General features: G+C 66.3%; 105 protein-coding genes, 2 tRNA genes and 2 pseudogenes (1 of these 109 running past the window's edge). 47 read left to right on the forward strand and 62 right to left on the reverse strand.

Translation table 11 applies throughout. From position 1 onward, the window contains the following. Window positions 1–131: 131 nt before the first annotated feature. Both ald and AB0L82_RS20115 read right to left on the reverse strand, forming a co-directional pair. The gene (gene ald, locus AB0L82_RS20110; RefSeq protein WP_364638087.1) at window positions 132–1,232 is read right to left on the reverse strand and encodes an alanine dehydrogenase; all 1,101 of its coding nucleotides are present in this window, start codon (window positions 1,230–1,232) and stop codon (window positions 132–134) included. A 57-nt stretch (window positions 1,233–1,289) separates the two neighbouring features. Next, on the reverse strand, window positions 1,290–2,072 hold the full coding sequence (locus AB0L82_RS20115; RefSeq protein ID WP_364638089.1) for an MBL fold metallo-hydrolase: 783 nt from the start codon (window positions 2,070–2,072) through the stop codon (window positions 1,290–1,292). A 71-nt stretch (window positions 2,073–2,143) separates the two neighbouring features. Here AB0L82_RS20115 and AB0L82_RS20120 point away from each other — a divergent pair, with 71 nt between their 5' ends. The 4 genes from AB0L82_RS20120 (at window position 2,144) to AB0L82_RS20135 (ending at window position 4,694) form a co-directional block, all read left to right on the forward strand. Then, the gene (locus AB0L82_RS20120) at window positions 2,144–3,106 is read left to right on the forward strand and encodes a helix-turn-helix domain-containing protein (protein WP_364638092.1); all 963 of its coding nucleotides are present in this window, start codon (window positions 2,144–2,146) and stop codon (window positions 3,104–3,106) included. After that, the gene (locus tag AB0L82_RS20125) at window positions 3,103–3,618 is read left to right on the forward strand and encodes a gamma carbonic anhydrase family protein (protein ID WP_364638095.1); all 516 of its coding nucleotides are present in this window, start codon (window positions 3,103–3,105) and stop codon (window positions 3,616–3,618) included. Before AB0L82_RS20120 ends, AB0L82_RS20125 begins: the two co-directional genes overlap by 4 nt. A 142-nt stretch (window positions 3,619–3,760) precedes the next feature. Then, on the forward strand, window positions 3,761–3,934 hold the full coding sequence (locus AB0L82_RS20130) for a hypothetical protein (RefSeq protein WP_364638098.1): 174 nt from the start codon (window positions 3,761–3,763) through the stop codon (window positions 3,932–3,934). A gap of 127 nt (window positions 3,935–4,061) precedes the next feature. Then, complete coding sequence (locus AB0L82_RS20135; RefSeq protein ID WP_364638101.1) at window positions 4,062–4,694, forward strand: TetR/AcrR family transcriptional regulator; 633 nt, start codon at window positions 4,062–4,064, stop codon at window positions 4,692–4,694. A 2-nt stretch (window positions 4,695–4,696) separates the two neighbouring features. On the opposite strand, the gene AB0L82_RS20140 is transcribed toward AB0L82_RS20135, so the two are convergent. From AB0L82_RS20140 to AB0L82_RS20205, 14 genes are all read right to left on the reverse strand, one after another. Beyond that, window positions 4,697–6,031, reverse strand: coding sequence for an acyltransferase (locus tag AB0L82_RS20140; protein ID WP_364638104.1), 1,335 nt, complete (start codon window positions 6,029–6,031; stop codon window positions 4,697–4,699). Continuing rightward, a complete protein-coding gene (locus AB0L82_RS20145) occupies window positions 6,028–6,927 on the reverse strand; it encodes an SGNH/GDSL hydrolase family protein (RefSeq protein WP_364638107.1) in 900 nt (299 codons plus the stop codon). Before AB0L82_RS20145 ends, AB0L82_RS20140 begins: the two co-directional genes overlap by 4 nt. A gap of 11 nt (window positions 6,928–6,938) precedes the next feature. After that, window positions 6,939–7,334, reverse strand: a complete 396-nt coding sequence (locus tag AB0L82_RS20150) for a hypothetical protein (RefSeq protein WP_364638110.1) — start codon at window positions 7,332–7,334, stop codon at window positions 6,939–6,941. Between the two features lie 456 nt (window positions 7,335–7,790). Further along, window positions 7,791–9,290 carry an MFS transporter gene (locus AB0L82_RS20155; RefSeq protein ID WP_364638113.1) on the reverse strand — a complete coding sequence of 500 codons (1,500 nt, stop codon included), beginning with the start codon at window positions 9,288–9,290 and terminating at the stop codon, window positions 7,791–7,793. A gap of 166 nt (window positions 9,291–9,456) precedes the next feature. Further along, window positions 9,457–10,320 (reverse strand): thioesterase family protein, encoded by an 864-nt coding sequence (locus AB0L82_RS20160; protein WP_364638116.1) that lies wholly within the window; start codon window positions 10,318–10,320, stop codon window positions 9,457–9,459. 70 nt (window positions 10,321–10,390) lie between these two features. Then, window positions 10,391–11,206 (reverse strand): MerR family transcriptional regulator, encoded by an 816-nt coding sequence (locus tag AB0L82_RS20165; RefSeq protein ID WP_364638119.1) that lies wholly within the window; start codon window positions 11,204–11,206, stop codon window positions 10,391–10,393. 12 nt (window positions 11,207–11,218) lie between these two features. Beyond that, window positions 11,219–12,742 (reverse strand): NAD(P)/FAD-dependent oxidoreductase, encoded by a 1,524-nt coding sequence (locus tag AB0L82_RS20170; RefSeq protein ID WP_364638122.1) that lies wholly within the window; start codon window positions 12,740–12,742, stop codon window positions 11,219–11,221. Beyond that, window positions 12,739–13,659, reverse strand: a complete 921-nt coding sequence (locus AB0L82_RS20175; protein ID WP_364638125.1) for a ferritin-like domain-containing protein — start codon at window positions 13,657–13,659, stop codon at window positions 12,739–12,741. Before AB0L82_RS20175 ends, AB0L82_RS20170 begins: the two co-directional genes overlap by 4 nt. Before the next feature lies 1 nt (window position 13,660). Then, complete coding sequence (locus AB0L82_RS20180; protein ID WP_364638128.1) at window positions 13,661–14,548, reverse strand: SDR family NAD(P)-dependent oxidoreductase; 888 nt, start codon at window positions 14,546–14,548, stop codon at window positions 13,661–13,663. 2 nt (window positions 14,549–14,550) lie between these two features. Further along, a complete protein-coding gene (locus AB0L82_RS20185) occupies window positions 14,551–15,546 on the reverse strand; it encodes an alpha/beta hydrolase (RefSeq protein ID WP_364638131.1) in 996 nt (331 codons plus the stop codon). A gap of 146 nt (window positions 15,547–15,692) precedes the next feature. After that, window positions 15,693–17,135, reverse strand: coding sequence for an NADP-dependent phosphogluconate dehydrogenase (gene gndA / locus AB0L82_RS20190; protein WP_364638134.1), 1,443 nt, complete (start codon window positions 17,133–17,135; stop codon window positions 15,693–15,695). 151 nt (window positions 17,136–17,286) lie between these two features. Further along, a complete protein-coding gene (locus AB0L82_RS20195; RefSeq protein ID WP_364640346.1) occupies window positions 17,287–18,591 on the reverse strand; it encodes a HAMP domain-containing sensor histidine kinase in 1,305 nt (434 codons plus the stop codon). Further along, window positions 18,591–19,277: a response regulator transcription factor gene (locus AB0L82_RS20200; RefSeq protein WP_364638137.1), complete on the reverse strand. Its 687-nt coding sequence runs from the start codon at window positions 19,275–19,277 to the stop codon at window positions 18,591–18,593. Before AB0L82_RS20200 ends, AB0L82_RS20195 begins: the two co-directional genes overlap by 1 nt. Before the next feature lie 46 nt (window positions 19,278–19,323). Continuing rightward, window positions 19,324–20,826, reverse strand: a complete 1,503-nt coding sequence (locus tag AB0L82_RS20205) for an alpha/beta hydrolase (RefSeq protein ID WP_364638140.1) — start codon at window positions 20,824–20,826, stop codon at window positions 19,324–19,326. Between the two features lie 135 nt (window positions 20,827–20,961). On the opposite strand from AB0L82_RS20205, the gene AB0L82_RS20210 reads away from it, so the two are divergent. Beyond that, window positions 20,962–21,759 carry a DUF2470 domain-containing protein gene (locus tag AB0L82_RS20210; RefSeq protein ID WP_364638143.1) on the forward strand — a complete coding sequence of 266 codons (798 nt, stop codon included), beginning with the start codon at window positions 20,962–20,964 and terminating at the stop codon, window positions 21,757–21,759. Here the strand turns inward: AB0L82_RS20210 and AB0L82_RS20215 are convergent, their stop codons facing one another. Further along, window positions 21,760–22,551: a hypothetical protein gene (locus AB0L82_RS20215; RefSeq protein ID WP_364638146.1), complete on the reverse strand. Its 792-nt coding sequence runs from the start codon at window positions 22,549–22,551 to the stop codon at window positions 21,760–21,762. Then, entirely contained in the window at window positions 22,548–23,624 is a 1,077-nt protein-coding gene (locus tag AB0L82_RS20220; RefSeq protein ID WP_364638149.1) for a glycoside hydrolase family 43 protein, read from the reverse strand. The genes AB0L82_RS20215 and AB0L82_RS20220 overlap by 4 nt, the downstream gene beginning before the upstream one ends. An 81-nt stretch (window positions 23,625–23,705) precedes the next feature. Here AB0L82_RS20220 and AB0L82_RS20225 point away from each other — a divergent pair, with 81 nt between their 5' ends. The 4 genes from AB0L82_RS20225 (at window position 23,706) to AB0L82_RS20240 (ending at window position 27,614) form a co-directional block, all read left to right on the forward strand. After that, a complete protein-coding gene (locus tag AB0L82_RS20225) occupies window positions 23,706–24,233 on the forward strand; it encodes a gluconokinase (protein ID WP_364638152.1) in 528 nt (175 codons plus the stop codon). Window positions 24,234–24,270: 37 nt separating this feature from the next. After that, the gene (locus tag AB0L82_RS20230) at window positions 24,271–25,002 is read left to right on the forward strand and encodes a hypothetical protein (protein WP_364638155.1); all 732 of its coding nucleotides are present in this window, start codon (window positions 24,271–24,273) and stop codon (window positions 25,000–25,002) included. Window positions 25,003–25,793: 791 nt separating this feature from the next. Beyond that, entirely contained in the window at window positions 25,794–26,501 is a 708-nt protein-coding gene (locus AB0L82_RS20235; RefSeq protein ID WP_364638158.1) for a hypothetical protein, read from the forward strand. A 216-nt stretch (window positions 26,502–26,717) separates the two neighbouring features. Continuing rightward, entirely contained in the window at window positions 26,718–27,614 is an 897-nt protein-coding gene (locus AB0L82_RS20240; RefSeq protein WP_364638161.1) for an alpha/beta hydrolase family protein, read from the forward strand. A gap of 22 nt (window positions 27,615–27,636) precedes the next feature. On the opposite strand, the gene AB0L82_RS20245 is transcribed toward AB0L82_RS20240, so the two are convergent. Continuing rightward, a complete protein-coding gene (locus tag AB0L82_RS20245; RefSeq protein WP_364638164.1) occupies window positions 27,637–28,170 on the reverse strand; it encodes a hypothetical protein in 534 nt (177 codons plus the stop codon). Between the two features lie 268 nt (window positions 28,171–28,438). Between AB0L82_RS20245 and AB0L82_RS20250 the strand changes: the two genes are divergently transcribed. Beyond that, on the forward strand, window positions 28,439–29,374 hold the full coding sequence (locus tag AB0L82_RS20250) for a cutinase family protein (protein ID WP_364638168.1): 936 nt from the start codon (window positions 28,439–28,441) through the stop codon (window positions 29,372–29,374). A gap of 63 nt (window positions 29,375–29,437) precedes the next feature. Here AB0L82_RS20250 and AB0L82_RS20255 read toward each other — a convergent pair whose 3' ends face one another. Both AB0L82_RS20255 and AB0L82_RS20260 read right to left on the reverse strand, forming a co-directional pair. Beyond that, the gene (locus tag AB0L82_RS20255) at window positions 29,438–30,736 is read right to left on the reverse strand and encodes a cytochrome P450 (RefSeq protein WP_364638171.1); all 1,299 of its coding nucleotides are present in this window, start codon (window positions 30,734–30,736) and stop codon (window positions 29,438–29,440) included. A gap of 128 nt (window positions 30,737–30,864) precedes the next feature. Beyond that, window positions 30,865–32,346: a glyceraldehyde-3-phosphate dehydrogenase gene (locus AB0L82_RS20260; RefSeq protein ID WP_364638174.1), complete on the reverse strand. Its 1,482-nt coding sequence runs from the start codon at window positions 32,344–32,346 to the stop codon at window positions 30,865–30,867. 149 nt (window positions 32,347–32,495) lie between these two features. Between AB0L82_RS20260 and AB0L82_RS20265 the strand changes: the two genes are divergently transcribed. The 3 genes from AB0L82_RS20265 (at window position 32,496) to AB0L82_RS20275 (ending at window position 35,038) form a co-directional block, all read left to right on the forward strand. After that, a complete protein-coding gene (locus AB0L82_RS20265) occupies window positions 32,496–33,251 on the forward strand; it encodes an isocitrate lyase/phosphoenolpyruvate mutase family protein (protein WP_364638177.1) in 756 nt (251 codons plus the stop codon). Between the two features lie 113 nt (window positions 33,252–33,364). After that, a complete protein-coding gene (locus tag AB0L82_RS20270; protein ID WP_364638180.1) occupies window positions 33,365–34,210 on the forward strand; it encodes a 3-hydroxybutyryl-CoA dehydrogenase in 846 nt (281 codons plus the stop codon). A 36-nt stretch (window positions 34,211–34,246) separates the two neighbouring features. Then, window positions 34,247–35,038 carry an ATP-grasp domain-containing protein gene (locus AB0L82_RS20275; protein ID WP_364638183.1) on the forward strand — a complete coding sequence of 264 codons (792 nt, stop codon included), beginning with the start codon at window positions 34,247–34,249 and terminating at the stop codon, window positions 35,036–35,038. A gap of 13 nt (window positions 35,039–35,051) precedes the next feature. Here AB0L82_RS20275 and AB0L82_RS20280 read toward each other — a convergent pair whose 3' ends face one another. From AB0L82_RS20280 to AB0L82_RS20300, 5 genes are all read right to left on the reverse strand, one after another. Then, on the reverse strand, window positions 35,052–35,444 hold the full coding sequence (locus AB0L82_RS20280; RefSeq protein WP_364638186.1) for a nitroreductase family deazaflavin-dependent oxidoreductase: 393 nt from the start codon (window positions 35,442–35,444) through the stop codon (window positions 35,052–35,054). Between the two features lie 59 nt (window positions 35,445–35,503). Further along, window positions 35,504–36,490, reverse strand: coding sequence for a DJ-1/PfpI family protein (locus AB0L82_RS20285; RefSeq protein WP_364638189.1), 987 nt, complete (start codon window positions 36,488–36,490; stop codon window positions 35,504–35,506). 73 nt (window positions 36,491–36,563) lie between these two features. Beyond that, a complete protein-coding gene (locus tag AB0L82_RS20290; protein ID WP_364638192.1) occupies window positions 36,564–37,445 on the reverse strand; it encodes an alpha/beta hydrolase in 882 nt (293 codons plus the stop codon). Between the two features lie 245 nt (window positions 37,446–37,690). Further along, entirely contained in the window at window positions 37,691–38,890 is a 1,200-nt protein-coding gene (locus tag AB0L82_RS20295) for a lipid-transfer protein (RefSeq protein ID WP_364638195.1), read from the reverse strand. Continuing rightward, entirely contained in the window at window positions 38,883–39,305 is a 423-nt protein-coding gene (locus tag AB0L82_RS20300) for an OB-fold domain-containing protein (RefSeq protein WP_364640349.1), read from the reverse strand. Before AB0L82_RS20300 ends, AB0L82_RS20295 begins: the two co-directional genes overlap by 8 nt. A gap of 127 nt (window positions 39,306–39,432) precedes the next feature. Here AB0L82_RS20300 and AB0L82_RS20305 point away from each other — a divergent pair, with 127 nt between their 5' ends. The 7 genes and pseudogenes from AB0L82_RS20305 to AB0L82_RS20335 form a co-directional block, all read left to right on the forward strand. Continuing rightward, a complete protein-coding gene (locus AB0L82_RS20305) occupies window positions 39,433–40,080 on the forward strand; it encodes a GTP-binding protein (protein ID WP_364638198.1) in 648 nt (215 codons plus the stop codon). Window positions 40,081–40,189: 109 nt separating this feature from the next. Further along, window positions 40,190–40,639, forward strand: a complete 450-nt coding sequence (locus tag AB0L82_RS20310; RefSeq protein WP_364638201.1) for a DUF2871 domain-containing protein — start codon at window positions 40,190–40,192, stop codon at window positions 40,637–40,639. Window positions 40,640–40,660: 21 nt separating this feature from the next. Next, window positions 40,661–41,596, forward strand: a complete 936-nt coding sequence (locus AB0L82_RS20315) for an NADP-dependent oxidoreductase (RefSeq protein ID WP_364638204.1) — start codon at window positions 40,661–40,663, stop codon at window positions 41,594–41,596. Window positions 41,597–41,718: 122 nt separating this feature from the next. Then, window positions 41,719–42,333 carry a TetR family transcriptional regulator gene (locus AB0L82_RS20320; RefSeq protein WP_364638206.1) on the forward strand — a complete coding sequence of 205 codons (615 nt, stop codon included), beginning with the start codon at window positions 41,719–41,721 and terminating at the stop codon, window positions 42,331–42,333. A gap of 85 nt (window positions 42,334–42,418) precedes the next feature. Then, window positions 42,419–43,342: a nitrilase-related carbon-nitrogen hydrolase gene (locus AB0L82_RS20325; RefSeq protein ID WP_364638209.1), complete on the forward strand. Its 924-nt coding sequence runs from the start codon at window positions 42,419–42,421 to the stop codon at window positions 43,340–43,342. A 134-nt stretch (window positions 43,343–43,476) separates the two neighbouring features. After that, window positions 43,477–44,226: a VIT family protein gene (locus AB0L82_RS20330; RefSeq protein ID WP_364638212.1), complete on the forward strand. Its 750-nt coding sequence runs from the start codon at window positions 43,477–43,479 to the stop codon at window positions 44,224–44,226. Between the two features lie 150 nt (window positions 44,227–44,376). Then, window positions 44,377–44,562, forward strand: a pseudogene (locus tag AB0L82_RS20335) (sigma factor-like helix-turn-helix DNA-binding protein); the annotation flags it as partial. A 58-nt stretch (window positions 44,563–44,620) separates the two neighbouring features. On the opposite strand, the gene AB0L82_RS20340 reads toward AB0L82_RS20335, so the two are convergent. The 11 genes from AB0L82_RS20340 to AB0L82_RS20390 form a co-directional block, all read right to left on the reverse strand. Beyond that, a complete protein-coding gene (locus tag AB0L82_RS20340) occupies window positions 44,621–45,829 on the reverse strand; it encodes an SfnB family sulfur acquisition oxidoreductase (protein ID WP_364638215.1) in 1,209 nt (402 codons plus the stop codon). A gap of 75 nt (window positions 45,830–45,904) precedes the next feature. Beyond that, window positions 45,905–47,281 carry a styrene monooxygenase/indole monooxygenase family protein gene (locus AB0L82_RS20345; protein WP_364638218.1) on the reverse strand — a complete coding sequence of 459 codons (1,377 nt, stop codon included), beginning with the start codon at window positions 47,279–47,281 and terminating at the stop codon, window positions 45,905–45,907. Next, the gene (locus tag AB0L82_RS20350) at window positions 47,278–48,771 is read right to left on the reverse strand and encodes an LLM class flavin-dependent oxidoreductase (protein ID WP_364638223.1); all 1,494 of its coding nucleotides are present in this window, start codon (window positions 48,769–48,771) and stop codon (window positions 47,278–47,280) included. Before AB0L82_RS20350 ends, AB0L82_RS20345 begins: the two co-directional genes overlap by 4 nt. A gap of 103 nt (window positions 48,772–48,874) precedes the next feature. Beyond that, window positions 48,875–50,092, reverse strand: a complete 1,218-nt coding sequence (locus tag AB0L82_RS20355; RefSeq protein ID WP_364638226.1) for an acyl-CoA dehydrogenase family protein — start codon at window positions 50,090–50,092, stop codon at window positions 48,875–48,877. Beyond that, a complete protein-coding gene (gene sfnG, locus AB0L82_RS20360) occupies window positions 50,089–51,240 on the reverse strand; it encodes a dimethylsulfone monooxygenase SfnG (RefSeq protein ID WP_364638229.1) in 1,152 nt (383 codons plus the stop codon). Before sfnG ends, AB0L82_RS20355 begins: the two co-directional genes overlap by 4 nt. Window positions 51,241–51,330: 90 nt before the next feature. Beyond that, a complete protein-coding gene (locus AB0L82_RS20365; RefSeq protein ID WP_364638232.1) occupies window positions 51,331–52,242 on the reverse strand; it encodes a LysR family transcriptional regulator in 912 nt (303 codons plus the stop codon). A 121-nt stretch (window positions 52,243–52,363) separates the two neighbouring features. Beyond that, window positions 52,364–52,984: a GNAT family N-acetyltransferase gene (locus AB0L82_RS20370; RefSeq protein WP_364638235.1), complete on the reverse strand. Its 621-nt coding sequence runs from the start codon at window positions 52,982–52,984 to the stop codon at window positions 52,364–52,366. Between the two features lie 95 nt (window positions 52,985–53,079). After that, window positions 53,080–53,151 (reverse strand) — tRNA-Val (locus AB0L82_RS20375). A 63-nt stretch (window positions 53,152–53,214) separates the two neighbouring features. Next, window positions 53,215–53,679, reverse strand: coding sequence for a peroxiredoxin (locus AB0L82_RS20380; RefSeq protein ID WP_364638238.1), 465 nt, complete (start codon window positions 53,677–53,679; stop codon window positions 53,215–53,217). Window positions 53,680–53,768: 89 nt separating this feature from the next. Continuing rightward, window positions 53,769–54,194, reverse strand: a complete 426-nt coding sequence (locus AB0L82_RS20385) for a DUF3052 domain-containing protein (protein WP_364638242.1) — start codon at window positions 54,192–54,194, stop codon at window positions 53,769–53,771. Between the two features lie 126 nt (window positions 54,195–54,320). Continuing rightward, window positions 54,321–54,878, reverse strand: a complete 558-nt coding sequence (locus AB0L82_RS20390; protein WP_364638245.1) for a hypothetical protein — start codon at window positions 54,876–54,878, stop codon at window positions 54,321–54,323. Between the two features lie 211 nt (window positions 54,879–55,089). Between AB0L82_RS20390 and aceE the strand changes: the two genes are divergently transcribed. From aceE to AB0L82_RS20420, 6 genes are all read left to right on the forward strand, one after another. Then, window positions 55,090–57,963 carry a pyruvate dehydrogenase (acetyl-transferring), homodimeric type gene (aceE, locus tag AB0L82_RS20395; protein WP_364640352.1) on the forward strand — a complete coding sequence of 958 codons (2,874 nt, stop codon included), beginning with the start codon at window positions 55,090–55,092 and terminating at the stop codon, window positions 57,961–57,963. 45 nt (window positions 57,964–58,008) lie between these two features. Further along, window positions 58,009–59,307, forward strand: coding sequence for a helix-turn-helix domain-containing protein (locus tag AB0L82_RS20400; RefSeq protein WP_364640355.1), 1,299 nt, complete (start codon window positions 58,009–58,011; stop codon window positions 59,305–59,307). A gap of 127 nt (window positions 59,308–59,434) precedes the next feature. After that, complete coding sequence (locus AB0L82_RS20405; RefSeq protein WP_364638248.1) at window positions 59,435–60,349, forward strand: ACP S-malonyltransferase; 915 nt, start codon at window positions 59,435–59,437, stop codon at window positions 60,347–60,349. 105 nt (window positions 60,350–60,454) lie between these two features. Further along, window positions 60,455–60,754, forward strand: a complete 300-nt coding sequence (gene acpM, locus AB0L82_RS20410; RefSeq protein ID WP_364638251.1) for a meromycolate extension acyl carrier protein AcpM — start codon at window positions 60,455–60,457, stop codon at window positions 60,752–60,754. Between the two features lie 10 nt (window positions 60,755–60,764). Beyond that, on the forward strand, window positions 60,765–62,015 hold the full coding sequence (locus AB0L82_RS20415) for a KasA/KasB family beta-ketoacyl-ACP synthase (RefSeq protein WP_364638254.1): 1,251 nt from the start codon (window positions 60,765–60,767) through the stop codon (window positions 62,013–62,015). 168 nt (window positions 62,016–62,183) lie between these two features. Continuing rightward, window positions 62,184–63,614, forward strand: a complete 1,431-nt coding sequence (locus AB0L82_RS20420) for a carboxyl transferase domain-containing protein (protein ID WP_364638257.1) — start codon at window positions 62,184–62,186, stop codon at window positions 63,612–63,614. A 147-nt stretch (window positions 63,615–63,761) separates the two neighbouring features. Here AB0L82_RS20420 and AB0L82_RS20425 read toward each other — a convergent pair whose 3' ends face one another. The 6 genes from AB0L82_RS20425 to AB0L82_RS20450 form a co-directional block, all read right to left on the reverse strand. Further along, window positions 63,762–65,153, reverse strand: coding sequence for an FAD-binding oxidoreductase (locus AB0L82_RS20425; RefSeq protein WP_364638259.1), 1,392 nt, complete (start codon window positions 65,151–65,153; stop codon window positions 63,762–63,764). A 259-nt stretch (window positions 65,154–65,412) separates the two neighbouring features. After that, a complete protein-coding gene (locus AB0L82_RS20430) occupies window positions 65,413–65,826 on the reverse strand; it encodes a hypothetical protein (RefSeq protein ID WP_364638262.1) in 414 nt (137 codons plus the stop codon). Window positions 65,827–65,891: 65 nt separating this feature from the next. Continuing rightward, on the reverse strand, window positions 65,892–66,425 hold the full coding sequence (locus tag AB0L82_RS20435; protein ID WP_364638265.1) for a DUF3145 domain-containing protein: 534 nt from the start codon (window positions 66,423–66,425) through the stop codon (window positions 65,892–65,894). Window positions 66,426–66,544: 119 nt separating this feature from the next. Further along, entirely contained in the window at window positions 66,545–67,357 is an 813-nt protein-coding gene (locus AB0L82_RS20440) for a serine hydrolase domain-containing protein (protein ID WP_364638267.1), read from the reverse strand. Between the two features lie 10 nt (window positions 67,358–67,367). After that, window positions 67,368–68,750 (reverse strand): amino acid permease, encoded by a 1,383-nt coding sequence (locus AB0L82_RS20445; protein ID WP_364640358.1) that lies wholly within the window; start codon window positions 68,748–68,750, stop codon window positions 67,368–67,370. 296 nt (window positions 68,751–69,046) lie between these two features. Further along, the gene (locus AB0L82_RS20450) at window positions 69,047–69,421 is read right to left on the reverse strand and encodes a MerR family transcriptional regulator (RefSeq protein ID WP_364638270.1); all 375 of its coding nucleotides are present in this window, start codon (window positions 69,419–69,421) and stop codon (window positions 69,047–69,049) included. Between the two features lie 45 nt (window positions 69,422–69,466). Here AB0L82_RS20450 and AB0L82_RS20455 point away from each other — a divergent pair, with 45 nt between their 5' ends. The 3 genes and pseudogenes from AB0L82_RS20455 to AB0L82_RS20465 all read left to right on the forward strand — a co-directional run. Beyond that, entirely contained in the window at window positions 69,467–70,237 is a 771-nt protein-coding gene (locus AB0L82_RS20455; protein WP_364638273.1) for an alpha/beta hydrolase, read from the forward strand. Between the two features lie 36 nt (window positions 70,238–70,273). Further along, window positions 70,274–71,464: a serine hydrolase domain-containing protein gene (locus AB0L82_RS20460; protein ID WP_364638276.1), complete on the forward strand. Its 1,191-nt coding sequence runs from the start codon at window positions 70,274–70,276 to the stop codon at window positions 71,462–71,464. Window positions 71,465–71,576: 112 nt separating this feature from the next. Next, window positions 71,577–72,575: pseudogene (locus tag AB0L82_RS20465) on the forward strand (agmatine deiminase family protein); the annotation flags it as partial. Here the strand turns inward: AB0L82_RS20465 and AB0L82_RS20470 are convergent. Further along, window positions 72,572–73,168, reverse strand: a complete 597-nt coding sequence (locus tag AB0L82_RS20470; protein WP_364638279.1) for a DinB family protein — start codon at window positions 73,166–73,168, stop codon at window positions 72,572–72,574. The pseudogene AB0L82_RS20465 and the gene AB0L82_RS20470 sit on opposite strands and share 4 nt — an antisense overlap. Window positions 73,169–73,290: 122 nt before the next feature. Further along, entirely contained in the window at window positions 73,291–74,346 is a 1,056-nt protein-coding gene (locus AB0L82_RS20475) for a phosphotransferase family protein (protein ID WP_364638282.1), read from the reverse strand. Window positions 74,347–74,471: 125 nt separating this feature from the next. Here AB0L82_RS20475 and pabB point away from each other — a divergent pair, with 125 nt between their 5' ends. Beyond that, a complete protein-coding gene (pabB, locus tag AB0L82_RS20480; RefSeq protein WP_364638285.1) occupies window positions 74,472–77,072 on the forward strand; it encodes an aminodeoxychorismate synthase component I in 2,601 nt (866 codons plus the stop codon). A 24-nt stretch (window positions 77,073–77,096) separates the two neighbouring features. Here the strand turns inward: pabB and AB0L82_RS20485 are convergent, their stop codons facing one another. After that, window positions 77,097–77,585, reverse strand: a complete 489-nt coding sequence (locus AB0L82_RS20485; protein ID WP_364638288.1) for a hypothetical protein — start codon at window positions 77,583–77,585, stop codon at window positions 77,097–77,099. 104 nt (window positions 77,586–77,689) lie between these two features. On the opposite strand from AB0L82_RS20485, the gene AB0L82_RS20490 reads away from it, so the two are divergent. Next, window positions 77,690–79,372, forward strand: coding sequence for a TerD family protein (locus AB0L82_RS20490; protein ID WP_364638291.1), 1,683 nt, complete (start codon window positions 77,690–77,692; stop codon window positions 79,370–79,372). A 219-nt stretch (window positions 79,373–79,591) separates the two neighbouring features. On the opposite strand, the gene AB0L82_RS20495 is transcribed toward AB0L82_RS20490, so the two are convergent. Continuing rightward, window positions 79,592–80,395: a hypothetical protein gene (locus AB0L82_RS20495; protein ID WP_364638294.1), complete on the reverse strand. Its 804-nt coding sequence runs from the start codon at window positions 80,393–80,395 to the stop codon at window positions 79,592–79,594. A gap of 80 nt (window positions 80,396–80,475) precedes the next feature. Here AB0L82_RS20495 and AB0L82_RS20500 point away from each other — a divergent pair, with 80 nt between their 5' ends. The 3 genes from AB0L82_RS20500 to AB0L82_RS20510 all read left to right on the forward strand — a co-directional run bounded on the left by AB0L82_RS20500 (window position 80,476) and on the right by AB0L82_RS20510 (window position 83,833). Continuing rightward, window positions 80,476–81,705, forward strand: a complete 1,230-nt coding sequence (locus AB0L82_RS20500) for an MFS transporter (RefSeq protein WP_364638297.1) — start codon at window positions 80,476–80,478, stop codon at window positions 81,703–81,705. 3 nt (window positions 81,706–81,708) lie between these two features. Beyond that, entirely contained in the window at window positions 81,709–82,080 is a 372-nt protein-coding gene (locus AB0L82_RS20505; RefSeq protein ID WP_364638300.1) for a metalloregulator ArsR/SmtB family transcription factor, read from the forward strand. 139 nt (window positions 82,081–82,219) lie between these two features. Further along, window positions 82,220–83,833 carry an NAD(P)/FAD-dependent oxidoreductase gene (locus AB0L82_RS20510; protein ID WP_364638303.1) on the forward strand — a complete coding sequence of 538 codons (1,614 nt, stop codon included), beginning with the start codon at window positions 82,220–82,222 and terminating at the stop codon, window positions 83,831–83,833. 76 nt (window positions 83,834–83,909) lie between these two features. Here the strand turns inward: AB0L82_RS20510 and AB0L82_RS20515 are convergent, their stop codons facing one another. After that, a complete protein-coding gene (locus AB0L82_RS20515; protein ID WP_364638306.1) occupies window positions 83,910–84,947 on the reverse strand; it encodes an alpha/beta hydrolase family protein in 1,038 nt (345 codons plus the stop codon). A 270-nt stretch (window positions 84,948–85,217) separates the two neighbouring features. Between AB0L82_RS20515 and AB0L82_RS20520 the strand changes: the two genes are divergently transcribed. Then, the gene (locus AB0L82_RS20520; RefSeq protein WP_364638309.1) at window positions 85,218–86,588 is read left to right on the forward strand and encodes a serine hydrolase domain-containing protein; all 1,371 of its coding nucleotides are present in this window, start codon (window positions 85,218–85,220) and stop codon (window positions 86,586–86,588) included. A gap of 39 nt (window positions 86,589–86,627) precedes the next feature. On the opposite strand, the gene AB0L82_RS20525 is transcribed toward AB0L82_RS20520, so the two are convergent. After that, window positions 86,628–89,924, reverse strand: coding sequence for a BTAD domain-containing putative transcriptional regulator (locus AB0L82_RS20525; RefSeq protein WP_364638312.1), 3,297 nt, complete (start codon window positions 89,922–89,924; stop codon window positions 86,628–86,630). 51 nt (window positions 89,925–89,975) lie between these two features. Between AB0L82_RS20525 and AB0L82_RS20530 the strand changes: the two genes are divergently transcribed. The 6 genes from AB0L82_RS20530 to AB0L82_RS20555 all read left to right on the forward strand — a co-directional run bounded on the left by AB0L82_RS20530 (window position 89,976) and on the right by AB0L82_RS20555 (window position 96,002). After that, window positions 89,976–90,386 carry a PaaI family thioesterase gene (locus tag AB0L82_RS20530; protein ID WP_364638315.1) on the forward strand — a complete coding sequence of 137 codons (411 nt, stop codon included), beginning with the start codon at window positions 89,976–89,978 and terminating at the stop codon, window positions 90,384–90,386. A 103-nt stretch (window positions 90,387–90,489) separates the two neighbouring features. Further along, complete coding sequence (mraY, locus tag AB0L82_RS20535) at window positions 90,490–91,566, forward strand: phospho-N-acetylmuramoyl-pentapeptide-transferase (protein ID WP_364638317.1); 1,077 nt, start codon at window positions 90,490–90,492, stop codon at window positions 91,564–91,566. A 131-nt stretch (window positions 91,567–91,697) separates the two neighbouring features. After that, window positions 91,698–92,603: a metal-dependent hydrolase gene (locus tag AB0L82_RS20540; protein ID WP_364638320.1), complete on the forward strand. Its 906-nt coding sequence runs from the start codon at window positions 91,698–91,700 to the stop codon at window positions 92,601–92,603. 5 nt (window positions 92,604–92,608) lie between these two features. Next, the gene (locus tag AB0L82_RS20545; RefSeq protein ID WP_364640361.1) at window positions 92,609–93,718 is read left to right on the forward strand and encodes a PDR/VanB family oxidoreductase; all 1,110 of its coding nucleotides are present in this window, start codon (window positions 92,609–92,611) and stop codon (window positions 93,716–93,718) included. 44 nt (window positions 93,719–93,762) lie between these two features. Then, complete coding sequence (locus tag AB0L82_RS20550) at window positions 93,763–95,526, forward strand: SDR family oxidoreductase (RefSeq protein WP_364638322.1); 1,764 nt, start codon at window positions 93,763–93,765, stop codon at window positions 95,524–95,526. Between the two features lie 185 nt (window positions 95,527–95,711). Continuing rightward, complete coding sequence (locus tag AB0L82_RS20555) at window positions 95,712–96,002, forward strand: hypothetical protein (protein WP_364638325.1); 291 nt, start codon at window positions 95,712–95,714, stop codon at window positions 96,000–96,002. A gap of 25 nt (window positions 96,003–96,027) precedes the next feature. Here the strand turns inward: AB0L82_RS20555 and AB0L82_RS20560 are convergent, their stop codons facing one another. From AB0L82_RS20560 to AB0L82_RS20570, 3 genes are all read right to left on the reverse strand, one after another. Next, window positions 96,028–96,516: a hypothetical protein gene (locus AB0L82_RS20560; RefSeq protein WP_364638328.1), complete on the reverse strand. Its 489-nt coding sequence runs from the start codon at window positions 96,514–96,516 to the stop codon at window positions 96,028–96,030. A 102-nt stretch (window positions 96,517–96,618) separates the two neighbouring features. Then, window positions 96,619–97,632 (reverse strand): TerC/Alx family metal homeostasis membrane protein, encoded by a 1,014-nt coding sequence (locus AB0L82_RS20565; protein WP_364638331.1) that lies wholly within the window; start codon window positions 97,630–97,632, stop codon window positions 96,619–96,621. Window positions 97,633–97,841: 209 nt separating this feature from the next. Further along, window positions 97,842–98,270 (reverse strand): nitroreductase family deazaflavin-dependent oxidoreductase, encoded by a 429-nt coding sequence (locus AB0L82_RS20570; RefSeq protein ID WP_364638334.1) that lies wholly within the window; start codon window positions 98,268–98,270, stop codon window positions 97,842–97,844. A 126-nt stretch (window positions 98,271–98,396) separates the two neighbouring features. Between AB0L82_RS20570 and AB0L82_RS20575 the strand changes: the two genes are divergently transcribed. After that, on the forward strand, window positions 98,397–98,777 hold the full coding sequence (locus AB0L82_RS20575) for a DUF4234 domain-containing protein (RefSeq protein WP_364638338.1): 381 nt from the start codon (window positions 98,397–98,399) through the stop codon (window positions 98,775–98,777). Between the two features lie 160 nt (window positions 98,778–98,937). Continuing rightward, window positions 98,938–99,011, forward strand: a tRNA-Ile gene (locus AB0L82_RS20580). 13 nt (window positions 99,012–99,024) lie between these two features. Here AB0L82_RS20580 and AB0L82_RS20585 read toward each other — a convergent pair. From AB0L82_RS20585 to AB0L82_RS20600, 4 genes are all read right to left on the reverse strand, one after another. Next, window positions 99,025–99,948 carry a TIGR03564 family F420-dependent LLM class oxidoreductase gene (locus AB0L82_RS20585; RefSeq protein ID WP_364638341.1) on the reverse strand — a complete coding sequence of 308 codons (924 nt, stop codon included), beginning with the start codon at window positions 99,946–99,948 and terminating at the stop codon, window positions 99,025–99,027. Between the two features lie 143 nt (window positions 99,949–100,091). Further along, window positions 100,092–100,673: a putative glycolipid-binding domain-containing protein gene (locus tag AB0L82_RS20590; protein ID WP_364638344.1), complete on the reverse strand. Its 582-nt coding sequence runs from the start codon at window positions 100,671–100,673 to the stop codon at window positions 100,092–100,094. A 21-nt stretch (window positions 100,674–100,694) separates the two neighbouring features. Further along, complete coding sequence (aspT, locus tag AB0L82_RS20595; RefSeq protein WP_364638347.1) at window positions 100,695–102,377, reverse strand: aspartate-alanine antiporter; 1,683 nt, start codon at window positions 102,375–102,377, stop codon at window positions 100,695–100,697. A 29-nt stretch (window positions 102,378–102,406) separates the two neighbouring features. Then, on the reverse strand, window positions 102,407–104,041 hold the full coding sequence (locus AB0L82_RS20600) for a bifunctional aspartate transaminase/aspartate 4-decarboxylase (protein ID WP_364638350.1): 1,635 nt from the start codon (window positions 104,039–104,041) through the stop codon (window positions 102,407–102,409). A 171-nt stretch (window positions 104,042–104,212) separates the two neighbouring features. Here AB0L82_RS20600 and AB0L82_RS20605 point away from each other — a divergent pair, with 171 nt between their 5' ends. The 3 genes from AB0L82_RS20605 (at window position 104,213) to AB0L82_RS20615 (ending at window position 106,366) form a co-directional block, all read left to right on the forward strand. Then, window positions 104,213–105,361: an asparaginase gene (locus tag AB0L82_RS20605; protein ID WP_364638353.1), complete on the forward strand. Its 1,149-nt coding sequence runs from the start codon at window positions 104,213–104,215 to the stop codon at window positions 105,359–105,361. Between the two features lie 92 nt (window positions 105,362–105,453). Continuing rightward, window positions 105,454–106,116 carry a lysophospholipid acyltransferase family protein gene (locus AB0L82_RS20610; RefSeq protein WP_364638356.1) on the forward strand — a complete coding sequence of 221 codons (663 nt, stop codon included), beginning with the start codon at window positions 105,454–105,456 and terminating at the stop codon, window positions 106,114–106,116. A 61-nt stretch (window positions 106,117–106,177) separates the two neighbouring features. After that, on the forward strand, window positions 106,178–106,366 hold the full coding sequence (locus AB0L82_RS20615; protein WP_364638359.1) for a DUF6374 family protein: 189 nt from the start codon (window positions 106,178–106,180) through the stop codon (window positions 106,364–106,366). 50 nt (window positions 106,367–106,416) lie between these two features. On the opposite strand, the gene AB0L82_RS20620 is transcribed toward AB0L82_RS20615, so the two are convergent. The 6 genes from AB0L82_RS20620 to AB0L82_RS20645 all read right to left on the reverse strand — a co-directional run bounded on the left by AB0L82_RS20620 (window position 106,417) and on the right by AB0L82_RS20645 (window position 113,268). Further along, the gene (locus AB0L82_RS20620; protein WP_364640364.1) at window positions 106,417–108,279 is read right to left on the reverse strand and encodes an amino acid transporter; all 1,863 of its coding nucleotides are present in this window, start codon (window positions 108,277–108,279) and stop codon (window positions 106,417–106,419) included. 270 nt (window positions 108,280–108,549) lie between these two features. Continuing rightward, a complete protein-coding gene (locus AB0L82_RS20625; RefSeq protein ID WP_364638362.1) occupies window positions 108,550–109,332 on the reverse strand; it encodes an N-acetylmuramoyl-L-alanine amidase in 783 nt (260 codons plus the stop codon). Window positions 109,333–109,369: 37 nt separating this feature from the next. Beyond that, the gene (locus AB0L82_RS20630; RefSeq protein WP_364638365.1) at window positions 109,370–109,786 is read right to left on the reverse strand and encodes a MarR family transcriptional regulator; all 417 of its coding nucleotides are present in this window, start codon (window positions 109,784–109,786) and stop codon (window positions 109,370–109,372) included. Then, entirely contained in the window at window positions 109,779–111,152 is a 1,374-nt protein-coding gene (locus AB0L82_RS20635) for an MFS transporter (RefSeq protein ID WP_364638368.1), read from the reverse strand. Before AB0L82_RS20635 ends, AB0L82_RS20630 begins: the two co-directional genes overlap by 8 nt. A 50-nt stretch (window positions 111,153–111,202) precedes the next feature. Beyond that, window positions 111,203–112,114: a hypothetical protein gene (locus AB0L82_RS20640; protein ID WP_364638370.1), complete on the reverse strand. Its 912-nt coding sequence runs from the start codon at window positions 112,112–112,114 to the stop codon at window positions 111,203–111,205. A 164-nt stretch (window positions 112,115–112,278) separates the two neighbouring features. Continuing rightward, the gene (locus AB0L82_RS20645; protein ID WP_364638373.1) at window positions 112,279–113,268 is read right to left on the reverse strand and encodes a zinc-binding dehydrogenase; all 990 of its coding nucleotides are present in this window, start codon (window positions 113,266–113,268) and stop codon (window positions 112,279–112,281) included. Window positions 113,269–113,870: 602 nt separating this feature from the next. On the opposite strand from AB0L82_RS20645, the gene AB0L82_RS20650 reads away from it, so the two are divergent. Then, window positions 113,871–115,343: the 5' portion of an ATP-binding protein gene (locus AB0L82_RS20650; protein ID WP_364638376.1), read on the forward strand. Its footprint extends 762 nt past the window's final position; 1,473 of the gene's 2,235 nt are visible here — the first part of the coding sequence; it begins with the start codon at window positions 113,871–113,873; its stop codon lies beyond the right edge, outside the window.

The following is a 115,343-nucleotide window of genomic DNA, read 5'->3' on the forward strand; positions in this document are numbered from 1 at the left end:
CCAATTTTTTTCCCTTACCCCATCTTTTTCTATTTTATAAACACCCCCCCCACTATTACTTCCATGTGTGGCCCCCCCCCCCTTATGGGGGGGGCGGCCCACCACTATACCCAACCCCGCGGTGATATCCGCTAGCTGCCGACCGGATGCAGGCCGTGTGCCGCCGCGACTTCCGGGGAGTACAGCTCACCCGCGTCGGCGGTGAGCCCCTGTGCCAGACCGTGATCGGCATCGCAGGCCGCGCGCCAGCCCCGATCCGCGATGGCGTGCACATACGGCAGGGTGGCATTGGTGAGCGCCACCGTGGCGGTATGCGGTACCGCGCCGGGCATATTCGCGACGCAGTAGAACAGCGAATTCGCCACCGGGAAGGTGGGTTTCGCATGGGTGGTGGGATGTGAGCTCTGGAAGCATCCGCCCTGATCGATGGCGATATCCACCAGCACCGAACCGGGCCGCATGAGCGCGACGAGGCTGTCCGGCACCAGTTTCGGCGCGCGAGCGCCCGGCACCAGCACCGAGCCGATCACCAGATCGGCGGCGGGAACGGCCTTTTCGACCTCGGCGGCATTGGAGCCGATGGTGGTGATGCGCCCGGCGAAGCGCGCGTCGAGTTCACGCAATCGCGCGATATTGGTGTCCAGCACCGTGACTCGCGCCCCCATGCCGACCGCGACGCTCGCGGCATTGACCCCGGCGACCCCGCCGCCGAGCACCACCACATCGGCGGGCCGCACCCCGGGAACCCCGCCGAGCAGCACCCCTTCCCCGCCCTGCGGTGACATCAGCTGGTACGCCCCGACCTGGGTGCCGAGTTTGCCCGCGACCTCACTCATGGGCGCGAGCAGGGGCAGCGACCCGTCCGCCGCGCGCACCGTCTCATAGGCGATGGCGGTGATTCCGGAGTTCAGAATCGCCTCGGTGCATTCCCGCGACGCCGCCAGATGCAGGAAGGTGAACAGCGTCTGCCCGCGCCGCATGCGCGAATACTCTTGGGCGATCGGTTCTTTCACCTTCAGGATGAGATCGGCGGCGGCCCAGATCTCATCCGCGGTGGGCAGCGTGCGCGCACCGACGCCGAGGTATTCGGCGTCCGGGAAACCGGAGCCGATCCCGGCCCCGGTTTCGATCAGCACCTCGTGTCCGCCGCGCACCAGCTCTCCGGCTCCGGCCGGGGCCAGCGCCACCCGGAATTCCTGCTCCTTGACTTCCTTCGGTACCCCGATTCGCATACCGCCATCGTGTCGCACGTACGGCCTCACCTGCGTGAACGCCACGAAGCGAATCGGCTAGCGGGCGGCGAGGGTGAGGGTTTCGCCCGGGGTGGGAATCCGGAGCTGATCCGCGCGGCCCGCGTAGGCGAAATTGCGGGCGAGGTAGTCCAGTGATTCGGAGAAGTGACCCCAGCCCTCACCGTGCACCGGCACGATGACCGCATCGCCGAGCGCCTTGGCGGCACGAACCGCACTGCGCCCGTTGAGGGTGACATCGCTGTCCCCGAAACGATCCACATTGGCCGCGCCCACGAACAGGATCGCGGTATCGATCCGCCCGATGCGATCGGCGATCTGCTGCACCAGGTCCACCGACGCGTTGTCGCCGGAGACATAGACGGTGGGCAGCCCCTCACCCTGCAGGACGAATCCGGTCACGACCCCGGAGAGCGCCTCCGCGCCTTCGGGCCCGTGCAGTGCGGGCACACCGGTCACGGTGACGTCGCCGATCCGCACCGATTCCCAATTCGCCAGTCCCTGAACACCTTCCAGGCGTCCGGCGGCATCGTTGGTGGACAGCACCCGCGCCACGGTGCCAAGGAATTCGCGCCCGGAGTTGTCCAGGTTGTCGGCGTGCTGATCGTGCGAGAGCAGCACCACGTCCACCGGCCCGACCTGCTCGACGGGGATGGCGGGACCGGTGAGCTTGTGCAGCGTGATCGGCCCGGGGTAGTCGCCGGGCGCGTCGAACGTCGGATCGGTCAACCAGGTGAGATTGCCGTAGCGCAACCGCACGGTGGGTCCGCCGATGTGCAGGATGTCGATGGTGGCGGTGGTGTTTTCGATCGTGTTCGTCATGAGAACGAGCTTGCTCCGCACGGGCAGCGCACAACAGTGGCCCGGAGGCCGCTTATCGATAAGATCGGGCCATGCGTTCCGTTGCGGTACTGGCGTTCGAGGGCATCAGCCCGTTCCACCTGTCGGTGCCGACCCTGGTGTTCGGCCGGGTCGGCGCGGGCGGTGACTCGTCGTACCGGGTGGACGTCTGCGCGGAACAACCCGGAATCCTCTCCACTCCAGCGGGTTTCGACATCATCGTGCAGCACGGCCTGGACACCCTGGAGCGCGCGGAGACGATCATCGTCCCGAGCTGGGAGCGCGATCGGCAGCTGACGGACCCCACCCGGGACGCGCTGCGCCGCGCGCACGCCAATGGCTCCCGCATCGTCGGCCTGTGCCTGGGCGCGTGGGCTATCGCCGCGAGCGGTCTGGCCGACGGCCGGGAGATCACCACGCACTGGTCCGCCGCCGACGAATTGGCCCGCGCCTATCCGGCCGTGCGGGTGCGCGCGGACAGCCTGTGGTCCGATCACGGTGATCTGATCACCTCCGCCGGCGTGGCCGCGGCCCTGGACTGCTGCCTGCATCTGGTGCGCACCGATCTCGGCAGCCGCCGGGCCACCGAACTGGCCCGCGCCCTGGTGCTGGCCCCGCACCGCAGCGGTTCCCAGGCCCAGTACATTCCGGTGGCCGTGCCCGAGGCGATGGATGACGACCCGCTCGAGCACGCCATGGTCTGGGCGCGAACACATCTCGACGAGCCGGTCGACCTCGACACCTGGGCCCGCACCGCCCTGATGTCCCGCCGCACCTTCACCCGCCGCTTCCGCGATCGCACCGGTTCCAGCCCGCAGCAGTGGTTGCTGCAACAGCGCCTGGACCGTGCCCGCCTGTTGCTGGAGTCCACCGACGACACCATGGATCGCATTGCCGCGGAGTCCGGTCTGGGCACCGCGGTCAATCTTCGCCACCATTTCCATCGCCAGTTGGGCACCAGCCCGGCGACCCACCGGACGCAGTTCCGGCGCACCGCCGTAAGTTCTCGATCATGAAGATTCAGCTCGGCGATAACGCGCCCCAGATCGACGAGAGCGCGTGGATCGCGCCCAATGCCACCGTGATCGGCCGGGTGAAGCTGGAAGCCGATGTGAGCGTGTGGTACTCGGCCGTGCTGCGCGGCGATCTCGAGGACATCTCCGTCGGCAAGGGTTCGAATATCCAGGACGGCTCGGTGCTGCATGCCGATCCCGGCTTCCCGTGCACGGTCGGAGCGGGGGTTTCGGTGGGGCACAACGCGATTCTGCACGGCTGCACCGTCGGCGATGATGTGCTGGTCGGCATGGGTGCGACCGTGCTCAACGGTGCGGTGATCGGTGCGGGCAGCCTGATCGCGGCGAACGCGCTGATTCCCGAGGGTGCGCAGATTCCGCCCGGGTCGTTGGTGGCGGGTGTGCCGGGCAAGGTGCGGCGTGAATTGGGTGAGGCCGAGCTGGATCGCATTCGGCTGAATGCGGCCGTGTACCTGCACAACACGAGCCTGCACCGCAACGGTCAAGAGGTGTGACTACAGGGGGTGTGTGATACCCCCCACACTGAACAAGCGACCATATGGCCCGCTGTTAGCATTCGTCGAAGCGTTCCCGGCGGCCCGGGCTGTGCCGCCGCTTGCCGGGTGCGTGCTGTGCGCTAGCAGGAGGTTTCAAACGGTGTTGTACGAGCAGAACGGTATACACCGACGGCCGATCAGCGTGGCCGATATCGCGGCCCAGCCGGGTGGCATCGAGGCATTACAGCGGCGAGTACACGAATTGCGTTCCAATGGAATCGATTTCGCCGCCAATGCGATCGAGCGCGAGATGAGCGCACTGAACGTCCAGTGACTGGACAGTAGGTTCACGGCGAGCGCCCGGTTGGCGTACCGCGATGCGATAATGCGGGTTGATCTTTCCCGCCACAGCCGTGGTCCCCGCAATGTCGCGGATGCCAACCGAATCGACTGGAGACTCGATGCCGTCCGTGCCCGCCATCCTGCAACGCATTCTGGAAAAGCCGCGGGCAGAAGGCGAACAGCTGCTGGAGAGCGCGCTCTCGGCCTTCCTGGATTTCGGCATCAAGCGAACCAGTATGGGCGAGATAGCCCGTCGCGCGGGCATCAGCCCCGCGACGCTGTACCGCCGCTTCGAATCCAAGAACGATCTGGTGGAGGCGGTGAGCGTGCGCGAGGCGCAGCAGTTCATCGCCGAGATCGATCAGCGCGTGCGCGAGGTCTCGCACAATGGCCAGGCCGGTGAGGAACAGCTGGTCGAGATCTTCGTCGCCTTCATCACCAATCTGGCCAATAACAAACTGCTGCAACGCCTGCTGCGCACCGAACCCGATGTGATCCTGCCCCGGCTCACCACCGAAGCCGGTCCGGTGCTGGCGGTCGGGCGCACCTATCTGGCCGAGAAGCTGCGCGGGCTACAGGAATCGGGCAGCGTCCCGGACTTCGACGCCGATCTGGTCGCCGAAGTCCTTGCCCGCCTGGGCCAGTCGCTGGCGCTCACCCCGGACGGGCTCATCCCGCTCGGCGATGAGCGCGCCGCGCGCGAGTTCGCACGGCGCACCATCCTGCCGATGATCGGCGTGCAACCCGCCTGAAATCACCCGGCCCGCACCGGTTTCGCGGTGGATCTGCCCGCGAACCGGCGCATGATCGGCACATCCACCAGGTGGTAGAGCAGCGCGCCCAGCGCGAGCGAGACCACCAGGCTCAGCAGGGAGAATCCGGCCCAGCCGAGGATGCCGAATTGTTTGCCGCCGATGAGATATCGGGTGATCACCACCATCACCGGCAACTGCACCAGGTAGAACGCGAAGGTGATGTTCCCCAGCCATACCAGCCTGGGATGCGAGGTGATCCCCTTGATGCCGTGCATATCCCGCGCGCCGAGGGTGGCGACCACCGCCGTCATGGGTGCGAGCATGAGCGCGGACATCTTGTAGTTGACCGGCACCACCCAGGTGGCGGCGTACGAGAGCGCCAGCACCAGCAGCGGCACCGTCAATCTGGTAGTGCGCCAGCGTCCTTCGAGCACCATGCGCGCGGCCAGCACGCCCAGGTAGAACTCCGGCAATCGCGAGGCCGGGAAGGTGTAGCTCAGCCAGTACGACGGTGAGACCGGAATATCGGGCTGGGCGAACCAGGCGGGCGAGGAGTGCAGTTCGTAGTACGGCGAAGTGTCACCCGGAACCAGGCGGGGCACAAAGATATTCGCGATCCCCTTGGGCCCGTCCGCCCACAGGTAGAACGCGGTGTGCAGCGCCAGCACGAACAGCACCAGCAGGCCCATCGCGAGCAGCAGTCGTCGCGAGGGAATCCGCCGGATCAGCGGCAGCGCCAGCGGGAAGCTCAGATAGAACAGCACCTCGGCCGCCAGCGACCAGGACGGCACATTGAGCCCGCCGACCATGGTCCATTTGGGCACCCAGGTGTGGATCAGCAGCAGATTCGGCGCCCACACCACCAGCCGGTGCAGCGGAACGCCCGCCGCCACAATGAAAGCCGCCGCCCCCAGCAGATGCGTGGGGTAGATCTTCAGCACCCGTCGCCGATAGAACCCGCGCACCGAATTCCCGGGCCGGAACGACCAGTAGATGATGAACCCGGACAGTACGAAGAAGAAGGTGACACCCGCCGCGCCCAACTGCATCGGAAACCACTGGTGGATGGTCCGGAACAGTTCGGACTTCTGGAACGGATACACCGGCAGGAATACCAGCGCGTGCACGGTGAATACCGCGCAGGCCGCCCACCAGCGCGCACCGGTCAGCGATGGCAGCGCCGGGCGCTCCCGATTCGCCCGGGCCGCAACGCTTTCCGATGCGTCGCCGGGTGTCGCGGCCGGCGGCCGCGCCGCAATGGCCGATGGTGGTGCGGACGCCGCCCGGGCGACCACGTCCTCCGCACCCGCGGCGAGTTCCGGTGAGGTGGTCATCGGCCGTACCTCTCGTAGACCGCGTTCGCGACGACCGCGTCACCGTGGGCGGAGGGATGGAATGGCAGGCCACCGATATCGGTGCGATAGTCCAGCACCCCGTTCAACCACGGGTCGGCCGAACACAATCCGTGGCCCAGCGTCGGGGTGCGGGTATCGAGGAAATCGATGCCAAGCAGGGCGGCCGCTTCCCGCTGTGCCCGATCGATGCGGTCGAGGTATTCGATCGCGGCCTCGCCACGCGGCTGAATGAAGGGCGCGACGCCGAAGAGGTTGATGCACACCGTGTTCTGACCGGAGGGGAACAGTTCCGGATAACCGACCAGCACGATGCGCGCGTTCGGCGCGTAGTACTTGATGTAGGTGACCACATTGCTGATGCGCTGGGCGAAGACGGCACCCGACACGCCGCGATAGTCGGTCATCCGGCCCTGTTCGGCCGCTTCCGGACCACACCCGTCGACCAGGTTGAGAATGCATTTCTGCAGCGACCACCACATGATCATGTCGGTGTCGCCCCAGCGATCGTTGAGCCCGATCTGCATGGTCACCAGTTTGGTGCGCGGCCCGAAAGCCCCTGCCTTATCCGCTTTTTGGGCTTCCATGGCGAGGGTGTAGCCGGGTGGTGTGTCGATCGAGGCCCCCGGACAGGATGCGTCCAGATAGTCGGCGGGCCGCATGAGCCCGACCAACTGCTGCGGCCAGGAGGTATCGCTGTGCACGCATTTGGCCTCCGCGGAGAGGAAGTCCCATTTATTGGCGGTGTACGAATCACCCAGCACCACAAGCTCTTTGCCCTCGGGCGCGGGATCGGCCGTCGCGAACCCGGTCCCGGTGACGACGGCGGTTGCCGCCATGGCGACGGCGCACAGCCAGCGCCCACTCCTGCCGAACAATTCCAGCTCCCTCAGTATCCGGCGCGCGGTTCGAACCCGGGCACGGCCAGGGTGGGGGGCGCGGGCTTCTCGACGGTTTGGGCGGGCAACTGCTGCACCGGTTTCGACGCGGGCGCGACGGGTTCGGGCGCGGGCGGCTGCGCGGGCACGACGGGTTGCGCGACCGGCGCTTCGGTCGGCGCGGGTGCGGGCACGGCGGTGCTCGCGGGTGCCGCGGTGCTCGCGGCCGCCGCGCTGGTCACCGGCGCGATGCTGGTCACCGGGGCCACCGCGGTCGAGGTTTCCCCCGCCGATTCGCCCGAATCGGCGCTGCCGCCGCAGGCGACCGCCCCGCCGATCACTGTGAACGCACCGATCACCGCCGCGATCGCGCGGAGGGTTGATCGGACTGGGGCATGAGACTTCATGGCAGACCCTCGAATCATGAACTGAAGTGTTCGCTATTCACTTGCGCGGAAGTGTACAAACCCGCACGCCCGCGCCGTCCCGATTCGAATAAACCCCCCGGCCCCCAGTTCCAGGGGCTCTGCGTCCATGGCAAACGCCGGTAGCGGATCCCTACTTCCGCTACCGGCGTCCTCTTGTCAGCGGCTGACGCCGCGGCAAGTCAGATATTGCCCACCGTTGCGGCGGCGCTACCCGTTGCACCGGCGGCGATGGCGCTGCCGGAGCACAGCCCCGCGAACAGAAGTGCCAGGAGCATTACGAAACCTTTCGAGCAGTGCGTGAATTTCGGAGTGTCTGATGAGGACTCTCGAAAAGTACTGCCCCGCAAGCGAACATCCGATACCCTGAGCGATTCTCCCGGTAACCTCCATGATGATCCCCAGTAATCTCTCAGGCCCCGGTTCGTCGATTCTGTGCTAGGTCGAGAACGGCGAACCCGCACCCTCGGCGCGGGTGCCGCTCTTGCGGCCGGTCGCGGCGAGCGGCAGCGCGATATCCTCGAGCGAGCGGCCTTCCGCGTCCACCGCCAGCGCCCGAGCCACCAGCCCGCCCGTGATCATGACCGCGGCGCCCAGCAGATAACCGATGGCCAGGCGGCCCGGATAGGAGCCGTCACCGATCAGCGCACCGTAGATGACCGGGCCGAGCGCGCCGAAACACTGTGCGATGGCGAAGAATACGGCGATCGCCTTGGCCCGCACCTCGAGCGGGAAGATCTCGCTCACGGTGAGGTAGGCGGCGCTGGCGCCGGCCGAGGCGAAGAAGAAGATGACGCACCAGCAGATGGTCTGGGTAATGGCGTTGAGGACGTCGGCGTAGAACAGTCCCGCCGAAATGGCCAGCAGCACGCCCGAGAGCAGATAGGTGCCCGAGATCATGGCGCGCCTGCCGATGGTGTCGAAGAGGTGTCCGATGGTCAACGGCCCCAAGAGATTGCCCACCGCGAAGGCGATCAGGTAGATCGGGGTGGATTCGGACGGGACACCGTAGAACTTGCCGAGCACGAGGGTGTAGGTGAAGAAGATCGAGTTGTACAGGAAGGACTGGCTGATCATCAGCGTGGCCCCGAGAATGGCGCGGCGCGGATATTCGCTGAACAGCACCCTGGTCAGGGCGACGAAGCCGATCTGGGTGGCCGGTTTGACCTCCATGGCCTTGGATTCGTCCACCGCCGGAAGCGTTTTCCCGGCGACCTCGACCTCGTGCTCGATTTCGGCGATGGATTTCTCGGCGGCTTCCGCGCGGCCGTGCATGATCTGCCAGCGCGGACTTTCCGGCAGATGCCGCCGCACCAGCAGAATCACCAATCCGAGCACCGGGCCGATCAGGAATCCCAGCCGCCAGCCCAGCGACAGGCTCATATGGTTGAGCAGAATGTAGGTGCCGATGGTGCCGATAATCGCTCCGGCCCAATAGGTTCCATTGACGGCGATATCGACCCGGCCGCGGTATCGCGCCGGAATCAATTCGTCGATGGCGGAATTGATGGCCGCGTATTCACCGCCGATGCCCATTCCGGCGATGAATCGGGTGAGGTACAGGAATGCCACCCAGCCCGCCCCGTTGCCCAGGGTGAACGCGGTGAGCCCGCTGCCGATCAGATAGATCGCGAGGGTCACCATGAAGAGATTGCGCCGCCCCAGCCGATCGGACAGATGCCCGAACAGCAACGCCCCCACCACTTCTCCGGCGAGGTATATCGTCGCGATCAAACCGACCGCCGCCGAGGACATATTGAGCGTTTCGGGTTTGGTCAGCGTATCGGCGACCGCGCTGGCGACGGTGATCTCCAGCCCGTCCAGCACCCACGCGACGCCGAGCGCCACCACCAGCCGGGTGTGAAACCTGGACCACGGCAACCGGTCTATCCGCGCCGGTACCAGTGTCCGCACCACCCCGTCCGCCACCTGAGCCATCCCGACCTCCAAGTCCGAACCCCGCAGAATCCCGACTACCCGGCCCAGGCCAGCGCAAACACCACACTGTCAATGACCGCACACCCGGGTGATCAAGTAGCAGGCCAGACCTTACCGGCGGGATAGCCGACAACCCGGCGATCCCGCCGCGGCGGGTGCGAACCGGTCAGTCCCGGGCGCGGACCTCGAGGATTTGCAGGGCGCGGCCGATGGGGCCCTGTTCGTCGTGCAGCACGGTGGAGCACATGCCCACGCCGTCCGGTCCGATGGAGGTGGCGACCGACAGTCCGATCCACTCGCTCACCGGGAGACGGAACAGATCCACGGTGAGATCGGTGTTGAGGAAGGTGTACTTCGCCGGATCGAGTTGCGCGCCAATGCCATTGGCGAGATCGGCGACCGCGAACACGGTGCCCAGCGGCGTCACCGGCTCACCATCGACGACCGCGCTGTGCGAGCGCACCCAAACATGGCGCGCCCCACCGGAATCCGGCAGTGCGCGAATATCGACGGTCCGCACATAGCCCACATCCCAGCCCGCCGGAATGTCCCAGCCGATCTGCGCGGATGGTGGAATCGGCGGTAGCGGGGCATCTGCGGTCAGCGCGACGCTCGCGGTATCGGTGGTCGCGATGCGCCAGGCGCTCGCCTTGGCCACCACCCGCCGGGTGCCGTCGGGCAGCAGCGCCGCGAGCTCGGCGGCGACCAGTTCGATGCGCTTGCCAGGCCGCTCGACCCAGGCCCGCACATCGATCTCCGCGACCGGAATCGGCCCGAGGATCTCCATGGTCAGGCGGGTGACCCGCATCCCCTCACGGGGCGCGCACCGCTCCACCGCCCGAGCCAGCAGGGCCGAGGGCGGCGCACCGTGCTGCATGGTGTGCGCCCAGACGCTCACCGTGGATTCGGTGGCCAGGTACCGCTCGTACCCGCCCTCGACGGGTCCGACCGGTACGAAGTACGCGGGTGTTGCCACTCGATCGCCGGTCTCCGCCGCGTCGGTCCAGGTCGTCTCGCTCACTTGGCTCACCGAGCCAAACTACCAACCCGTTTGATTCGCTAATCACCCCTGGCGGTCGGGCGCGGGCGCACCCGCGAACTCAGTCCAGCGGTTTGGGTGTGCCGCGCTGTTCGGCGGCGGTTTCCAGGTACGCGCCGAGCTCGGATTGCAGTACGCGATCCAGGGCCTGCGCGAGGCTGGTCTGCACCGCGGTGACACCCAATTCGCGCAGGTGGTTGAGCATTTTGGTGAGGGCGGCGACCTCGGCGTCGGTATCGGGCAGCCAGCCGGGACCGTGGTCGGCGACGATCTGGTCCTTCGCCGAGACGACCATGAGCCGGGCGATGTCCTCCACGCGCTTGACCACCGCGGCGTAGACGTCGATCAGTCCGGTGAGCCCGTACCCGTAGCCGTGCAGTGCCGCGAAGGTCGCCAGCAGTTCGGGCTGGGTGAATTCGATGGTTTCCTCGTGCAGCCGGGCCAGCCCGACCTCGGCGAGGCGGTCCAGTTCCTCGGCGGTGACGGGCGCGGTATCGCCCTCACCGAGGAAACTGTCCATGAGTTCGCGCGGAACCTCCAGGGGCTCTTCGGTTTTGCCCCAGGTGGCGGTGACGGCCTGCTGGAGTCCGAGCACTTCGGACAGATCCTTGCCGGTCTCCCAGCTGGTGATGAAATCGCCGATGTGCGCGGTGGTGAACCCGCGTTGCAGCAGCGCGTCGATGATCTTGAGCCGCGCCAGATGCGAATCGTCGTAGATCAGGGCGCGGCCCGCTCGCCGCGTGGGCGTGGTGAGCAGGCCGCGTTCCTGATAGGCGCGCACATTGCGGCTGGTGGTCCCGGCGGCGCGGGCGAGATCATCGATGCGGTAGTCCGCCATCCTGGTCTCGCCCTCCCCGTTTCCCGATAGCCGGTCCATGTCGTGTCGACATTAGCCGAGCGAGACGGCGATTCCACGGTCGGCACCCGGGGCGCGCGCGGCGTCCCTGGGGGTGAGGACGTAATCGCCGAGGTCGACGCGGGCGAGCTGTCGCACGTACTGGGTACCGAAGCCCGGATACATGGTGGCGTTGAAGCCGTCCTCGGTGAGATACCAGCTGCTGCAACCGGAATTCCAGGTGGTGGACTCCAATCGCCGCTGAATCCCCGCGTTGTACGCGTCCTGCCGATCGCGCCGCACCTCGAGCATGCGCAGATCGCGGTCGAGCAGCAGGCCGATGGCATCGGTCAGATATTCGATCTGCGCCTCCATGTACACCAGCGCCGAATTGTGCCCCGGCCCGGAGTTGGGGCCGAAGGTCAGGAACAGATTCGGATAGCCCTCGACCGCCACACTCTTGAAAGCGTAAGCGCCCCTGCTCCATTCGTCCCCGAGCACGCGTCCGTCGCGGCCGGTGATCGGAATCGGCGCACCAGCCTTGGAGATATCGAATCCGGTGGCGAAGACGATGGCGTCGAACTGATGCTCGATACCCTCGGCGGTGCGAATCCCCTTCGGGGACAGCTGCGCGATGGGCCAGGTGACCAGCTTGCAGTTGTCCTTCTGCAAGGCCGGGTAGTAGTCGTTGCTGATGAGCAGCCGCTTGCAGCCCGCCCGGAAATCCGGGGTGAGCTGCCGCCGCATCCACGGATCACTCACCTGGGACCGCAAGTGCAGCAGTGCGACCCGTTCCACCACCCGGGTGAGCGGGGTATTCCACACCACGCCCAGCGCCACCGATTCATGCCCCCAGAACCAGGCGTCGCGCGCCAGCTTCTGCGTGATCGGAGCCTGCCGGTACAGCTGCCGGGTCACGGCATTGGTGCGCCGGTTCACCCGCGGCAGCACCCAGCCGGGCGTGCGCTGGAAGACCTTCACCGAGGCGGCCTTGTCCACCAGCTCCGGAATGATCTGCACCGCACTGGCTCCGGTGCCGACTACGGCGACCTTCTTACCGGTGAAGTCGTAGTCGTGATCCCAGCGCGCGCTGTGGATCTTGTGACCCTCGTAGTCGTCGATGCCCGGGATATTCGGCAGGCTGGCATTGGAGAGCGGACCCGAGGCCACGACGACGCTGCGCGCCTTGACCTTTCGCCGCCCCTTGGTGAACGACAGCTCCCACAGCCCGGTCATCTCGTCGAATTCCAGCCCGGTGACGGTATGTTCGAACCGAATGCTCGGCCCGATACCGAACTCCGCCACCATGGATTCGATGTACCCGAGGATCTCACCGCTACCGGAGTAGGTGTGCGACCAATCCGGGTTGGGCGCGAACGCGTACGAGTACAGCCGCGACGGAATATCGCACGCCGCACCGGGATAGGTGTTGTCCCGCCAGGTCCCGCCGACCCGGGTGTCGCGCTCGAAGATCGCGAAATCCGTGATCCCCTTCTGCCGCAAGCGGATAGCCGCGCCGATACCCGCGAACCCCGCCCCGATGATCGCCACATCCAGTGGCTTGCTCGCCGCGCTCATGCGACGGGCTCGTAGGTGAGTTCCTTGGACCAGGTCGGCTGGGCTCCGAGGAAGCGTTCGGGAATGCGCGAGGTCACCTTGACCATCGCATCGGCGAACAGGTGGTACGGGTGGTCGCGGTTGATCACCCAGTTGGCGTGCATTTTGACGATTCGGTACATGGGCACGCGATTGGCGATCGGCGCGCGCTCCCCGACCGAGCGGAAGCGGCGCATGGCGGCGTACAGCTTCTCCTCGTCCACGCCCATTTCGACGATATTGTCGCGCATCTTGTTCAACAGCGGCACATAGCTGAGCACACCGACGATGAACGACGGTTTGGCCCAGCCGCCCACCAGATCGATGGCGAGCTTGCGCGCGGTGGAATGCCCGAGCAACTCCATCACCGCGTAATCGGTTGCCAGATGCCGGGATTCGTCGGCATTGATCTTCTTGAAGACCTCCTGCGCGACCGGATCGTCGATCTCATCGGTGATGAATTTGATCAGCGCGCCGTCCAGCGCCACCTCGAGCATGGGAATCACGGTGCCCAGGAACGAGAGCGACATATCGTCGGCATGCTTGTCCAGGAAGTCGATCACCAGCTTGACATTGATATTCGGCTCCGGGATCTCATCCCCGTCGAGCATGCCCCAGCGCCGCATCAGCGCCAGTTCGGCATTGGCGTGCCGCTGCTCCTCGGCATGGAAGTACTTGTAGATCTGCTTGAGCGTCTCGGTCGGGGCCTTCTGCGCCATGGCCGCGAAGCCGCGCGCGCCAACATTCTCGATCCACATGAGATCGGCCATGAACGGCTTGAGTTTGGCGTGCAGCTCGGGCTCGATGAGCTCGGCTCCCGGTGCGTCCCATTCGATATCAGCCAGCGCCCACTGTTTGGACGCGATCTTGCCGAGCATATTGTCGAAGTCGAAAGGCATGTCAGACTCCTGTCTTGACGGATGCGGCGACCGAATCATTCTGCGGCAGAACACGGTTCAGTACGCCGAGGGCATGGGTGTATACGGCCGGGAAGGTGCGCTTGAGCAGCCAGACCGCATGCGCGTCCAGCTGCGGCAGCACATAGAGGCGGCCGTGATCGTGGGCGTCGAGGGTGGTGCGCGCGACGCGTTCGGGCGAGAAACCGGTCCAACGCATCAGCTCGTCCGCCAGTCGTGAAGAGGCCGAACCGATTCGGCCGTCCCGCACCACATTGGTCTTGACGAAGGTCGGGCACAGTACGGTGACCGCGATACCGCTGCCGGAGAGTTCGGCGGCCAGGGTTTCGGACAGGGACATGACCCCGGCCTTGGACACGTTGTAGACGGCCATCCCCGGCGCGGCGGCGAAGCCCGCGGCGGAGGCGACATTGATGATGCCGCCGTGCCCGGCGGTGCGCAGCAGCGGTGCGAAGACCTCGCAGCCGTGCACCACACCCCACAGGTTGATGCCGAGCGCCCATTCCCAGTCGTCGAAGCCGATGCCGCCCACCGGTTTTCCGCCGATGCCGACACCGGCGTTATTGATCACCAGGGTGGGCGGTCCGCCGAAGACCAGTTGGGCGTGGGTGGCCAGACTCTCCACATCCTCGCGTCGGGACACATCGCAGAACACCGCGTGCGCGGCTCGGCCATGCGTGCGCCGAATCAATTCGACCGTCTCGTCGGCGCGATCCTTGTCGATATCGGCACAGAGCACTTCACCACCGCGAGAGGCGATTTCGAGCGCGAAGGCGCGCCCGATACCGCTGCCCGCGCCGGTGACCACGGCCTTGGCATCGTGCGTGCGGCGCGGCCCGAAGACCGGCAGCACACTGTCGAGAATTCCCATGATCAGCTCGCTTTCGCCTGGAGTCGCGCCTGTTCCAGCGCCGCGTGGATGAACTGCCGGGTGCGCCGCAGCGCGTCCGCCGCCTCGGGCACCAGCAGCGGGAGCGCCTGGAAGACGTGAATGCGACCGGGCCAGAGTTCGAGTTCGCAACTCACACCGGCGGCCGTTGCCATGGCGTGCAGATGCCGCGCGTCATCGGCGAGCATCTCCCCCGCGCTGGATTGCACCAGCAGCGGCGGCAGTGTCGCACCGTCCGGGATGGTCAACCGCAGCCGCGGCGAATCTTGCTGCTGCCCTTCGGTATAGAGCTCGATCAGACGGCGGCCCACCGGCGCCGGAGCCATGGGATCCGCGAGCTTGCGATCCCGGACCTCGGCGAGGGTCAGCGTGAGATCCATGACCGGGGAGTACATGAAAACCCCCGCGGGCTGCGCGATTTCGCCGCGCAGATTCTGCAGCAGCAGATCCAGCGCCAGATGTCCGCCCGCCGAATCCCCGCCGATCACCAGATCCTGTGCGCGGTAACCATTGTCGAGCAGCCACCGGTATCCGGCCTCGACATCGTCGGCCGCGGCCGGGAACCGATGTTCGGGCGCGAGCCGGTAATCGATCAGGAAGACCGGCAGCCCGGTGATTTTCGACAGCCGCGAGGCCAGCCCGCGATGTGTGCGCGCCGAGCACACCACATAGCCGCTGCCGTGAATGTAGTAGATGGCCCTATCGCCCTGGGCGACCCCGGCCGCGCGGACCCATTCGCCGCGCACCGCGCCCGATCGCACCGGGGTGACCCGGGTGCCCGGCAATACCGGCCCGAAGGCCGCCATCACCCCGGCGATCAGTCCGCGTCCCGCCGCGATGCCCACCCGATTGGGTGGCAGCAGTCCATTGATCCGTCGCAGGCCGACCACCGACGCCGATGCCGCCAGCCGCGCTTGTCGCGAGGCCGCCACGGGTACCACCGCCGATCCGAAGGTCGCCATTGACCCTGTTCTCGTCATGTCGCAAGAATCATCCACCAATGCGCCAGTTGTCAATGGCACATTCAGAACAGGCTTTTATCGACTTGGAAACGACCAGCTCAGGGCATAGAAAAAGCGGAGCCCGGATCGGGAAGACCCGGGCTCCGCTCTAGACGAGACGGGCTTTACGCCTCGATTTCGCTGCGGTCACCGCTCCACAGCGTGTGGAACTTGCCGGGGCCGTCGATGCGCTCGTAGGTGTGCGCACCGAAGAAGTCGCGCTGACCCTGGGTCAGCGCGGCCGGGAGACGCTCGGCGCGCAGGGCGTCGTAGTACGACAGCGAGGACGCGAACGCCGGAACCGGAATGCCGAGCAGGGTCGCGGTGGCGACCACGCGCCGCCAGCTGTCGATGGCGGTCTCGATGGCCTCGCGGAAGTACGGGGCCAGGATCAGGCTCGGCAGCTCCGGGTTCTCGTCGTACGCCTCCTTGATGCGATTCAGGAAGCGGGCGCGAATGATGCAGCCACCGCGCCAGATGGTGGCCAGATCGCCGGGGTGCAGATCCCAATTGTATTCGGCGCTACCGGCTTCGATCTGATCGAAGCCCTGCGCGTACGCCACGATCTTGGAGGCGTACAGCGCCTGCCGGATGGCCTCGGTGAATTCGGCTACGTCCGTGGGCTTTTCGGCGAGCTGACCCGAGGCCAGTCCGACGGCGGCCTTGCGCTGGGCGCGCGAGCCGGACAGCGCGCGGGCGAACACCGCCTCGGCGATACCGGTGACGGGCACACCGAGATCCAGGGCGGACTTGACCGTCCAGCGGCCGGTGCCCTTCTGCTCGGCGGCGTCGACGATCACATCGACCAGCGGCTTACCGGTCTTGGCGTCGACCTGGTTGAGCACCTCGGCGGTGATCTCGACCAGGTAGCTCTCCAGTTCACCGGAGTTCCAGTCGGTGAACACATCCGCGATCTGCTTGGCGTCGAAGCCGAGGGCATCGCGGAACAGGTTGTACGCCTCGCCGATGAGCTGCATATCGGCGTATTCGATACCGTTGTGCACCATCTTGACGAAGTGGCCGGAGCCGTCCGGGCCGATATGGGTGCAGCACGGCGTGCCATCGACCTGTGCCGCAATGGATTCCAGCATCGGGCCGAGCGATTCGTAGGATTCCTTCGGCCCGCCGGGCATGATGGCCGGACCGTTCAGCGCGCCCTCCTCACCACCGGAGATGCCCGCGCCGACGAAGTTCAGCCCGCGCGCGGCCATGGCCGCCTCGCGCCGAATGGTGTCGGTGTACAGCGCGTTACCACCGTCGATGATGATGTCGCCGGGCTCCATGGCCGCGGCCAGTTCCTCGATGACGGCATCGGTGGGGTCGCCCGCCTTGACCATGATGAGCACGCGGCGCGGCTTCTCCAGGGCGGCGACGAATTCCTCGACGGTCTCGGTGCGCACGAAATCGCCGTCGCCGCCGTGCGCCTCGAGCAGGGCGTCGGTCTTGCCGATGCTGCGGTTGTGCAGCGCGACCGTGTAGCCGTTGCGTGCGAAGTTGCGGGCGATATTGCTACCCATGACCGCGAGTCCGGTGACGCCGATCTGGGCGCGCGCTGTAGAGGTCGCCATGAAACAGCCTCTCTCCATTCGACAGATGTAGTTGCGTGGCCGCACGAACCGGGTTCGTCGGCGGCACCCCGAAAACGTGCGGAACGCCTGACCTTTTCTACCGCACGCCCGATTCGCCATTCAGCGCGGATACAGGCGACCGCGCCGAGGGTCAGCCGGGCGCGGGCAGCTCGAAGCCGACTTCCGCTCCGCCGCCGGGATTGTCGGCCGCGAAGACGGTGCCGCCGTGCGCGGTGACGATGTCGTGCACGATGGCCAGGCCCAGTCCGGAGCCGGGGGTGGCGCGGGTGCGATCGGCCCGGTAGAAGCGATCGAACACCGCGCGCTGGGCGGCCGGATCGATACCGGGACCGTGATCGCGCACACTTACCCGGGTGCGGTGAATCACCAGTTCGACATCGGTATCGGCCGGGCTGTACTTGGTGGCGTTGTCGAGCAGATTGTCGACGCAGCGGGCCAGGGCGTGCGGTCCCGCGGTCACCGTGGCCGGATCGTCCGGGCGCACGGTGATGGTGCGCTCGGTGCGGCGGCGGAAGCGCTGTGCGCACTCCTCGGCGAGTTCGGCGAGACTCACCTCGCTCGCGGGTTCGGCGGTGTGCTGATCGGTGGCCAGTTCCACGAGTTCGGCGACGAGCGCGTCCAGCGCCTTGGCCTCCTGAACCAGGGTGGTGAGCACCTTGGCCTCATCCTCGGGACCGAGCCGGCCGCGGGCGCGCTGGAGCAGTTCGGCGCTGCCGCGCACCGAGGTCAACGGTGTGCGCAGTTCATGGCTGGCGTCCTCGACCAGCCGCTGCTGCTGTGCGCGCGAGACGCGCAGTGCGGCGAGCATGGAATTGAAGTTCCGGGTGAGCTCACCGACCTCATCGCGGCCCGCGTCCGGAAGCACGGTGGACAGATCCCGGGTGGTCGTAATCCTTTGCGTCGCATCGGCGAGACGGCGCATGGGACGCAGTATGCGGCCGATGGCCAGCCAGCTGATCAGCGCCGCCGCCACGACCGCTATCGAGGTGAGTGAGGCTGTGCTCCACAGGAACTCATTGTCGACGCGGGTGACCTCGTCATAGTTCTGGCCCACCATGACCGCGCCGCCACCGGCTCGGCCGTGGGTGAGCACCCCGTAGGTGGTATCGCCGATATCGACATCGGTCTCATTGCTGCCCTTGCCCGCACGCGCGATCTCCCGATCCAAATCGTTGACCGGCAAGGGATTCCGGCCCGGGGTGAGCGGCTTGACGGTCCCGTCCGGGAGCAGCAGCTGTTCGGTCATATCCGGGCGCTCGGGCAGTTCCGCACCCGAATCCAGCAGTGCCAGCACCACATCCGCCCGATCGGCGAGTCCGCGATCGACCTGTGCGGCGACCAGCGGTGACACACTGCGGTACGCCATGACCAGGGTGGTCAGAATGGCGGCCACCGTCACGATGACCGCCACCAGGGTGAGCCGGGCCCGCAACATCACGCGGTCTTGACGACGTAGCCGACATTGCGGACGGTCTGGATGAGCCGGGGCTCGCCGCCCTCCTCGGTCTTGCGGCGCAGGTAGCCGATATACACATCCAGCGAACGGGATTCGGTGTCGAAGTCGAAACCCCAGATGTGCTCGTAGATCTGGCCGCGGGACAGCACCACCCGCTGATTGCGCAGCAGTAGTTCCAGCACATCGAATTCGGTGCGGGTCAGATCGAGAAGTCTTGCGCCCCGGTGCACTTCACGCGTCGCGGGATCGAGGGTCAGATCTCCGGCGGAGAGCAGCGCGGACGCGGGCTCATCAAGTGCGCTGCGGCGCAGCAGCGCGCGCAGCCGGGCCAGCAGTTCCTCGGTGTCGAACGGTTTGGCCAGATAGTCGTCGGCTCCGGCGTCCAGGCCCGCGACCCGGTCGCCGACCTGATGCCGTGCGGTGAGCACCAGGATCGGCAGCCGGTCGCCCCTGCGGCGCAGTGCCCGGCACAGCGAGAGACCGTCCATGCGGGGCATCGCCACATCCACCACCGCCAGATCGGGACGATCGGCCTCCAGCGTCGCGAGCGCGGTCAGGCCGTCGTCGGCCAGCAGCACCCGGTAGCCCTCGAACCGCAGGAGCTGGTCCAGGGTGCTGCGTACATTCGGATCGTCCTCGACCACGAGCACCGTCGCGCTAGTCATCGGCTCAGTCTGGTCGGCGGTGGTCGCGGTCATGGATTCCGGCCTGTCAGTTCGTGACCGGGGCCACGGCGATGGGCGGGACCGCCGCGATGCAGGCGGTGTCGCCGGGCTTGCCGTTGCGGACGAAATCGGCGATCACACCGACCACGCAGCCGCTGGGCTCCAGGTCCGGGACGTGCCCGGTGTTCGGCACCGAGATGAAGGTGGCGTCGGCGAACTTGGCGGCCACGAGCTTGCCGTTGGCATCCGGGGTGATGGCGTCGAGATCGCCGGAGATGACCAGGACGGGCACCTTCGGCAGGGCGGTGCGCACCTGATCGGGGCGCTGGTGATCCTTGATACCGGGCCAGTTGATGCACGCGTCACCGCCGTCACGCTGTCCGGCGGCGAAGCCCTGCGGGCTGAACGCCCCGAACGCGCCGGGGGTACCCGCCTGGGCGAGTGCATCGCGGTACTGCTGTTCGCGCTGCGGCAGCGCGGCGTCCCGGGACCACAGCGGCGCGTAGTCGTTGCAGGCCACGGTGATATAGAGGCCGATGTTCTCGTAGCCGTCCTCGGCCGTGGTCAGTTTGGTGAATTCGATGAGGCCGCTGTCATCGCCGCGCACGGCCGCGTGCAGGGCGGCGGGCAGCATGCCCAGCGGGGTCATGGCCTGCGGGTCCGCGCCGACATTGCTGGTGGCGGATTCGAACACCAGGCTGGCGAGCTTGGCCTCGTCGAGCTGGATGACGCCCTTGCCCTGGACGGTGAGCGGCTTGTCCCGCAGGCGAGCGGCCACGGCGGTCAGGTCGTTGACGGCGGTATTGCCGTCGCACACCCGGCTGCGCTCGCAGATGCGTTGCAGTGCAAGGGAAACCGCTTGGGCATTGGGCCGCTGCATCGAATCGGTGTCATGCGGGTACGCACCCGAGAGCACCATCGACTGCACATGCTCGGGATGCCGCTGGGCGTAGATCGGCAGCAGGTACGTGCCGTAGGAGATGCCGTACGGAATCACCTTGTCGATGCCGAGCTGCGCACGGACCGCGTCGAAGTCGTCGACGGTGGCGGCCGAGGTGTAGCCCTCCGCCTTCGGGCCGAGCTCCTGGGCACAGCGCGCGACGGCCTGCCGCTGCTGTTCGCGGGTGCCCAACTGGTATTCGTCCTCGCTCACACCGCATTTCACCGGATTGGACACTCCGGTTCCGCGCGGGTCGATCAGCAATACGTCGTACTGATTCAGCAGTCCGGCCGCCACCTTGGACGCGTCCTCGGCATGCCCGATCATCGGCACGCCCGGACCACCCGGGTTCGGCAGGATGGTGCCCGCCGCCGCACCGCCCGCGCTGTGCTTGATGCGGGCGTATCCGACATCGATGGTGCCCAGGTCGGGTTTGCCCTCCACCAGCGGTCGTTGCACCACACCACAATCCACCGCGTAACCCTCGACGGTCGGGCACCACGGCGTGGCCGCGGTGGCCTCCCGCGCATCGCCGCAGCCGGTGACCAATCCGGCCAGTACGGCCGCTGCCAGCCCGAATCCCATTATCGATCGCACTCCGGCGCGCATACCGGGCTCCCTCCGCACTCTCACCCGGTGTGTCCGGGCGACTGAGGTAATCGTGCGGGCCCTCCCGCAAAGCCTTTTCAAACAAACGTCAAAGCGAGGTAAGAATCCGCGGCGGGTGACGCGTAGCCTGTGAACGTGCCTCTCGACCACGGTGATCCCGGTGACGCCCCCTCGACTCCCCCGCCGCTGACGGCAGTGTTGAACGAACAGCGGCCGTCCCCGGCCGAGGAGACCAGAAGCGTTGTGGCGGCGACGAATACCGCGACCCTGGCCTCGCTGAGCAGCGATGGCGGGCCGTGGGCGTCCTTCGTCACCTACGGACTGCTCGAGGGTCAGCCGGTGCTGTGCGTATCGCGCTTGGCCGAGCACGGGCGCAATCTCGCCGGTGATCCGCGCGCCAGCCTGTCGATCGTGACGCCCGATCTGCCGACCGATCCGCTGGCCGGTTCCCGGGTGACCCTGGCGGGCCGGGTCGAACAGCCGACGGGCGCGGAGGCCGCCGCCGCACGTGAAGCGCATCTGGCCGCCGTGCCGTCGGCCAAGTACTACATAGACTTCAGCGATTTCACCGTGTGGGTGCTGCGGGTGGAGCGGGTGCGCTGGGTCGGCGGTTACGGTCGCATGGATTCCGCGAGCAGCGCGGACTACGCCGCCGCGCGCCCCGATCCGATTGTGTCCGTTGCCGGTCGGGCCATCACGCATCTCAACGACGATCACGCGGACGCGCTGCTGGATATGGCCAAGGCGCGCGGCGGCTATCCCGATGCCACGGCCGCGGTCTGCGAGCGCGCCGACCGCTACGGCCTCGATCTGCGCGTCACCACCCCGCGCGGTATCGCGGTGACCCGCGTGGGCTACCTCGCGCCCATCGATACGATCGGTGAACTGCGTTCGGCGACAGTCGAATTGACGCGACTGTCGCGCGAGGGGTGATCAGCTCAGATCGTTGATGCAGTAACCCTCCGGGCCGATGGCGGTCTTGAACAGCATCGGCTGGGTGACCCCGGACGAATTCGTCACCGGCACGGTGACATCGACATCGGAGATGCCGGTGGGCTGGGTGCTGAACTCACCGAATCCGGTGGTGCCGGTGAGCCTTCCGGGATTGTTCGACAGCACCGATCCGGGGCACACCAGCGGGTACTTGCCCTCGATATCGTTCACATCGACCGGTTTGCCGACCCAGCGGGACAGGTAGCGCTGCACGGTATATCGCGCATCGGCCTCATTGAAGGTGTTGACGGTGCCGTTCGCGGCGACGCGCGGGCAGGCGTAGCCGGAGCCGATCTCACTGCGCTTGGCGCTGACGGTCAGCGCCGGCCCGGTCCAGATCGCGGCGAATTGCCCGTCGACGCCCGGCTGTGCGACGGCCGCGAGGATTCCGTCCCTGTCGGCGTACATATTTCGCGCGTTCTGCGGTTCGATGGTCCAGCATTTGCGCACCAGCTGATCCATATCGCCCGCCAGCAGGTTCCGAATGAACGGCCGCAGGGCCCTGGCCGCGGCCTGATAGCCGGGAACCTCGCCGATCGTCACCTCCGGATCGGCCGCGACGCTCGACTGCACCGCCGAGGCGGACGAATTCTGTTGCGGTAGTGCGGCTATCGACTGCGAGGTCTGCGAGGAATGTCCCGAATGCTCATCCGATCCCCCGCAACCGGTCAGCAGCGCGGCCAGCGCGACGGCGGCCAGCCCGAACGAACCCAACGCTCCGCGTGTGCTCATCTTCCCGATGCTAGTGCTTCGTCACCGACCGCGATGGGGGCATCGGGACCAAGAGCCATGCCGAATTGTGGACGGCCGTCCGGGGCGAAGGCCATCGGCTGGGCGCGCACGCTCCGGCCCGCCCAGCCGGTGCCGGGATCGAGCCGGGCGTGATAGGTGATCCACTGCCGGTCACCGACGGTGAAGAAACCGTTGTGCCCGGGCGCGATCGAGCCGGGACCGCCGGGCAGGATGGGACCGCCGGATTTGGTCCACGCGGCCGGATTCATCGGATCGCCGCCTGCGGCCAGGCGTAGCAGCCCGAGCCGGTAGCTGTCATCGAAACTGGCATTGGCGGAGAAGGTTACGTAGAGGGTGCCGTCCGGAGCGAACAGCGGCTGTGGCGCTTCATTGATGAGCAGATTCGCGTCATTGGGGACGGTCTCCCAGTCGGCGGCAGGGGTCGAGATCACCACGGATTCGCCGATGGGCGTCAGCGGATCCGACATGCGGATGGCGCAGATCTGCTGTACGAGTTCGTTTTCCGGGTCCAGGCAGGACCACAGGAAATAGCCCTGTTTCTTATAGGGCAGGTAGACCCCGTCGATGGCGACGCCGCCGGGCAGATCCATCGGGCCGAGATAGTCGTACGGACCGGCCGGATCATCGCCGGCCGAGCGCAGCGCGTACATCCGGTGCGACTGATGGCTGTCGTTCTCCTGGCCCGCGTAGTAGATCCACCAGCGATCGCCGATGTGCTGTAGCTCCGGAGCCCAGATCTTGGTGCACGCGGGGGCCGGACAATCCGGATGCCGCCACACCACCGCCGGTTCAGCGTCGCCCAATCCGCCGAGGGTGTCCGAGCTGCGGATGACGATATTGTCGCCGTTGTAGAAATCGCCCTGCACCAGGTGGAATCGCCCCTGGTAGTAGGCGATGCTCGGATCCGCGCCCGCACCCAGGATGGGATTGGTGAACTCCTCGCGATGCGGACCGTAGGCCGCGGCGTGGGTCGGCGATAACACCGGGCCGAGGATCGCGACGCAGATCAGTCCCGCCATTGCCCGCCAGCCCGCCACGACCACCTCCAGCACCTATGAAGAATCCAGTTTCCGGCTTCGCGGTGGCAAGATCGGTGATCCCCGGACAGTCCGGCGTTTCGCTCAGGAGGATTCATGACGGTCGACGGCCCGCGCATCGTTGTCGTCATGGGCGTATCCGGGTCCGGCAAGTCGACCGTGGCCGCAAAGCTGGCGGACACCCTGGGCTGGGAATTGCTCGAGGGTGATGATCTGCATCCGGCGGCCAATATCGCGAAGATGGCGGCCGGTCATCCGCTCGACGACGCCGACCGGCAACCGTGGCTGGAGGCCATCGCGGCGTGGATGTCCGAGCGGATCGCATCGGGGCGTTCGGGTGTGGTCACCTGTTCGGCGCTCAAGCATTCCTATCGGGACACCTTGCGCGGTGCGATCATCGATCATCCGGAAGGCCGGGTCACCTTCCTGCTGCTGTCCGGCACCCGGGAACTGCTCGAGGAGCGCATGACCGCGCGCACCGGCCACTTCATGCCGCCCGGCCTGCTCGACTCCCAACTCGCGACCTTGGAGCTGCCCGGCCCGGACGAGGACTTCGTCACCGTCGAAATCGGCCCGCCCCCATCGGAAGTCGCTTCGGCGGCGCTCGCTGCCCTGCGAAAATAGGTGGGCGGGGCGCGGTTCGCGCCGATACAGTGCCCGAATGACACGTTTGAATCAGATTGTCGCCGTGGAGAAAGGGATCAAGTCCCGAACCTTTTCCGAGCTCACCGAGGCACATCACCAGCTGGCCAAGAATCCGCTGCTGAGCGGAATCTCGCGGACCTACCGCCCCAAGGATGAGGAAGGCGAGCAGTTGCCGCCGGAATCGACTCGCGTGCAGGTGAAGTCGGAAGAGGTGCTCAAGACCACGGCGGAGATTCTGACCAAACTCTTCGATGTCGTCGCCACCAAGGATTGGGCGAACTGCACGGCCACCGCCGATGTGGTGGTGGACGGCCGCACCCTGGTCAAGGACGCCCCGGTGACCTATCTGCTCTTCCTGGAGAAGCAGCTGGTCGACCTGCACACCTTCGTGCGCAAACTCCCGGTGCTGGACGCGGCCGAATCGTGGGAGTACGACACCGCGGCCGACTGCTACGCCACCGAACCGGTGAATACGGTGCGCACCAAGAAGATTCCGCGCAACCACGTGAAAGCCGAAGCGACGGAGAAGCATCCGGCGCAGGTCGAGGTGTATCACGAGGATGTGGTGGTGGGCTACTGGCGCACCATCAAGTTCTCCGGCGCGCTGCCCGCCAAGCGCGTCAACGATCTCACCGAACGCGTCGAAAAGTTGCAGCACGCGGTGAAATTCGCGCGCGAGGAGGCCAACAACGCCGAGATCACCCAGCGCAAGCCGGGTGCGGAGGTCTTCGGATATTTGTTTGGCTGACCGGCCGTAGCCCGCTAGTGTCGGTGGTGCGCAAGAGCGCAAGCTGAATCAGAAGTTCAATGTGACTGGCACACCGGCACAGTGGGGGTTCGAATCCTCCTCCCGCCACTCGCGGCGGGATAGCCCAATCGGCAGAGGCACCGCGCCATCAAACTCACGTTATCGCTCCAGTTTCAGCATTTCCGCCGAACGTCGAATCGAAGGAACGGACCGGGATCCAGAGGTTGCGGGTTCAACTCCCGCCGGCTCAGCCACCAATGGGCCGTAGCTCAATCGCAGAGCGCTGGACAATTTCAAGCTCATTCCGTTCTTAAACGTGTCGATGTGTCGCAAATCGGCGGACACCGAGGCCCCGGGGCAGGCTAGTCCCCGGGGCTTCCCCATGTCCGGAGCCGGGCGCACGGCGCTGAGCTGGACAGACGAACGATTCAGGCGAAACCCGGGGCAAAACGAGAACACGTTCTATATGATCGCTCTCGTCGGCCACCGAGGCCGCCCCGTGACCGGCAGGCAGTGCCGCCGGTGTGCGCCGCGGCAAGGCCGCGTGCTCAATTCTCGAATAGTCTATTCGGCGTTGGAAAATGTAATTCTTCATGCCATTTTCACTACCCCTCCACGCTCGATCCAAGATCTGACATGACATATTTTCACTAGTTTTCCGGAAACCCTGGACGAGCGTCCAGCTGTCCGGTTTACTCATCCTCCAGGCGGCCTGTCACGGCAATTCGAGACGGGCCGCTCATCGATGAGGATATTGGTTCCGGGATGTGCCGGAGCCGCTGGAAGGAAACATGCTTCAGACTTCACGATTGGCCGCCGGAATTGCGGCCTCCACCTTGATCGTCGCTGGTGCGGGCGTTGCCCTGGGCACCGGAGTGGCCACCGCCGATACCGCTACCTGCTCGGTGACCAGCCATGACACCAAGAAGGACATCAGCACCGTCGGCATCACGCATGTGTACGACAAGACAGCCAGCGCGGAACAGATCGGCGTCGGCACGACCGTCACCTACACCATTGTGGTCGGTACGACCAGTATCGGTAACCCGTATGTAAATACCATTACCGATTACCCGCCCACCGGTTTCGCCGCGCCTGTCAAGACCACGATTACCGCGTACCACGCGATCGGCGGTCAGAAGGAAGAAACCGTCACGCCCGAGCCGAATGCGGGCGGCTGGAAGGTGACCAGCACCGGCTGGTTCGTCAATTCCGGTAACCCGGTCACCATGAAGATCACCTACAACGTCCCGGCCAGCGTCAAGCAGGGCCAGATGATCACCAGCGGTGGCATCGGCGTGGCCGGCACCGTCGGTGTCGGCGCCAACTTCCCGAACCTGACCGCGTGCTTCACCGCGCGGGCGGCGAATCCGGGCGAGTCGGTGCAGGGCAGCCTGAGCAATAACGGTCTCGGTTCGTCCGACGGCCAGCTCAGCTCGACCGGTTCGGTCACCGATATCCTGACCGGTGTGCTGAAGAACGTCATTCCGGGCAGCTGATTGCTCCCCGGACCGTGGCCGGTGCGGTCCGACCGCCCCGGCCACGGTCCGGGTACCATCCGGAATCACGTTATCCGCCAATCTTTTTCGAGGACGAAGCTCTTGCTCGCGCGTAAATCAGCGGTACTCTTCGCCGCTTCCGCAGTCGCCCTGTCCTTGTTGTCGGGCCTACCGGGCTCGGTTGCCGTTGCGCAGCCCGAAACGGCCGTCTCGCATGTGGACCACATCGACCGGCCCGGACAGCGCCAGCAGGTCTTCCACGTCTATTCCGCGGCCATGGATCGCATTATCCCGCTGCAGATCCTGACCGCTTTCGATCAGAGCGAACCGCGCCCCACCCTGTATCTGCTCAATGGCGCGGGCGGCGGCGAGGATCTCGCCAGCTGGTACAACCAGACCGATATCGTGCAGTTCCTCGGTGCGAAGAACGTGAATGTGGTGACCCCCTCGGTCGGCGCGTTCTCGTATTACACCGATTGGCAGCGCGACGATCCCAAGCTCGGCCGCAATAAGTGGGAAACCTTTCTGACCCGCGAACTTCCGCCGATCATCGACGCGCAACTGGGCGCCTCCGGCGTGAATGCGATTGCCGGAGTGTCGATGTCCGCGACCTCGGTGCTGTACATGGCGGGCGCGGCCCCCGATCTCTATCGCGCGGTCGGCTCCTTCAGCGGTTGCGCCTCCACCCTCGATTCGGCCGGGCGCACCTATATCGATCTGGTGCTGGCCCGCGCGGGCGCGAGCCCGAAGAACATGTGGGGCGAGAACGGCGATCCGGCCTGGCGCGATCACGACGCCGTACTGAACGCGGAACGCCTGCGCGGCAAGGCGATCTACCTCTCCAGCGCCACGGGGCTGCCCGGTGAGGCCGAGGAGATCCTGCCGCCGTATTCGGTCGGACAGGTCATGACCAAGGCCAACCAGATGGTGCTGGGCGGACTCATCGAAGCCGCCACCAATACCTGCACGCACCAATTGGCCGACCGGCTGGCCGAACTCGGCATTCCGGCCCAGCTCGAATACCGCGCCGCCGGATCACACACCTGGCATTACTGGGAGCAGGATCTGCACAAGTCCTGGCCCATGTTCGCCGCCGCGCTCGGCATCTCCTGAGCGCCGGTCCATTTCGCGGGCGCTAGTCGAAGACGCGGCCGGTGAGCTGACCGCCCGACCGCTCCTGCACCAGGCAGAGCTGTCGCGGCCGCGCGGTGAAGGTCTGCTCATCGCCGGGATACAGCGCCAGCGTCATCAGATCGGCGTGCTCGCGGGTACTGCGGCGGGCGAATTCGGCCGCGCAGTCGGTTCCGGAGCGGATCGACATCAGGCTCGCCCCCGGCCACGCGATGGACGCGTCGAAGGTGTGGATGACCTCGGCCCGATGCGATTCCCGGCACGGCACCACCGTGATCCGGTCGGCGCTCATGTACGCCTGGGTCACCGAATCCTTGGACTGCGGCGCGGGATTCGCCATCGGCGGCAGCTGATCCACGCAGTATCCGGTGCGCAATTCATCGACCGGCAGCGATTGCGACCGCACCACATCGGCGGGCGCGCTGCCCGAACCGTCCTGGCGAATCACCCACACCACGATCCCGGCGAGTATCGCGAGGGTCAGTACCGTCACCACTGCTATGAGCACGCCACGCGGCGACATCCGAGCGGACTCCATCGAACCTCCCGGTAGAGCGGTTGCCGATGAGATTTTGACACGACTGAGCGAATATCACGCGACTTGATGGCAATCAAACAGCAAGCGCCGTCCGGACTGGCTGGTTTCTTGGTATGTTCGCCCCGGCGCGCCCACCGCAGGCCGACCTTCGTCATCGTCGGCCGATCTCAGCCCGCAGCGGCGAGCGCATATGCCGAAGTGTTGCCGCCCCAGGTTCAGCGGGGCTGAACTGCCAACAACGTACGGTCCGAGCAAGGAGTGATGCGCCTTGTCCTTTGGAACAACACGAACTTTCAAGACGGCCTGTGCCGCCGTGGCCGCGGTCCTGGCCACCGCGACGGGGGTGCTGCTCAGCGGTGCGCCACAGGCGGCCGCGGCGCCCGGCGGCTGCCCGGATCTGAATGTCATTGCCGTACCCGGCACCTGGGAGACCACGCGGGACGATTCGGAACCCACGGGAATGCTGACCATGGTCACCCGCGGGCTACCCGGCAATGTGAAGACCAGCTACGTCGGCTACGCCGCCACCGCGCTGCCGTGGGAGGGCGAGGTGTACGGGCGCTCCAAACGGGAGGCCGTCACCAATGCCCGCGCCATCATCGCCGATGTCGCGGCCCGATGCAGCGCAACGCGTTTCGCGCTGATCGGGTACAGCCAGGGCGCGGACGCGGCCGGTGATCTGGCCGCCGAGATCGGTACCGGGCACGGCGTGGTGTCCCCCGATCGAGTGGTCGGGGTCGGGTTGATCTCGGATCCGCGCCGCTCCCCCACCGATGCCCTGATCGGGCCGCCGGTACCGGGGACGGGTGCGGGCGGGGCACGCATCGGCGGGTTCGGCTGGTTGAGCCAGAATGTGCGAACCTTCTGCGCTGCGGGCGATTTGTACTGTTCGGTGCCGGTCGATGACATCGCCGGGCGATTCGCCGGATTCATGACCCAGCTCTCCGCACCGGATCCCTTGCAGATCGGCAACTACCTGCTGACCACGCAGTCGATTCTGGCCGAGGCGCTGCTGCCGGGCTGGTCGGCCATCATGGCCGCGCCGGCGGACAATCCGGCCGGGGAGCAGTGGACGCGGCAGGTGCAGCAGTTCCTCACCTCCGGAATTCACCAGTCGTATCCGCGCTACGTGGTCGACAACAATGGGGCCACCGCCACGGCGTGGCTGCACAATTGGCTCGTGGATATGGCCACGACGGCCTGATTCCCGGCACTCGGCAACGGGGCCCGGCACCGATCGCGGTGCCGGGCCCCGTTGTCGATTCGGTCAGCTCGCGATGCGCGCCCGCTGCCCCAAATGCGCGGGCATGCTGGAATATCCGCGCAGCGTGAACAGCGGCCGCCTGCTCGGTTCGGCGGTGAGGGTCAGATCCGGGAACCGTTCGAAGAGCGCGCGCAAGGCGTGAATACCCTCCATCCGCGCCAGGCTGGCGCCGAGACAGGCGTGCACGCCACTGGAGAAGGACAGATGATCCTTGGCATTGGAACGGGTGACATCGAAGGTGTTCGGATTCTCGAATACCGCCGGATCGCGATTGGCCCCGCCCAGTGACATCACCACCAGACTGCCCTTCTTCAACGGGACCCCGGCGATCTCGGTGTCGCGCAGGGCGAGTCGCGCCGCCGCCTGGATCGGGGCCTCGAATCGGAGCATCTCCTCCACGGCGTTCGGCCACAGTTCCGGTTCATCGCGCAGAATCGCCAGCTGATCGGGATTCGAAAGCAGGTGCACCACACCGTTTCCGATGAGATTGACCGCGGTCTCGAAACCCGCGCCCATCAACAGCGTGGCAGCCGATTTGAGTTCACCGTCGGTGAGATCGCCCGCGCTGACCAGCGCGCTCAGAATGTCCTCGCGGGGTTCATCGCGCAGCCGGGCGATGTGCTCGTCCAGATATCCGTCCATACCGCGCATGGAGACCACGGCATTGCGCCACTGCCGCCAGGAGATTCCGATATCGAGCATCGGGCTCACCACATCACCCCAGGCCAGGAAGGTGTCCCGGGATTCGTCCGGGAAGCCGAGCATTTCGGAGATGATGGCGATCGGCACATGCGCGGCGAAATCGTGGATGAGATCGGCGGATCCGTCCGAGGGCAGCGCGTCGAGCAATTCCGTCGTCACCGATTCCACCCGATCCCGCAAACGCCCGATCGCCCTGGGCGTGAACGCCTTCGACACCGATTTGCGCAACCGGGTGTGCTCGGGCGGATCGCTGATCAACATGGACGGCTTCTCCACCGGATTGGGTGGAATCGGGGCTCGATCGGCGATCCGGCGCACCACCCCCGTGCGCTCGAACCCGGTGATCCCGTACACCCCCCAATCACCGTCCCGCAGAATCCCCCGGCTCACCTCGTAATCCGCGGTGCCCCAGGCGATCGGACTCGGCACCAGCCGCCCCCGCTCCCGCAGCCGCTCGATCGGCGGAAACGGATCCCGCAGCCCCGCAACACTTCCCATCAAATCCGCCAGCGGATCATCGCGCAATGTCTGCATACGAATCCCGTATCGCGGCGCACCCTGCTCCACCAGCCACCGCACCCAGTACCGTGCACCGATCATCACCGTCTCCTCATCATCGGATGACCTATCCGGCAATGGAAACCTATTGCGCCGCAAAAGATTCCGGAATCATTCGCACCGGAACCCTTCGCGAAAGCGCAAGACGAGGAAACTGGGGGCAGGCTCGATCAGGCGGGGCTACCGTTCGCAGCGGCCAGGGCGGCTCGATCCTGTTCTCCCAGTTGGGGATACGTCGGGTACTCGATACCGGAGATGAACTGCACGGTGCGCACCACCTGGCAGGAGTAGCCGAATTCGTTGTCGTACCAGAGGTAGAGGATCGCGGTGTCGCCGTCGACGATGGCGGCATTGGCGTCCACGATCGAGGCCGCGCGCGAGCCGATGAAATCGCTGGAGACCACATCGGTGGCGGCGGTGTAGTCGAGGTTGCGGCTCAGCGGGCCCGACAGCGAGACCTGGCGCAGGTAGTCCAGCACCTCGGCCTTGGTGGTCTCGCGCTTCAGCTGCAAATTCAGGATCGCGACCGAAACATCCGGCGTGGGAACGCGAATGGAGTTTCCGGTGATCTTGGCCTTGAAGTCCGGCATGGCCTTGGCCACCGCGGAGGCCGCGCCGGTTTCGGTCATCACCAGGTTGAACGGCGCGGAACGGCCGCGGCGATCGGCCTTGTGGAAGTTGTCCAGCAGGTTCTGATCATTGGTGAACGAGTGCACCGTCTCGACATGTCCACGCACGATGCCGAATTCGTCATCCATAGCCTTGAGCGGCGGCACGATCGCATTGGTGGTGCAGGAGGCGCAGGAGAAGATCTGTTGCGACACATCCTGTTCGCGATGATTGACCCCGTGCACGATATTGGGGACATCGCCCTTACCGGGCGCGGTCAGCACGACCTTCGCGATACCGGGGCGCAGATGCTGCTCCAGGCCCTCGCGGTCGCGCCAGCGGCCGGTGTTGTCGATCAGGATGGCGTCATTGATGCCGAACTCGGTGTAGTCGATGGTCTTCGGGTCATCGCTGTAGATGAACCTGATGACGCTGCCGTTGGCGATGATGGTGTCATTCGCGGCATCGACCTTGATGGTGCCGTTGAACTGCCCGTGCACCGAATCCCGGCGCAGCAGCGAGGCGCGCTTCACCAGATCGTCGGCGCTGCCCCGGCGCACCACCACCGCACGCAGATTCAGGCCGTTGCCCGAACCGGTCTTCTCCACCAGCAGCCGGGTGACCAGCCGCCCGATCCGGCCGAAGCCGTACAGCACCACATCGCGCGGGCCCTGCGGTTCGGCCTTGTTGCCGCCGATGACATCGGCCAGCACGTCGGCGGTGAACTCGGCGACCCCGAGTCCGCGCGCATCGGCGCGATAGGCCATGACCAACCGGCCCAGATCGATCTTGCTCGGCCCCAGGTCCATGGCGCTGAGCACCTCGAGGAACGGCAGCGTCTCCTCGATCGAGAGCTCCTCGCCCTCGATCTGCCGGGCGAATCGGTGCGTGCGCAGAATGCTGATCACCGACTTGTTCACCAGCGACCGGCTGTGCAGGAGGATGGTCACCCCCTTCTCGCGATACAGCTTGCCGATGATCGGGATCATCGCCTCCGCCGAAGCCTCGTGAGCGTTCCAGCGGTCAAGATGGTCGGTAGTCAACACAACGTCCTAGGGGTCGCCTCGAGATCTATACGAAAACGATGCTAACCAGCCCAAAACCATCACAATCCCCGGCTACCCCACTGTGAGACCTGCGTCATTCGAATGACGGCCGATGAATTCGTGGCGCTCGGACGGTATATCGATATATGACCGATCTGAAGGCACACGCCGACACCCTCCGCGCGCTGCACACGAAGGAAATGCTCGTCCTGCCCAACGCCTGGGACGCCGCGAGTGCGAAGGCGGTGGCCGCGGCCGGATTCCCGGTGATCGCCACCGCCAGCAACGCCATCGCTGCCATGCTCGGCCACCCCGACGGTGAGGGCGCGCCCTGGCGGGAGATGTTCGCCGCCGCCGGTCGCATCGCCCGCGCGGTAGCGATCCCGGTGACCGTGGACGCCGAAGCCGGATACGGCATGCGCCCTCGCGAACTGGTCGACCGGCTACTCGATATCGGCGCGGTCGGCTGCAATCTGGAGGACACCGACCACCGTGCGGGCGGCCTCACCGATCCCGGCGCGCATGCCCGGTGGCTCGCGGAAATCCGTTCCGCCGCAAACGACGCCGGGGTACCGATCGTCATCAATGCCCGCATCGATGTCTTCCTCCCGAAGAACCGTGTCCCGGAATCCGAGCGGCTGGCCGAGACGATCCGGCGTGGACTCCGGTACCGCGAGGCCGGGGCCGACTGCCTCTACCCCATCGGCGTCGGCGGCCGGGACGATCTCGCCACCCTCGTCGCCGAACTGCCCGGACCGATCAACGGCAACACCGGCGCACAGTTGCCGCTCGCAACCCTGCGAGACCTCGGCGTGGCTCGGGTCTCGTACGGTCCCCGCTTCTACAACGCGGCCATCGCACAGCTGACGACCAGCCTCGAGGAGCTGCGGGCACAACTCTGACAATCGGTCTGCCACACCTCATCCACCGTGGGCTCCCTGCCCGGTGGCGAACGCCCGAACGCGGTCGACCAGGATGGCTGCGAGACAAATCGAGCACAGGGAGATAACCGACAATGCAACTCATCGGCGTAATCGGTGGCGGCACCATGGGTGCCGGCATCGCCGAAGTGGCCGCCCGCGCGGGTGGCGAAGTTCTGGTGCTGGAGCGGGACGCGGCGGCGGCCGACGCGGCGATCGAGCGTATCGAGAAGTCGCTGGCGCGCGCGGTGAAGTCCGGGCGTCTGGAGCAGGATGCCGCCGACGCGGCGCGGGCGCGCATCACCCTCACCGTCTCGATCGACGATTTCGCCGATCGGGAACTGGTGATCGAGGCGGCGCCGGAGATCGAATCGCTCAAGGCCGATTTCTTCACCAAGCTCGACGCCATCGTCTCCCCGGAGACCATTCTGGCCACCAACACCTCCTCCATCCCGGTCATTCGGATCGCCAACGCGACCTCGAACCCGGGCCGCGTGGTCGGTGTGCACTTCTTCAACCCGGTGCCGGTGCTGCCGCTGGTCGAGATCGTGGTGACGCTCAAGACCGATCGAGCCGTCGCGGACGCGGTCACCGCATACGCGCGGGAGGTGCTGGGCAAGCGCACCATCGAATCCAAGGACCAGGCCGGATTCATCGTCAACGCCCTGCTGATTCCCTACCTGTGCAATGCGATTCGCATGTACGAGACCGGTTTCGCCAGCGCCGAGGATATCGACGAGGGCATGGTCAGCGGCTGCGCGCATCCCATGGGCCCGCTGCGCCTGACCGACACCGTCGGCCTGGACGTCACCCTCGCGGTCGCCGAATCCCTCTACGCCGAATTCGGTGAACCGCAGTACGCGCCCCCGGTGCTGTTGCGCCGCATGGTCGAAGCGGGCTACCTGGGCCGCAAGACCGGCCGCGGCTTCTACACCTACTGAGATCTCCCGGGCCGCTCACCTGCTGTGAGCGGCCCGGTGGCTCCGAATCCGGCTGTCGCGGTGCATGATCTGAGGATCATGTTCACCACGGCGTTTCTCCAGTACTCCGGATCGGGTCCGATGCGCCATGAAGAGGCGCTGCTCTCGGAAGGGTTGCGGCGGCGCGGGATTCCGGTGCGGTACTACACGATCAAGCAGATCCATCGCCGGAAACTGCCGTTGGGGCCGGATGTGCTGATCGCCGGTGATATGGACGCGATGCACGGGGCGTTGCGGCAGTTGGGGATTCCGATTCCCGCGCCCGACGACTATCCGGAACGCCTGCGCGAATTCCTGCGGCGTGAGGTGTGGACGTCGACCCTGGGCGAGGTCGAGCGGTCGCTGGAAATCGGTTCCCTACCAACGACATTCGTCAAACCCGCCGAGCGGCGCAAAAGCTTCACCGGTGCGGTGTGTTACTCGGAGCGGGATATCTCGGACTTCGGTCCGGTCAGCCGACGCCAGCGGGTGTGGTGCTCCGAGGTCGTCTCCTGGATCGCGGAATACCGTGTCTACGTTGCCGATCGGCGTGTACTCGCGGTCGATCGATACAGCGGAGATGAATCGGCGGCCCTGGATATGAGCGTGGTCGAGGCGGCCATCGCGGCCTATCACCCGGTCGCGCCGAGCGCGTACGGCATCGACTTCGGTTTACTCGCGAACCGGGAGACGGCTCTGGTCGAAGCCAATGACGGGTATGCGCTCGGCGCGTACGGCATCGCCGCTGACGATTACACCGAACTGATCATGCGGCGGTGGCGTGAACTACTCGAATCCGCCCGGGGCTGAACAGGTCTGGGGCTCAGGCGATATCGGCGACCAGTACGCCGAAACGCCCGCCCGCTACGCGCGCCGGAAGCGGGAGATCCGGACCGGCCTGACCGGGCTCCACAATGCGCGGGTTGGTGATTCGGATGGTGCGGAATTGGGATTGCACATCGGCCTCGCCCGCCGCCAGCACATTCCGGACCCAATCGGTGACACCGTGACCGAGCACCACCGTGAACTTGCCCTTCGAGCGGAAGGCGTTGACGGGGGTCGTGTACGGCTTCCCGGATTTGCGTCCGGCGTGGTGGATCACCGCGAACGTGGGGAGGTAGGGCGCAGCGCGGCGCATGACCGGGTTCATGTATTTGACCTGCAGCCGGTCGAACCAGGCCGGGAACATCGATGCTCCGAGATCGGGTGTACTCATACCGCTCCTTCAATCTGTCTCGGACAGAGTAAATCCCGCGAGGGGCATTCCACATCCGCTCACGGGTGGTCTTCGGCGGTCCCGGCGGCGAAGTGGCGGCGATAGCGTTCCGGTGTGGTGGACAGGCGGCGGGTGAAGACGCGATGCAGGGTCTCGCCGTGCCGATAGCCCACGGCCCGCGCGATGGCGGAAATGGTGAGTTCGGTGGATTCCAGCAGGCGGCGGCCCGCCTCGATGCGCAGGTCCTCCACGAATGCCGCCGGGGTGCTTCCGGTTTCGAGCCGGAAGGCGCGCGCGAAATGCCGTTCGCTCATACCGGCGCGCTCGGCCAGCATCGCCACCGACAGATCCGCGTCGAGATGGTCGGGCAGCCACTGTTGCACCGCGCGAATCGCCGGGGTGCGGGCGGGCTGGGCGCGCAATTGCGCGCTGAATTGCGCCTGGCCGCCGGATCGCCGCGTGAAGACGACGAATGCCCGCGCGATCTCCTGCGCCAGTTCCCGCCCGTGATCATCCTCGACCAGTGCGAGCGCGAGATCGATTCCGGCGGAAACACCCGCCGAGGTCCATCGATTGCGATCGTGCACGAAGATCCGATCCGGCTCCACGGTCACCCGCGGATAGGTCCGCGCCAACCGCTCGGTCGTACCCCAGTGCGTGGTGGCCCGATACCCGTCCAGCAACCCCGCCGCCGCGAGCAGCAGCGCACCCGAACACACCGAGGTCACCCGCCGGGATTTCCTTGCCAGCGCGGGCAATTCGCACACCACCTCGGCGGACACCGGCCCGGAAATCCAGCCGCCGACCACCACCAGCGTGTCGATCTCCGCCGCCGAGGCGGCCAGCTCGTGCAGCGAATGCTCGACCGCGAGGGTCAATCCCCCGGCCGCCTTGATCGCCCGGCCTTCCGGCGAAGCCGTGATCAGCCGGTATTCCTCGCGTTCAACCAGCGCGTTGACGAAGACGAAAACATCCATCGGCCCGGCCAATTCGACCAACTGCATGCCCTCGTAGACAACGAAGACAACGGTCCGCGGCTCGCCCATCCCGCCATCATCGCAGCCTGGACGCCCGTCCGCCACGGTCAGCGAGTGACCGTGACGGCCGTCGACTTCCACCTCACCCGACGCGGTCGAACCCGGCATCCCGGGCAGGCGTCGCGTAGCGCTCGAGGAATGGAAGCAACACCGCGGCAACACGATCCGGGAATTGGGCATGTGGGTAATGCCCGCCGTTCTCGACCATCACGACCCGTCCGACGCCCTCCGGCATAGCCGCCACAATGGCGTTCGCCTCGGCCTCGGGATCCGCGAAATCCGGATCCGCCGCCCCCATGATCACCAGTGCCGGACACCGGACATCGGCCAACCGGGCGTGCGCATCCGCCGGGGTGGTCCGCCCCGTCTTCGCGAACTCCTCCCACCGCTCGGGCCGCCGCAGCCCACCCTCCAAATCCGCGAGATATCCCTCGTAATCAGCCGGTTTGGTCGGATACGCGAGATCCAGATACCGCCGCCACCAAGTAAGCGACTTCAGCATCGAGGTAAGCCCGAGACGCACCATGCCCCGCCGATACCGACGGCTGGTGACCATAGCCCCGACATGAAAGTCCTGAGTCAACGTAAACGGACCGATCTCGACAATCCCCGACACCAACCCCGGCTCCCGCGCCGCCGCAATGGTCGCCGACCCACCCGACAGCGAATGCCCGATGATCACCGCCGGACCACCGAAATGCCGAATCACGCCCAACAGATCCTCGGCCACATCGGTCCGGCTGATCGCAGCCTCCCCCGTCACCGAAGGCCAGTCGACACTCGACTCCCCATGCCCCCGCATATCCACATTCACCACCCGATACCCCGCCGCGGCCACCACCCCAACCAAATGCCGAAAGTCCTGCCGCACAGTCCCCATCCCATGCGACAACACCACCAACGGCCCCTCCCCCACCACATCACAAGCCAGCGTCCCGTACTCCAAGTCCACATACTCAGTCATCATCGTTCCCTTCCAGCAATGGCCGCCTCCGCGACCTGCTGAAAGTGAACGCTGAAACCCCGAACAGGCCGAGAGCGAAGACCGAAACCGTCAGTCCCCCGTCCGCTTTCGTCAGCCCCTGACTGCCATACCGACGGGTGGTTCACGAGGCCGTACCGGCCAGGCGGCGGTGGCCTTGGTCTCGGGGGAAATGAGAAAAGCCCGAAAACCCAGGTGTGGCCTGGGTTTTCGGGCGGGAACCGGGGTCAGCGGGTGGCGATGATGGCGGAGCCGTGGCCGAAGAGGCCCTGGTTCACCGCTATGCCGGCGCGGGGGTTGTCCACTTGGCGGCCGTCGGCTTGGCCGCGGAGTTGCCAGGTGAGTTCGCAGATTTGGGCGATGGCTTGGGCGGGGATGGCTTCGCCGAAGCAGGCCAGGCCGCCGCTGGGGTTGACGGGGATGCGGCCACCGAGAGTTGTTGCGCCGCTGCGCAATAGTTCTTCGGCTTCGCCGGGCTTGCAGAGGCCGATGTCCTCGTACCAGTCCAGTTCGAGGGCGGTGGAGAGGTCGTAGACCTCGGCGAAGGACAGGTCCTCGGGGCCGATGCCCGCCTCCTCGTAGGCCGCGGCGGCGATGGCGGAGCGGAAGGTATTGCCCGAGGGCTCCACCGCCACAGCGGAATCGGTGGCGAAATCCGGAAGATCCAGCACGGTTTTCGGGAAGGTGGGGGTGACCGTGGACAGTGCGCTGATGCGGACCGGGTCGGCGATGCCGTGGCGGCGAGCGTAGTCCACGGACGTCAGCACGAGGGCCGCGCCGCCGTCACTGGTGGCGCAGATGTCCAAGAGCCGCAACGGATCCGAGACGATGGCCGAGGCGGCGATCTCCTCCGCGGTGACTTCCTTGCGGTAGCGGGCGTAGGGGTTGTTCAGGCCGTGCTTGGCGTTCTTCACCTTGACCGCGGCGAAATCGTCCAGCGTCGCACCGTGCAATGCCATGCGGCGGCGGGCGTACAGCGCGAAGTAGATCGGATTGGTCGCACCCAGCAGATGGAAGCGCAGCCAGTCCGGATCATCGCGGCGCTCACCGCCGACCGGCTGGAAGAACCCCTTCGGCGTGGTGTCCGCGCCGATCACCAGCGCCACATCGGTCAGCCCGGCCAGAATCTGGGCGCGCGCGTTGGCGATGGCCTGCGCACCCGAGGCACAGGCGGCGTAACTGCTGGAGATGCGCGCCCCCGACCAGCCCAGCGCCTGTGCGAACGTCGCGCCCGCGACGAATCCGGGATACCCGTTGCGAATGGTGTCCGCGCCCGCGATGTAACCGACGTCGAGGTGGTTCACCCCCGCGTCCGCCAAAGCCGCACGCGCCGCGACCAACCCGTATTCGACGAAGTTGCGTCCCCATTTGCCCCACTGGTGCATACCCGCACCGAGGACGGCGATATCGCGATCGTTGTCAGTCATTGACCGGCCTCCACATCCACACCGTGTGCTCCGCTTCCTCGTCCTCGTACAGCACGCCAACGGTCAATTCGACCGGCATGCCGACGGCGAGATCGTCCACGCTGAGCCCGCGCACCACCTGCCCGAGAATCACCAGCTTCTCGACCTCGAGCTCCACCGCCGCGACCACATACGGTTCGAACGGATCGGCGGAGACATAGGGCGGCGGCGGCTTGTACCGGGCGTCCGCGTACGACCAGATGCGGCCGCGGGTGGAGAACAGGTATTCGGCGAGCTCGGAACCGTCATGCGGTCCGGTGCACTGCGGATTGCGGCAGGCCAGCGTGTTCTTCGGGAAGTACGGTGTGCCGCAGTCATTGCAGCGTGTTCCCACGAGCCGCGTCACACCGTCATCCGTGGTGAACCAGTCGGCCACGGCGGGGCGTTGTTCTTTCTGCACAACCCGACCGTATAGGAACACGTTCTACTTTGGGGACGAAATCCGCTCCGGCCGCGCTCCCCCGGAGGTACGGTGGACGCGGATTGAGGAGTATCACACCGCGATGGGCACCAAAGCTATTGACCCGCAGTCGATCCGCAATGTCACGATCATCGGCGACCCGAATGAGACGGCATGCGTGGCACACCGCCTGCACCGCGATTCCGGCGATCGGGGCGCCATCCGCTGGCCCGCGGACCAGGCCGAGTACACGATCCGCATCGCGGAACTGTCCAGCCGCATCCCCAACGCCGAGCTGGAACACTCGATCCGGGTGGCCGACGGCCTGATCGCGGTCGTCAACGCAGCGACCCGCCGCGATCCGCGCCTGGAAACCGTGCTGCGCATCGCCGATGACCATCAGGTCGCCAGACTCTGCCTGATCAACGGACTCGACCAGCCCGGCGCGGATTTCGACCGCTGGATGCACACCATCGCCGACATCCACGGCGCGACACCGCTGGCGCTGCATGTCCCGCTCGGCGTCGGCGCGGAGTTCCAGGACATCATCGACCTGTTCCCGATGTGGACCGATTCCACCGAGATCCCCGCCGAACAACTACACCGGCGTATCCGCCGCCGCACCCGCATCGGCGATGTGGTGCCCATCCTGTGCGACGCTTCGGGCAATGCCCCACTGCTGGACGCCATCGTCCGATACCTGCCGTCGCCGATGGATGTCTGCCAGCCCGAGCACGCCCTCGACTACTGAATCGTTCAGCGCACCTAAACCGCTGTTGCGCAACCGATCATTGTTCGCACATCACCCGTCCCGAATCCTTGGAAACGCGGTTTTCAAGTGAGATGAGGAACGAGCCCCCGTGCAGAAGATCTATTACGCGGCACACACATACATGATCGTCGGCGTCATCAGCGGCCTGGTCTACCGCGAAATCACCAAATGGCAGGACTTCACCGGCGACACCCAGCTCGCCGTGGTGCACACCCATCTGCTGGCTCTGGGCATGCTGTTCCACCTCATCGTGCTGGCGCTGGAGAAGGCGTTCGGCCCGAGCGACGGAAAACTGTTCGACTGGTTCTTCCGGATCTACAACGCCGGTCTCGTCCTGACGGTCACGATGATGACCGTCCACGGCATACAAACCGTCTTCGGCGCGCACACGAGCGCCGCGATCTCCGGCCTGGCGGGCCTCGGGCACATCACCCTCACCATCGGCTTGATCCTGTTCTTCATCAACCTCGGCAAACAGGTCTCCGGTGCGACGGCACGCCCCGACAACGCATCGCAACTGCACGATCAGCCCGCCTGATCTCGAAGGAGAGAGTCGAAAATGCTTGCCATCAAACAGGATACGTTCGGCGGACCCGAGGTATTGAAGCTCGCCGAGGTATCCCGGCCCGAACCCGGGCCCGCCGAAGTGCTCATTCGAGTGCACGCGATCGGCGTCAATCCGACCGATTCCTGGCATCGAGCCAGCGGCGGACTCGCGGGCGGCGAGACGCCGATTCGCCTGGGCTGGGACGTATCCGGGGTCATCGAATCCGTCGGCCCGGGCGTCACCATCTTCCAGCCCGGCGACGAGGTATTCGGCCTGCCCCGACACCCGCATCCGGCGGGCACGTACGCGCAATACGTGACTTCACCTGCGCGGCATGTGATCCGCAAGCCGCCGGTACTCACTCATACCGAGGCGGCAGCACTACCGCTGGCCGCGCTCACCGCATGGCAGGCACTGGTGGACACCGCCGACCTGCGACCCGGGCAGCGCGTACTGATCCATGCCGCGGCGGGCGGCGTCGGTCACCTGGCGGTCCAAATCGCCAAGGCGCGTGGCGCATACGTGATCGGCACGGCCAGATCGGCCAAACACGATCTCGTGCTCGAACTCGGGGCAGATGAGGTAATCGACTACACCGCAGTCGATTTCACCACCATCGCGCACGATATCGACGTGGTCCTGGATACGATCGGCGGCGAATACGGACCCCGTTCGCTGACCACCCTGCGGCCAGGCGGCATCCTGGTCGCGCTGGCCTCCCCCGCCGAGGCATATCTGGCCGAGCAGGCGCGCCCGCTCGGCTCGCGCGCCGCGTTCATGATCGTCGAGGCCGATCGGGCGGGTCTGCGTGAAATCGCCGCCCTCGTCGAAAACGGTTCGCTGCGACCGCATATCGACACGATCCTGCCGCTCGAATGGGCCGCCGAAGCACACGCGCTCGGCGCTAGCGGCCGCACCTCCGGCAAGATCGTCCTCACCGTCGACTGACCGTCCGGCGGCCACCTCGAGGGAACGGTCCACCGGCGCACGCATATGCGGCGATCACATCGGATCGCCCGTGCAGCGTGCCGATACCGCCGGACCAGCACCGCGCTGGCTATCATCGCCGCATGTCGCCGCGACCGCAGAGCCATCGCGCCGCGGGTGAGGCACGTCGCGCACTGCTGCTGGACGCCGCCAACGAGGTGATCGCCGAGGGCGGGGTCAAGGCGGCGACTCATCGGGCCATCGCCGCGCGCGCGGGCGTACCGCTCTCCTCGACCAGTTATTTCTTCACCTCGATCGACGAATTGATCGCGGCCGCAATGGATGTGGCGGCGACCCGGCTGATCGGCAATATCCGGCAGCTGGCATTGGAGCCGACATCGCGGGAATCCGCACCGCAGGTGATCGACCGCTACCTGGATCTCTTGATCGGCGATGCCGCGCAGACCGGAGCGACCGGCGCGGAAAAGCTTTCACAGCTGACGCTGTATTTGCAGTGCCGCCACGATCCGGCGTTGCGCCCGATCGCACGGCGATTGATCACTACGTACGAAGAGGTAACCGAGTCATTGCTCGAGAACCTCGGGCTGCCCGATGCCCATTTCCGAGCGCGCGTGATCATGGCGTTCATCGACGGTGCGGCATTGCAGAATGCGGCGTGGCCGCGCGGTATCGAGGATCTCGACTTCTTCCGCCGGGCGATCAAAGCGCTCATAAATAGCACCCCTGAACAGGACTGATACTGCCCATCCCCAGGTCGGATCGGTGTGATAAGCGCGACCCACACACATCGGACATTTGTCCAATGTCTTGGTAAAGTTGCTGGTGAATCGCTACGAGAAGAAGGAATATCAACGGAAGGGCATTCTCATGAAGATCGCGATCATCCAGCACCTGCCCGAACTCGACTACCCCATCAAGGAGCGCCTCGAGCGCGCCTGCGCCCGCATCGAATCCCTGGCCGACCAGAACATCGACCTGATCATGCTGCCGGAGGAATGGCTCGACGGCGCTTTCATGGACGATATCCAATTCGCCGAACAGCACACCCTCGACGGCTGGGCCTTCACCCGCATCGGCGAATCCGTCCGCCGCGTCGGCGCGTACGTCCACGCGGGCACCTTCCAGGTGAAGAACGACGACGGCGGCCTCCCCTTCAACACCGCGATCTTCTTCGCCCCCAACGGTGAAATCCGCACCCGCTACGACAAGATCCACCTGCACGGCAAGTCCTACGCCACCGTCTCCCCCGAAGACAAAGCGCGCTATCTCGGCGGAGCCAGCGAAGTCCATAAGGCCGAACCCCAAACCAACGGAAGCACACTCGTCGTCGAGACCGTCGTTCTCCCGCACAGCGGCCGCGAAGTGACCTTCGGCTTCAACACCTGCGCCGACATCACCTACGGCGAACAACAGCGCGCCCTCGTCGACATGGGCGCGGATGTCCTGCTCCTATCGGCCGCGTGGCCCACCGAATACGCGCACGCCTGGGACCTGCTCCCCGCCACCCGCGCCTTGGAGAACTGCGTCTTCGTCCTGGCCGCCAACAACCGCGGACACCAGGAAGCCCTGGAGCTCTACGGCAACAGCATGGTCATCAATCCCTTCGGCAGGGTGATCGCCCGCGCCGGGAAGACCGACGAGATCCTCATCGCCGAACTCGACCTCGACGAGGTCAAGGCCGCGAACATCATCGGCGGATTCAAACAGGACCGCGCCGTAGCCGAAAGCTACGCGGGCAAAATCTGAAGTCACCGGTCTTCCCTGTCGAAAACGCCGGCCGGCACATAGGTTTGGAATACCTTGGTGTGCAATGCATTACCTCACTTCGGGCAGGCTTCCATTGCTGGTGGCGGCGACGCTAATTCGTTAGCGTGCCCGATATGAGTGAAGATCGTCCCGCTTCCGAAGGGCTTTCGACGTCCGTGCTGACGCCGCACCCGGCGGAGCCACACGCGGCAGGTCTGTCGTCGCGACTCAACTGGCTACGGGCGGGTGTACTCGGCGCCAATGACGGCATCGTCTCGGTCGCGGGCATTGTCGTGGGCGTCGCCGCGGCGACCACCGAGCGCGGCCCGATCCTCACCGCGGGTGTGGCCGGGCTGGTCGCCGGCGCGGTCTCCATGGCGCTCGGCGAATATGTTTCGGTCAGCACTCAACGCGACAGTGAACGCGCACTGCTGGCGACCGAACGCCGGGAGCTGGCCGAAGACCCCGAAGCCGAACTCGCCGAACTCGCCGAGATCTATCGGGCGAAGGGTCTGACCCCCGCGACCGCGCTGGCCGTAGCCGAGGAACTCACCGCCCACGACGCTTTCGCCGCGCACGCCGAGGCCGAATTGGGCATCGACCCCGACGATCTCACCAACCCGTGGCACGCGGCGCTGTCCTCCGCGCTCTCGTTCACCCTCGGGGCCCTACTGCCTATGCTCGCGATTCTCCTTGCCGCCGTTCCACTTCGGGTCCCGATCACGGTCGTCGCCGTACTCGCGGCGTTGGCTCTGACCGGCGCCCTCGGCGCACGACTCGGCGGCGCCGCCCCGATCCGCGCCACCGCCCGGGTGGTCATCGGCGGCGCCCTGGCCATGACCGTCACCTATGCCATCGGCCGCGCCGTCGGGATCGCGGTATGAGGTCGGTGTAGCGACCCCGAACACGGGTATAGCCGCAGCTGATCGCATTTGATCTCACTCGAGCAGCAGAGCGAGTCGCCTATGGACCAGGTATCGCATCTTCCGCACCGTTGCCGTCCGGTGCCCGCCGAGGCATGGGCGGTCCAGCGCGCCTTTGCCGGACTCAGCCATGAGCATCGGCAGGTCGTCGTTCAGGCCTACTACCACCACGCGACCACCGACCAGATCGCCGCCGCGCTGGCCATCTCACCCGGCACCGTCAAATCGAGGTTGCACTACGCGTTGTGTGCGCTCCGGCACGCCTGCGCCGATGCGGACCGCACCGGCGCCACCTGAGCGGGATGCCCCGGGCAGACCAGGTGATCCACGCCGATGAACCGAGCGAGATCGCTTTTCAGAGCACGCCGTGCCGGGGTGGTTGCGTCCCGTTGAGGATGTAGCGCCCGATGTGCTGGATCTTCCACCGCACCGGGTCGTGCAGGGTGTGGGTGCGGGCATTGCGCCAATGCCGGTGCAGGTTCAGCGAATCCAGGGCCGAGCGGGTGCCCGCCACCTCGAACAGGGCGTTGGTGACGTCCAGGGCGGCGCGGTCGGCGGCGGATTTCGCGGTGGCCACGGCGATGGACGCGGCGGCTGCGCTGTCCTCGTCGAGGGCGGCCGCCGCCTCGTCGATGGTGCGGCCCGCGACCGCGAGCAGGGCCTCGGCGGCGCGGACCGAGACCTCCAGTTCGCCGAAGCGCTGCACCGTCAGCGGATCCTCATGGGCATGCTCCACACCGGCTTCGAACCACGGGCGGCTGCGGGTGCGCACGAAATCGACGGCCTCGGTGAGGGCCGCGCGGGCGATACCGGCGTCGATCGCCGTATGCAGCACCTGGGCGCGAGCGCCGTACAGTTGCGGTCCGGTGAAGGTGAGATGGTGCGGGACAACGTGATCCGCCGGTACCCGGACGCCATCCAGTTTCACGGTGCCGCTCGCGGTGGTGCGCTGGCCCATACCGTCCCAGTCGTCGACGACGGTCAGACCCGCGGCATCGGCGGGGACGAAGGCCACCTCGATCCGGTCCTCGTCGTTCTTGGCCAGCACCGGAATCCAATGCGCGAAAAGGGCTCCGGTGGAATAGGACTTCACTCCGTCGAGCACGTATCCGCCCTCGGGATGCGCCCGCAGCCGAGTGCGGTAGTCCTGCACATGTTTGGTGCCGAGTTCGGACTGCGCGTTGCCGAATCGCCTACCCGCCAGCACTTCCGCGAAGAGCAGCCGCCGCAGCGATTCGGTTCCGTTCTGCCGCAGCGCGTTCACGTACACGAAGTGACTGTGCGGAATCTGCGCGATATTGGGATCACCGGCCGCGAGCAGCCGGAATACCTCCGTCACAACCGAAGTCGGCAGATCCGCGCCGCCGTATTCGCGCGGCACGGTGATGCCGAGCAGACCGCTGCCCGACAGCTCATCCAATTCCGCCGACGGCAGTTGCCGTCGGGCGTCCCGCTCGCTCGCCCCGGCGGCGAATCGGGCGGACAGTCGCGCCGCGACCGCCAACGCCTCGGCGGCGTCGGCGATCACGGGCACGGTCAACGGGCGATCGGCAATCTCGGTCATCGCACCCACCGGGCAGTTTCGGTCATTGCTGGTCCTTCCGACGTGGTGGGTTGCGATCCGACGGGTTTCCGGCCGCTATGCGGTGGCGAGACTGCTTGTGAAAGTTGAACGATCGAAACGTCCGGCCGGTTCGAAGCGGGCCAGCAGTGCGTCCGCGTTCTCCCCGGTCACCTCGGTGATGAACCTGCCCGCCGCGTCGAGGGAATCGATACCCAGGAACGGCTGCGGGCGATGCAGCAGGCCGACCAGCGCCGAGGCGAAGCGCGGCTCCACCGCGGCCGCCGCGAACAGGGTGTTCCCGATATCCGCGAGTTCGGGATCGCCCAGGAACAGCCGGGTCACCCGATTCGCCGCATCACCGCGCGCCGCGAGGAAGGAGCGGTACTGCCGCCCGATCCACTCCTCGTCGAACGGTCCGTCGTGTACGGCCGCCGCGGCGACCAGCCGCTGCGCCTGAATCAAACCGCTCTGCGCGCCCTGGCCCGCGATCGGATCGTAGGCGGCGGAGGTATCGCCGAGCGAGGCCACCGGATGACCACTCCCGGTATGCCCCACCCCCGCCCGAACCACCGGGCGCACAGCGCCTTTCAGCCACGAATGCGGATCCTCGGCGATGACCTGTGTGGCCTGCACCTCGGGCAGATCCCAATCGATGTAGTCGCGGTACAGCTCCCGCACGATCCGCAGCGCGGAGTCCGCGGAATCCGCTGCGGCGAAACGCTTCTCCCACTCGCTGCCGGGCCGCGCCCAGCCCAGGAAGGCCCAACTGGGTCCGGCGTCCTTGTGCAGGTACGGGCCCCACCAGCCCTCACCTTGCTCGGCGAAAATGGAGAAGCCGCTGCGCGCGCCGCCCGCGCGGCTGCGGTGCGCGAATACGCTGTCATCGTGGTCGAGCCCGGTGACCGTGACCGTGAGCAGTGAGCGCTGCGGAGCGCTGTAGGGCGTGCGGGACTCATCCACCGGAAACAGCTCCGAGAGCCCGCCACGACCGGTCGCGACCAGGGTGAGGTCCACTCCGGCGGCAATACTGCCGAGCTTCTCCGGCGTCACCTGCTGAACGATGAACCGGCCGCCGCGCTCGGCGAAGGCGGTCAGCCGTTCATCGGCCTTGAGCCGGGTATCGACGGCCACACCGACATAGCCGTCGAAATGCCCGTCGAACGCGATGAGTTCCTCGCGCTCGGGTCCGGCGATCCGCACGGTCAGACCGGTGTGCCGGGGGGCGCGGGCGGTGTAGGTATCCAGTCCGAGCGCGGATTCGGCCTGCTGCGTCTCGCCGAATTCCAGCGCGGTACCGGTGGCGGGAACGCCATCGCGCAGCGCGCGCTGATCCCTATCGCTGTAGAGCGTCACATCGAAACCGGCGTCGAGCAGGCCCAGTGCCGCGGTGACACCGGTCTGACCGGCTCCGATCACGGCGGCAGAGCGGGTGGATTTGCGCTGAGAGGTCATGAGCGGATCTCGCTTCCGGTCAATACTGCGGCGGGGGTCGAATCGTGATCGGGCGGTGAATCAGGCACGGGGACATCGGATCCCGGACGGGACTCGCCATCGGGCAAGGCGGTCGACGCCGCACCGCCGAGGCGATAACTCGCACCCCGATGCTCCGGCGGCAGCCGATCCCCGGTCTCGAACAGGGCGTTGCGCAGGGTGCCCGGGACGTACTCGTCGGCGTACGCTCCGCGTGCGGTCAGCACCGGAACTACATGGCGCACAATGTCTTCGAAACTGCCCGGGGTGATGGCATAGGCCAGGTTGAAACCGTCCAGATCGGTATCGTCGACCCACTCCTGGAGCTGATCGGCGATCGTCTCGCCGGAGCCCACGAAAACCGGTCCCATACCGCCGATTCCGGCCCAGCGGCCGATATCGCGGACTGTCCACTCCCGGCCGTCATCGTCGAATTCCTGGAACGCGGCCACGGCGGATTGGATCGCATTGCTCTCCACCTGACCGATGGGAGCGTCCAGGTCGTAGGTGGACAGGTCGATGCCCATCCAGCCCGACATGAATACCAGGCCGCCCTCCACGCTGGCGTAGGACAGGTACTCCTGGTGTTTGCGGTGCGCGGCCTCATCGGTGTCGGCGGTGATGATGGTCGCCAGGGCGTAGATCCGGGCGGCGTTGCGGTCCCGACCGGCGGCTTCCAGCGCGTCACGAATGCGGGAGACCGTCTGTGCCAGCACACGTTTGGACGGTCCGGCCACGAAGATGGCCTCGGCGTTCTCGGCCGCGAAGCGCACACCGCGCGGTGACGCGCCCGCCTGATAGATCACCGGTGTCCGCTGCGGCGACGGTTCGGACAGATGGATGCCCGGGACGGTGTAGTGCTTACCGCGGTGCCCGATATGGTGCACCTTCGCCGGATCCACGTAGACGCCGCGGACGGCATCGCGCACCACCGCATCGTCTTCCCAGGAGCCCTCCCACAGCTTGTAGAGCACCTCCAGGTATTCATCGGCCTGGTCGTAGCGCTCATCGTGATCGAGTTGATCGTCCGCGCCGAAATTCCTTGCGGCGGAGGGCAGGTAGCCGGTCACGACATTCCAGCCGACCCGCCCGCCGGTCAGATGGTCGAGGGTGGACAGGCGGCGTGCGAACGGATAGGGATGCTCGAATCCGGTTCCGGTGGTGATGCCGAAGCCGAGGTGTTCGGTCACCGCAGCCATGGCCGAGACCAGCAGCAGCGGATCGGCGACCGGGATCTGCGCGCCCTGACGCAGCGCCGCGATGTCATTGCCGCCGTACACGTCATAGGTGCCGAGCACATCGGCGATGAAGATGCCGTCGAATCGGCCGCGCTCCAACAGCTTCGCCAGCTCGGTCCAGTACGCGAGGTCGGTGTAGCGGTGCGACTGATCCTCGGGATGCCGCCACAGGCCCGGGGATTGGTGGGCGACGCAGTTCATGTCGAAGGCGTTGAAGCGGATTCGGCGGGTCATGATCTCGCCTCCGGGGTCAGCTCGCCCGCGCTCCGACGGATTCGGCGGTTCATGATCTCGCCTCCGAAGTCCACTCGGCCCACGCTGCAACGGATTCGGCGCGTCATGACGCCGCCTCGGGTGTCCGCTCGCCTGCGCTCCAGGCGAACGGCAGATCCGTGCCGTTGAGCAGATGATCGCCTATCGCCCGGGCCTTCTGGATCGCGGGATTGTGCACCGAGATGGTGCGGGCATTGCGCCAGTGCCGGTCCAGGCGCAGCCGCTCCGAAACCGCTGACGCGCCACCGACTTCGAAGAGCAGGGTGGTCGCGGGCAGCACCAGGTCGATCACCGCGAGCTGTGCGCGAGCGGACGCGAGTTCGGCTGCCACCACGAGACCTTCGTCCTGGGCCCGGTCGTTCAGCACCTCGTCGAGCGCATCGGCGACCGCGAGCACACTGGCCTCGGCGGCGAAGGCGGCGGCGGACAGGCGGCCGATCACCTGCTGCACCAGCGGATCCCGGCGGGGCAGGTCGGCGGCCGAATGCGTATAGCCGCGGGTGCGTGCGGCCACCCACTCCCGAGCGTCTCGCTCCGCCCGCCGGGCGATCCCGGCCAGCACCGCAAGCTGGACCAATTGCAGATAGGCCGTCGCGTAGGTGGGTCCGGGCGCACCGTATCCGGGGCCGAGCACATTGTCCTCGGTCACCAGCACATCGGTGAATTCCGTTGTCCCGCTGGCGGTGAGCCGCTGCCCGAAGCCGTCCCAATCATCGGACTGACGCACGCCCTCGGCGTTCGCTTCGACAAGCACACCGACCCGCTCGCCGTCCCGATCCGCCGCCGCCACAATGTAATCCGCGTACAGCGAGCCGGTGCTGTAGAACTTCGTGCCATTGAGCCGCCAGATCGCACCATCGCGAGTCAGCTTCGTGCGATAGTGGTCGACCGCGCCGACACCCGGTTCGGTGATGGCATTGCCGACCAGACTGCCCTGCGCCACCGAACGCAACCACTGCTCGCGGGCTGGATTGGGCTCGGCCAGCAACTGGTCCTCCACGAAGGAGAAATGCACCCGAAGTGCCTGCGGCAGATTGGATTCGGCGGCGGCCAGTGCGATCAGCTGCCGGAACAGCTGGCGGACCGTGACGCCGTACCCGCCGTATTCGACCGGTACCCGCAGCGCGCCGAACTTCGCGGCGCGCAACAGGTTCACCTCCTCGAACAGCAGTCTGCGATCGGTTTCGCGTTGCACCGCGCCCTCGCCTATGCGAGCGAAGATGGGGCCGAAGATCGCGTCCAGTTCGGCGTCGGTGGTGGACTTCGCCTCTACGGTGGTCATCGCGCCACCCCCACCGGCTCCGGAGTGCCCGCAAGCAATTCGGCTTCGAGTTCCCGCACGATCGGCAGCACCCGGCTGCCGAAATATTCGACTTCCTCGTGGTAGTGCAGGAATCCGAGCAGCAGCAGGTTCACCCCGCGCTTCTTGTACTCGATGATCCGGTGCGCGATCTGCTCGGGCGTGCCGATGAGCTTGGAGCGGAAACCGTCGTTGTACTGCACCAGATCCTCGAAGGACGAATCAGCCCACATGCCGCGCTTGTCGCCGGCGGAATTGCCCGCCTGCTGCACCGCACCCCGGAAGCCTTCCACCGCTTCGGGATTGGCCTTGGCGACGATCTCGCGCAGCGTTTCCTTGGCCTCGGCTTCGGTATCGCGGGCGATCAGGAATCCATTGAGCCCGAACTTCACTGTGCGGCCGTGCTCGGCGGCCGAGGCGCGGACCTCGGTGATCTGCTCGGTAATGCCGTCGTAGTCCTTGCCATTGCTGAAATACCAGTCCGACACCCGGCCCGCCATCGCGCGTGCCGCGGTCGAATTTCCGCCCTGGAAGATCTCCGGATGCGGGCGGCCCTCCGAGGTCAACGGCTTGGGTTTGAGGTCGTATCCGCGCAGTCGGTAGAAGTCGCCCGCGAATTGAGCCGCGTCCTCGGTCCAGCTCTTGCGCAGCACCTCGATGAATTCCTCTGAGCGCCGGTAACGTTCGTCATGTTCGAGCCAGGGTTCACCGAGCGCGGTGAACTCACCCTTGAACCAGCCGCTCACCACATTCACCGCGGCCCGGCCGCCGGAAAGGTGATCGGCGGTGGCGATCAGCTTCGCCAATACGCCCGGCTGCCACAGCCCCGGATGAACGGCCGCGATCACCTTGAGTCGTTCGGTGGCCAGCAATAACGCCAGGCTGAAACTCGTCGACTCATGTTGGTACGCAGCGCCATAACTCGCCATGTACCGCACCTGGGTCAGCGCGTATTCGAATCCGTTGTTCTCGGCCAGCACCGCGAGCTTCCGGTTGTACTCATAGCTCCAATCGGTGCGCTGCTCGATATCACTGATGACGAGGCCGCCACTGACATTCGGCACCCAATAGGCGAATTTCAAAGGTTCTGCGACACTGTCGAATTCATGGTTCACGAACGAAGCAGTCATGAGCACCACCTTAAAATTGACGAAACATGCTGTCCAACAGGCATTTTCGATGTCGTGATAAGTTTTCCCTACCACCGTGCGCAGGAATGTTCAGGCCGCTCGCACACCCAGTGCACCGGCGCGTCTGACCAGTACGTCATGCAGGGCGCGCGCCGCCTGTGGTGGCGCGGTGGATTTACGCCGTTGCGCGACCAGAAGCACTTCGGTAGAACGACAATCCAGCGGACGCCACGTAATCACGCCACTCGCTTCCAGCGGATCATCAGCAATGCTGTAATCGGGAAGTATGGTGGCCCCCAAGCCATTTGCCACCATGATCTTCCCCATTTCCGCGCCATCGACGGAATATGAGAACAGCGGCTGCCTGCCGTCGAGCAGCCGATGCACGAACCGGTGCATCACATATCCGGATCGCATGACGATCAACGGCTCCCCCAGCAGATCATCAACCCCCACAACGGCCAATCGCGCCAGCCGACTGTCGGCCCGCACACACACCACCGGCCGCCCCCGCAACAACTCCGTACTGTGAAACTCCGGAGCCAGATCATCCCCCCGCAAATAATTCACCAGCCCCAGATCGAAACTCCCCTCCCGCAGGGCGGTATGAATCTCCCCCTGCTGCGCATCCACCACCTCCACCTGCGTCTGCGCATGCGACTCCCGAAACTCCCGGATAGCGGGCAAAACCAGCGACACCGTAGCCGCACTGACGGTCCCCACCCGCACCATCCGACTGACCCGGTGCTGCTCATCCGCCGCCCGCCGCAACGAATCCACCGCCTCGACGACCTGCGCGATATAGGGCAACAACTCCCGCCCCTCGGCACTGATCCGAGCCCCCGACCGCCGCCGATCCAACAGCTCCACCCCGAGCTCCCGCTCCAGATTCCGCAGCGTCTCGCTCAACGCAGGCTGCGAAACATGCAACTCCTCAGCCACCCGCCGCAAAGACCCCAACCGGGTTACGGCCTGCACATACTCGAGCTGCTCGATCCGCATAGATCCCTCTCCATCAGCGATCCCGCATGCCCTCCCTTCCCCAAGGGTGCAGCGCCATCGCCCCCGGCAAGAGGGTTGCAATCACGAAGAAGTCAATACGCCCGACCCGAACCGCACGAACTCAGGGTTCGTACCGCATAAGCCAGTTGCGCGGCCCGCCCTTCGGCAGCTCGAGCGTCGCAACCACTTCGAACCCGAACCGCTGGTAATACGGAACGTTCTCGGCTTTCGCCGTCTCCAAATGCGCCGGCAGCCCATCCGCCGCACACCGCGCCAACCCCGCCGCCATCAACGCCCGCCCGTACCCCCGGCCCCGCACCTCCGCGGCAGTCGCGATGGCCATCAGATGCCAATGATGTTCCGCGACATGAGCACCCGCCAGCTGCCGCGCCCCCTCCATCAGCAGCGGCACCCGCGACCCGAAAATCCGCCGCCGCCTCACCCAGTCCGCCAGCGTCCGCGGCGTCCGCACCCGAGTGGTATTCATCCAGAGCGCCGCCCCCACAATCCGATCCCCATCCACAACGGCGAGATCGACCCCCTCACTCGTCCGCCCCGACTCCATATAGGAATCCTCGAACGCCATCCGCAGTTCCTTCAACCGCGACCCCGCATGCGGATGCATCCACCGCGCATGCGGATCATCCTCGAACGCCTCCGCGAGCATTCGCGCCACCGCCACCTTGTCGACCGGCACCCCGCGCCGAACGGTCTCGCCGAATACGCCCGGGTCCTCGCTCACCACTCCGCCTCGCCAATCCTGTGTTCCACCGCGCGAATCGCCCCGCGGACGAAAACCGGCAGGTACCTATCGGTACCTGCCGGTTGATTCGAGAGTGGGCGCAGAGGGTTTCGAACCCCCGACCGCTGGTGTGTAAAACCAGTGCTCTACCACTGAGCTATACGCCCGAGTCGTCCCGGCTGGGCCGGGTCGGATGTCGTTCGCGGATCCGAGGATTCGCGGGTGACGGGTTATGAATCTAGCGCGGCGAGGGCTTTCTCCCAAGCCTGCTGGTCACGGGCCTCTCCGGGGCCGTTCATTTCGGCGAAACGGATGATTCCGTCCTTGTCGATGACGAACGTTCCGCGGTTGGGGTAGCCGGATTTCTCGTTGAAGACACCGTAGGACTGGGCTACCGCGCCGTGCGGCCAGAAGTCGGACAGCAGGGGGAAGGTGTAGCCCTGTTCGGCTGCCCAGATCTTGTGGGTGGGCGGGGGGCCTACCGAGATCGCGAGGATTTCGGCGTTGTCGTTCTGGAACTTGGGGAGTTCGTCCCGGACCTTGCACAGCTCGCCCTGGCAGATACCCGTGAAGGCCAGGGGGTAGAAGACGACCAGGATGTTCTTCTCACCGCGGTAGCTCGACAGCGAGACTTCCTGGTTGTTCTGGTCCTTCAGGGTGAAGTCCGGTGCGACCGTGCCGACCTCTAGTGGCATGCGAAACCTCCATCGTGTCCGGGCATTCGAGGACGGCGTGCCACGACATGTGACACGCCGTCCATTCGAAGACCTTAGCGAAGACGCGGTCAGCGCTGCTTCGAGGGCGTCTTGGGTTGTACCAGGCGGCTTCCCGACCAGTCGTTGCCCAGGCTGATCGACGAGGTTTGGGTCAGGCCCGCCGGAGATGCGGACTCGGCGATTTCCGCCGGATCCACATGGCCACTATGGCCGGTCTTGGGTGTCAAGACCCAGACGATGCCGTCATCGGCCAGCGGGGTGATCACGTTGAGGAGTTCGTCGACCAAGTCGCCGTCTCCATCCCGCCACCACAAAAGCACGACGTCGACGACCTCATCGGTGTCTTCGTCGAGCATTTCGGACCCGATGGCCTCTTCAACGGCGGCCCGCAGGCCGTCGTCGGTATCCTCGTCCCAGCCCAGTTCCTGAATCACCATTCCGTGAGTAATGCCAAGCTTCTGAGCGTAGTTCTGCGCGTCCGCCGCGGCGACCACGGTGGCGTCCTCCTCAACTCCAGACAATAGGTAGATGCAAGCGAACATGGTTATGGCCCGTAGCGCAAGCTGATCGGCCGAATTCGCACCCTAAATGTCGTATGTGAGACCTCACGCCCACCCGGATCACCGTGCCGGGCAAGCGTTCCGGACCGCGTTCAAAGCATCGTTGACCTTGTGACTCGCGTCATTGAGCGGTCCCACCGACGAGCTGTTCGTCATTTTTCGAACTTCCGCGGCCAATCCGCGCGCCGCGCCGATGTAATCGGTGAACTTCTGCGCCAGATCGGCCGCCAGGTCCGCACCGGACGCGGTCACCCGCCCCTCGACCGTCTTCGCCGCATCGTCCAAAGCGTTCGCCGCGGCCTCCCGCTTATCGGCCTGGTCGGCGGTCTGACCGTCGTGCGCGTCCACGAAATCGTTGTAGCGATCCACAGCGGTGCCCGTGGTAGCACGGAACGGATCGCAGTTATCGGTCACCGCCTTCGCCTGCGCGGCGGCCGCTTTCGACGCCGCGGCCGCCGTCGACGATGCCGCGGCCTCGGCCTTGTACGAGGTCGCATCCGCCTGATTCACCGTCGCGGTACCCTCGACGGTGCTGGCGCAACCTGCGACAACAAGCCCCAGCCCGACCGTGACGGTCGCACATGCCAATCCGAACCCACGCGGGTTCAGCAGCTTCATCGTCTCCCCGTTCCTGCCTGAGCCGGTTCCCTGGAGAACGGTACTGGATCGTCTGCTGACATGATGAGCTGGGACGCATCATGCACAAGGATGTGAGATGCGCCCCAAACCAATCGTTACGGGTATGCCGCACACCAGCGACTGCCCGGGTGAATGACGCCTATCAGATGTCCCACCCTGTGTACGAGGAGCAATCGTCTTGACCGACCTGATGCACCCCAATCCTTCGTCGAGTCCCACAAATGGCACGGCACGTAATCGCCCGGCGGGGGGCCGGGTCCGAGTGATCCGCGAGGGGGTGGCGTCATACCTTCCGGACATCGATCCGGAGGAGACCAGCGAATGGCTGGACAGCTTCGATGAAATGCTCGAGCGTGAAGGACCGGGTCGCGCCCGCTACCTCATGCTGCGGATGCTGGAGCGCGCCGGCGAACGCCACGTCGCGATCCCCGCGCTGACTTCGACGGACTACGTCAACACCATCCCCACCGAGAACGAGCCCTGGTTCCCCGGCGACGAGGAGACCGAGCGCCGCTTCCGCGCCTACATCCGCTGGAACGCCGCGGTCATGGTGCACCGCGCCCAGCGCCCCGGAATCGGTGTGGGCGGCCATATTTCGACCTACGCGTCGTCCTCGGCCCTCTATGAGGTGGGTTTCAACCACTTCTTCCGCGGTAAGGATCATCCGGGCGGCGGCGACCAGATCTACATCCAGGGCCACGCCTCCCCCGGTATCTACGCGCGCGCGTTCCTCGAGGGCCGCCTCACCGAAGATCAGATGGACGGGTTCCGCCAGGAGTACTCCCACGGCGGCCCCGGAGCCGGTCTCTCGTCCTATCCGCATCCGCGGCTCATGCCGGACTTCTGGGAATTCCCCACGGTCTCCATGGGTTTGGGCCCGATGAACGCCATCTACCAGGCGCGTTTCAATCACTACCTGCACGATCGCGGTATCAAGGACACCTCCGATCAGCACGTGTGGGCGTTCCTCGGCGACGGCGAGATGGACGAGCCGGAATCGCGCGGCCTCATCCAGGTCGCCGCGAACGAGGGCCTGGACAATCTGACCTTCGTCATCAACGCCAACCTGCAGCGCCTGGACGGCCCGGTGCGCGGCAACGGCAAGATCATTCAGGAACTGGAGTCGTTCTTCCGCGGCGCCGGCTGGAATGTCATCAAGGTGGTCTGGGGCCGCGAGTGGGACTCGCTACTCCAAGCCGACCGCGACGGCGCGCTGGTCAACCTGATGAACACCACCCCCGACGGCGACTACCAGACGTACAAGGCCAATGACGGCGCGTACGTGCGCGAACACTTCTTCGGTCGCGATCCGCGCACCAAGGAGCTGGTGAAGGGCCTGTCCGACAGTCAGGTCTGGAACCTCAAGCGCGGCGGCCACGACTATCGCAAGATCTACGCGGCGTACGCGGCGGCCATGGCGCACAAGGGACAGCCGACGGTCATCATCGCCAAGACCATCAAGGGCTACGGCCTGGGCAAGCACTTCGAAGCCCGCAATGCCACGCACCAGATGAAGAAGATGACCCTGGACGACCTCAAGTCGTTCCGCGATGTGCAGCGCATTCCGATCACCGATGAGCAGCTCGAGGCCAATCCGTATCTGCCGCCGTACTACCACCCCGGTATGGACGCGCCGGAAATCCAGTACATGATGGGCCGCCGTAAGCAGCTGGGCGGTTTCGTGCCCGAGCGGCGTACCGCAGCAAAGCCTCTGCAACTTCCGGGCGATGAGGCCTACCGTTCGGTCCGCAAGGGCTCGGGCAAGCAGAGCGTGGCCACCACGATGGCCTTCGTGCGCCTCATGAAGGAACTGTTGCGGGATAAGGAAATCGGCAAGCGCATCGTGCCGATCATCCCGGACGAGGCCCGCACCTTCGGTATGGACTCGTGGTTCCCTTCGTTGAAGATCTACAACCGCAACGGTCAGTTGTACACATCGGTCGACGCCGAATTGATGCTTGCCTACAAAGAGTCGAGCATCGGCCAGATTCTGCACGAGGGCATCAACGAAGCCGGATCGACCGCGTCCTTCACGGCCGTTGGCACCTCGTACAGCACGCACGGCGAGCCGATGATCCCGCTGTACATCTTCTACTCGATGTTCGGTTTCCAGCGCACCGGGGACGGTCTGTGGGCCGCCGCGGATCAGATGGCGCGCGGATTCGTCCTCGGAGCAACCGCCGGGCGAACCACACTGACCGGAGAGGGCCTGCAGCACAACGACGGTCACTCGCTGCTGCTGGCATCGACCAATCCGGCGTGTGTCCCGTACGACCCGGCCTTCGCCTTCGAAATCGCCCATATCGTGCGAGATGGCTTGCGCCGCATGTACGGCGGCGGCGTCGGCGTCACCGGGTATCAAGAAGCCTTGCCGGGCACCGATCCCGAAGCGCATTCGGAGCATCACGACTTCGGCGGCGAGGACATCTTCTACTACATCACCCTCTACAACGAGCCGCAGTCACAGCCGGCCGAGCCGGAGAACCTGGATGTGGAGGGCCTGCTCAAGGGCATCTACCTCTACAAGCGCGGTGGTGAGGGCGCGGTGCGCGCCCAGATCCTGGTCGCGGGCGTCACCATGCCCGACGGCCTGCGCGCCCAGGAGATGCTGGCCGAGGAGTGGGGCGTACAGGCGGACGTCTGGTCCGTGACCTCCTGGGGTGAGCTGCGAAAAGAGGCTCTCGCCAAGGAGATCCAGAAGTTGCGGCATCCGGACACCGATCCGGGCCAGCCGTACATCACCCAGGCGCTCGGACAGGCCGAGGGCCCGTTCGTGGCCGCCTCGGACTGGATGCGCGCGGTACCGGATCAGATCCGCCAGTGGGTGCCGGGCAAGTTCATCTCGCTCGGCACGGACGGTTTCGGTTTCTCCGACACCCGTCCGGCAGCCCGCCGCGTCTTCAACGTGGATGCCGCATCGATCGTGGTAGCGGCCCTTTCCGGGCTCGCCGAGGCCGGCAAGATCGACCGCGCCAAGCTGGTCGAGGCAGCCGCCAAATACCGCATCGACGATGTGAACGCCGCGCCGAAGGCGGCACCCGGTAGTGAAGGTGGCGACGCATAACGCACGATTAACACCGTGGAACGTAAACCGCCGAGGCCGCGCCGGATCAACGAAGGCTCCTCCGAACACGAGGTCTACCTTCCGACCGGCGCGCTCTCGCCGAACCGCCAGACCCGAGACCCCCTACCGGACACGCTGCTCAAGCGGGTAAAACAGTTCTCGGGCCGACTCTCCACCGAGGCCGTGTCCTCGATGCAGGAGCGGTTGCCGTTCTTCGCCAATCTGGATGCCGCGCAACGCGCCGGTGTCCAGATGCTGGTGCAGACCGCGGTGGTGAACTTCCTGGAGTGGCTGCAGGATCCGGAGAGCGATATCAGGTTCAGCCTGGACGCTTTCCAGGTCATCCCGGACGATCTGGCGCGGCGGCTGACGCTGCGCCAGACCGTCGACATGGTCCGCGTGGCCATGGAGTTCTTCGAACAGTGGCTGCCCGCGCTGGCGCGCAATGACCGGCAGCTGGTGGCTTTGACCGAGGCGGTGCTGCGATACGGCCGTGAGCTGGGCTTCGCGGCCGCATCGGTGTACGCCAGCGCGGCGGAATCGCGCGGCGCGTGGGATACCCGGCTGGAAGCGCTGGTCGTGGACGCGGTGGTACGCGGCGATACCGGGCCCGAAATGCTCTCGCGCGCCGCCACTCTCAACTGGGATGCCACCGCACCGGCGACGGTGCTGGTCGGCACGCCCCCCAAAGATCAAGTGGCCGTGGTCGGTTCGGTGCATTCGGTGGCCGCCCGGCACGGTCGCAACGCTCTGGCGGTGGTGCAGGGATCGCGCCTGGTCATGGTGGTCAGCGGCCATCTGGGCGACACCATGTACCCCTCGCCCTTCCTCGCCGACCTGCTCAGCGAGGCTTTCTCGGACGGTCCGGTGGTCATCGGCCCGACCACCCGCACGCTGTCCGTCGCACATATAAGTTCTGTCGAGGCGATGGCCGGTATGGAGGCCGTGGTGGGCTGGCGCAGCGCGCCACGCCCGGTGCACGCGACCGAACTGCTGCCCGAGCGTGCGCTTTTGGGAGATCGTGCCGCGGTAACCGCCCTCAACGAGCTGCTTGTGCTACCGTTGGCCGCCGCTGCGGGCGAGCTGTCCAATACCTTGGACGCCTACCTGGACTGCGGCGGTGCCGTAGAGACTTGCGCACGGCAACTGTTCGTTCATCCAAATACCGTCCGCTATCGGTTGAAGCGAATCGCCGACATCACGGGACGTGATCCGATGAACCCGCGCGATGCCTACGTGTTACGAATCGCGTCCACGATAGGTCGCCTGACGCGAATCCGTAACGAATCGCCCACTTCGGCCCCAGATGTAACCCCCGTCACAGAACCTAAAGATGGGATGTAACGCGTCTGGGGAATCGGACGATCCGAACAACCCACGTGCCCTTTTGTAGACTCCTCACAAAAGACTCCGGCAAGCTTCATTCGCGCCGACATCTCGTGAGATGGGCACCACAGTGTTTTCTAGAGACGTGATCGCAGTGTTCGCCCCAGGACAGGGCTCTCAGACACCCGGCATGCTCACCCCTTGGCTCGAACTGCCCGGCGCGGCCGATCGAATCGCGCTGTGGTCGAAGGCTTCGGGACTGGACCTGCTGCGGTTGGGTACCACGGCGACCGCCGAGGAGATCACCGATACCGCGGTGACTCAGCCTCTGGTGGTCGCGGCAGCACTTCTGGCCTTCGCGGAAATCCCCACGGATTCGCTTCCCGCGGATACCATCGTCGCCGGACACTCGGTGGGCGAACTTGCCGCCGCCGCCATCGCGGGGATCATCTCCTCCGATGACGCGGTAGCACTGGCCGCTCTCCGCGGTGCGGAGATGGCCAAGGCTTGCGCACTCGAGCCGACCGGTATGTCCGCGGTGCTCGGCGGTGACGAAGCCGTCGTGCTCGCCCGGCTCGACGAACTCGGCCTGATCCCGGCCAACCGCAACGCGGTCGGTCAGATCGTGGCGGCGGGTAGGCTGGACGCGCTCGCAGAGCTTGCGAGCAACCCGCCCGAAAAGGCGCGCGTCCGAGCCCTTCCCGTCGCAGGCGCTTTCCACACCGCGTTCATGGCACCCGCCCAGGACGCAGTGGCAGCGGCCATCGCCAAGATCGCTCCCGGTGAGCCGATCCGGACCCTGCTGTCGAACTTCGACGGTAAGCCGGTGAGCTCCGGACAGGATGCGGTCGATAAGCTCGCTGCCCAGGTCACGCGCCCCGTGCGCTGGGATCTGTGCACCGAAACCGTTCGCGCGGCAGGTGTTTCCGCGGTGGCAGAGCTGCCACCGGCCGGCACCCTGGTCGGCATCGCCAAGCGGGAGCTCAAGGGCACCCCGAATCTGGCGCTGAAGACTCCCGCGGACATCCCCGCGCTGGCCGAACTCACCACCACGGGCTAGCTTGACTCGCGGCTCGCTTCGTCAACGGCGACGAAGGCAAACGAGCCGCAAGCACGAAAACCAAAAAATCGACCCACTACAGGAATCAAGAAGGGAGCCACCACAGTGGCCGCTCTGACCCAGGAACAGATCGTCGAAGAGCTCGGCAAGATCATCGAAGAGGTGACCGGTATCGAGCCCTCCGAGGTGACCATCGAGAAGTCCTTCGTCGACGACCTGGACATCGACTCCCTGTCGATGGTCGAGATCGCCGTTCAGACCGAGGACAAGTACGGCGTCAAGATCCCGGACGAGGACCTTGCCAGCCTGAAGACCGTCGGCGACGCCGTCTCCTACATCCAGAAGCTGGAGGCCGAGAACGCCGACGCCGCTGCGGAGCTCAAGTCCAAGTTCGGAAACGAGTAGGACCGCAACTGTGACCACTCCTTCCACCTTGAACGGGAACTTCCCCAACGTTGTCGTCACGAGCATGGCGGCGACCACGTCGATCGCCGGTGACGTCGATGCGACGTGGAAGGGACTCCTCAACGGCGAGAGCGGCATTGACGTTCTCGAGGATGACTTCATCGAGGAGTACGACCTTCCGGTTCGCATCGGCGGACACCTCAAGGTGTCGCCGGACACGCTGCTCAGCCGGGTCGAGATCCGCCGTATGGCGTATGTCGAGCGGCTGGCGACCGTCCTCGGTCGCGAAGTCTGGAAGAACGCCGGCTCCCCCGAGGTCGACCCGCTGCGCCTCGGCGTCGCGATCGGCACCGGCCTCGGTGGCGGCGACGCGCTCATCGATTCGGTCGACAAGCTGAAGAACGGTGGCTATCGCAAGATCTCGCCGCTGGCTGTTCAGATGGTCATGCCGAATGGTCCCTCCGCCGTTGTCGGTCTCGAGCTCAAGGCCCGGGCAGGAGTGATCACTCCGGTCTCGGCGTGCTCGTCGGGTTCGGAAGCCATCGCCAACGCGTGGCGGATGATCGTCATGGGTGACGCCGATATGGTCGTCACCGGTGGCGTCGAAGGCTTCATCGATTCGGTGCCGATCGCGGCCTTCTCGATGATGCGTGCGATGAGCACTCGCAACGACGATCCGAAGGGCGCCTCGCGTCCGTTCGACAAGGATCGTGACGGCTTCGTCTTCGGCGAAGCGGGCGCACTCATGGTCGTCGAGACCGAGGAGAGCGCCAAGGCTCGTGGTGCGACCATCCACGCCCGGTTGATGGGCGCGGGCATCACTTCGGACGGCTTCCACCTGGTGGCGCCGGATCCGGAGGGCAGCGGTGCCGGTCGGGCCATGCAGCGCGCGATGCAGACGGCGGGTCTGTCCCCCAAGGACATCACCCACGTCAACGCGCACGCGACTGCCACCCCCATCGGTGACACCGCGGAGAAGAACGCGATTCACAAGGCTGGCGTTGCCCATGCCTCGGTCTACGCACCCAAGTCCGCCCTGGGCCACTCGATCGGCGCCGTCGGCGCGCTCGAGTCGGTACTCACGGTCCTCAGCATCCGGGACGGCATCGTCCCTCCGACGCTGAATCTGGAGAACCAGGATCCGGAGATCGACCTGGATGTCGTGCACGGCGAAGCTCGTCGTCAGGACATCGAGTACGCGATCAACAACTCTTTCGGTTTCGGTGGGCACAATGTCGCGCTCGCCTTCGGCCGGTACTGACGCACCAACTGGTGCACCGATAACTCGGCACCGCAGCGCCGGTTTGTAAGACAAGTGGTCCCGGCGGGGATTCGGATGCGATCCCGCACCCGAATCCCCCCGGGACTTCGACATTTTCGCAGCCGCTCTCAGGCGACCGCACTTCCTTAATCAAGAGGAGAGTATGCGATGACCATCATGGCTCCGGCTCATGCCGACACCGCGCTCGATCCCCGCGACCCGCTGGGTAGATTGCAGCGCTTCTTCGATCCCGGGACCGTGCTCCCGCTGCATCCCCGTGACAAGTCCGGCGTCCTCGCCGCCATGGGTGAGGTCGATGGCGTTCGCACCGTCGCCTACTGCTCCGACGCGACCGTCATGGGCGGTGCGATGGGTGTGGAGGGTTGCAAGCACATCGTCGACGCGATCGATACCGCGATCGACTCCAAGATTCCCGTTGTCGGCATCTGGCATTCGGGCGGCGCCCGGCTCGCCGAAGGTGTCGAGGCCCTGCACGCCGTCGGACTGGTCTTCGAGGCCATGGTTCGCGCGTCCGGTCTCGTCCCGCAGATTTCCGTGGTGCTCGGCTTCGCCGCCGGTGGCGCCGCGTACGGTCCCGCACTCACCGATATCGTGATCATGGCCCCCGAGGGCCGTGTCTTCGTCACCGGTCCCGACGTGGTCAAGAGCGTCACCGGCGAGAACGTGGATATGGCGACTCTGGGCGGGCCGGTCACGCACGGCAAGAAGTCGGGTGTGTGCCATATCGTGGCCAATGACGAGGCCGATGCGCTGCATCGCGGGCGTCGGCTGGTGTCGATGTTCGCCGAGCAGGGCGAGTTCGATCTGGTCGCCGCCGCGCACGGCGATGTCGATCTGAAGGCCATGCTGCCCGCATCGGCCAAGCGCGCCTACGACGTGAAGCCGATCGTGCACGAGCTGCTCGACAATGTCGACGGCGAAAGCTCTTTCGAGGAATTGCAGGGCGGGTACGCGCGGTCGATCGTGACCGGTCTGGGCCGTCTCGGCGGGCGCACCGTGGGTGTGCTGGCCAACAACCCGATCCGCATGGGTGGCTGCCTGAACTCCGAAAGTGCCGAGAAGGCAGCGCGTTTCGTGCGCCTGTGCAACTCGTTCGGCATTCCGCTGGTGGTCGTCACCGACGTTCCGGGGTATCTGCCCGGTGTGTCGATGGAGTGGGAAGGCGTGGTGCGTCGCGGCGCGAAGCTGCTGCACGCCTTCGCTGAGGCCCGCGTTCCGCGCGTCACCCTGGTGACCCGGAAGATCTACGGCGGCGCGTACATCGCGATGAACGCACGCTCGCTCGGTGCCACCGCCGTATACGCCTGGCCCGGTTCCGAAGTCGCCGTCATGGGCGCCAAGGCCGCCGTCGGCATCCTCCACAAGCGCGCCATCGCGGCCGCCCCGGAGGAGGAGCGCGAGGCCCTGATCGAGCGCCTGACCGTCGAGCACGAGCAGATCGCGGGCGGCGTGGAGCGCGCCGTGGCGATCGGCGTGGTGGACGAGGTCATCGATCCGAGCAAGACCCGCTCGATCATCGCCGCCGCCCTGGCCGCGGCTCCGTCCCGCCCGAGCCACCTGAAGAACATCCCGCTGTAGGGATTCGCACGTAAAGCCCTGCGGGGCAAGGTAAGTGGGCGGTCTCCCTGGAGACCGCCCACTTTCGCGTCCACGTGATCGGCCTTCGCGGTGGGGCGCGAACCCGGTGGCCCGTGCCCCGGAGGCCGCTATGGCACCGCGACCGGATCAGGCCGGTCGGATGTTGGCGTTGTGGTGCAGGATGTTGTCCGGATCCCAGGTGGTTTTGAGGGCGGCGAGGCGGGAGTACTTGTCGCCGTAGGTGTCTCGGATGCGCTGTTGGTCGTCGTCGACGAGGAAGTTGATGTAGCCAGCGTCGGAGCGGGCGTGCGGGAGCAGGGCGTCCCAGGTGTCGCGGACCCAGGCGCGTTCGGCGTCGAAGTCGGCGGGGTCGGGGCACAGGGCACTGAGGTTCACCGCCCAGCAGGGTTGCCGGGAGCCGCCGAATGCCGTTGCGTCGTCGGCTGTTTCGGAGTAGCGGCCGCGCAGGGGGAAGATGGGGGCGATGGTGAGGGGGGATTTGCGCTGGGGGAAGCGGGTTACCAGTTCGGCGATCACCTCGGCGTTGAGATCGTCTATGTAGAGCGACTTCTCGTAGGCGGGCAAACCGCGCGGGGCGGCGTCGTCGAACATCTGCTGGAGCGCGGTGTACGGGATGGGGGTGACCAGTTCCCAGGCGGGGGCCGGTGCCGCCGCGCGCAGGGGCGCCACCACCTCGGCCAGTTCCTCGGGAGTGCCGAAACCTACTACGGCAGTGACGAATCCGGGCTGGCCCTGATACTGCTCGGGGACGAACGGCAGCGGCGGAGAGCTGACGGCCAGCAGTGCGCCGGTGTATCCGTCGGGCAGGGTCTGCATGCGCTCGACGCCCGCCGCGAGTCCGGCCTCCCCGTCCGCGGGGGTCCAGTAGAGCATGGTGAGCTGGGCCAGCGGCGGCAGATCATGCAGGGCGAAGGTGAATTCGGTGACGATGCCGAAATTGCCGCCGCCACCGCGGATCGCCCAGTGCAGGTCCGGATTCTCATCGGCGGAGGCCGTGACGATATGACCGTCGGCGGTCACCACCTGCGCGGAAATCACACTGTCGCAGGACAATCCGCAGCGTGCGGTGAGCCAGCCCATACCGCCGCCGAGGGTGAGCCCGCCGACGCCGGTATCGCTGATGAAGCCGCCGGTGACCGCGAGCGCGTGCTCGGCCGTCGCCGCGTCGACCTGTGCCCAGGTGGCCCCGCCGCCGACGCGGGCGGTCTTGGCCGCCGGATCGACGGTGACATTCGCGAGCGCACCGAGATCGATGAGCATGGCGTCATCGGCGACCGCGTGCCCGGCGTAATTGTGCCCTCCACCGCGCACGGTGAGATCCAGTCCGTGCCGCCGCGCGTGCAGCAGCGCCCTCGCCACGCCCGCGGCGGACGCGGGCTGCACGATGACCGCCGGTCGGCGGTCGAAACTTCCACTCCATACCTGCCGTGCCGCATCGTATTCGGCGTCTTTCGGGGTCATCACCACACCGTCGATGGTGGCCCGCAGCCCTTCGATATCGAATCCAGCCGTCGTCACTGTGCCGCTCCCTCGCGTACCGCGTCAGGTTCGCCGGGGGTGGGGACCGGGGTGCGTGGCGTAATCGCACCCCGCGCGGTCTCCACCGTCGCCCGGCACTGACGTGTGTCTGTCGCCACACCAGCACTACGGGCGTGCGCGGGGCGAAGTTCATCGCGCACGATGCGGTAGGGCGGGAGGGCTCGAAGGGTGGATCCCGGCCGAAAGCACGCCGGGATGACGGTGGAGCAGCCGCCGGCATGGCCGGGACCGAGATTTTCTAGGAGAGCATGCGCACCTTGTCCGCGGATTCGTTCTGGCTGGCGCACTCCTCGAACGGATTCGGATCGCCTTGGCGCTCACCGCAGACCCAGCGCATATCGGCCACCTCGATGGCCACGTCCCCTTCGGACTTCTTGGTCCGCTCCTGCACATAGCTGGTGGCCACGGACAGCGCCGTCGGGCAGAAATCCGCCCCCTTGGTGGTGAAGGTGACGACGGCGAGCCCATTGGGCCCGGAGCCGCATTGCACGACCTCCTGCCCGGGGAGCGGCTGGGCCGCCATCGCGGGAACGGTGGTGGGTTTGGCCGCGCTGGTGATGGCGGCCGAACTGTCGCCATCCCCGCACGCGGTCAGCGTGAGCGTCGTGGCGGCGAGTGCCGCGACGGCCAGCGGACCCAGGATTCCTCGCACCGCAATCTCCTTATCGCACAGAACCGATGATTACTGTCGGGCGTGTCGTGCGGCGGAGGCGACCGTCAGCCGACGTCGCGGCGCAGCCAGGTGACCTCCGCGCCCTCACCGCCGAGGCGGAAGGGTTCGAGGGCATCGTCCCATGCCGTGCCCAGTGCGCGATCGATCTCGGCGGCAATGTCATTGGCGGATCCGCGACCGCGTTCGCGTGCCTCGGCGACTATCGAGCGCAGTCGCATCTCCCCCACCATGACATCGCCGCTGGCACCGGTCGCGCCGTGCCAGAGGCCGAGGCCGGGCACGAAGCTGTAGCGCTCACCGTCGACCCCTTCGCTGGGATCCTCGGTGACCTCGAAGGCTAGGACGGGCCAATCTCGCAATGCTCCAGCTAACCGCCCACCGGTACCAACTGGCCCGTACCAATCGGTGGTCGCCCGCAAATTTCCGGGAGCCGCGGGCTGTGCGGTCCAACGGAGTTTCGCGGGCGCCTTCAAGGTGGAGGTGAGCGTCCATTCGATATGCGGGCACAGCGCCGCCGGCGACGAATGAATGTAGACCACACCAGACGTCGCGTCGGCGAACTGACTCGTTCCGCGCACCACTAACACCTCCGGCTTCGACGGGGACGTCTTCCCCAACGACCCGCTCCAGCCAGTGTTGCCCGAGCTTACTGGAGTGCCCGGAGTTACGTGTGTTACTTGTCCGCCGTGTCGTGGTTCTAGGCAAACTCCGCGATCACGGCATCGCTGAGGGTCGGCCATGCCGCGCGCGCCCAGTCACCGAAATTTTCGTCCGCCAAAGCGAGACACGCCATGCCGACTTCCGGATCAACCCAGAGGAAAGTTCCCGATTGCCCGAAGTGCCCGAAGGTGCGCGCGGAATTCGCGCCTCCGGTCCAGTGCGGGAGTTTGTGATCCCGAATTTCGAAACCCAGACCCCAGTCGTTGGGACGCTGCGACCCGTAACCCGGAAGTACGCCATTGCGTCCCGGGAACTGCACTGTGCTTGCCTCGGTGAGCAATTCGGCACTCAAGATAGTGGGGTTCAGCAATTCACCGGCGAACCGCAGCAGATCTGCGACCGAGGATTGCCCCGCATGTCCGGCGGGCCCGGCCAGCACCGAGGATGTCATGCCGAGGGGTTCGAAGACGGCCTCGTGCAGGTAGCGATCGAAGGGAATCGCGGTTTGCTCGGCGACGAAATCGGCGAGCAGTTCGAATCCGGCACTGGAGTAGATGCGCCGCAGACCGGGTTCGGCGAGCACCTCGGTGGTGTCGAAGGCCAGGCCGGAGGTGTGCGCCAGCAGATGCCGCACGGTGGAACCGGGTGGTCCGGCGGGCTGGTCCAATTCGACCGCGCCCTCCTCGACGGCCACCAGAACCGCGTACGCCACAAGGGGTTTGGTCACCGAGGCTAGTCGGAACACCCTTTCGAGCTCGCCCTCGGTATCGGTGACGCCCTTATCCCGGACCACGACACCGGCCGCGGTATGCCGGACCGGCCATTGACGAATCTGTTCCAGCGCTCGCACGATCACGAGCCTACGAGTCCGCGGTGACGACGTCCGGCCGGGTCCGATTCAACGCGGACCGGCGGCGACCATAGCTGAAGTACACCACCAGCCCGACCGCCGACCACAGCGTGAAGGCCAGCCAGGTGACCGCGGGCAGATTCCGCAGCAGCCACAGGCACATGCCGACGCCGAGCAGCGGCACCAGCGGGACGAGCGTCCGGAAGGTGCGCGGCAGTTCGGGTTTGGTGCGGCGCAGCACCAGCACGCCGACATTCACCAGGCCGAACGACACCAGGGTGCCGATATTGGTGGCATTGACCAACTCGCCCAAGGGAATCAGCGCGGACAGCACCGCGACCACGCCGCCGACGATCAGGGTGTTGGTGGTCGGCACCCGCTTGGCCCCGACCTTGGACAGCACCTTGGGCATGAGCCCGTCGCGGGACATGGCGACCAGGATGCGGGTCTGCCCGTACAGCACGGTCAGTACCACCGAGGCGATGGCGATGACCGCTCCGGCCGCGAGAATCGTTGCGGGCCAGCCCCTCCCGGTGACCTGCTCCAGCACGGTCGCCAGCGAGGCCCCCGAACTGCTGACATCGTCCACGCCGACGGCGGCGACGGCGGTGAGCGCGACCAGCACGTACACCAGGGTCACGATGCCGAGCGAGATGATGATGGCGCGCGGGAGATCCCGCTGCGGATTCTTGGCCTCCTCACCGGCGGTGGATGCGGCGTCGAAACCGATGAAGGAGAAGAACACCATCGAGGCCGCCGAGCCGATACCGGCGATACCCGCGGGCGCGAAGGGGTGCAGGTTGTCGGAGTTGAAGGCCGTAACCGCCACCGCCACAAAGAAAATCAGCACCGCGATCTTGATCAGCGTGGTGACGGTGGTGACCCGCGCGCTCTCGCGAATCCCGCCGAGCAGCACCGCGGCCGCGAGCAGTACCACGACCGCGGCGGGCAGATTGACGACCCCGCCCTCACTCGGCGCGGACGACAGCGCATCGGGAATCCGCCAGCCGAGCGTCGATCCGAGGAATTCGTTCAGATACGCGCCCCACCCGACCGCGACCGCCGCCACCGAAACCCCGTACTCCAGCAGCAGGCACCATCCGCACACCCACGCGATGATCTCGCCGAGCGTGGCATAGGTGTAGGAGTAGGCCGATCCGGAAACCGGCACGGCCCCGGCCAGTTCCGCGTACGACAGCGCCGAGAAGAGGGCAGCCAAGGCCGCGATCACGAAGGAGACGACCACCGCGGGTCCGGCCAAAGGCGCGGCCTCGCCCAGCACCACGAATATCCCGGTCCCCAGCGTCGCCCCGACCGATAACGCGATCAGCGGTACGAGCCCCATGCTCCGCCGCAATGCGGTGTGCTCACCATCGGAGGTGAGCTGCTCCACGGGTTTGGTCCGCAGCAACGATGCGGTAATCGACGAGAGTCCTGACACGTCCCGCCACGCTACCGGCTCGAACCGCTCTTACCCGCACGCAACCCCGTTGATGAAGGATGCGAGCACAGACGCAGCAATCAGCTCGCGAAGATCGGGCATATCGCGAAAGGTGTGGATCCCGGCCAAAACACGCCGGGGAGGCGGATTCGTATCGGGGACGCGGACTCATGTCGGTGCTGTGGGGCCGCGCCGGGGGCCCTCCGGGCGCGGATGCTGCCGGATGACTACGGCGAAGGCGGGCCGAATCAGGTTCCGTAGGGGCGGGATTGGACGGCCTGCTGTTGCCGGGCCAGGAGGGCGCGGCGGTGGGTCAGTTCGGCTATCTGGGTGTCGAGGCGGGTGAGGCCGTCGTGCACGATTTTTCGAGAGTGGTCGCAGTGGGTGATGCCGGTGTCGATGGCGCAGGGCAGTAGGGCGCGGATATCGCGGGTGGGCAGGCCCGCGTCGAGGAGTTCGCGGATGCGGTGGACTCGGGTGGGGGCGGAGTCGTCGTAGCTGCGGTAGCCGTTGGGGTCGCGGTGTGCGGTCAGCAGGCCCTGCTCCTCGTAGTAGCGGAGCAGGCGGGGTGCGACGCCGGTGATCTGTGATAGTTCGCCGATCAGCACTGTGACCTCCGGCATTCGGGGTTGACCTTCACATCCATGTCAATCCCTAACGTCGCTGCCATGACGAACATTTCGCTCTCCACCACCGTCACCGGATCCGGCCCGGCCCTGCTGCTCGCGCACGGTGCGGGCGGCGGCATCCAGGCGAATTTCGGCGGGCTGATCCCGCTGCTCGCCGAACGCCATCTCGTGATCGGCCCCGATTACCCCGGCGATGACACCGTGCTGGATCTGGACGCGCTGGCCGACGCCCTCGTCGCCGAGGCGGATGCGGCGGGAGCGGCGGAGTTCACGATCATCGGATACTCGCTGGGCACCGCGGTGGCCGTGCGCGCCGCCATCCGCCATCCCGAGCGGGTCCGCGGCCTGATTCTGACCGCCGGTTTCGCCCGCCCGGACAATCGCGCGCGGCTCAATGTGCGACTGTGGCAACGCGCCCTGACCCTGGGTGACCGGGAGTTGTTCGCGCACATCGCACTACTGGCCGGATTCAGCGCCGATTTCGTGAACGCGCTCTCCCCCGAACAGCTTTCGACGGTGCTGGAGCAACTGGCCGCGGGCGTTCCGGGCGGGACGGCCGCTCAGGCCGCCCTGATCGAGACCGTCGACACCACCGCGGATCTGGCGCGCATCACCGTCCCAACTCTGGTGATCGGCCTGACCGGTGATCTGCTTTCCGATCCCGCGAACGCGCGCCGTCAGGCCGAGGACATCGCCGGTGCCGAATATCTCGAACTCTCCGGCGGCCATGTCGTCATGCTGGAGAATCCGGAGCCCTGGCATGCCGCGATTCAGGACTTCCTCGCGCGCATCCCCGCATCGGCGCGCTGACCCGCCCGGGCGTGTCCGGTTACGATCGGACCCACCATGAGTGAGCAGGTCACGGTCCACGGTGAGGTGGACAGCGGGTTCGGTGCGGTCGCGGATGCTTTTCGGCGGAACTTCGCCGCGCACGGGGAGATCGGCGCGTCGGTCGCCGTCTTCGATGGCGACCGGCCGGTGGTCGATCTGTGGGCGGGGCATCGGGATCGCAAGCGCCGGGTGGCCTGGGAGCGGGACACCATGGCTCCGGTGTGGTCGTCCACCAAGGGCATGACGGCGTTCGTCATCGCGTCCGCCGTATCGCGTGGACTGCTGGATTACGAGGCTCCGGTGGCGAAATACTGGCCGGAGTTCGGGGTGCACGGCAAGGAGTCGATCACCGTACGGCAGTTGCTGGATCATCAGGCGGGCCTGGCGGCGCTGGATCGCACGGTGCGACTGCGGGATATGGCCGATCTGGATGGCCTGGCCGAGATCCTGGCCGCGCAGAAACCGTTGTGGCGACCGGGAACCCGGCACGGGTATCACCCGATCACCGCGGGGCTGTATCAGGGTGAACTGATTCGGCGGGTCGATCCCGCGCATCGCACCCTGGGGCAGGTGTTCGCGGAGGATTTCGCGAAGCCGCTCGGCCTGGACTTCTATATCGGCCTGCCGGAATCGGTTTCGCTGGATCGGGTCGCCGAACTCTCCGCCACCGAGGGCCTGGATATCCTGCGCTATGAGCGCGATCTGCCGGTGCGCATCGGCGTGCAGTTGTACGCCAAGCGCGGACTCTCGTTCCGCGCCTTGAACTCTCCGCAGGTGGGTGCGCCCGCGCGCGCCGCGCGCCGGGAATTCCTGGAGGTGGAGAGCCCGGCCGCCGGTGGCGTCGGCACGGCTCGCGCGCTGGCGCGGGTGTACGGCGCGGCGGCGGGCCGCACCGGTGAGCTGCCCATCGACGCGGAACTGTTGGACCGCTTGGCATCCGCCGAAACCGCGAAGGACGTCCCGGCCGAGGATCTGGTGCTGCTCACTCCGAGCCGCTATCATCTGGGCTTCCGGAAGTCCTGCGGCAGTTTCCGTTTCGGTACCGATGCCCGCGCGTACGGCACCACCGGTTACGGCGGTTCCTTCGGATTCGCCGATCCGGCAACGGGTTTGGGCTTCGGCTACACCATGAATCGCCTGGGCATGGCGGTACTGGACGATGTGCGCTCCCGGAATCTGCGCGAGGCGTTGCGTCGCAGCGTGTGACCGCGTTCCTACCCGGGACCGCCGGTCCCAGCGGCTAACCTCGTATTCGCCAGCGGTTTGCCCGCATATCCGGACGGGCGCCCACGAGGTCAGGAGCCGTTCGATGCAGCGATACCGCATGCCCGAGGAAGGCCGCCCGCACCGGCGCACCTGGATGGCCTTCGGTGCGAGCGAACGGGTCTGGACCGCGGATCTGCTACCGATGGCACAGCGCACCCTGGCCGATATCGCCCGCGCCATCGCGCGCTTCGAACCGGTGACCATGCTGGTGCGCCCCGAGGAATTGGCGGTGGCGCGAGGTCTGGTCGGCCCCGATATCGAATTGCGGGAAGCGCCGCTGGACGATCTGTGGCTACGCGATTCCGGTCCGGTCTTCGTGGTCGACGAGACCGGCGCGCAGGCCGGTGTCGACTTCAATTTCAATGGCTGGGGCGATAAGCAGCAGCATGCCGAGGATGCCCTCGCGGCCAGTTTCGTGACCGCGCAGGCGGGTGCGGAGGCGGTCCACACCGAACTGGTGCTGGAGGGCGGTGGTATCGAGGTGGACGGCGCGGGGCTGGCCATCATCACCGAAAGCTGTGTGCTGAACGACAATCGGAATCCGGGGTGGACCAAACCGGAGGTGGAGCAGGAGCTGGAACGTCTGCTCGGCATCGAGAAGATCATCTGGCTGCCGGGTATCGCGGGTCGCGATATCACCGACGGCCATACCGATTTCTATGCCCGGTTCGCCCGGCCGGGCGTGGTGGTGGCCGGGCTGGAGAACAATCCCGACGCCTACGACTACGAGGTCACCCGCGCGCATGTGCAGATCCTGCGCGAGGCCACGGATCAGCATGAGCGCCCGCTGCGCCTGGAGGTGATCGAGGGCCCGGATACCGTCCGCCCGGAGTGGATCGACGCCGAATTCGCGGCGGGCTACCTCAACTTCTACGTCTGCAACGGCGGAGTCATCACCCCGGAGTTCGGCGATTCCTCGCGCGATGCCGCCGCCAAGTCCACCTTGGCGCGATTGTTCCCCGATCGTGAAGTGGTGCAGTTGAATATCGACGCCATCGCGGCGGGCGGCGGCGGTATCCACTGCACCACGCAGCAGCAACCGCGCGTCTAAGCTGTTGCGGCGCTCCGCTTCTCGACATCGTGCACGTGGTGCACGAGATCGTGCAAGAAGTAGCTGCCCAGGGTCCGCACGGTGAACAGCGATCCATTGCTGCGCTTGGCCGGGCGATCGAGTTCCGCGGCGGGCACGGATTCGTATGCGCGAGCGGTGTTCTCGGCGGCGTCGCGCAGGTCGGCGGCGACCTGCGCGATGCGCTGCGCGGCGTAATCCTCCGCGAGCGCGGTCTCGTCCTGATCCCAGTTGGCGAACATGGGGATGCCGGATTCATCGATGACGACCGAGGCGTCGTATCCGGCGAGCACCGGTCCGGGCCGCGCGGATCCGGTGCGGGTGATATCGAGCCGATGCTCGAAGATCCGGCACACATCGCGCACGTGCGCGGCGTATTCGAGGCTGGACCAGGTCGAATCATCCGGCCGCACAGCGGCATTGGGATCATCGAGGGCGGCGGTCAGAGCGGCGGCGCTGCTGCGCACCTGCCCCGGGATGGCATCGAATCGCACGGCGCTCGGGTCGTACCCGCATTCGTCGCAGGTGCGTTCGAGCACCCAGGTCCAGTCCTTGGCATCGGGAACGATCGGCATGCGAACAACGTACGATGGCGCAAGATCTTCGGCCACCAATATCCCGCCAGGCGACATAAACATCGCGACAAGTTTGCCGAACCGCGGGTGCCGCCCCGCCCGGGCGGGGCGGCACCCGGGCCTCACTCCATCAACCGATGCGCCTTACCGAACAACTCCAGGGTGATGGCGTGCAGGAAATCACCAACCTGTTTGGGCGCCTTGCCCGCGGCCGCGCGCGCGTACGTGCCCTCCAGCACGATGCCGAGCTTGAAGCACGCCAGCACCGTGTACCAGGCGACATTGCTCAGATCGCGGTCGGAGAACTTGCCGTAGTGCTCGATCATCTCCGCGGCGGTGGGCAGGCCGCCGACCGCGCCGAGGGTGCCGATGAGCGCGGCCCCGGTGGTGCCGGGTTCGGGGCGGGTGGCGATCTGCCAGCCCAGATCCAGCAGCGGATCACCGATGGTGGACATCTCCCAGTCGACCATGGCCGCGACCTCGGGGCCGTCGAAGGAGAACATCATGTTCGCGAGATGGCAGTCGCCGTGCAGGATGCCGGGCGTCCACTGCGCGGGGCGGTTGCGGTCGAGCCAGTCGCCGACCCGGTCCACGCCCGGGATTTCGGGCCCGGCATAGCCCTCGTTGACGCTGTAGGACTCGAGTTCCTTGAGCCAGCGCGGCACCTGACGTTCCAGAAACCCTTCGGGCTTACCGTAATCCGCGAGACCGAGCGCCTCGTGATCGAGCGAGCCGAGCCGCGCGATGGCCTCCACGGCCGAGAGTCCCATCTGCCGCCGGATCTCCGGATCGCCCGCGTGCAACGGGGGCAGTTCGTTCTGCGGGTTGAAGCCGACGATCGGCTCCATGAGATAGAAGTACGCCCCGATGAGCGATTCATCGGCCCCGGCCGCGATCACCTTGGGCGCGCGGATACCGGTTCCGGCGAGGGCCTCGAGAATGCGCGATTCGCGGCGGATCACATTATTGCTCGCGGCCCGCAGGTGTTTGGGCCCGCGCCGCAGGACATAGTCCCGTCCGCCCCGGGTGAAGCGCAGCATGATGTTCTGGGTGCCGCCGCCGAGGGGTTTCACCTCCTCGAAGTCACCGCCGGGCAAGCCCTGCTCGTCCATCCACTTCCCGACAACGGCGAAATCGACGATGTCGCGATCCACATCGACCGGCTGCACTTCAGACATGTCCCACATTGTGCCGTAACCGTCCAGCACAACTGAAGGCATATGCCCGCAGAAGTGGTTTCGGCCTCGTTCACGCAGGTCGAGACCGGGGGCGCGCACGGTGGTGGCGTAAAGTTGCCAGCCAAATGCGCACGCTGCTGATCGACAACTACGACTCCTTCACCTACAACCTGTATCAGCTGATCAGTGAGGTGAACGGGGTGGAGCCCGTTGTCGTGCGCAATGACGAGGTGCGCGAGCTGTCCGAGTTGGACCTCGGCCGGTTCGACAATATCGTCATCTCCCCCGGGCCCGGCCGCCCCGATATCGCGCGCGATTTCGGTATCTCCGCCGCGCTCATCGCGCATGCCGAACTGCCGTTGCTCGGCGTATGCCTCGGCCATCAGGGCATTGTGCTCGGCGCGGGCGGGCTGGTGACGGCCGCGCCGCGAGCCCGGCATGGGTTCCCGGATCGCATCACCCATGACGGCCGCGACCTGTTCGCAGATGTGCCACAGGATTTCACGGCCGTGCGCTATCACTCGCTCGCGGCGGCCCGGCCGCTGCCGGAAGCGCTGGAGGTCACCGCGACCACCTCGGACGGTGTCGTCATGGGGGTGCGACACCGCACCCGCCCGCAGTGGGGCGTGCAGTTCCACCCGGAATCCATTGCCAGCGAGTACGGTGCGCAGCTGCTGCGGAACTTCAAGTCCCTCACCACCCTTCACGCCGGACGCCGGTGGCTGCGCGGTGCGGTGGTGGCGTTGCGGCCCGCCGAGAGCGCGGATGTGCCCGCGCTGGCGGCGATTCGGGCGACACCCGAGGTGCGCCGATGGTGGCAGACCGACACCGATCCGAACCCGCAGATCGAAGCCGAACTCGCGGACCCGGATTCGCGGGGCTGGGCGATCGAATACGACGGCCGGGTGGCCGGGCTGATCCAGTGGTACGCGGAAGAGGATCCCGAATACCGGCATGCCGGAATCGATATCTACCTCGATCCGGCGGTGCACGGGCGCGGTATCGGCACCGACGCGGTGCGCACGCTGTCCCGGCATCTGTTCACCGAGCACGGCCATCACCGGCTGGTCATCGATCCGGCGGCCGATAATGCCGCGGCGATCGGCTGCTATCGCAAGGCCGGGTTCCGCCCGGTCGGCCGGATGCGGCAGTACCAGCGCGGCAGTGACGGCAGCTGGCAGGACGGGCTGATGATGGAAATGCTCGCCGACGATATGGTCGCCGAGCCGCTCGCCCCGGAGACCGAAAGCACCCTGCCCGCAATCGATTACACGGTCGAACAGGTCGTGATCGAGCGCGCGGTGGACACGGAGGCATTGTTCCTGCGGCTCTACGCGGACGCACCGTCCGCCTTCTGGCTGGACAGCGAACATGTGGAGCCCGGCCTGGACCGCTTCTCCTTCCTCGGCGACGGATCGGGTCCGCTCGCCGAAATGGTCCGCTACAGCGTGGGATCCGGTGCGGTGCAGGTGGATTCCGCGACCGGCACCCGCACGGTGCCCGGCGGGGCGCTGGACTACCTATCCGGCGAACTACGCCGCCGCCGCATCGAATTCCCGGACGTGCCTTTCGATTTCGTCGGCGGTTACGTCGGTTACCTCGGCTACGAGATGAAGGCGGACTGCGGAGCCCGCGCCGCCCACCACTCCCCCACCCCGGACGCCCAGTGGCTCTTCGCCGATCGTGTCATCGTGGTCGACCACGAGGCCGGCCGCACCCACCTGCTCGCCCTCGCGGAATCGCGCACCGCCGCCCCGGATTCGCTTGCCGCCGCGCGGGATTGGCTCGCCGCCACCCGGGCGATCGTGGAGACGCTGCCGACCTGGGAGAATCCGCCGGATCTGGCGCTCCGGACGGATGAGAGCGTGGTCGCGCCGCTGCTGACCCGGGGCCGGGAGCGGTATCTCGCCGATGTCGCGGCGTGCCAGGACCAGTTGCACGCGGGCGAGTCGTACGAAATCTGCATTACCGACAGCGCGTATCTCCCCGTCGACAGCGACGGGTTAGACGTCTATCGCACACTGCGGCGCTGTAATCCCGCGCCCTACGCGGCTTTTCTGCGTTTCGAGGACCTCGAGGTGGCGTGCTCCTCGCCCGAGCGTTTCCTCAAACTGGATCGCGCCCGCACGGTGGAGAGCAAACCGATCAAGGGCACCGCGCCGCGCGGCGAGACGCCCGGTGAGGACCACCGGCTGGCGGAGACCCTGGCGCTGGATCCCAAGACGCGCGCCGAGAACCTCATGATCGTGGATCTGCTGCGCAATGATCTGGGCCGGGTCTGCGAGATCGGCTCGGTGCACGTGCCCAAGCTCATGGCGGTGGAGACGTATACGACTCTGCACCAACTGGTTTCGACGGTGCGCGGCACCCTGCGCCCCGGACTCGGCGTGATCGACGCACTGCGCGCGTGCTTCCCCGGCGGCTCCATGACCGGTGCGCCGAAGCTGCGCACCATGGAGATCATCGACGCCCTGGAAACCGAAGCCCGCGGCATCTATTCGGGCACCATCGGTTTCCTCGGCCTCGGCGGCACCGCCGACCTGAATATCGTCATCCGAACCGCGGTGCGCCACAACGGTTCCTGGCGCGTGGGTGCGGGCGGCGCGATAGTCCTGGACTCCGACCCGCACGACGAATACCAGGAAATGCTCTGGAAGGCCGCCACCGCCCTGCGCGCCCTGCCCGGCCTGGCCGTCGCCCCGAAGGCACCCCTCCCCTCGGCCTGAGCGCGCGATATCCGGGCACGAACGCTATTTGATGCGACGCGGTTTGGGCGCGGGTTCCGGTGCGGCGGTTTCGCGGATGGCTCCGGTGAGGCGGCCGAGCAGGGAGACGCCGGGGAGCTTCTCCAGACGGCCGAAGGCGTCCTCGGCGACGGCGCTCAGGCTCTCCAGGCGGGTGAGGAGTTTGTCGTAGGCGACGAAACCCGGCTCGGCCAGCGCCAGTGTGCGGTCCAGGCGGTCGATGGTGGAGTTGAGGCGTTCGATCGCGATGGTGAGGTTTTCGATGAGGTCGGGCAGTTGCGCCGCCAACTGCATCGACGCCGGGGGCAGCCGCACGGCGGTGTCGAATGCCTGGGTCGCGGTGAGCTGGGCGGAGTCGAGCGCATCGCCCGCCGCGGCCTGTGCGGCCAGCACCGCGGCCTGTGCGGCGGCGAGGATATCGCTGGGCATGGGCACGCGCGGGGCCTGCGGCTTACCGCGCGGCGGCTGCTGGCCCGGTTCCTTCGGTGAGGTCATGAGTCCACTGTGCCGCAGTGGCGGCCTCCCGTAAATCACGTTCGGACCGGGTGTTTTCCGGCGGCTCCGAAGCTGTCGGGGGTGCGTGGCATAGTTCGATCACAATGAAACTCACCAAGGGTGGCCATGCGCCGGTTCCGACATCGCTTCTGACGGTTGTCCTTTCGTGGCAATCCGATCATGAGGTGGATGCGCACGCCTTGTTATTGGCCGAGGACGGCCTGGTCCGCTCGGACAGAGATTTCGTTTTCTTCAACGCTCCCCGGCACGTCTCACAGGCGGTGACGCTCGATCCCGAGCCCGCGCCGGGCACCGCGCGGCTATCGGTTTCCCTGCCGCGCACCGAATCCGAGGTCGCGCGGATCGCGGTGACCGGTTCGGTGACCGGCTCCTTCGCCGACGTCCCGGGCCTGATCCTCACCGTCTTCGACCACAATCGCCCGGTGGCCTGGTTCGAGGTCACCGCGGCGGAACCGGTGCGCGCCATGCTCTTCGGCGAGTTCTACCGCCGCGACGACGCCTGGCGGTTCCGCGCGATCGCCCAGGGCTGGGCGAGCGGGCTGGCCGGAATCGTCACCGAATTCGGGGTCCGGGTGGATGATCCGGCCGACGCGGGGCGGGCCGAGCCGCCCGCCCGCGCGTCCGGCTCGGAGCCGTCACCGCGTCCGGGGCGGCGCGGATTCGCCATCGAACGGGAAGTGCCGCCCGCGCCGCCGGCGCTGCCGCCGAATCCCGAACGGGCGGACTGGCATCCGGATCCGCATGGGCCGGGGCTGCGGTGGTGGGATGGGGAGGCGTGGACGGCGACCACGCGCGCGGCGCTGTCCGTGGACGCCCGGCACTGCGCGCGCTGCGGGCGGCCGCGCCGGTGGCGGTTGTTCGGCGGCCCGGCGCTGTGCCGGGAATGCTCCGAGGAGATCGAGAAGTACCTGTCGGGCTGGCGCGGCCGCGCCGAACGGGTCTTGCGCACCGCCGGACCGCGGGGTTCGGAGTGGGACAAGTTGTGGGCGGCGCTGCGCTATCAGCGCATCGAGGCGGCGGCCGGGTTCGCCACGCTGCGGCCCGCGGCGCAGGACCATATGGAACGGCTGGTGACGTTCGCGTTCGCGGACGGGGTCATCGATCAGTCCGAACTGGACGATTTCGAGGCCGCGATCGCCGCACTGGCACTGGACGGCCCGCTCATCGAGGATCTGCGCCGTCGCATGGGGCGCGGCCGCATGCTGACTCGGCTGCGCTCGGGTGAGCTGCCGGTGCTGAGCGCGACCGGCCTGCACCTGGATCCGGCGGAGCGCCTGCATCTGAATGTGCCCGCCATCCACATCAGGCAGTTGGCGCGCGGCCCCAAGCTCACCGAGGGCCGCCTCATTTGCAGCAATAAGAAGCTGCGTTTCACCGGCCCGGATACCGGCACCGAAATGCCTTGGGCGCGCGTGGTTTCGGTAACCGCGATGAGCGGCCGGGTCTCGGTGGCCGCCACCTCCGCACGCGGCGGCGCGGTCTTCGAGGTGGCCGATCCCGATCATGTCGCCGCCACCATGGAGGGTGCGCTGCGGGTGGCCAAACGCCTCACGCTGTCACCGGGCCGCCGCGATACGCGCAGTATCTCGCAGGAGATCAAGGCCCAGGTCTGGCAGCGGGACGGTGGTAAATGCGTCGAGTGCGGCGAGAGCCACTATCTCGAATTCGACCACATCATTCCGTTGAGCCGGGGCGGAGCCACCAGCGCCGCCAACCTCCAGATCCTGTGTCGCGCCTGTAATCGCGCGAAGGGTGCCAATCTCTGATTGTCGTGCGCCCCATTGCGCAAACCCCCCGACCACGCTGTCGGGGCGCCGTCACCGGAACCGATGGAGCCGGGCCGCTGACCTGACTCCATTCTCGGCGGCCGTGACCAGGCACGACATCGGTAATTCCCCCGAGATACCCCGTATTTCTCCCGGGGTACGTATGGTCCGTGCGGCGCAGTCGCCGTCACCTTCCCGGCGTAGTCGCCCGGGGGCCGGTCAGTTGCGGCGCACGCGCTGCACGGCGGGTTCGGCGCAGAATTGCTCGGTGGCCTCGCCGAGGCTCAGTCCGGTGATATTGAGTCCGCCGGAATCGATTGTGGTGCAGGTGGTTCCGGCGACCTTGCCATTGCCGTCGTCGATGGGGCGGACCTGGGCGGTCAGCAGCGGATGCAATTTGTCCGTCACGAAGGTCCAGAATTCGATATCCCAGGCGGCATAACCGGCGCGCGAGGACACCACCACGTAGTTCGCTGCCGAGGTGTCCATACCGACTCCGGCCAGTTCGCCCGAGCGGTGATAGTCGAGGGCATCGCCGGTGGCGTGGTAGATCGCGTACCGCGCATTGGCGGTGGCCAGGGCGAGCGGAATGATCAGCTCATCGCGGCCGTCATTGTCCAGATCGCGGAGTTTGGGGACGGTTCCGGCGACATCGGTATCGGATTCCACGATGGTCTGGCGGGCGGAGCCGTTCGCATCGAGCACCGCGACGGTGGTGGTCATATGCGCCCGGCTGCCGGTATGCCGGATCTCGAAGCCGAGTCCGGCGATATCGTGGGATTGCAGTCGGCAGTCGGGAGCCGTTGCGGCCGTGCCGATATCGCCGCAGGGCTGCACCACCGCGCCGGGGGCGGCACCGGGCGGGGTGGCGGGTTCACCGGTGGGCGCGACGGTGGTCGAGACGACCGGGGCGGCGCTGCCCGCGAGGTTCGGCGCGGGTTCGGCGCTGCCGTGTGAATCGCAGCCCGAAAGTAGTAGTGCGGCGACTGCGGCCGCGGTGCCGACCGCCGGGTTCCTCCCCATACCGGCGAGGATAGCCGCCTGCCGCCCGCTACACGACATCATGTGCACATCTGCGCACTCATTGGCGTATGCTCGGCGCCATGCTCGATGTCCTGCGGCACACTCGATTCCGGCGACTGTTCACCGCGCAGGTGGTCGCACTGCTGGGTACCGGCCTGCTCACCGTGGCGCTCGGCCTGCTCGCCTACGATCTGGCGGGCGCTCGCGCCGGGGTGGTGCTCGGCACCGCCCTCGCGGTCAAGATGCTGGCGTATGTGGCTGTCGCGCCGGTGATTTCGGCGCTCACCGAGCGGGTGCCGCGCACCGTGCTGCTGGTCTCGGCCGACGTCCTGCGCGCCGCGATCGCGCTGGCGCTGCCGTTCATCACCCGCACCTGGGAGATCTATCTGCTGATCGCGCTGCTGCAATCGGCGTCGGCGACCTTCACCCCGGCATTCCAATCGGTGATTCCCAGCGTGCTCCCGGATGAGCGGGATTACACCCGGGCGCTGTCGCTATCGCGTCTGGCCTACGACATGGAATCGCTGCTGAGCCCGATACTGGCGGCCGCCGCGCTCACGGTGATCAGCTATCACGCGCTGTTCGTGGGCACCGCGGCCGGTTTCGTGGTGTCGGCGACCATGGTGCGCGCCGCGCGCCTGCCCCGGCTCACCGGTGACAGTTCCGGACCACTGTGGGCGCGGATCACGCACGGGGCGCGCATCATGACGCGGCGCCCGGTACTGCGCGGCCTGCTGGCCATGAATCTGGTTGTGGCGGCGGCTACTTCACTCGTCGTGGTGAATACCGTCGTCTATGTCCGGGATCGGCTCGGCGGCACGAATTCCGATGTGGCGCTGGCGCTGGGCTGTTTCGGATTGGGCTCCATGCTGGTGGCGCTCATGCTGCCTCGCGTCCTGACCGGCGTCCCGGATCGCGCGGTCATGTTGACCGGATGCCGCATCCTGCCGGGGGCATTGGCCGTGGCGGCGGTGGTTCCGCTGCTCGGCCCATGCACCGGCAGCGCACTGCTGTCCGCGACCTGGATCGCGCTCGGTGCGGGCACCTCGATGATCAACACCCCGTCCGCGCGGCTGTTGCGCGCCGAATCCGATTCCGCCTCCCGCACCGCGGTTTTCACCGCGCAGTTCTCGCTCTCGCACGCGTGTTTCCTGTTCACCTATCCCATCGCGGGCGGGCTGGGCGCGGTGGCCGGGCTGCCGATCACGGCGGTGGTACTCGCGGTGATCGCTACACTGGCAGCTACGACGGCCGCACGGGTGTGGCCCGCGCTCGCCCCGGTGGGTGGTGAGGTGACGGCAGGAAGGTGAGCCATGGTGAGCAAGAGCAATGCGAAACCATTGCCCGCCGCTGCCAGTCTCACGCATCCGGTCGATCCGGACCAGGCCCGCCTGGACGCGGCGACCGCCACCTTCCGCATGCTGTCCGACCCCACCCGCCTGCATATTCTCTGGATTCTGGCCGACGGCGAGGCCGATGTCACCGCGCTCACCGAGGCGTGCGGCGCATCCCGCACGGCGGTCAGCCAGCATTTGGCCAAGCTGCGTTTCACCGGTCTGGTGGATACCCGGCGCGATGGCCGCCGCATCATCTATCGCATTCGGGACGGTCATCTGGCGCGCCTGGTCCGGGAGGGCCTGAACCACGCCGATCACATCGTCACCGGTGAACCCGCGCACGAATAGCGCGCACTCCCCCGTCGTTCCGAACGGGACTTTTCTCGTCTGTCTCCTGGTCAGTGGGACGTACCCTCGCGGCCGGTCGCCGCGCGCTCGACGATATGCCTAATCGAAATAGTTTCTGAATGAAGTCGAGAGGGCACGCATGCATGCCAGCGCCGAGCAGGCCGAACAAAACGATGTGATCATCATCGGCGCCGGATTCGCCGGTCTCTACGGTGTCCATCGGGCCGCCCGGGCCGGATTGAACGTGCTGGGCCTGGAGGCCGGCGAAGATGTGGGCGGCACCTGGTTCTGGAATCGCTATCCGGGCGCGCGCTGCGATGTGGAGAGCGTGGACTATTCCTATTCGTTCGATGACGATCTGCAGCAGAGTTGGACCTGGACAGAGCGTTTCGCCGCGCAGCCGGAGATCCTGGCCTATATCCGGCATGTGGCCGAGCGCTTCGATCTCAAGCGCCACTACCGTTTCGAGCAGACCGTCACCGCCGCGCATTTCGATGACGAAGCGGCCGTGTGGACGATCACCACCGCTTCGGGCGACGAATTCCGTTCCCGCTTCGTGGTTTTCGCCACGGGCTGCCTGTCCGCGCCGATCAAGCCGAATATCCCGGGCGTGGAAACCTTTGCGGGCGAGGAGCTTTTCACCGCGCGCTGGCCGGAGGAGGGCGTGTCCTTCGAGGGCAAGCGGGTCGGCGTGATCGGCACCGGCTCGTCCGGCATCCAGGTCTCCCCCATCATCGCCCGGGAAGCCGAGGCGCTCACCGTCTTCCAGCGCTCCCCCAATTTCAGTGTGCCCATGCCGAATCGGCCGTGGACCGCGCAGGAGCAGCAGGATATTCGCGCCACCTACGGGCAGCGCCGGGAGAAGTCCTACTACGCCCCCGCCGCGACCCCACATCCCAGCCTGCAGACCAAGGCGCTGGAGATGAGCCCCGCGGACCGCGAGGCCGCCATGGAGGACCGCTGGAACGGCGGCGGCGTGCTGTTCAACAAGGTGTTCCCGGATCAGAACAGCGATATCGCGGCCAATGAGATAGTGCGCGATTTCGCGGTCGCCAAGATTCGTGCCAAGGTCGAGAGTGATTCCGTGGCAGCCGATCTCATTCCCACTGATCATCCGATCGGCACCAAGCGCATCTGCACCGACTCGGGCTATTACGAGATGTTCAATCGCCCGAACGTCACGCTGGTGAACCTGCGCCGCGAGCCGATCGAGGAGATCACCCCCACCGGCATTCGCACCGGGGACAGGTTCATCGAGATCGACACCCTGGTCTACGCAACGGGATTCGACGCCATGACCGGTGCGCTGTTGCGCATCGACATCCGGGGCGCGCGCGATACCCGGCTGCGGGACACCTGGGCCGACGGTCCGGTCACCTACCTGGGCTTCGGTATTCACGGTTTCCCGAATATGTTCAGCATCAACAGCGTCGGCACTCCGTCGGTGATGGCGAATATGGTGCTGCACTCGGAACAGCAATTGGATTGGGTGCTCGCGCTCATCGAACATTGCCGCGCACAGGGGATTCGGAAGGTCGAGGCGCGCGAGGAGGCGGCGGCCAAATGGACCGATCACCTCATGGAGGTCGCCGAGGGCACGCTGTTCGTGAAGGCGAACTCCTGGTACATGGGCGCGAATGTGGAGGGTAAGAAGCGCGTATTCATGCCGTACATCGGCGGTTTCGGCAATTACCGCCGGTTCTGCGATGACGAGCGCGACAGCGGGTACCCGAGCTTCGAACTCAGCTCGTAATCGGTACCGAGAAACCGGCTCGCCTCCACATCCCCTTGGAGGCGAGCCGGTGTCTTTGTGTGCGAAGAACTTCCGGTCAGGCGGGCAGGCCGAGTCCAGCTGCCAGCACCGGCCAGGAATTCTTCAGGTCATCCTGCCAGTAGCCCCAGGAGTGGGTTCCGGTCGGTGTGAAATTGAAGGTGGCCGGGATGCCGAGCTGGCCGAGTTTGGCCTGCAGATTATGCGAGCAGTAATTGGTCGCGGCTTCCAGGGTGCCGCCGACGGTGACCTGATTGGCCAGGCCACCGACGCCGGGCAGGGTGTGCGTACCGTCCAGGGTGTCCCACGGGCCGGGCAGACCGGAGCCGCTGGAAATATAGAGGTTGACGCCGCGCAATTGATCGGCGTGCACATACGGGTCATTGGCGGCCCACATCGGATCACCCTGCGGGCCATACATATTCGCCGAATCGCCACCGCCCGCGGCGACGACGGTATTGACGAAGTTGTAGCCCAGTGGATCACTGATCTGAGCGCACCCGCTGTACGAGGCCACCGATTGATAGAGACCCGGCGCGGCGATGGGCAGCTGCAATACCGACGTGCCCGCCATCGAGAGTCCGGCGATGGCGTTGCGCCCGTTGGTGTTCAACGCCCGATCGATGAGCGGCGGCAACTCCTCGGTGAGGAAGGTCTTCCACTTGTTCACGCCCAGTTTGGGATCCGGGTCGCGCCAATCGGTGTAGTAGCTGAATTGACCGCCGACCGGCTGCACCACATTGACGTTCTTATCGGACAGGAAGTTCAGCACATCGGTCTGCTTCTGCCAGGTGGCCGAATCCTCGCCGCCGCCCGCGCCATTGAGCAGGTACAGCACCGGGGCCGGGGCGGAGGTGTCGGCGGGGCGCTGCACATCGATCTCGATGTTCTTGTCCATGGCGGCCGAATAGACCTGGAGTTTCACGGTGCGGTCATCGCCGGGGGCGCTGGAGACGATCTTGGAGCCGTCGGCGGAGGTGCCGGAGGGGCTCAATGCCGATGCGGGAGCGGCGGACGCGGTACCCGCGGCGATTGGTAGCAGGACGGTTGCGGTCAACGCGACAACCGCGTCGCCCAAGGTCTTCGACAATCGCACGCGGGTGATCTCCTCGTTCAGATGGCTATTTCCACTCGGAAAGAAATAAGCCTGCCCCAGTTCACTGAGTGTTTGCTAGCGCGAACCTGATGGGCCGCTGAGAGAGGTTCCTGACCAGCGCGAAGCAACCCGGAATCCGTGCTGCCGATGATCGGTCCGGCGCTGTCAGCGCACTGTCGGCCGACTGTCAGCGGCGCTCGGCAAGCTGATTTCAGACCGGATGAGCGGCACCGAACGAGCCGCCACCGCACCACGGAAGAGGTATTCGAAATGTCCGAAATCGCGCTCCAGGAATTCGTCGCCGCCACCGCCGAGAAGTTCGGCATCCCCGGCATCAGCGTCGGTATCCGGGTCGACGGCCGCGAGATCTTCGCCGCGCACGGCGTCACCAGTATCGAGAATCCGCTGCCCGTCGACCGGGACACGCTGTTCACCGTCGGCTCGGTCAGCAAGACCTACACCGTCACCGCGATCATGCAGTTGGTCGCCGCGGGGAAGATCGAACTCGACGCACCGGTGCGCACCTATGTGCCGGAACTGACCCTGATCGACGAAACCTCCGCCGCGACAATCACTGTCGGGCAGCTGTTGAATCACACCTCCGGACTCGAATGGAATGTCATCAACGACACCGGTGAGGGCGATGACGCGCTGGCCCGGTTCGTCGCCGAATTGGCGCAGATCCCGCTCATCGCCGCGCCCGGCGTGCGCGCCTCCTACAGTCAGGCCGGATACAACCTGCTGGGCCGCGTTATCGAGAAGGTCACCGGACAGCCCTTCGAGGATGTCGTGCGCACCCGGGTGCTGGCCCCGCTGGGCTTGACCGCCACCGGCTACCTGCGCAATGAACTCATGACCCGCCGCTTCTCGGTCGGCCACGAGCGCGGCGAGGATGGCGAACTATCGGTGATCCGCGCCTGGAACGGCACCCGCGCCAATAACCCGGGCGGCGGCATCTCCTCCACGGTCACCGAGCAATTGCGCTGGGCGCGTTTCCAACTCGGCGACGGCACCACCGAGGATGGCGAAACCGTCCTGCCCACCGCATGGCTGGATCTGATGAAACAGCCCACCGTGCGGCTGAAGTCGAGCACCCTCGGTGATGCCCTGGGCCTGTGCTGGTTCCTGCGCGATGTCGACGGCGTCCGCACCGTCGGCCACGGCGGCTCGGCCTTCGGCCAGTTCGCGGAGCTGCTGCTGGTGCCCGAACGCGATTTCGCCATCTCGGTCATGTCCAACGCCAGCCCCGACGGCATCCCCGCCAATGTGGCCATCGTGCGCTGGGCCCTCGAGCACTACCTCGGCGTCATCGACTCCGATCCCGAACCGATCGCTCACGACCCCGACCGTGCCCGAGAACTGGTGGGCACCTACGACATCGACGCCATGACCATGACCGTCCTGATGGACGACGCGGGCCTATCCCTGGAATGCAAGATCAAGCCCGAAATCCGCGCCGCCTCCGACACCGACCTCCCCCAGGACCACCCGCCCTTCCCCTTCGGCCTGCTCCCCGGCGACAGCGACGAATACATCATCACCGAAGGCTCCTTCAAGGGTCAGCGCGGCTACTTCAGCCGCAACACCTCCGGCGAGATCACCGGCCTCGACCTGGCCGGCCGCCTCTTCACCCGGGTCTAGCACCACCGGGTGGCGGACTACCCGCCACCCGGCGCAGTGTCAGGGCGTTGGTAGTTCGGCGCGGAGGCGGGCCAGGGCTTCGTCTCGGGGGAGGTCGGAGCCGGTGAGGTAGGCGGTTCGGAAGGGTTGTTCGCCCAGGCGGGTGATGAGTTCGGTGATGAGGGTGCGGAGTTCGGGTTCGCCGTCGTCGAAGACGCCGCGGATTACGGCGCTCAGGCCCAGTGAGGTGGCGGCGGCGGATGGATCATCCTCCAGCAGTTGCAATTTGGCCAGTAGTTCCGCCGCCTGCGCGGTAGCCTCGGCGACCGCCGCGACGTCACCGTAGACGAATGCGCCCTCGATGACCTCGGGGAGAAGTGTGCGAGCTGCGGCGGCGGAACCGTCGGCGAGCCGATCTGCCATGCGCGCCATCGCGATTCGGTTGAGTACGATGCCGTCGGGGATCGGCAACCGCCCGATGCGCTGTTCGAGCAGATCCAGATCGCGCTCGGCCTGCGCCACATCGCCGGTGCGACGGTGCAATTCGGCCTCGCTGAAACCGAGGACGGCCGTCATTCGGGCATAGCCGAGTTCTTCCGCCACCCGCTGTGCGGCGCGGATATCGTTCTCGGCGCCGGCGAAGTCGCCGCTGCGCATGCGTTCCCGGGTCAGTTCGGTGCGGCTGGTGAAGACATCGTCTTCCATCCCGAGTTCGGAGGCGATGACCACGGCTCGCCCGAAGGCCGCGATGGCTTCGTCGTGCGCGCCGCGCAGCGAATGATCCCGCCCGACCGCGAGCAGAGCCATACCGAGTCCCCAGCGGTCTCCGGCGATCTCGAAGTCCCGCAGGGCTTCCCGCCGCTCCACGGCTCCGGCGAGCAGCTCACCGCGCCCGGTGAACGCCATATCCCGCGCGAGATGCGCACTGGCTCGCAGCCACGGGTCCGGCCATTCCAGCGCCCGCGCCAGCTGCCGCTCCCCCAGCTCATCCTCACCGGCTTGAAATGCGAGCAGCGAAGTCCACAGCGGCAGTGCGGGATGGAATTCCAATGCCCCGGTCCGAACGCAGTCCTCGACCAGTTCGCGCACCGACACCGATTCATCGGCGGGCGCTCCGGCCATCAGCTGAATCACCCGGTAGGCGGCTCGCGCGTCCTCCGGTAGCTCGTCACCGAAGCGCAGGACACCGGCGATGGCGGTCTCGAACTGGCTGCTCATCCCCCGAATCCCCCAGTACCAGAACATGGCCCGAGTGAACCGGCTCGCCAACTGTGCCTGTCCCGCGGCATCGAACTGTCCTGCGTCGCGCTCTCCGGCGGCAGGTGGTTGGGTTGCACGGAGGGCGGCGGCCATATTCGCGTGTTCGGCGTCGAAAACGGCTATGGCGCTGAGTTGTTCACCGGTGCGCAGCAGAGGTTCGAGTTGTTCGGCGAGTACCAGGTAGTGGTGGGTGAAGACGGTGGTGAGGTCATCCTTTGAGTTCACGAGTTGCTCGGCGGCATAGGCGCGAATGGTTTCGAGCATGCGATAGCGGGGTTGATCATCATCCGACGCCTGCACCACGGACTTCTCGACCAGTGCGCCGAGAAGGTAGACGATATCGTCGGCGGGGAGCGCGTCATCGGCGCAAATGGCCTCCAGCGCTTCGATTGTCGCGCCGCCGGGGAACGCCGACAGGCGGCGGGCGAGAATGCGCTCCGAATCCTCCAGCAGGTCCCAGCTCCATTCCACCAGGGCGAGCAGGGTGCGCTGGCGCGGCAGGGCGGTGCGGCTGCCGGAGGTGAGCAGCCGGAAGCGATCGTCCAGTCGGCGAGCGATCTGATCGATGCTCATGGCGCGGAGTTTGGCGGCCGCCAACTCCAAAGCCAGTGGGACGCCGTCGAGTTGGCGGCAGATCTCCACGACCGGTCCGACGGTGCGATCGTCCAAGGCGAACCCCGGGCGCACGGCGACGGCACGATCGAGGAACAGCTGTACCGCCGGGGACCGTTGCGCGACAGCGGCTTCGGTGACCGATGCCGGCACCGCCAGCGGCTCCAGGTGGCACAGCGCCTCACCGGTGATGGCGAGCGGCTCGCGGCTGGTGGCGAGAATCCGCAACTGCGGCAGCCGATCCAGCAGGCGCGCGGCGAGTTCGGCCGCGGCGGCGATAACGTGCTCGCAATTGTCCAGAACCAGTACCGCCGCACCGACATCGAGCAGTTCGGCAAGTCGCGCGGTCTTATCCGTCGTGCTCCCGTCCGCGGCCCGATCCAACGCTCCCGCAACGGCATCGGCGAGTTGATCCGGTGCCCCGATCTCGGCCAGCGGCACGAAGAACACGAGTCCACCGCCATACCGGGACACGGCCTCGAGCGAGAGCCGAGTCTTCCCCGCCCCACCCGGTCCGACAATGGTGACCAGCCGCGATTCCCCGAGCAGCCGTGCGACGGCAGCCAATTCCCCATCCCGCCCGACGAAGCTGGTCAACCGCGCAGGCAACGTACTCCCGACGGGTTCCCTACGCACGGGCGGACTTTCGAGCTCCCCGCGCAGCAGCGCGAGATGGGTATCCCGCAATTCCGCCGAGGGGTCGATCCCGAGCTCATCCCCGAGCCGCTCCCGCATATCCTCGTACACCGCGAGCGCATCGGACTGCCGTCCCGCCGCTGCCAGCGCCCGCATGCGCAGCGCGGCGAGCCGCTCACTCAGCGGATGCGCACTCCCCTCGACCTCGAGATCCACGAGAATCTCCGCGAATCGCCCCACTTGAATCTCAGCGGCAAACCGATCCTCGACCGCCCCGGCCCGCATATCCTCCAGCCGCGCGGCCACGGACCGCACGAACGGCGCATCCTCCACATCCCCGAGCACCGGCCCGCGCCACAACCCGAGCGCCTCGGTAAGCGCCGCCGCCGCGGACTCCGCTCGCGCCCGCGCGGATTCAGCCCGCCCCGCGCCCGATTCGGCCTGCCCGGCCGCGAGTTCCCGCCGCCCCCGCGTGACCAGCTCCTCGAACCGCTCGGCGTCAACCTCGATCCCGGGCAGTCGATACCCGCCCGCCCCGAGCTCCACGGTCCCCGCCCCACCCAGCGCCCGCCGCAATCGCGATACCAGCGCCTGCAACGCCCCCGAGGCATCAGCAGGCGGATCCTCCCCCCACAACCCGTCGATCAGCACCCCCACCGGCACCGCCCCACCGGCCTCCAGTGCCAGCCGGGCCAGCAACATCCGCACCCGAACCCCACCGACCTCGATGGATGACCCATCCCCGGCCCACGCCACCACCGGCCCCAGCACACCTACCCGCACCCGCCGAGTCTGGCAGAACCGCACCACCGCATGCGAGCCCGTGGTGAAGGCGTGGACGGTCCGCATTACTCGCGAGGTAATCGACGCGGATCACTCCCTTCAGGCACAGTCGATCTCATGACTGAATCTCCATTGGATCCGATCGGCGCGAAACTCTTCAGCACCATGCCGTTCGCGGACCGGCTCGGTATCGAGGTGCTCGAGCATGGCCCGGAGCAGGTGCGCAGCCGCCTGGCCTGGGATGAATCGCTGTGCACGCTGGGTGGCGGTGTGCACGGTGGCGCGCTGATGGCGCTGGCGGATTCCACGGGTGCGGTGTGCGCGTTCCTGAATCTGCCCGAGGGCAAGCAGGGCACCACTACGGTGGAGTCGAAGACGAATTTCCTGCGCGGCGTGCGTTCGGGCTATGCCACCGCGACGGCGCGCCCGTTGCACGCGGGCCGCAGTTTCATCGTGGTGGAGACCGAAATCCGGGATGACGCAGGAAAACTCGTCGCCAAGGTGACCCAGACGCAGGCGGTGCTCTAACCATCCCACCCCCGTACTGCCCGTTGAGCCGAACCCGCCTGTGAACCGTGGTACCGGCTGGCGATAGCGTCATGGCGAACGTTCGGCAGCATGAGGTGGTCAGATGAGGCAGATTCTTTTCGCGGTGATGATCGCGCTCGCGGTGTCGATAACACTGACACCGCTGCTCATCAAGCTGTTCGCGAAAAGGAATGTCGGACAGGAGATCCGGTCCGACGGCCCGGCCAGCCATCAGGCCAAGCGCGGCACCCCGACCATGGGCGGTATCGCCATCCTGGTCGGTATGTGGGCCGGGTACCTGGGCTCGCATCTGATCGGAATCCGCTATGACGCAGAGGGTTTGACCGTCTCGGGCCTGCTGGTGCTGGGCCTGGCGACCGCGCTGGGCATCGTCGGATTCCTGGACGACTACATCAAACTCACCAAACGCCGCAATCTCGGCCTCACCGCCAAGGGCAAATACCTGGGCCAGCTCACCGCCGCCATTGTCTTCGGCGTGCTGGCGTTGCGCTTCCCGAACAGCTCCGGCCTGACCCCGGGCAGCCGCCACCTGTCCTATGTCCGCGACTACACCTTCCTGTCCTTCGGCGTGGTCGTCTTCCTGGTGCTTGTGGTGTTCCTGGTGGTGGCCTGGTCGAACGCCGTCAATATCACCGACGGCCTGGATGGTCTGGCCGCGGGTTCCATGGCCCTCGCGCTGGGCGCGTACGTGATCGTCACGCTCTGGCAGTACACCAACGCGTGTTCCATCAAGCCCGGCCCGGCCTGCTATCAGGTCCGCGACCCGCTGGATCTGGCCCTGGTCTGCGCCTCGGGGGCGGCGGCCTGTATCGGCTTCCTATGGTGGAATGCCAATCCGGCCAAGATCTTCATGGGCGATACCGGCTCGCTGGCGCTGGGTGGGCTTATCGCCGGCATCTCGATCACGACCCGCACCGAACTGCTCATGGTGGTGATCGGCGCGCTGTTCGTGGCGGAGATTCTGTCGGTGCTACTGCAGATCGCGGTCTTCCGGACCACCCGGACCCGGCTGTTCAAGATGGCCCCGTTCCATCACCACTTCGAGCTCAGCACCTGGCCGGAGACCGCGGTGATCATCAGATTCTGGCTGCTCGGGGGCATTTCCGCAGGCGTCGGCCTGATGCTCTTCTACGGTGAGCACCTCGCCACGGCACATTGACGTTTTAGCTGTTACTGGCAGTTCCATATATGCGTAGAATATTGCTACGCTCACGAAGCAAACGATGACCGGGCCCAGCGCCCGGCCGTCACGCCACAAAGTTGTGTCATTGGAACTAACCAGGAGTATCGATGAAGCTACTTCCGAAACTGGGCCGCCGTACGGTGATCGAACCCGGCGAGGTAGCCCTGCACGCGCGGAACGTGCGCTTCGACTGGTCGAACACCAAACCGGTGTGGATGGCCTCCGAACCCATCGCCTCACACGTCCTCAATGCGCTGAGCATGCTGCTGCCCGAGGGCGAGCGCATGTTCCTGGTGACCTACGGCGAAGCCCTGGAACTGGTGCGCGACGAGAAGCTGCGCGAGGCCATGATCGGCTTCATCGGCCAGGAATCCATGCACGCCGAAAGCCATAACGGAGCCCTCGAAGAGGTGCTGGCCGCGCACGGCATCGACGTCGAACCCTATGTGCGGCAGGCGGAATTCCTCTTCCGCAAGACCCTGGGCCACCGCGACATGCCCACCGCCGCGGCCCAGCAGCAGGTGCTGGTGGAACGCCTGGGCGTGATCGCCGCGCTGGAACACTTCTTCGCCTTCCTCGGCGATTGGATCCTCAACGCCGATCTGGAGAAGTTCGACGCCGACCCGCAGATGCTGGACCTGTTCCGCTGGCACGGGGCCGAAGAGGTCGAGCACCGCATGGTCGCGCACGATGTCGCCGAGTACTTCGGGGTGGGCTATGTCCGCCGCGGGGCGCTCATGCTGCTCGTCTTCCCGATCTTCATCGCACTGCTGCTGCGCGGCACCAAGTACCTGGTGCATCAGGATCCGGCGCTGCCCGATCACCGGTATCCGGTGCTGGTGCTGCGGATATTCGCGTGCATGTGGCGCGGTTCGGTGCCCGGTATCCCGTCGCTGCTGATCAGCGCCCTGTCCACGTTCAAGCCCGGTTACAGCCCCGAACCCGTTGGCTCGACCGCGCAGGCCGTGGCGTACCTGGCGCAGTCCCCGGCGGCTCGGATCATGGCCTCGTGACCACCATGAACACCATCCGGCCGGTTCCCGCCACGCCGCCGGCGGATCTGTACGGCAGGGCGCGCGTCGACCGCGCCACCCGCGTGCTGGATCTGATCGCCGAATCACGGCTGCGCTGGACCACTTTCGTGAATCGGAAGCAGCCGCCCGCGGCCATCGACGACCGGCGCATCCCGCTGGTGCTGGTGGAGCGCCGGGTGGAGGCGCACGACACCGATGTCATCAGCCTGATGTTCACCGCACCGGACGGCCGGGCGCTGCCGGAATGGCGGCCGGGCGCGCATCTGGATCTGGAGCTGCCCTCGGGCAAGGTGCGGCAGTACTCGCTGTGCGGTGATCCCGCCGACCGGCACGCCTATCGAATCGCGGTGCGCCGCATACCGAATGGTGGCGGCGGCTCACTCGAGGCGCATGAGGCGCTCACCGTGGGCACGGCGGTCACCGTGCGCGGACCGCGCAATGCCTTCCCGTTCGTGCTGCCCGGTTATGGATCCTCCGCCGCCCGAGTGCACTTCGTGGCGGGCGGGATCGGCATCACGCCGATTCTGCCGATGATCCGCATGGCGCATCGCCTCGGCGTCGACTGGACCATGACCTATGTCGGGCGCAGCCGGGACACGATTCCCTTTCTCTCCGAGGTGGAATCGTTCGGATCGCGCGTCAGCGTACGCACCGATGACGAGCACGGGCTGCCCACCGCGGCCGATCTGCTGCCCGGCGTCGGCCCCGATACCTCGGTCTACTGCTGCGGTCCGGTCATGATGACCCAGACCATCGCCGACGCCGTGCGCGATATGCCCGGCGTGGAAATGTATTCCGAGCGTTTCTCACCGCCGCCGGTGGTCAACGGCACCGCCTTCCAGGTGGAGCTGGCCCGCACCGGTGAGGTCATCGACGTCCCCGCGGACAAGTCGGTGCTCGAAGAAGTGCTCAAAGTCCGCCCGGACAGCGCGTATTCGTGCCGTCAGGGTTTCTGCCGCACCTGCCGGGTGAGCACAGTGCGCGGCGAGGTGGATCATCGCGACACCGTGCTCACCGATACCGAGCGCGCCGCGGGCGACATGCTCATCTGCGTATCGCGTTGCACCGGTGACCGTTTGGTCCTGGACCTCTAGACCTCAGCCCTGGCTCCATTCCTCCGAGCTTCGTGGAGAAGACCGTGACCGAACAGACCATCATCCCCGCCTCCGAGCGCATCGTGCGCAGCGGCGAATTCGATATCGCCGTCTACGAATACGGTGAGCCGTCCGCGGAAACCATTGTGCTGGTGCACGGCTGGCCCGATGACAATCACCTGTGGGATCGGGTGGTGCCGCTGCTGGCCGACCGCTTCCACGTGGTCACCTACGACACCCGCGGGCACGGCCGGTCCACCCGCACCGATCGCACCGAGGATTACCGGCTCGAGCATTTCGCCGCCGATTTCTTCGCGGTCGCCGACGCGGTGAGCCCGGACGCGCCCGTGCACGTGCTCGCACACGACTGGGGTTCGGTGGAGATGTGGGAGGCCGTGTGCGAACCGCAAGCGGCCGAACGCATTTCGTCCTTCACCTCGGTATCCGGCCCGAACCTGGACCATATGGGCGCCTGGATGCAGAAGAACGTGGCGCGCGGCAAGCTCTGGGGGCCGTTCACCCAGCTGCTGTCCTCCACCTACACCGGCCTGTTCATGACCCCGGTGCTGCCGCGCGTGCTGCTGCGCCCCCTGGGCACCGAGAAGGTGTGGTCGCGGTTCGTCGGGCTGATGAACGACACCTCGCCGGAGAACATCAAGTTCGGGCCGGAGTTCCGCCGCGACTTCTTCGACGGAATGCGCATCTACCGCGCCAATATCGTGCAGCGGGTGACCGGTCCGCGCGAGCGCCGCACCGAGGTTCCGGTGCAGCTGGTCATCGCGCGCCGGGATGTGGCGGTGCGCGCCGCACCGTACGCCGACACCAAGGAGTGGGCGCCCAACCTGTACCGGCGTGAGGTCGGCGGCGGGCACTGGCTGCCGTTCTCGCATCCGGAACTGCTGGCCACCTCGACCATCGAATTGATCGATTCGCTGCGCACCGGGGAGACCTCGCGGGCGCTGCGCCGTGCCGAAGTAGGCCGGGAGCAGCGGCCTTTCGAGGATCAGCTGCTGGTCATCACCGGCGGCGGCAGCGGTATCGGCCGTGAGACCGCGCTGGCCTTCGCCCGCCAGGGTGCGGAGGTGGTGCTCTCGGACATCAACCTCGATTCCGCCAAGGAGACCGTGGAACTCATTGCGCGCGAAGGCGGTACGGCGCACGCGTACCAGCTGGACGTATCCTCCGAGGCCGCGGTCACCGAACACGCCGCCGCGGTGATCGCCGCGCACGGGGTGCCGGACATCCTGATCAACAATGCGGGCATCGGGCAGGCAGGCGATTTCTTCGACACGCCCGCCACGGAATTCGATCGCGTGCTCAATATCAATCTCTACGGCGTGATCAATGGCTGCCGCACCTTCGGTAAGGCCATGGCCGATCGCGGGCTCGGCGGGCATATCGTCAATCTGTCGTCGATGGCCGCCTATACGCCGCAGCGCGGTTTCTCGGCGTACTCGACGAGTAAGTCGGCGGTATTCATGTTCTCCGACTGCCTGCGTGCGGAATTGTCCGGCAAGGGTATCGGCGTGCATACCATCTGCCCCGGTATCGTGCACACCAATATCGTTGCCAACACTCGTTTCTCGGGCGTCTCGGCCGAGGTCGAGGCCGCCAAGCAGGAGCGCTTCGACAAGCTGTACGCGGCCCGCCGCTACGGTCCGGAGAAGGTCGCGGCGCAGATCCTCAAGGCCGTGGAGCAGAACCGCGACGTGGTGCCGGTGACCCCGGAAGCCTGGTTGCAGTACCGCTTCAACCGCTTCGCCCCGGCCGTGGCGCGGTTCTTCGCGGCGCGCGTGAAGCTCACGTAACACGAAATAAGCATGTGCCCCTCGCGGATATCCGCGGGGGGCTTTTTCGTGTCCCGAAATTGCGTGTACCCAGCAGCGCGGGCGTTCACACCCATTCCCATTCCCCGAATTGCGGGGTCTGTCGAGCCGTCTTGCGGCGCTGTAGTTTTCAATTACAACAAATGACACCGGGGAGGGGAATCGCAATGCATGGGATCATTGCCTGCATCATTTTCGTGGCTTTGGCGGTGCCGGTCGCGGTGTTGATCTGGTCGAGCAATCGCGCGGAGATCAAGACTCGGGGCCGCCGCAATCGGAGTTCGAGCTACCGCTACGGCAGCAAATACGGCGGCAGCGGCAGCAGCGGTTCGGCAAGCTGCGGCGGCGGCGGTTGCGGCGGCGGGCACGGTCATGGCGGCTGCGGTGGCGGTAGCGGGTGCGGTGGCGGCGGTTGCGGCGGTGGGGGCGGCTGCGGTGGGGGCGGCGGCGGAAGTTGAGCTATCGATTGCGGCGCTGCGGATTTCAGGCTTCGGCCCGCAGCGCCGCTTCGATGAGATCGACCCGCTCACCCGGGACGCCCCACGGGTCATCCACTCCCACAACGGTATCCAGGTCCCACAGCACGCACTTCTCGTCCGGCTGCGCCACCATGCTCCAGGCGACCACGGTGCGGCCGAGCTGATCGGACATCGGATCATCCGGATTGCCCGAGCTCTCACCGGCCGGGAAGTGGTGCAGGAAGCGGCCGTACGCGCTGTCACAGAAGCGCTGATAGCGCATGGTGCACAGAATGAGTCCGTGCCATGCCTCATCGACCGCGAACGACGGCATTCCGATCACCTGTCCGTCCCGCATGGCCGCCCCGCAGCAGCGAAGCCATTGCCGCAGACCGGTTTCCACCAGATCGCGGGGCTGCCAGGGGCAGGTCTTGTAGACGGCTTCGGGGAGCACCAGGTCCCGCACCGCGTTATTGATCCGGTCGACCCCGAGTGGCCGGAAACGTTGCAGCATCATGATTCACGGTACTTCGAGAAGTCGGGGACGCACATGGCGGTGATTCTGGGGGCTGCCGGAACGGCGAACCGCCGGGCATGGCTGCCCGGCGGTATCGGCTCAGTTGGCGGTTTCGACGTCCCGGTTCTGACCCCGGGTGGCGCGCAGGCTGGTGAAGGTCACCGTCGCCAGCACCACCACGATCACCACGAGCGACGCAGCGGTCGGGATGGTCGGCACACCGCTCCAGACGCCGTGCGCCCAGTGCAGCACCAGCTTCACGCCGATGAAGGCGAGAATGGCGGCCAGGCCGTAGGCCAGGTGCACCAGTCGCGAGAGCGCGGCGTGCAGCACGAAATACAGTGCGCGCAAACCGAGTAGCGCGAAGGCGTTGGTGGCGAACACCAGGAACGGGTCACCGGTGACGCCGTACACGGCGGGCACGGAGTCGACGGCGAATACCAGGTCGGTGACGATCACGGCGGCGACGACCAGCGCCAGCGGGGTGAGGGCGCGGCGTCCGGCCTCGATCACGGTCATCTTGGTGCCGCGGTAGTCATCGGTGACGGGCATGAACCGGCGCATCAGCTTCACCGATTTCATGGACGAGACATCGACTTCCTGATCATGCCCGCCCGCCGCGTCGGCCAGCAGTTTCACCGCGGTGACCAGCAGAATCAGACCGAACAGCAGGAACGCCCAGTCCAGCGTGGCCAGGGCGGCCGCGCCGAGTGCGATGAAGATGCCGCGCAGGACCAGCGCGCCGGCGATGCCGTAGAGCAACACCCGCTGTGCCAGCGCCACCGGAACCGCGAAGGCGGACAGCAGCAGCATGAACACGAAGAGGTTGTCGACCGAGAGCGATTTCTCCAGCAGATAACCGGTGAAGAACTCCAGTCCGGTCTCATTGCCGTTGCGCACCCACAGGAAGATGCCGAAGGCCACCGGCAGGGCGATGTAGAAGACCGTCCACCCGATCGCCTCGCGCATCGAAACCTCGTGCGGGCGGCGGGTTATCGCGAAATCCAGGACCAGCAGCGCCAGCACCACACCGATGGTGCTCGCCCACAACCAGGGCGTTCCGATGGATTCGATGGCGGCGGGGCTCGCCAGGAATGATAGATCAGTACTCATAGGACCTCCTCGGGCAGGAAAAACCGCCTGAGGTCTCCTTCACCCGTGTCCATGGGCAACCACCCGGGGATCACGATGGCGCGATCCGTACTGACCGGAATGATTCTTGGGAAGTACTCCCCTCGTCCGCAGAGGATAGCGGATCTGTAACTCACCTGTCCAACACGCCGCGCCGTGGTCTCGCTCACCCCGGCGCGGCTTTTATGCCTCTACCTGGGGCTGAGCACCACGACGGCGATCTGCCGGGAAGTCTTCTTCTGATATTCCGCGTATCGCCCGCCATTGACCTTGTCGACCAGGGCGAAGCGGCGCGCGTACTCCGGGTCATCCGGATAGGTCGGCGTGGCGGTCACCTGAATCTTGGTGGTCCCCACCTGGATCTCGCAGTCCGGCTTGGCCTTCACATTGGCCAGCCAGCCCGGCGGCCGCGACGATCCACCATTGGAGGCCGTCACCAAGTAATCCTTGCCGTCCTTGGCGTAGGTGAGCGCCGAGGTCCGCGGCTGCCCCGTCTTGCGCCCGACGGTCCGCAACAACAGCGTCGGATTCCCGAACAGCAGCCGATGCCCGACCAGCCCGCCGCTCTTCTCATAGATCCACTGATGCCCACGTAGCACATTCACGAACAGATTCGCCATGACTTCCTCCCGCTGAGTGGTAACGCCACCCTATGCGCTTCACGATCTGCTCACGAAGCCGCCACTACGGTTGCCTCGCTCGCAACACCGGGAGCCCCAACTCCCCTACACACCACCAGGATTCACATGAACCCCACCCAGCTGGCCACCCCCGTCAAAGAACGCAACCCCGTCCTGGTCTGGCTGGTCTGGCCCCTGATCACCCTGGGCATCTACTTCTTCGTCTGGTACTACAAGATCCACAAGGAGATGGCCGAACTCCGCCGCGATCCCGACGCCCCGGTAGCAGGCCCCCTCCTGGTCATGATCTTCCTGTCCTGGACCGGCATCGCCTTCCTGATCAGCTTCTGGCGCACAGGCGACCGCATCAAAGCTTCCCAAGAGGCCGCAGACCTCGAGGGCACCTGCAACCCCCTCCTCGGCTTCCTCCTGAACTTCGTCTTCGGCCTCGGCATCCTCTACTACCAGCTCGAACTCAACAAGATCCCCGCCCGCTTCGCCCAGTAGCAGACCCGTTCTCCCCGTACCACTTTCAGGAAAACGAATCCCCCGTCGACACCGTCGGCGGGGGATTTCCACATCAACCTACGACACCGTAGCCCCCAACTAGGCATCCCCCACCGGGTCGGGGTAACATCGCGAGGCCCGCAGCTCCCCGCAGCGGTCAGGGGCGGTAGCTCAGTCGGTTAGAGCCGTGGACTCATAATCCATTGGTCGCGGGTTCGAGCCCCGCCCGCCCCACTCGGATCGCATCTCATGCGCCGGCCCGGTCGGCAGCGAGTTGGCCTGCCAGTTCCCAGGTGCGGCGTTCATCTTCGGGGCTGCCCAGATCGGTACTGGTGATGACTACTTCGGTGGCTCCGGCTTCGAAATAGCGGTGGATTCCGGCGGCTACGGTTTCCTCGTCGCCGATCAGGGCCAGGTCTGCGGCGCGGGATGCGCCCTCCAAGTTGATTACTCGGCTGTAGGAGGGGACCTGTTCGTAGAAGGACAGTTGGTCGAGGGCGTGGGCGCGGACCGCCTCGATGTCGGCGGTGACCACGGCTGGGACGAAGGCGACCACGCGGGGTTTGGTGGCCGATGCGCGGGTGACCGCCGGGACGATATGGGTGGTCAGGGTTTTCGGACCGGCCAGGTAGGGGAGGATGCCGTCGGCGAGTTCGCCGCTGACGGATAGCGCCTGCGGGCCCATTGCGGCCACCAGCACGGGGGGCCGGGGTTGAGCGCCGGGGACTGCCGTTGGCAGGGTCGGTGTGACGGTCAGCAGTTCGCCGTGGAAATCGGCCGTGCCGGTCTCGAGTAATTGCAGTGTCGCGGTGAGGAATTCACGCAGACGAGCGATGGGACGGTCGAATGGCGTTCCGAACGCGCCGGCGACGAGGGTCGAACCCACGGCCAATCCGAGGTGGTAGCGGCCATGTGTCGCGGCCTGCGCGGTTTGGGCCTGTGCGGCCACGTTCACCGGGTGGCGGCCGATGACGGGAATGGCCGAGGTTCCTACCTGGAGGCCGGGGACTTCGCGGCCCACGATCGCGGCCAGGGCCGGTGAGTCGTAGTCCATTCGTTGGCCGAACCAGGCGGATTTCAGGCCGAGGTCGTGGGCTGTTCGGGCCTTTGCCACAATGGCGTCGACGTAGTTCTCCACGTTCGTGGCGGCCAGCGCGATTCCGATGGTCATGCCATGGCCAACCCGCGTGCGGTACCGGCTGTTCCCGCGAGCCTGTATTGAAATCACTTTGAGCACAATGCTTTTCGGGAACTCGCAACCGTGGGCAAATACTAAGTCCACGTGATTTCTCCGACCTCTGGAGTGATTCGAGGTCAACCCGCGCGGGTCGCGATTCCGGGGTAGTTCAGCACAAGGCCGGAGGCGTCGTAGATCAGGGTGCCGGTGAAGTCGAAGGTGGGGGCGGCGTATTCGTAGCGGTGGTGCCCGTCGGAATCCGGGATGCGGCGGTAGTGCTGCTCCAAGCGATCGACCGTGAGGTCGGTGGCGCGGATATAGGCCGCTGGGGCGGGTGAATTCGCGCCGACGGACAGGTTCAGCCGGTGGATGGGGAAAGCGTTGGTCATGGCGGAGGATTCGAGGTCTATGTCGAGGCAACCGTCGAGATGCGGTGCGGGGGCGCCGTTCACGAGCCAGTGCGCGGTGCCGTCGGTTTCGAGTTTTATCGACCGCTGGCCGGACCGGGTCCGGCTGGTGATGCGGGCCGCCCGGGTGGACCAGTCGGGCGCCAGGGCGATGCGATACTCGACGATCCAGGTTTCACCGAGTTCGATTGCGGTGGTACAGCCTTCGATCCGAAGCCCGTTCCCGAGCCGTTCGAAGTAGGCGACCTCGAAGCCGGAGCGGGCGTCGGAATGCGACCATGCCGCGGACGCGGGAGGAGGCGTGAATGTCATGGCCGCCTCCCGTCTTTCGCATCAGGATATGGCTTCGGTCATGGCCACGGCTATGGGTCCTAGCAGTGGAAGCGCGACATTCGAGAGCGCGTAGACGATCGTGTACGACATCAAAGGCGTCGCATTGCCCGCCACCTGCTGCACCGCCGTAATGCCGGGCGTCGAGCATTGCTGACCCGTGATCGCGCCCAGGGCAAGCGGCGCAGGGAGTTTCATGAACCTCCAGGCCACCACGAGCGAGATGCACGCGGGAATGGCGGTCATGAGAATGCCCGCGATCGGAAGCCCGAAGCCGAACTTCTGCACCAGGTCCACGGCTTGCGGTCCGGAGGTCAAGCCGACCACGGCGATGAACACCGAGAGCCCGAGGGTCTTGATGACATCTGCCGCGGCGGGCGCGTATTGGCCGATCTCGGGATTCCTGGAGCGGAACCACCCGAAGAGCAGACCGGTGAGCAGGCATCCGCCACCGGTGCCGAGGGTCAGCGGGATACTCCCTACCTGCACAACGATTTTGCCGATCATGAAGCCGAGCGCCACGCCCAGCGCGATGTAGATGATGTCGGCCTTGACACTCGGGTCCAGCCGATAGCCAAGCGACGGAACGACTTTGGCGAGATCTGCCTTGGAACCGGTGAGCCGCACCGTATCTCCGCGCTGCACCGCCATACTCGTATGCAGCGGCAGCTCCTTGTCCTCGCGGACCACGCCGGTGACGTACAGCCGGTTGCCGAGTTGTTTGTCGATATCGCCGAGGGTGGCGGCGGTCTGCCGGTGATCGAGCACCACCTGATCGATCTCCAGCGCGGTCTCCAGATCCGAACTGGGCACGATCTCCGGCCCGATGGCGTCCTCCGCGGGCACCATATCCGCGCGCGGCCCCACCACCAGCACCTGATCCCCGGCCCGCAGCACGACATCGTCGGCGACCGCGATCGCCTTGCCGCCCCGCAACATTCGCTCCACGGTCAAATGCCCGCCGAGATCCGCGGTTACCGTGGCGATGGTCTGCCCGGCCACCCGCCGCACTTGGAAGGCGCGCCCGATGAGATCGGGTGCGGCGGCGACCTCCGATCCATCGGAGTCGTCATCACCGCCACCGAGCTGCTTCCACAGCTTCGCCGCCTCATCACGCAGATTGATGCGCATGACGAGCGGGAACACCTGACTCGTCAGCAACACCACCACGATGAGCCCGCAGATGTACGAAATCGAGTACGCCGTACCGACATTCGCCTGCATGGCCGCGATCTCGTCGGCGGGCCGATCCAGCCGCGAGATGGCGTCGGTAGCGGTGCCGACCGCCGCCGATTCGGTGGCTCCACCCGCGAGCAGCCCGGACGCCGTCCCCGGATCGAGCTTCATGACCACCGTCGTGACCGCGGTGATCGACAGCACGCTGGCGACCTCGATCAGCGTGAAAGTGCCGTACTTCAAGCTCTTTCGGTTCAGGCTGCCGAAGAATGTCGGCCCGGAGATATAGCCGAGCGTGAAGATGAACAGCGCGAAGGCGATATTCTTCACCTGCGCGTTCACCGTGATGTGCCCGGCCATTCCGACGAAGATCGCCACGATCAGGGTTCCGGCCACACCGCCCAGCGACAGTTTCCAGATCCTGATCTTGCCGATCGCGTAACCCAGTGCCAGGCAGAGGAATAGCGCGGCCTCGGGGGTCTCCTGCAGGAACCTTTTTATCGCATCCATGAAACCGTCCTCGATCGAAGCGAGCCGGATCAGCGAGTCTTGGTGCGGTTCTGAAACTCCGAGTGGTACTCATCCATGATCTGCCGCAGCCACTGCCCGATCTGCGCGTAGCTGTCCTGCCGGAGGTTGGCCATCGAGACGCGCACCGACCATTGCGGTCCGTCGAACCCGCCGCCGTTGAGCAGCACGATCGACCCCTGTTCGGCCAGCCGGAATACCGGATCGACCGGTTCGTGCTCGGTTTGCAGCCACTGCGCGAACTCCGCGCTCCAATGCTGTTTCACCCACACCATCAGATCGAGTTCGACGTAGTAGTTGGCCGCGTTGGGATCCTGCGGCACCGGCACCTGGAGACTCTCGGCGAGCGTCTGCAACCGGCGGGCGATGATCGCCTCGCAGTTCTGCTTGTGCCGCGCGTCCTTATCGAGCAGATCCGCGAGCGAGAACAGTGCCATCTGAACCTGTTGCGGTGTGGACAGTCCGGCGGTGTGATTGAGCGCCACATCCCGTGAATCCGCCACCATGCGGTCGATGAATTTCAGTTTCTCCGGTTGCAGCGCGATGGTGGAATACCGTTTGGTCAGCGCATCCCGCTGTGCGGTGGGCAAATTCGCGATGCGCGGGTCGAAGATATTGTCCTTGGCCACCGCGATGACGCCCAAACGCCAACCGGTGCAGCCGAAATACTTGCTGAACGAGTAGACGCCGATGGTATTCGCCGCGGCGATCGACATCAGCGATTGGAAGCCTTCGACGAACGTCCCGTACACATCATCGGTGATGATGGTGAGGTTCGGATTCTCCTTCGCCGCGATCTGCTTGATGCGTTCCAGCGTCGCCGAATCCAGCATCACAGACGGTGGATTCGAGGGATTCACCAGAAACAGCGCCTTGACGCTGGGATCGGCGAGCTTCTCGATTTCGGAGGCCGGGTACTGCCAGGTATGCATTCCATCCGGCGCGTTCTTCGACGCCTGCACCTCGACCACATCGAACTGATATCGCTCCAGATGCGGAATTTCCAGGTACGGCGTGAAGATCGGCGTCATGATCGCGATCCGATCACCGGGCGCGAGAATGCCATTGACCACGCAACTGTCGAACAGATAGCACATGGCGGCGGTGCCGCCCTCGGTGGCGAACAGATCCCAGCCGCCCGCGGGCGCACCGCCCATCGCCTGGTCGAGGTACGCGTGCACCACCTGTTCGATATGCGTGAGCATGCGATCCGGGACCGGATAGTGGTCGCCGTGGATAGCGTCGGCCAGTTCCCCCACCCAGGCGTCGGCGTCGAATTTCAGTGTGCCGACACCGTATTCGACCGCACCGCGCAGCAGTTCCACCTCATCGCTCGCGGGTTCGGCGGCGAGGAATTGCTCGAATCGCGCTGCGATTCCAGCGGATTGCGGCATGCCGCCCAGCCCCGGAAACTCATCCCAGTCCCGGACAGCCTCGGTGACCGCGAATCGCCCGAGCAGATAGAACGCCGAGCGCGGTACGACGGAGGTCCAATTCGGATTGCCGCGGCCCGCGTTGATCATCGCGTGCGCGGTCTTGTGCATATTCTCATCGGCCAGATCGATGAGTTCGTCTTTCAGTTCGAACGGGCTGAGCCGTTCATACTTCTTCTCGGTACCGCGATCGACCTCATTGTCCACGCTCATCGTCCAACCTCTCCGTATGTCGAAGTGCGGTCGATCCGTATCCAGCGCATACCGTGACATGCGTAAATGAATGCCGACTGTCATGACACGCTATCTCGCGAGGTTCGAAATCTGGTTGTCATAGCGGTGGTGCCGCAACGCTATCGCGATACGATCCGACAGGAGAGCACAATGGCGCGGATATCCATTTTCGGGATGGTCGGCTTGGCGGCCTGTTCGGCAGTGCTGGTGGCGGGATGCGCGAATGGCTCGACCGATTCCGAGTCGGCCGCGCAATCCTCGGCCGCTTCGCAGACCGCCACGAGCGCGGCGAAGAGCACCCCCGCCCCCGGTCAGCTCCCCCGCATCACCATTCTGGCCACGGGCGGCACCATCGCGGGCAAGGCCAATGCCAACTCCGCCGTCGGCTACACCGCCGGTGAGGCGACCGCGCAGGATCTCATCGACGCGGTGCCCGGTATCGACAAGATCGCCAAGCTGGACGCGGAACAGATCGCCAATATCGGCAGCCAGGATATGAACGACGAAGTGTGGCTGACCTTGGCCAATCGGATCAATCAGATCTTCGCCGATGACAAAGCCGACGGCGTGGTGGTCACGCACGGCACCGACACCATCGAGGAGACGGCGTTCTTCCTCGATCACGTGGTCGCGAGCCCCAAACCGGTGGTGCTGGTGGGCTCCATGCGCCCCTCCACCGCATTGAGCGCCGACGGCCCGGCCAATCTCCGCTCGGCCGTCCAGGTCGCCGCCGACGCCGATGCTCGCGACCGCGGCACCATGGTCGTCCTCAACGACACCATCCACGGCGCGAAGGATGTCACCAAAACCAACACCACCAGCGTGCAGACCTTCGTCTCGCCGAACACCGGCCCGCTCGGCCACGTCGACGCCGCCGCAGTGACCTTCGCCGGGCCCGCCTCCTCGCACCCGCGCCTGACCTTCCCGGTCCCGGGCAAATCCCCCCTCCCCCAGGTCGCCATCGTCTACTCACACGCGGGCATGGACGCCACCCAGGTAAACGACGCCCTCGGCCACGGCGCGCAGGGCATAGTCCTGGCGGGCGTCGGCGACGGCAATACCGCCAAGCCCGTAGTAGCCGCCCTCAGCGCCGCCGCGGGCAAGGGCGTCCTCGTAATCCGTTCCAGCCGAGTCGGTTCCGGCAGCGTGGTCCGCAACGCCGAACTCAATGACGACGAACTCGGCACCATCTCCGCCCTGGACCTGAACCCCGCCAAGGCCCGCATCCTCACCCAACTCCTGCTCGCCAACGGCATCACCGACAAGGCAAAAGTCCAGCAGGACTTCGCCGATTGCTGATCACCGCCATTGAGTAGTTACCCCGTGTCGCGAGCGCGGACCGGCGACAAGGATGGAAGCTGTTCGCGGACACACCGATTGCGGGGGTTGTGATGGAAGAGGATGCGGGGCGGCGGCCGAAGGGGCTGGGGAAGCGGGCCTGGGTGGTCACCCAGTTCGTGCGGCGGATTCTGCGGGCGCTGGCCTGGTCGAATTTCGTGCGGGTGACCGTGATCGGACGGGAGCTGGTGCCCAAGACCGGACCGGTGATCATCGCCAGTAATCACATTTCCATGTTGGACGCGGTGTTCCTGTGGGGTGCGCTGCGGCGGCGCGCGGTGGCGATTGCCATGGCGGAGTTGTGGACCTGGCCGGTGGTGGGGTGGCTGGTGCGGCGGCTGGGGCAGATTCCGGTGGTGCGCAAGGACAGTGGGTCGGGGCGGAGTGCGCTGGAGCGAGCGGAGCAGGTGCTGCGGTACGGCGGGGTGTTGATCATCTATCCGGAGGGGCGGTTGGTGGCGGCCGGGGAGGATGAGCCGTACAAGCCCGGGGTGGCGAAACTGGCGCTCGCGACCGGGGTTCCGATCATTCCGGTGGGGACGAGTGGCACCGATCGGGTGCTGCCGATGCGGCGGCTACGCGGGGACGGGCCGAAGTTCGATCGATCGCAGCAGGTCACAATCCATTTCGGGTCCCCGGTCGACCCGGCCGAGTTCGACGATCCGGAGAAGTTGCTGGATCATCTGCGGCAGCGGATCGAGGGCCTGAAGCAGTGAGACCAAATCGCAGACCGTTCGGTATCGAACAAAGGTTCGACTCGAGGTAATCTCTCGGGCCATGCCGGAACTGTCCAGACGCGATTGGGCGACGATGAATCTCGAGCAGGTGCGGCGGCAACTGCTCGATGCCGCCGCGTTCGGCAAGTACCTCACCCCCGAGCAGCTCGAACACGCCGCCGGGAAGATCGGTGAGGGACTGCGGGTCTTCAAGGAGGAGACCGAGCCACCGCGCGGACCGGGCATGTGAACCCGAGCGGGCATGAAAAAGGCCGGTACCGCGCGGGCACCGGCCTCGGATCAGCTGTCCACGTGTACGTGTGGTCGCTGCGAGCGCCGCGGTACCGCGCGCCGCAGGATCTCCCGCGTCACCGGCGCCACCTCGCCCTCACCGAAGAACATGAAGCGCACCAGATTGGTGAGCGGATTGCCTTCGGTCCATTCGAAATACACATGCGGCGGTGTACCGGTGCGATCGCGGATCGCCAGCAGAATCGCCGCGATGGAGTTCGGCACGGCCGCCGCCTCCACCGAAAGGATGTGGTACTGATCCACTTCCACATCGGTGACCAGCAGTTCGGTGCTGAACTCCGAAGGGTCCTTGACGATCACCTCGAGGAACAGGATCGGATCATCCTCCGGAATATGGCTTTCCCGGCGCTGATCGGCTTCCTTCTCCGCGTACTCCTGCGGCTCCCGCTTATCGATATCGTGCGTGACGATCCGGACTTCACCGCGCGCGGCCAGCAGGTCGATCATCTCCGCCGCCCGCTCATCGAATGTGACTGTCACGGCCCGCAATTCGAAGGCCCGGCGGAAGCGCGAGGCGAACGAGACCACCAGCGTCGCCACGATGAACAGCAGCGCCAGCTGCGCGCCCTCGGGCTTCTCGATGACATTGTCGATCGTGGTGTACACGAAGATCGCGGACACCACGCCGAACGACACCACCCGCGACCGCTGCCCCTGCCGCGCCGCCGACAGCGTCACCGCGACGGCCGCGGAGGTGATCAGCACCAGCACACCGGTCGCGTACGCCGCGCCCTGCGCGTCGACGCTGGCATCGAAATACCAGGTGATACCGAAGGCGATCGCGGCGAAAACCAGTACCAGCGGCCGAATCTGACGCGCCCACTCCGGTGCCATGCCGAAGCGCGGCAGGTACCGCGGCACCAGGTTCAGCAGTCCGGCCATGGCGGACGCGCCCGCGAACCACAGAATGGCGATGGTGCTGATGTCGTAGACGGTGCCGAAGGTATTGCCGAGCTGTTCATGCGCGAGATACGCCAGCGCGCGGCCGTTCGCCGGTCCGCCCGCTTTGAACGCGTCCTCCGGAATCAGCACGGTGGTAATGAAACTGGTGACGATGAGGAAGCCGCTCATGATGAGCGCGGCGGTGGTCAGCAGTTTGCGCGCGCCGAGGATGCGGGCGCGCGGATGCTCCTCGGTGTCCTCCGGACAGCCCTTGATCTGCGGCATGACCGCCACACCGGTCTCGAATCCGGACAGGCCCAGCGCCAGCTTCGGAAACACCAGCAGCGCAACGCCGATCATGGCGATCGGACTGCCGTGTTCGGCGGTGAGCGCATGTCCCCAGTCGGTGACCATGGACCCGTGCTGGATCACCGCCACCACACCGCGAATGGCGACAACCAGATTCAGCGACAGATACACGCCCACGAGTACGACGGCGATCCCGATGGCCTCGCTGAACCCCTTGAGGAACACCGCCGCCAACAATGCCAGCAGCACCAGCGTGATGAGCACGTTATGCCCGTGCAGCGCATCGGGCATGAGCGGATTCTCGACGATATGCGCCGCGCCGTCGGCCGCCGACAGCGTCATGGTGATGGTGAAGTCGGTGGCCGCGAAGCCCAGCAGCACCAGAATCAGCAGTTTGCCCCACCAGTTCGGCAGGAATTTGGCGAGCATGGCGATGGATCCGCCGCCGTGCGGACTCTCCTTGGCGACCCGGCGGTACACCGGCAGCGCGCCCAGCAGCGTCAGCGCCACCAGGACCAGGGTGGCCAGCGGCGACAGCACGCCCGCGGCCAGCGCCGCGATTCCGGGTTGATACCCGAGCGTCGAGAAATAGTCGACACCGGTCAGGCACATGACCTTCCACCAGGAATGCTGATGTTCCTTGGGCGCGCGTTTGGCCATGGGTCCGGGTATTTGGGAGTGTTGCTCCCCCGCGTCCTCCAGCAGCCAGGCCGCGAATCGCGTGCGTAGCGCAGGCTCGGTCGTGGTCAAGAGAGTCCTCCCCGGAACCCGTGTGTCCGGTTTCCCGGAATCAGCCGAAATGTCGTGGCCAATGTACTCACGGCGTGCCGACGACGGACACACCCCGCGCCGCGAGTCGCGCGGGGCGCTGTGCTAGCCGGGAAGACCCCCGGCAAGACCGGAGAGAGCTAGCCGGGAAGGGGCAGGGATCTAGCCCAGATACACCATGACGGCATTGGTGAGCGCCGTCGCCAATCGGGCACGCCCGTCCGGGGATTCGAGGATTGCCGCATCGCCCGGATCGCGCATATTGCCGCATTCGACCAACGCCGCCGGGCGTTCGGCGAGATTGAGCCCCGCGAGGTCCGCGCGCGGGTTCATCCCGTTCGAGCCGACATAGGTGGAGGGCGTGAAACCGGCCCCGACCAGCCCGTCGCGCAACGTGGTCGCCAACCGGCTGGACGGCTCGCCCTGCGAATCATTCACCGCGGGAGAGGAATAGGCCACGTGGAAACCGTGCGCACCGGCGGGCGCGCCATCGGCGTGAATGGAGACCACGGCCGCCGCGTTCACCCGCTGTCCGAGGGTGCCGCGCTCATCGACGCAGGGTCCGACGCCAGTGTCATTATCGCGGCTCATCACCACGCGAATCCCGCGCTGGCTGAGCAGATCCCGCATGCGCAGCGCCACATCGAAGTTGAATTCGTGCTCGGTGTAACCGTCATTGCCATTGGTGCCGGTGGTGTTGCATGCCTTCATCCCGCCGCGCCCGTCGGGCACCTGGGCATTGATCTCATCGGTATGCGAAGCGCCGCCGCCATTGTGGCCGGGATCGAGCACCACCACGCGTTCGGCGATCGGGAAGATCGGCAGCGCGGGCAGATCCGCCATCGGGCGATGCTGTCCGGGAACGGCCGCCGCCCCGGTACCTCCCGCCGCGATCAGCAGAGCACCGGAAATGGCCGCCAGAGCTTTCCAAGGTCGCTTGCGCACCCGGCCCACCATACGGGCCGAAGCGCGCGGCGTTAAGTCACTCCTCGAGCTTGCGGAGCAGTTCGGCGAGTGTGCGCAGTTCGTCCGGGGTGAGCGCGGCGGCCGCCGCCGGCGCGGGATCGGGCGTGGCGAGCGCGTCCAGCACCAGCTCGCGTCCGGCCGGGGTGAGCGAGACCAGTTTGACCCGCCGATTACCGGGATCGACCTCGCGCACCACCAGGCCGCGCTCCTCGAGATCATTGACGTTGACGGTCGCCGCGGGCGCGTCCATGGTGGCGGCGTGCGCGAGTTCCTTGACCGACAGCGGTCCCGGCAGCAGCCGCTTCATAATGCGAAACCTGCTGAACGGCAACCCGGTTCGCTCGACAACGGCGCGTTTCCAGCCGTCCCGGGAGTCCATCACCAGGTGGGTCAGCTGCCGCCAGACCTCATCGGGGGTGGGCGTGTCAGACATGTGCGGGGACCTTCTGTTCGAGCAGGGGTGCGACGCGGTCGCGGGTGCGGTACGCCCACGAGGTGTTCGCGGCCACGCCGAGCATGGGCACGGTGACCGCGAGCGCGGCAATGGTCCACCACAGCCCCGCTCCGGTGAGCGCACCACACAGTGCCACACCGAGGCTGACGCCGACCTGACGGCTGGTGGAGGCGACCGCCGCGGCGGCCCCGGCGCGATCGAGCGGCATACCGCTGACCGCGGCGGTGGTGATGGGCGCGTTGACCATGCCGAAGCCGATGCCGAACACCGCGAACATGATGATCAGCTGCCACTGCGGGGTGGCCGGGGCCAGCCGGGTCAGGGCTACCGACGCGATCGCCATCAGCGTGCCCGCGATGACCAGGGACGGCCGGGTGCCGTAGCGGCCGACCATGCGCCCGGAGATGGGCGAGAAGATCAGCATGCCGATCGCCATGGGCAGGTACAGCAGACCGGTGTGCACGGCCGAGAACTCCCGTGTCCCTTGCAGATACAGCGAGATATCGAACAGGAACGCGCCCAGCGCCGCGAACGCGCACACCGCGGTGATGGTGGCCGAGGCGAACGGGAAGCTGCGGAAGAAGCGCAGATCGATGAAGGGCGTGGGATGCCGCGACTCATGCCAGAGGAATCCGGCCAGCGCGGCGGCGGTGAACACGAAGATGACGGGTTTGTGCTCGATCAGCCCGAACACCAGGGTGAACATGAAGGCGATGGCCAAAAGTTGTCCGGCCCAATCCATTCCGCGCGGCTGACTGGATTTGGATTCGGGCACGAAGAGGGTGGTGAGCACCAGGGCGACGGCCACGATGGGCAGGTTGATCCAGAACACCGACTGCCAGCCGAGCGAATCGATGAGCAGTCCGCCGACCAGCGGTCCCATGGCGGTCGAGATGCCGACCACCGCACCCCAGACGCCAACGGCGCGTGCGCGTTCCATGCGGCCGGTGAAGACGGTGGTGATGATCGACATGGCCACCGGATTCAGCATGGAACCGCCGATGGCCTGCAAAAACCTTGCGCCGATGAGGATTTCGATGGTGGGCGCGAGGCTGCACAGCAGTGAGCCGAGCGCGAAGGTGAGCAGGCCGATGCGGAATACGCGCTTGCGGCCGATGCGGTCGGCCATGGCGCCGGACAGCATGAGCAGGCTGGCCAGGGTGAGGGTGTAGATGTCGACGATCCACTGCAACCGGGTGAGCGGTGCGCCGAGATCGGACTGGATGGTGGGGATGGCGACGTTCACGATCGTCGCGTCCATGGAGGAGATCAGCAGGCTGAGGCAACAGGTGATCAGGATGAGCGTCTTGCGCTCTTTACCGAGTTCCCCAATAGCTGTATTCACACAACGATTGTGAAACTAAAACTATTCGATGGCAATAGCTGTGTGCCAGGTCACCGCTGAGGTGCGGGTCCGCCCGCCGGACCGGGCTGGCCGGGCAACATTCCAGCCAGGCCGGGCATCGCCGCGGGAAGACCAGGAACCGAGTCGAAGAAGTCGGCCAGCGGGGCGAGCGTCCCGCCCAGCGGTGCCAGGAAACCCGGCACCGGGCCGAGGACACCGGACAGGGTCTCCAGCACATTGGTGAGCGGTCCGAGTTCTCCGGCTTCGGCCGCGAGCACATCCTCGGTCTGCTCGGCGGCGGTGCCGTAGGTGTGCGCGGTGACGGTGAAACCCGAACCGAAGGAGGCCGAGGCGACTTCCGGAACGCCCGTATCCGCCCAGCCCCATTTGGTGCCCTTGATATGCGGCAGCCGCGAGGTGCCCCAATCCTGTGTGGTGCCATCGGCGGCGACCGTACTGGCCTGCTCCATCCAGTCGAGGATGGGACTGTCCGGATCATTGCGGACCTTGGCCAATAGGAAGTCGGCCATATCGGCGGTGCTGGTGGAGGACATGCCCCAGTCCGCGCCGCCGTGCGTGGCGGGGAGTTCGTATTCGGCGGCGACCGCGTCGATGGCTCCGGGGTATTTGGCCGCCATGGCATCGGCGGCGGCATCGTCGGAGTAGCGAATCATGCGCTCCCCCAACTCTTTATCCTGCGGAGAACCGTCGCCGTGCCGGAGCGCGTAATCGGCAAGGTAGAGCTTGGCGATGGACAGGCCGCCGCGCGATTCGGTTTCGTTCTCGGTGCCCCACTTCATGCCCGGCACGATCGAGCGCAGTGAGATCGACGTGCGCGGGGGCACCTGCCGATGTTCGCCCGGCTGGGGTTCGTGCGGTTTCGGCTCCTGCGCCGCCGCCGGGGCCGAACATACGCAGACGCCCACCGCGACCGCACCGATCAGCCCTGTCCAGTAGCCCATCGCAACCTCCGCGTCGAGCCCCGCCCATCGTCCAGCTTGCCCGCCGCGGCCCCTGGGAACTGGGAAAACGCTCCCGACACGCCGACCGCCGGGGCCGACCGCGGCGCTCTGGCGGCGATCGACCCCGGCACACGGTCCGAATAAACGGCCCCGGCGCTAAGCGATCAGACGGTGAGGATGGTGCGCCCTGCCGCCGCCCGGGATTCGATGGCGGTGTGCGCGGCGGCGGCATCCGCCAGGGCGAACCGCTGCCCGATGACGACCTCCAGGCGACCGGCGGCGGCTTCGGCCTGAACGCGGTCGTGCAGTGCGACCCAGTCGGTGCCCGCGGCGGTGATATCGAAGAGGGTGAGCACCGTGATATCGCGCGCCGCGGCGGCTTCGCTGTCGACAGCCGCGAATCCGCCTGCCGCATTGCCGTATCCGAGCAGGCGTCCACCGGGGACCAGGGCAGCCACGCTGTCTCCGCCGATCCGCCCGCCCGCGCCGTCGAGCACCGCGTGCACGCCGCCGGTGATTTCCCGGACCTGATCGACCCAGTCCGGCCGGGAGTAGTCGACGACCGCTTCGGCCCCGAGTCGTTGCGCCAGTGCGAGTTTCGCCTCACCGCGCGCCGCGGCGATGACGCGGGCCCCCGCCGTGCGGGCGAGCTGGATCAGCAGGGTGCCCAATCCGCCTGCGGCAGCGGTGATCAGGACCCATTCGCCCGCGCGCAGGTCGGCGCGATCGGCCACGGCCAACGCGGTGCGACCGTCATGCACCAGGGCCACCGCCTGATCCAGGGTCAGATCCTCGGGGACGATCGACAGGGTGTCGGCCTTGGCCAGCACCTTCTCGGCGTAGCCGCCGGTCGGTGTGCCGCTGCCGATTCCGCTGTCGGCGGTGGGGGTGGCGACTCGGCGGCCGATCCATTGCGCGTCGACGCCGGGGCCCACCGATTCCACCACGCCGGACACCGCTCCGCCGGGGACGAACGGCGGGTGCACCGGGAAGTAGTCGCGGCCGACGCCGCTGCGCAGCATGGTGTCCAGGAACATGACGTCGGCGGCGGCCACCGCGACCACCACTTCACCGGCTCCCGCCACCGGATCGGGCACCTCATTCACCGCCAGCACTTCCGGATCTCCGAATGCCTTGGCCTCGACAACGCGCATCGCCCTAACCTTCCCGCCGTACCGGATAACTGACACCAGCCTCCAACCTCGACAATGGTTGAGGTCAAGCGCCGCGACCGGAATTCGCGCAATCGCCGGTGTGATGCGCACGACAGCGCGCCGAATTCGATGCCCCGGTCGCGGCCGTACCGGCACACACGCGCCCCGCCGATCGTCCGGTCGCGAGTAGACCGGATCGCAGGACATTCGACCGCTGCCGGACCGTCTCCAGTTGAACATTTCCGGCCAATTTCGGTCGGGCCGTGTGTGTTTGCCGTGGTGTGACTGCGTGCCCGGATGGTGCGGCGATCGCGGCAGCTCACCATCACCGCGCGCGGCCGTTCCGGTGGTACGGGCGTGAGCAGGTCGAAAACTGATTCTGTACAGCGGATTACGTCCCGGCGACGGTGGTCCCAACTGACGGGATAGCGCGTTGCCTGGGCGTTCGCGCTCGGGTAGCGCCGGACATGCCGGACGCATATGCTCGTCCGCTAGATCCGAATCCGCTTGCCGGTGCACATATTTGGCGTGCTCCGCCATCGAGCGGATGCGGTCGCATCGTGGAACTCGCCCCGGTGCACATGCGTGCGGAAGTGCAAAGCTTGTCGGAGTCATCGAATCCCGGGGGATCATCGAATCCCAGGGGCGGGGAGCCGGATACCGTCGACGGTGCACGGCTGCCGTTCGGGACGCTGCTGGGATGTGCCGCGGTGACCGCGATCGCGGTGGGCGGCACGGTATTCGCGGCCCCGGACGATATGCGGATCGCGGTCGGAATCGGCGGCGGTATCGCGGCGGTGCTGCTGTGCGCGGCGATCACCGCGGCGGCCTATTTCCGGTCCCTGGCCGGGCGTGCGGGTCAGGTGGGCGATACCCGGGCCGGGCACGCCGAGGCGCGGACCGCGGCGGTCATCGCCGAGGCGGAGGCGCGACTCGCGGACGGGCAGCAGCGAATTCAATCGCTCACCGAGGCGGTCGCGGCCAAGACGCGTGAGGCCAAGGAGAGTGAGAATCGGCGCGCGGCGGCCATGGCGGCGTTCGCGGGCGCGGCCGGTCGTATGCAGGCGATGAGCACCTCCATGCTCGCCGAACTGCGCGAGATGGAGCATCGGCACGCCGATCCCAAGGTGCTGGCCGATCTGCTCGAGCTCGATCATCGCACCGCGCAGGCGGGTCGGCTCGCCGACAGCGTCGCGGTATTGAGTGGTGCGCGTTCCGGGCGGCGCTGGGCCAAACCCATTGCCATGGAATCGATTCTGCGCGGGGCCATGGGCCGCGTCGCGGGTTACCAGCGCATCCGGTTGCGGGCGGTCACCGATATCGCCGTCGCCGGGCACGCCGCCGAGGGCGTCATGCACGCGCTGGCCGAACTCCTCGACAATGCCTGCAATTTCTCGCCGCCGACCACCGAGGTGCACGTCTACGCCGCGGAAGTCCCCGCGGGCGTGGTGATCACCATCGAGGACAGCGGCCTGGTCATGAGTGAATCCGCCCTGCGCCGCGCCGAAGCCACCGTCTCCGGCAAATCCAATCCCTCGGGCCTGGGCAACCCCGGCTCCAATCCCGCGGCGGCCCCGGGTATCTCGGACCTCTCCTCTCTCTCCGGCACCCGCCTGGGCCTGGCCGTGGTCGGCTACCTGGCTCGCAAACACGACCTGACCGTCTCCTACCGCCCCTCCGCCATCGGCGGCACCGCGGTGGTAGTGGTCGTCCCCCGCGAACTCACCACCCGCATCGACCGCACCCCCGGTGCCCTCTCCGCCATCCCCCTCCCCGCCCGTTCCCCCGCCGACCTCCCTCCCGCCTCACCCCCGCGCTCCGACACCATCCCGGCCCTCCTGACCGTGGACATCACCACCACCGCCCCACCTCAGGCAGCCCCGCGCCCCGAATCCCCGAACGCCGACCCGAACCCCACCGGCCCGATCCCCCGCCGTACCGAAATCCATTCCGGCCCAACACCGGACACGCTATCGGGCGAGCGGGCGCAACCTGCGGACAGCAGTGCCGCCGAGCAGGGCAGCACCCCGGCGGCCGCCATTTCCTCTGGCGCAATCGGATTCGCCGGGCCTGAA

The sequence above is a fragment of the Nocardia sp. NPDC052001 genome (genome assembly GCF_040680615.1).
Classification (GTDB): Bacteria; Actinomycetota; Actinomycetes; order Mycobacteriales; family Mycobacteriaceae; genus Nocardia.

Bases quoted from the DNA above. Each gene is read 5' to 3' on its own strand.
- ald (WP_364638087.1), bottom strand. From the start codon at position 1,232: ATGCGAATCGGGGTACCGAAGGAAGTCAAGGAGCAGGAATTCCGGGTG.
- AB0L82_RS20115 (WP_364638089.1), bottom strand. From the start codon at position 2,072: ATGACGAACACGATCGAAAACACCACCGCCACCATCGACATCCTGCAC.
- AB0L82_RS20120 (WP_364638092.1), top strand. From the start codon at position 2,144: ATGCGTTCCGTTGCGGTACTGGCGTTCGAGGGCATCAGCCCGTTCCAC.
- AB0L82_RS20125 (WP_364638095.1), top strand. From the start codon at position 3,103: ATGAAGATTCAGCTCGGCGATAACGCGCCCCAGATCGACGAGAGCGCG.
- AB0L82_RS20135 (WP_364638101.1), top strand. From the start codon at position 4,062: ATGCCGTCCGTGCCCGCCATCCTGCAACGCATTCTGGAAAAGCCGCGG.
- AB0L82_RS20140 (WP_364638104.1), bottom strand. From the start codon at position 6,031: ATGACCACCTCACCGGAACTCGCCGCGGGTGCGGAGGACGTGGTCGCC.
- AB0L82_RS20150 (WP_364638110.1), bottom strand. From the start codon at position 7,334: ATGAAGTCTCATGCCCCAGTCCGATCAACCCTCCGCGCGATCGCGGCG.
- AB0L82_RS20155 (WP_364638113.1), bottom strand. From the start codon at position 9,290: ATGGCTCAGGTGGCGGACGGGGTGGTGCGGACACTGGTACCGGCGCGG.
- AB0L82_RS20165 (WP_364638119.1), bottom strand. From the start codon at position 11,206: ATGGACCGGCTATCGGGAAACGGGGAGGGCGAGACCAGGATGGCGGAC.
- AB0L82_RS20170 (WP_364638122.1), bottom strand. From the start codon at position 12,742: ATGAGCGCGGCGAGCAAGCCACTGGATGTGGCGATCATCGGGGCGGGG.
- AB0L82_RS20175 (WP_364638125.1), bottom strand. From the start codon at position 13,659: ATGCCTTTCGACTTCGACAATATGCTCGGCAAGATCGCGTCCAAACAG.
- AB0L82_RS20180 (WP_364638128.1), bottom strand. From the start codon at position 14,548: ATGGGAATTCTCGACAGTGTGCTGCCGGTCTTCGGGCCGCGCCGCACG.
- AB0L82_RS20185 (WP_364638131.1), bottom strand. From the start codon at position 15,546: ATGACGAGAACAGGGTCAATGGCGACCTTCGGATCGGCGGTGGTACCC.
- gndA (WP_364638134.1), bottom strand. From the start codon at position 17,135: ATGGCGACCTCTACAGCGCGCGCCCAGATCGGCGTCACCGGACTCGCG.
- AB0L82_RS20195 (WP_364640346.1), bottom strand. From the start codon at position 18,591: ATGTTGCGGGCCCGGCTCACCCTGGTGGCGGTCATCGTGACGGTGGCC.
- AB0L82_RS20200 (WP_364638137.1), bottom strand. From the start codon at position 19,277: ATGACTAGCGCGACGGTGCTCGTGGTCGAGGACGATCCGAATGTACGC.
- AB0L82_RS20205 (WP_364638140.1), bottom strand. From the start codon at position 20,826: ATGCGCGCCGGAGTGCGATCGATAATGGGATTCGGGCTGGCAGCGGCC.
- AB0L82_RS20215 (WP_364638146.1), bottom strand. From the start codon at position 22,551: ATGAGCACACGCGGAGCGTTGGGTTCGTTCGGGCTGGCCGCCGTCGCG.
- AB0L82_RS20225 (WP_364638152.1), top strand. From the start codon at position 23,706: ATGACGGTCGACGGCCCGCGCATCGTTGTCGTCATGGGCGTATCCGGG.
- AB0L82_RS20230 (WP_364638155.1), top strand. From the start codon at position 24,271: ATGACACGTTTGAATCAGATTGTCGCCGTGGAGAAAGGGATCAAGTCC.
- AB0L82_RS20235 (WP_364638158.1), top strand. From the start codon at position 25,794: ATGCTTCAGACTTCACGATTGGCCGCCGGAATTGCGGCCTCCACCTTG.
- AB0L82_RS20245 (WP_364638164.1), bottom strand. From the start codon at position 28,170: ATGGAGTCCGCTCGGATGTCGCCGCGTGGCGTGCTCATAGCAGTGGTG.
- AB0L82_RS20255 (WP_364638171.1), bottom strand. From the start codon at position 30,736: ATGATCGGTGCACGGTACTGGGTGCGGTGGCTGGTGGAGCAGGGTGCG.
- AB0L82_RS20265 (WP_364638177.1), top strand. From the start codon at position 32,496: ATGACCGATCTGAAGGCACACGCCGACACCCTCCGCGCGCTGCACACG.
- AB0L82_RS20270 (WP_364638180.1), top strand. From the start codon at position 33,365: ATGCAACTCATCGGCGTAATCGGTGGCGGCACCATGGGTGCCGGCATC.
- AB0L82_RS20280 (WP_364638186.1), bottom strand. From the start codon at position 35,444: ATGAGTACACCCGATCTCGGAGCATCGATGTTCCCGGCCTGGTTCGAC.
- AB0L82_RS20285 (WP_364638189.1), bottom strand. From the start codon at position 36,490: ATGGGCGAGCCGCGGACCGTTGTCTTCGTTGTCTACGAGGGCATGCAG.
- AB0L82_RS20290 (WP_364638192.1), bottom strand. From the start codon at position 37,445: ATGACTGAGTATGTGGACTTGGAGTACGGGACGCTGGCTTGTGATGTG.
- AB0L82_RS20295 (WP_364638195.1), bottom strand. From the start codon at position 38,890: ATGACTGACAACGATCGCGATATCGCCGTCCTCGGTGCGGGTATGCAC.
- AB0L82_RS20305 (WP_364638198.1), top strand. From the start codon at position 39,433: ATGGGCACCAAAGCTATTGACCCGCAGTCGATCCGCAATGTCACGATC.
- AB0L82_RS20315 (WP_364638204.1), top strand. From the start codon at position 40,661: ATGCTTGCCATCAAACAGGATACGTTCGGCGGACCCGAGGTATTGAAG.
- AB0L82_RS20320 (WP_364638206.1), top strand. From the start codon at position 41,719: ATGTCGCCGCGACCGCAGAGCCATCGCGCCGCGGGTGAGGCACGTCGC.
- AB0L82_RS20330 (WP_364638212.1), top strand. From the start codon at position 43,477: ATGAGTGAAGATCGTCCCGCTTCCGAAGGGCTTTCGACGTCCGTGCTG.
- AB0L82_RS20340 (WP_364638215.1), bottom strand. From the start codon at position 45,829: ATGACCGAGATTGCCGATCGCCCGTTGACCGTGCCCGTGATCGCCGAC.
- AB0L82_RS20345 (WP_364638218.1), bottom strand. From the start codon at position 47,281: ATGACCTCTCAGCGCAAATCCACCCGCTCTGCCGCCGTGATCGGAGCC.
- AB0L82_RS20350 (WP_364638223.1), bottom strand. From the start codon at position 48,771: ATGACCCGCCGAATCCGCTTCAACGCCTTCGACATGAACTGCGTCGCC.
- AB0L82_RS20355 (WP_364638226.1), bottom strand. From the start codon at position 50,092: ATGACCACCGTAGAGGCGAAGTCCACCACCGACGCCGAACTGGACGCG.
- sfnG (WP_364638229.1), bottom strand. From the start codon at position 51,240: ATGACTGCTTCGTTCGTGAACCATGAATTCGACAGTGTCGCAGAACCT.
- AB0L82_RS20365 (WP_364638232.1), bottom strand. From the start codon at position 52,242: ATGCGGATCGAGCAGCTCGAGTATGTGCAGGCCGTAACCCGGTTGGGG.
- AB0L82_RS20380 (WP_364638238.1), bottom strand. From the start codon at position 53,679: ATGCCACTAGAGGTCGGCACGGTCGCACCGGACTTCACCCTGAAGGAC.
- AB0L82_RS20390 (WP_364638245.1), bottom strand. From the start codon at position 54,878: ATGAAGCTGCTGAACCCGCGTGGGTTCGGATTGGCATGTGCGACCGTC.
- aceE (WP_364640352.1), top strand. From the start codon at position 55,090: ATGCACCCCAATCCTTCGTCGAGTCCCACAAATGGCACGGCACGTAAT.
- AB0L82_RS20420 (WP_364638257.1), top strand. From the start codon at position 62,184: ATGACCATCATGGCTCCGGCTCATGCCGACACCGCGCTCGATCCCCGC.
- AB0L82_RS20450 (WP_364638270.1), bottom strand. From the start codon at position 69,421: ATGCCGGAGGTCACAGTGCTGATCGGCGAACTATCACAGATCACCGGC.
- AB0L82_RS20455 (WP_364638273.1), top strand. From the start codon at position 69,467: ATGACGAACATTTCGCTCTCCACCACCGTCACCGGATCCGGCCCGGCC.
- AB0L82_RS20460 (WP_364638276.1), top strand. From the start codon at position 70,274: ATGAGTGAGCAGGTCACGGTCCACGGTGAGGTGGACAGCGGGTTCGGT.
- AB0L82_RS20470 (WP_364638279.1), bottom strand. From the start codon at position 73,168: ATGCCGATCGTTCCCGATGCCAAGGACTGGACCTGGGTGCTCGAACGC.
- AB0L82_RS20475 (WP_364638282.1), bottom strand. From the start codon at position 74,346: ATGTCTGAAGTGCAGCCGGTCGATGTGGATCGCGACATCGTCGATTTC.
- pabB (WP_364638285.1), top strand. From the start codon at position 74,472: ATGCGCACGCTGCTGATCGACAACTACGACTCCTTCACCTACAACCTG.
- AB0L82_RS20485 (WP_364638288.1), bottom strand. From the start codon at position 77,585: ATGACCTCACCGAAGGAACCGGGCCAGCAGCCGCCGCGCGGTAAGCCG.
- AB0L82_RS20490 (WP_364638291.1), top strand. From the start codon at position 77,690: ATGAAACTCACCAAGGGTGGCCATGCGCCGGTTCCGACATCGCTTCTG.
- AB0L82_RS20495 (WP_364638294.1), bottom strand. From the start codon at position 80,395: ATGGGGAGGAACCCGGCGGTCGGCACCGCGGCCGCAGTCGCCGCACTA.
- AB0L82_RS20500 (WP_364638297.1), top strand. From the start codon at position 80,476: ATGCTCGATGTCCTGCGGCACACTCGATTCCGGCGACTGTTCACCGCG.
- AB0L82_RS20505 (WP_364638300.1), top strand. From the start codon at position 81,709: ATGGTGAGCAAGAGCAATGCGAAACCATTGCCCGCCGCTGCCAGTCTC.
- AB0L82_RS20510 (WP_364638303.1), top strand. From the start codon at position 82,220: ATGCATGCCAGCGCCGAGCAGGCCGAACAAAACGATGTGATCATCATC.
- AB0L82_RS20520 (WP_364638309.1), top strand. From the start codon at position 85,218: ATGTCCGAAATCGCGCTCCAGGAATTCGTCGCCGCCACCGCCGAGAAG.
- AB0L82_RS20525 (WP_364638312.1), bottom strand. From the start codon at position 89,924: ATGCGGACCGTCCACGCCTTCACCACGGGCTCGCATGCGGTGGTGCGG.
- AB0L82_RS20530 (WP_364638315.1), top strand. From the start codon at position 89,976: ATGACTGAATCTCCATTGGATCCGATCGGCGCGAAACTCTTCAGCACC.
- mraY (WP_364638317.1), top strand. From the start codon at position 90,490: ATGAGGCAGATTCTTTTCGCGGTGATGATCGCGCTCGCGGTGTCGATA.
- AB0L82_RS20540 (WP_364638320.1), top strand. From the start codon at position 91,698: ATGAAGCTACTTCCGAAACTGGGCCGCCGTACGGTGATCGAACCCGGC.
- AB0L82_RS20545 (WP_364640361.1), top strand. From the start codon at position 92,609: ATGAACACCATCCGGCCGGTTCCCGCCACGCCGCCGGCGGATCTGTAC.
- AB0L82_RS20555 (WP_364638325.1), top strand. From the start codon at position 95,712: ATGCATGGGATCATTGCCTGCATCATTTTCGTGGCTTTGGCGGTGCCG.
- AB0L82_RS20560 (WP_364638328.1), bottom strand. From the start codon at position 96,516: ATGCTGCAACGTTTCCGGCCACTCGGGGTCGACCGGATCAATAACGCG.
- AB0L82_RS20565 (WP_364638331.1), bottom strand. From the start codon at position 97,632: ATGAGTACTGATCTATCATTCCTGGCGAGCCCCGCCGCCATCGAATCC.
- AB0L82_RS20570 (WP_364638334.1), bottom strand. From the start codon at position 98,270: ATGGCGAATCTGTTCGTGAATGTGCTACGTGGGCATCAGTGGATCTAT.
- AB0L82_RS20575 (WP_364638338.1), top strand. From the start codon at position 98,397: ATGAACCCCACCCAGCTGGCCACCCCCGTCAAAGAACGCAACCCCGTC.
- AB0L82_RS20585 (WP_364638341.1), bottom strand. From the start codon at position 99,948: ATGACCATCGGAATCGCGCTGGCCGCCACGAACGTGGAGAACTACGTC.
- AB0L82_RS20590 (WP_364638344.1), bottom strand. From the start codon at position 100,673: ATGACATTCACGCCTCCTCCCGCGTCCGCGGCATGGTCGCATTCCGAC.
- aspT (WP_364638347.1), bottom strand. From the start codon at position 102,377: ATGGATGCGATAAAAAGGTTCCTGCAGGAGACCCCCGAGGCCGCGCTA.
- AB0L82_RS20600 (WP_364638350.1), bottom strand. From the start codon at position 104,041: ATGAGCGTGGACAATGAGGTCGATCGCGGTACCGAGAAGAAGTATGAA.
- AB0L82_RS20605 (WP_364638353.1), top strand. From the start codon at position 104,213: ATGGCGCGGATATCCATTTTCGGGATGGTCGGCTTGGCGGCCTGTTCG.
- AB0L82_RS20610 (WP_364638356.1), top strand. From the start codon at position 105,454: ATGGAAGAGGATGCGGGGCGGCGGCCGAAGGGGCTGGGGAAGCGGGCC.
- AB0L82_RS20615 (WP_364638359.1), top strand. From the start codon at position 106,178: ATGCCGGAACTGTCCAGACGCGATTGGGCGACGATGAATCTCGAGCAG.
- AB0L82_RS20620 (WP_364640364.1), bottom strand. From the start codon at position 108,279: ATGGCCAAACGCGCGCCCAAGGAACATCAGCATTCCTGGTGGAAGGTC.
- AB0L82_RS20630 (WP_364638365.1), bottom strand. From the start codon at position 109,786: ATGTCTGACACGCCCACCCCCGATGAGGTCTGGCGGCAGCTGACCCAC.
- AB0L82_RS20640 (WP_364638370.1), bottom strand. From the start codon at position 112,114: ATGGGCTACTGGACAGGGCTGATCGGTGCGGTCGCGGTGGGCGTCTGC.
- AB0L82_RS20645 (WP_364638373.1), bottom strand. From the start codon at position 113,268: ATGCGCGTTGTCGAGGCCAAGGCATTCGGAGATCCGGAAGTGCTGGCG.